Here is a 115343-nt window from a genome sequence, read left to right on the forward strand (position 1 = left end):
GATGAACTCGATAAGGAGCAGGTTACGCTCTAGGGCGGAACAGAACACCACTTGTGTAGCAAGTTGATCGTCACCATCACGAATTGCTCGCCAGAAGGAAGCGTCTAGCCGTTCCAGACGCTTGCGCACGGCTTGGGCTACGCGCTTGGCCGACGCAGGGGTGCGCTTCTGCAGTAAGTTCTGCCGTTGTATCACCTCTTGCCACTGGTCTGTGCTGGCGTCCTGCAGCAGCAGGTTTGCCACGATGCGTGATTCACGTACCTGCAGCGAGCCGCCGATCAGGTCAGAGTCATAACTGAAGCGCTGCATCAGTCTCCACCTCCGCCGAAAAGGTGAGGCTCAAGCTTGCTGCGATCGGCTGGCTGCAGCTGCAGCGGATGCTCACTCACACGAGTAGCCTCAGCCTCGGTGATCGCCGCCTGATAACGCTGTAGGGTGTAGTGTGCCAATGCCTTGCGTACGGTGAGCTGTAGGCGGCCCTCTGACATGGCAAAATCCCTCTCGACGAGCCCTTTCTGTGCATCGTTGATCAGTAGATTAGGAATGAGCGTCAGGGTAATCTGTTCGTGCCAAAGGCTATCGTTATCTGCAGAGGGCGCATTGTCGTCGCAGGGTTTTGGGGGACGGGCGATGCGCGATAGTAAAAAGTCACGGTAGGACTGCCGTTTGTGGCACCAAGCTCGTACATACCAGCGGAAACCGGTGTAAACCAAGTTGTGCGGAGAGATGACACGCTCGTGGAGCGCCGGAGTGCTCATTGAGGAATACAGAATCTTGAGGCTGCTACCTGCACGGCATGCCTTAACTACCTCGCGCACCACCTCCGGTTGGACGGCCCGGTCTGGCAGCTGAACCGTTGCGACCACTGGATGGAACTCCAATACTTGGGCCATCGGCTGACTGCCTTGGCTGGCGAGCATCTCCAGATACTCATTGACATGCCCGACTGTGAACACAGGACGGAAGCCTGGCGCAGGGACATAGCCTTTTAGCGCTGAGCTATGGGTGAGCGCCCCTTCGTTGAACTCTGTCTTATAGCGATTGATGTCAGAAGAGGCCTGCTGGCGGGTGATGCCGAACCACTCCATCAATTGGGTGGTTACGAGACGCCCCTCCCAGAAAGCAATCAACTCGATGGCTCGGAGGCGTAGAAGGACTTCGTGTTTGAGGTTGAGCATCCGCAATACGTGACAAAGATTCGACCCCGATTCTATCCGAGTGATGCTTGACTGTAAATGTCTATACAGTAAAGTTTTTTTACCAATCGGTCTGGTGGAATTGCAGGGGTTGATCAGCATTCGCAGTCGGCCACGTCAAAGTCAACGGATCGCAGGCCACCGTAGCATCTGGCCCTACCCGGGTTGTAGTCACAATTGCTCGCAAGTAGTTAATCAGCGGGAAAAACCTAGCTGAAGGTATATACGCAAATTATCCAAGTGCGGCGATACGCACTCGCGACGCCCTTCGGGTTGATTTAGATGTACCTTTAAGATGGTGCTATTAGCGTGCTCTCATTGATTAGCGCGCACTTTCGCCATCACAGCCCTCAAATTGGGACCGATAGATGACATTCGCGCGCAAAGATCTCGCGTAGCCACCGAAGAACCCTTGTCCAATCATCTCGACCAGTCCGCCGGATTCAAGCACAAGCGCGTTCTGGCGACGCAGCGCTGCATGGTACTCGCCAACGCGTCCGGGATGGAACCCGCCAAGAGAAACTTTCTCGCCGAATGCGGGTTCTACGTCCGCACGGTGTGTCGTACCGATCAGGTCGACGCTTGCGTCATCATGGGCCTTGTACACAATGCAATCCTGATCGTACTTCGCGCCATGCTCAATTAAGAAGCCTGTCAGATTGCCGCCATCGTCGCCCTTTATGCCGATCACTAGGTACGCGCGTTCGATGACCTTCTTGACGCCTGGTGTGCCGCTGTTCTCAATGAAGTACCCATCGATATAGCGGAAACCGAAGCCGCGCGATCGAATGTCGGATTGAAGTTGCCGGCTTCTATGCAGATTTTCCTCGGCGCTATAGTCGGACCGGTGGGCCGTGATGAACCCGACGTTGCAACTCCGCGTCTCTTCATAGATTCGCTCGAGAGATGCTTCGTTAAGTTGCGGCTGGGGCATTTGCTCCAGTTCCCGCCTGATCTGCTCCAGTGACTTGATCATATCTAATCTCCAGCACGCTTTACTCGCGGTTACCATTTACTTCCATTGTTCGTGCCACCAGCGACGAAATCAACGGCGCTACGAGCGCAAACCCGCGCAACGGCGTCAACCAGCGCTGCGGAATTCCCTCGAAACCAAACCGGATGCCAGCGAGGCCGCCTGCCACAGCGGCGGTGGTGTCCGTGTCGTGACCAAACAGGATGGCGGTCCGGACAACGTCCTCGAATGAGCCTTCTTCCAATGCCTGCTTTGCAGACCAGAGGGTGTCGATGACGTACCCTGTCCCACGCGGCCGATCGGTCTTCGGAAAGCTTCGCAGCACGTTCAACTCGGACAGAAACAACGTTTTCTCCTCTTGGCGCGGCCACGCTTCATAGATTGCTTCCAGACGCTGATCGGCCCGCGACCACGGGTCGCCAAGCTTTCGCAGATAGCCCCTCGCCAGAAGACAGTAAAACGCACACGCGACCAGCGAACGGGGATGGGCATGGGTCGGTAGCGATTGAAGATGAGCATCCTTGACCAGCGCCTCATCGGTTCCGGTATGCCAGACAGCCAAAGGCAAAACCCGCATCAGCGAGCCATTGCCATTGTCCATTTCGGACGCACCGCCCGATTCGCGCGGCGACACTCCGTCGCCTATGTTGCGCAACGCTTCGCCCGTCTGAATGCCGACGTCGAACACGTCACCGTCAACGGCCATGTAGCCATGATTCAACCACCGCACAAGCCGGCCGGCAAAATCAGTCAGCGAAAGTTTCCCGCATTCAAGCAGGCTGGCGAGCAGACAGAGTGCCTGAGCGCCGTCGTCGGACCACGTGCCAGCAGGCACGCCTGCATGTGAGCGCCTGAATTCGGCGGGCGTGACCATTTCTATCTGATCGCGCGAGGGAAGCCGCTCCGGCGGACGAAACTCATAACTGACGCCGACGGCATCGCCGACCAGCAACCCAACTAGACCTCCAAGTTCGGCGTTGAATTCGCCGTGCTGTTTCAGTGCAGTAAAGTCATTCCCGATTGACAAGTTCGCTCTCCCCGACTGTAAGACGATGGATCACGTGCGGCTGTACCGACGTATCCATTGCGTTATTGATGTTTAAGTGAGTGTGGCAATCTGCGTCATTGCACGACTTCCCAAGGCAGGTTGAGATCATCGCGGCCAAAATGCCCATAAGCGGCGGTCGGGTAGTAGATCGGGCGCAACAGATCGAGTGTGTCGATAATCCCTTGCGGGCGCAGATCGAACTCGCGCGCGAGATCGGCGGCGACATTTCGCGGGCGCCCAGTTTCAGTTCCGAACATCTCGACGACGAAGCTCACGGGTTCAGCGACACCGATCGCATAAGCCAGTTGCACCAGAGCCCGTCTGGCCCAGCCGCGTGCCACGACCTGTTTGGCAAGAAAGCGAGCCATGTAAGCGGCCGACCGATCCACCTTGGATGGATCCTTGCCCGAGAAAGCACCTCCGCCATGTGGGGCAGCGCCGCCGTAAGTGTCGACGATGATCTTACGACCCGTCAGCCCGGCATCACCCTTAGGCCCGCCTGTAACAAAACGTCCGGTAGGGTTAATCAGCGTGCGGAAGGACGTAGAGCGGAGATCCTCAGGAATGACTGCGTCGATGAGATGTCTTTGGATGGCTTCACGCAATGCGTCGAGTTCAATGCCGTCATCGTGCTGGGTCGAAAGCACGACGGCTTCGACGGCCGTCGGTCGACCATCGACATAACTAAACGTGACCTGCGATTTCGCATCCGGTTGCAGCCACGGCAGCGCGCCACTCTTTCTGAGTTCAGCCTGCCGGCGTACCAGTCGATGCGCATAGACGATGGGTGCAGGCATGAGTTCCGGTGTCTCATCGGTGGCGTAACCGAACATCAATCCCTGATCACCGGCGCCCAGAACGCCATCGGCACGATCGACGCCCTGGTTAATATCCTGCGATTGGCCATTGAAGCGGATCTGGACCTCGCATTGATCGGGCGCGATGCCAGTATTGGCATTGGTGTAGCCGGTTTCGCGAAGTACCTGGCGCACGAGGGACGCCGCGCATTCACGCACAGCATGGAAATCTTCGATGCGTCTCGTCTTAAATTCTCCCGCGACGATCACGCACTGATCCGCGAGAAGTGTTTCGCAGGCAACGCGTGCGTGACGATCTCTTGCGAGGAACGCATCGAGGATGCGATCGGAAATCGCGTCGGCAAGCTTGTCGGGATGGCCCTCGGAAACGGATTCCGAGGAAAAAAGCCCATTTCGAATTGACATCGTAATCTCCTGTTTAGCCGCGTTCGACAAATCGTCGGGGGCGGCAATCCGGATCAAATCCCCCCGGTTCTTTCCCGTATAGGGCGGCGAACCAGCCGAATCAAATCAACAACGATTCATCGCAACAGGACAAGCTGAGGCGTAGCGTCGGTGCCGGACCAGACGATGGCGTTCTGACCGCATCGCGTACCGAGCGTCTTTGCAGCCTCAAGTGGGAGTCCCAATACAAGGAAGCTCGCTTCGCCAGGCCAATTGTTCGATGGGTGCTGACCGATGCCTTCGACAAAGCTCAGGCCGAGCTGCTTCAGCTCGCCCGCTAGCGCCTGTTGTCTGGCAGCATTGAACTCGTCACTAGAATTCTGGCTGAAGGGATTGCAGGCGGTGATGAATGCACTGCATTCGGTGTCGCGAGCTTCGTGCAGCGTTGCCAGGGTCGGGTTGGTTTCGCCAACCTTTAATATCGTGGGCGTGTCGCCGTGAACGCAATAGTACGTTTCCAGATAGGCCTGGATCGTTTCGCGAGGAATGTCTGAGTCAGAAAACAAAAAACCCTCCGTTCAAGGAGGGTCGACGCGTTACCCGTTTGCTTGCTCGTTCAGGAGCCACATCCGCTTTCGCGATCCACCTTGCCCGGGAAGGCAGGTTGGCTTGGGCGTCGACCCAATTCAAAATGTGTGCGCATTGGAGCACGCGCAGGGCGCATCTGTCAAGCCGGACTGGAGCTGACACCTTGGCCGTAGCCAACAAGCTAGAGCAGCACCTCTCATGTCGCCGCTCCCCACCGATGGAGGTTTTGCGCGACGTCCGAGCTTCGCGCCGTATCAAGGTGTCGACCCAACGCAAAAAGGTTAGCCTCGACTAGAGGTCGATGGGTTCGCAGCTTGCGTCTGCCAGTTCGGACAGAGTTTGCAGCTTCCCGAAAACGCGTCACCAGAACTTCGAACAGCCGTTTCTCCACTCGTTCCTCTGTCGCGCTCAGCGCTTCTCTCTGCGCGCTGCGCAGGCTCGCGACGTCGATCGGCCGAGTAAAGCCGCTGGCGAGCCGAGCCGCCAGGTGTTCGATGGTGCAAGCCACGCTGTTGACGGCGCGCCGCTACGAGGCTGCCCGCGCGCGGCGAGATGGTCATGCACCACCAGTGTGTTGCGGGCCATGACGGCTTTCCTCACTGTTCGGATATTCACGCGCTGACCTCGCGTACAGCTCAGCGCGCTGCAGATGGCCTGTCAGGCCGCGGTACGTTCGTTCCCTTCTCTGAAGCGCTCGAGGTATTCCTCGATCTGCTTCGACGTTCTGGAGACAAACTCATTCAGCTTGTCGACGAAGTACATCGCGTCGGGAGCTTCGATGTTGCATGCGATGCTCGTGCTCACGAGCGCTTGCACCTTCTGGTTCAACTGCTGCTTGGGCTTGCCCCGCGCGAAGAGGCGAGGGAAGTCGCTGACGCGGTCATCCGCCTGAATTTCCCGCACTATCGAAACGCGGTCCTCGAGATACACCTCTTCCGTGTACACGGTGTCGTCGAGCAACCAGATCTGCAGGGCGACGAAGATCTTGTGCGGCTGCTTCGAGTCGTTGCGAATTTCGTATAGCACACGCGGCAACTGCCGGTCCGACGCGTCGTAAATGCGAGGAAAGCGCTGCACCCAGTCCGTGACGATGAAGCGCACGTACGAGTTGTCGCCCTTGACCCTAGTGAGGCCGAGTGTCCTGAGCGCGTCAATGATCATCTTTGCCCGCGCCTCGAAGCCCAGGTCAACATACTCCAGCAGCGGGTCCAGCAAGCGCTTGTTGCGCTCATAGAGCACAATCCAGTTTGCCGGATGCGGTGCATTGTGGTCCGACGCCTTGATGGCTTCCTTCAGGCAGCGCAGCGCCGTGGTGTGGTGGCTGGCGAGCTCGGAGAGCTCGCAGTTGACGAAGCCATCGGCGTCGTCGGCGACGTCGCTCAGAATGTCGAGGTAGCTTGCCAGGAATGCGTGCTGCTGGTCGCCCAGTTGCCCCGATTCCCCCGAGGCAGCGAGCACCGTGCGCAGAGGCTGCGCAACCGACTTGCTCCATTGCGCATTGATCCAGTCATCGCCTCTGCTGTCTTGCTCGTCGATCGTCAGGTAGATGAGCAGCAGCTCTCGGTCGGTTTGTTGCGCCCACAGTCGTAGCGGCGTGCGATAGGCGTCGAGCTGTCCCTCACCTTCGCTGGCCCCGATCTTCGCTTCAATCGCGACGGCCCAGCCTTGTCCCTCCACGAGCAGGTCGATGCGGCGCTTGCCGCGCTCGAGGGCTGCATTCACGGGCACGTCTGAATATCGATCCTCGTCGAAGTCGGGAATGATGCGGTCGCGTTGCACCTGCTGCATCTGCAGCTCGGCGTGCACGCGGACGATGGCGTTGCTGTCCGTTTCATAGCGCAGTAGCGTGGTGTGATCGCTCGCCGCTTCGCACACACTTTTCAGAAACCCACGCAGAAAATGGTCACCCAGACCGTGATTCTCTCGGGGATCGAGCAGCCAGGCCAATGTCGTTGTATGACGCAGCTCGCGCTTCTCTACCTTGAGGACGCGAAACGGGTTGAACGACTTCCAGCGTGCTCGCAGCCTGACTGCGAGCGGGTCATGCAGCACATCGAGGAGACTTTTGACATCAGCGAAATTGGGCATGGCGTTGTTGCGGTTGTTGCGAATCGTGGATCGTTGCGCGGACTACCACAGCCTGTGGGGGCGAACGACATGACCACGTCTCAAGGGTATCGGCACGAAGATGACTTTCTTTAGCAGCACGTCAGCGCAGAAAGCCGATCGGTGGCGATCCGCGCTGGCGGGAACTGCATTCGCTTTCGAGTGCCTCGGCAAACTCGAGCGTGCTTTTCAGAGGGTGGAACCGGTGGCGCCGGATCACGGCCGCGAAATCGCCCGGTGTCAGCGCGGCGAGGCACGAAAGTATGCGGTCGATCGTGGCATCCGGCGCTGCGAGCCCGAGCGCCTCGCAACGTTGCGCAAAAAACGTCGCGGCCTGCGTGGGCTTCAGATAGCCAAAACGCAGCTTGGCGTCGAAGCGGCGCAACGCGGCTTCGTCGAGCAAGTCGTACAGATTGGTCGACATGACCAGGACCCCATCGAAGTACTCGATCTGCGTGAGCATTTCATTGACGGCGGTGACTTCCCAGCTGTGGTGGCTCGCCGCGCGCTCCCGCAGGAAACTGTCGGCCTCATCGATCAGCAGGAGCGCGCGTTCGCGCGCGGCTTCACGAAACACGCGGGCAATGTTCTGCTCGGTTTCTCCGACATAGGGCGAGATCATGTCAGAGGCCCGGCGCAGCAACAGCGGGCACTGGATTTCTTGCGCGAGCCACGTCCCAAACGCGGTCTTACCGGTGCCAGGCGGACCGTACAGGCAAAGGCGCGCCGAGCGCGTGTTTGCGATGTTCTGCGCGAGCACGGTGAGATCGACGTCGACGCTCACAAGTCGCGGGTCGAAACCTCCCGTGACCTGGGGCGCGCCATGAAGCGCGAGCGGCGCGTGGCCCTGCGCTTCCAGCGTGTCATTGACGATCCGCTCGAGCGCGTCGCCAAAGCTTTGCGAGGTCCAGTCGTCGGCGACGTGATGCAGCACCTGGGCGGCGCGTGCGACCACGCCGGGCGTGAGTGCCGGATGCGCGGATAGGCGATGCAGGCTGGCTTCAGGCGCACGGCTCTCGCAGGCTCGGGAAATGATGCGGGTGCGTACGTGTAACGGCGGCACCGGCAGGTTAAGCACTAGGTCGAAGCGGCGTACGAACGCGGGATCGATGCCTCCGACCGAATTCGAGAGCCAGAGCGTCGGCACGGGGTTTTCTTCAAGCGCACGATTGAGCCAGGTTTTGTGCGCCTGCGCAACGCTACGCTCACCCGGCTCGCCACTGGCGAAGACGTCCTCGGCTTCATCGAGCACCATCAACGCGCGACGTTCGGCAAAAAAAGCCTGCGAAGCACGAAATGCCCGCAGGCGCTGCGCGCCGGGCACAGCATCGCCGTCAGCGTTTTCACCCGTGACTTCGTAAAGGCTCAATTGCATCGCGCGAGCTAGCACGCGCGCCAATTCCGTCTTGCCGGTGCCAGGCGCGCCATGCACGAGAATGTTCACGCCGCGCCGCTGCGTCAACGAGGCGCGGTCGAGCCAGGCGCGAATCAAGCGGACCTGTTGTTCCACGTGAGAGAAATCGTCGAGCGTCAGCGTGGGCGGCGAGGCGAGCGTGACCAGCCCGCGCAGGAGATCGAGCGTATCGACGGCGTCCGACACGATGCGATCGGCGAATTCGCCTGACAGCAAGTCGAGTTTCGTGGCGAGCGTCCAGCGCTGTTTGCGATCGACGCTCAGCAAACCCGAGCGTGCAAGCGTGCCTTGAGGCGAAAGCGCGCGCCGCACCGCCTGTTCGTCAATGCCGAGCACGGTACCCAATGCGTAATAAAGGCCTGCCGACGTTAGTTCGCCGGTCCAGTCGCTCAGCTTGTCGAGAACCCGATCGCTATGCAGGAGCACTGCGAACATCAGGATTTGCGACTCGACATCAGTCAGACCGACCAACGCCTGGAGCTTGCCGATGTTCTGTGCAACGATGGTCGGAGCGTGCGCGGCCAACGGATCGGCTTCAACCGCGGCGAGGCGCTCCTGCAGGAGCTTGCGTGCGGACTGTGTGTCGAACAGGAGATCCGTGGCCTTGATCGCATCGTCTTCTTCGAGATCGAATTCCGCCGAAAGTGCACGCGATGTACCAGGCAGACTCAGGTCCGGTAGCGCGAGCGCCTGGGAGATCAGATCGCTGGCCCAGCCGCTCGGCTTGATCAGGTATTGATGCAGTTCCAGGTGCACGAGTAAGCGCAGCGACCAGAGCTCGATGACGGGTTCCACGTTGCTGGTACGATCAGATGAAGACTTCGGGAGGAAAAGGCGACGCGTCATGGGCGGGTTGGGACCTCCAGCAATTCAGACGTGTCGAGTATGAGCGTGCAACAGGACATTTCGTGTCCCGGTGACGTCCGCGATGCTTTGTACGCGAACAAACAATGTCAGTGCGATGCGCGCTCGAACCGTGTGCTTGCCTCATCGTGATTGCGTGTACCCCACGAACTGATCTGATTGAGCGCATTGCCATACTGACGAGCGAAGAACCAGCTCGTGCGGATGAGTTTCCACGAGTAGCCGAAGCAGTTGTGACTGTCGGCGACAAAATACGGTTGCTGTGCCTGTACGAGAAACCCGATGTCGAGCTTCCGCGCGAGTTTCGCGAGCCAATGCTCGAGATCGTTGAGCGTGGCGGTTTGGTCGACATGGCAGAAATCTAAACTGCCTGCCAACAACCCCTCGCGCACTTCATCGAAATCATTCTGCGGCAGGTCGCGAGCTGGCTCAGACAAAATGTCGTCGTAGAGCGAAGCGTCGACGTGAACGAAATGTTCCACTCGCAAGGCGTGCATGAAGAAGCATCGATGAATCGATGGCTCAGTGGGTCGTGGCATGAAGATATCCCTTCTGTTGAGGATACCGTGCTGCTTGACGCGGCTCGTTTGCAGCGCGCGTGGCGTGATCGAGCCGCGTCAGCAGCGTTTTCAGCCGGCGAAGTTGCGCAGGCATGACACCAGGCGTTGCCTCGACCTGCCGAATACGCGAACGCCGGGAGGTCGAGGCAAAAATCGCGAGGGCGCTATCGTTGACCTTGACCCGCTCGAGATGCGTTATCGCGGCATCGAGGTCGCGAATTGTGTACGGGCTGATGCTACGCGCTGACGTTGCCTTTCTCTTTCCGGGATTGATCGTCATTGGTGACATGACGCTCCGCGATGAGCCATCAGTCGATGGCCGTACGATACTTCGACGTAGATCTCGCCGATTCGAACCAGAACGTCCCAGTTGCGTTGAGCGCCCTGTTGGTAAAGAGCTCGGAAGAGGTGGCAGACCCGCATGCCCGTGATCGAGCGGGATGTTTGATCGTGCCGGTCGTCCCCGGTGTTGAAATGGTTGACTGCGTCCGCCTCCATGACGGTGCGGCCGTCGAGCGTCGCAACAATGTTGTGGTTATCGCGGTCGAAGTGCGGATCGCACTCGCGCAGGGCGCACCAGACTTCGACACGAAGGTCAACGCCGTGCGACGCATGCGTGTCGACGCTCGCGGCTTGCTCGACAACCGCTTCGTCGCGCAGCCGCGCGACGGCCCCGTGAATCCAGTATTCGGCCTTTGAAAGACGATTGTCGAGCATTCGAATATCCACGACTTGGCTGACAGACAAGTCGGCGAGACGTCGGTGGCCAGACGTCGAAGCGGTCATGCGCTCCCCTTTGTAGTGGCGATGACGCAATGATGAGAGCTGGTTGGGACAGGCTGTGTCCTGAAGTGCTCGGACGCGAAGCGTCGATCTTCGAGCGCATGGGACACGCTTTGTCCCGATACGTACCCATACTTGCTCTGTATCAGGAGCCGGTCGCTGGATTTGAGAAGCGCTGGCGCAATCACCACACTTTTGCGTGACAGAACAGATGGCACTCCAATATTTGCGCGACGATCGCTTTCGCGTTATCGGGAGCATCGAAACGGATTCGACGGGCAAGCAGGTGGCGCGAGACGCACGGTTTCATCGCGTCGGCGACTATGATCCGCGCACGAACCACACGCGCGACGAGCACTACCGTCTCGCCGGAACGGGGAGTCTTCTGACGGCGATGATCTGGCGCACGGCCAGATAGCGGCGACACGCCCGCTGCGAGTGGCAAGCAGAACTTTGTGAGCGGGTCCACCGGGGCGGGCCGATTCTCACCGTACCCGCTTCAGACCTCGAATGTCCGAATGCTCTAGGAAAATCCCTTTCCATTGTCGCGAAATCCTGCGCGGCGTTGTTGCCGGAGCGGGTCTGATCTTCGGGACACGGTTTGTCTGGATCTTTCGCTAATGTGCTGCGAGGCGGTTCTGAATAACGCGCTTCACTCGACCTTTTCCTGACAGGAGAAAACATGTTCACGAATAGCAATGCTTCCCCGCTTGATCACCTGGCCGCGTTTGCGATTGTCCTTGTGGCGGCGGTCGTCGGAACAGTGGCCGTTGGTGCGTATATCGACGTGATTCGAAGCGATGCGCAGCAGTAGGCATTGGATCATCGATTGCCTGGTTGAGGGGGGCGTTCGGCGCGAGTTTATTCCTGATCGGTATAAAGTGGCCGTCGCGCACGCGCGCTGTTCAGTTGATAAGTAGACGATTGCGAAATTGATTGAGAGAACATGCCTATTCGCCCATCTGCGTTCACGTTGGAGTGCGGTCGATGCAAGTGGTCGCACACTTTTTTCCTCGCAGTGATGTCCTGATACCGGGTCTGGACATTCGCACACATTGTCCGCGCTGCGGGGCTAAGGAACTGGTCAGACGGAAACCGACTTTTTGGGAAAGTTTTTCCAGCAGATTCAAAGAAATTGTCGGCAGTTAGGCAGGTTTGGCGGGTAGCGATAGGTATTGACGTCGAGGTTTAAGGGGATTGATCTTCTGACGGAACTGAACGTTCTGAGACGCTTGCGAGAACGGACCGACCGCCAGGAACCGGATACGTGCTCGATACGACCTGGTCGGCCCGCAAGGCATTGGAAGAAGGTTTATTCGAAGATGCTGTGCGGACTGCGATTCTTTTAGGACACGACACCGACACGACTTCGGCCGTGGCCTATGGTCTGACCGGTATCAAATACGGCATCGATGGCATTCCGGCTCGATGGTTGAAACAGTTGCGGCGTGTCGAGATCGTTGAACCGTTGGCTGTCCGATTCCTGGCAAGCGTTAGGGCGCGGTAGATAGGCGGTGATTCGCAATAGCGACTTGCCATATGGTGGGACCAGGCATGGCAAACGTTTGCGCGTTGGGTCGCTGGCCTCCTCAGTCTTGACGATTCAGTTTCGAAAGCCGATGATCGCTCTCGCTCTGACGTAAAAGCAGATTCGTACAACAAGAAATATCGGGGAGGTCATGAGCGAAATTGCGGAAAAGGTGCTCGACAGGGCTACCGGAGATGCCTTCTGGTTTTCCGGAGACTTCGTTGACTGGTTTCTGACGCGCACGAAATTCACGGGGACGGGGCCATCTATTATTCGTCACAATCCGACCATCCGTGGCGCAGCATGTCTGTTGCCTTCCGTGACCCAGCTACAGGTTCCACCGAAACACGGCGGCTCGAAAGCGAGACCGATATCCTTCTCATGTTTAGCAAACCCGGCTCCACAAGGTTTGCGCTTCATATCGAGAACACGCTGGCGACGGGAACGTTCACCCCCGACCAGTCCGACTTCTATTTGGCGCGAGCAAGACATATGGCGGACAATCCCACGTACGGTGACTATGCCGACTTCGATACGGTGCTGACTGCTCCTAGAAAATTTTATGACCGATGGCCCGACGGCTGCGCGAAGTTCGAGCGATACATATCGCATGAATACATCTCGGTGCATCTTCCGATCTTTTGCGTAAAGAATCCTTGACCTTCGGTGCGCTGTTCGGGGTGTCTACTGCATATACAACGGGAGGCTGCGATGCTTGTATGGACTGAGGACCAGATAACGCTTGAACTGCTGTCGGATCACTTGACTGATAGTGGACTTTCAATCGTAAGTGTTGACGAAAATCGCATCGGCCTGAAGAGCGAATCGGGTATTTGGTACAGCGTCTCGATGATAGTCGACCCGAAGTTTATCCGCTTGTGGAGCTTTCTCCCGTTGCGTAACGAAGAATCAAAAGTCAGTAAGGTGGACCTTGAACATCTACTGAACGGAAAGATTTTTCTTCCGGTGTTCAGTCTCGACGCCGATGAGGATTTGACGGTGTCATATGTCATGCCGTATGCGCAGGGTCTGATTGCTGGACAATTTGCTGCGATTGTTCAACGATTTGGGTCAATGCTTCAGTACGTGGTGCAGTCGCATTACGAAAGCGGACTGATCGACTTCAACAAGAGTTCGACGCAAGAAGTGTCTATAACGCTGAACTGAGGTTGGCATACCTCACCAGACACATCTGTAGTCAGAGACCGTATGTGACCACCATGCTGAAAGATTAGGGCGTGTCGCTCCGGCCAACCGCCTTCTCTGGGTGGGATGGAAATGGCCCGGATTCTGTCAGGGTTGACGCCGAATCTGTTCTTTGATGACCAGCGGGGTCATCGGCATTCGTCGGTAGGGACTGCTCAGATGTTGCATGCGACGTTTGCCGTTCTCTCGCAGTCCAACGCACCGGCTGAGTACACCGTTAAGTTTTTTCTACTGGGAGCCGTTAGTAGTAGCTGAGAGCGGCGGACATCTGCATCCGTCTAACTGAAAAATCCAAACAACATGTGACCGAGAATGAGTGACCTGATAACAAAAGAGAAAATCATCGAAGTGCTGCACTGGGCCTATGACAAGGCTGTCGACGGCGCTATGGGTACCGATTCTGCCAAGGAAATGGCCGACGAGTACTTGAAGGAGGAAGGACCCCTCGTCGACAAAGTGAATTCCCTGATTCGCTGGCAGAACACGAAAGCGGGTGCCGCGGGGTTTGTGACCGGATTAGGTGGATTCGCCACCTTGCCGGTGGCCATCCCGGCCAATCTCGCTTCCGTGCTGTATCTGCAGATCCGGATGATCGCGGCCATCGCAAAGATGGGCGGACATGATCTCAGGAGCGACAAGGTTCGTACGTTGGTTCTCGCGTGTCTCGCAGGCGATGCGACGATGGAAATTCTGCGAGACGTGGGGGTTCAGGTAGGTCAGAAGGCCGTACAGCTCGCGATCAACAAGATCAGCGGTGCCGTTATCACGAAGATCAATCAGGCGGTCGGGTTTCGGCTTGTGACGAAGGCGGGGAGCCAAGGTGTCGTCAATCTGACAAAGATGGTGCCGTTCCTCGGAGGCGTGATCGGCGGAGCGTTTGACGCGACGGTTACTAACATGATCGGTAATACCGCACGTGACATCTTTATCACAGGAAAGATCGTCGATGAGGTCGTGGAAACCTGAGCGATTGTCACACCTTAAATAACCAGTTTGCTACCTATAACGTGGACTCCAGTCGGTCGGAACCAGCCTAAACAGGGGCAGCAGGCTATGCGCACGGCCGTCGGTATGTAAAGGAAGTACGTACCGACGAAAGCCAGTTCCTGATTCCCGTTTTGACAGCGATCTTTGCCCATCCGCGTTCATTACACGTCAGTCTTCCAACGGCAACTCCACCCACGTTGAAGTCAAAAACTTTACCGATTGATCGTCTGAAAAGGCTCCACGACCTGGTCGACGCTCCAGGTGGTGTTGCTCGCCAGGCTCTCGACACGCCTCTCCAGCGCATCCAGTGCATATTGGGCAGCGTCCTTATTCAGCAACTGATCGTCCCTGTGGTTGGGTCGTTCAGCCCGGGCAAGTCCTCGCTCATCAACACGGTGACTGGCGATAATCTGCTGCCGGTTGCGATCGCGCCCGAAACGGCCCTGCCCGCCGAGCTTCGCTTTGCCGATATCCGCGAGTGACCGTTGGTATGGCCCAGAAGCGTTCATGCCGGCGAATCCAGAAACGAAGGCCGGACTTGCTATGGGTTTGCGTATTCACCACTCGCTGAACAGCCGAACCTGCCACTGCGTCTCAATTCCGAAGCGCGTTATTGATAGCGACAGTACGAGCGAAAATCTTCGCCGCGAGTCCCGTAATCTCTTCGTAATAAGTCCCACCTGACGGTGTCCTTTCTGAAATATCGTTCGGCGGGACTCCAGGAGATAAGGCCGGGTTTGCGTACAAATTGAAACTGCTCAAGCCGGAAAACGAAACGCAGTGGACAGCAGACGAGAATGTGGAAGATCTTTTCCAGGCAGTGGAATTCCTTACTCGCCGGACGACTGAACACACCTGAAACATGGTTTCGCGGGTAGTGGAATTCTCATCTTCGCGCTCAGGAGGCCATTCAAGTTGCTGATTCGCACAAAAAGCAGTCCGTATAGCCATGGCGGCTCGAACCACGGTAGTGAGTCGACTGCTAATGTTGATCTTTTGAGATATGGCGTAGAGGGCGAGGTTGGGTTGTCCCACACAATCCGTGACCGACTCTGCCCCAACCGATGGTGAAAAACATTGTCCCTTTAAAACGGCAGCCTACGAGAGGCAGCTATGACCAACTTCATTGTCTCGAATCAGCGTCTATATCCTGCGACGACCTGCGCAAACGCTTTCAGGCGAAGCCACGGCGCCCTTGTGCTTTGTCGAAGCCTTCGGGACGCGAATTGTCCCAATGCGCTCCTATAGTCCGGTCATCGCAAAGCCTGCATATATCCAGACGCTACGGGGAGCACCGATGGCCACCGAATACCTGAGAGACGACCACTATCACATCATCGGCTCTATCGTGACCGATTCGAGCGGCAAACAGATTGCCCGTGACGCGCGTTACAACCGGGTCGGCGAATACGACCCGAGGTCCGATCTGACACGCGACAGCCATTACCGGATCATCGGCACGGGCAATCAGCTTTCGGCGTTGATCTGGCGTACGGTCAGATAGCGGCGACACGCTCGCTGCGATTCGTAAGCAAAACTTTGTGAGCGAATGCTTAAAGAAATTCAGTTACGTGCCGTAAATGCACAGGTGTAACGAGGTTTCGGCTTGTGCAATCAGGACGTCGTTTGTCCAAAGCGCCATGCAAACTATCTGCATGAACTCAGTTGAACATGCCGCGCGCCGCGCAGCTCGTCAGAGCGGGGTGGCATTGGCGGCATCAACACGCCGTACTAACCTGGAAGAGACCGATATGCTGAACAACAATTCTCCGCTGGAAAGCCTCGCAGCATTTGCAATTGTCTTCGCCACCGGCATTCTGTCGACGGTTGCGCTTGGCAAGTACATTGAAAAGGTGCGCCGCGACGCACAGAACGCCACGTCCGGCGCGATTTGACCTGCCACCCCGGCGTCGAATCGCTTTTCCAGCGCGCGTCCTCCTGATGCCAATCCCCGCTTCTCCGATGAAACTGACGTGTCGTTCATGCGGCTGGCGTCACGTGTATCCGCAGCGCAGCGACGCAGTGGTCCTGCCCGGCGCATGCGCGGCATGTGGCGGCGAAGACCTGGAGCGAACCGTGGCGGGCCCGCTGGACGGCGCTGCAGCGCTTGCCGAACTGATCTTGCGCCGCCTCAAGGGCTGCTCACGTTTGAAGCCTTAGTACGGAATCGCGGCACTTCGACAACATATACGCAGCAGCGGGCACTACGCAAACGGGGATACGAGGGCCGAACGAGATGGGAGAACAACAACGGGCAATGGCGCAGGCCGCTGCCTGGCTGCACGATGCGGACGGCCTGCTGGTGACAGCAGGCGCGGGCATGGGCGTGGACTCGGGGCTGCCCGACTTTCGCGGCAATGAGGGGCTGTGGCGCGCCTATCCCGCGCTGGGCACGGCACAGATCAGCTTCGAGTCGATTGCCAATCCGGCATCGTTCCACGAAGACCCCGCGCTGGCATGGGGGTTTTACGGCCATCGCCTAAAGCTGTATCGCGAGATTGAGCCGCACGCTGGCTTCTCCATCCTCAGACGCTGGGCAGAGCGCATGCCGCACGGTGCATTCGTTTACACCAGCAACGTCGATGGCCAGTTTCAGAGCGCGGGCTTTGCCGACGAACTTGTCGCGGAGTGCCACGGTTCGATTCATTACATGCAATGCGTGGCGCCGTGCTGCTCGCGCACCTGGCCCGCAGCCGGGTTCGAGCCAGAACTCGACGAGCAGTCCTGCCGCCTTCTCTGCGCGTTGCCGCGTTGCCCAATATGCGGCGGAATCGCCCGTCCCAACATCCTGATGTTCGGTGATTCCGCCTGGCTGCCGAGGCGCACGGATGAACAGGAAGCGCGTCTTCAGCGCTGGATCGCATCTGTCGGACGGCCAGTGATAGTCGAGATCGGCGCAGGCACTGCGCTGCCGACCATCCGCCGTTTCAGCGAGCGATGCGGGCCGCGTGTCATCCGCATCAACGCGCGCGAGCCACAGATCGATCCGGCGATGGGCGTTGGCATTCGGGGCAGCGCGCTCGAAACTCTCATCGCGCTCGACCACGCCCTTGGCACACAGACCCGATGACATCGAGACAAGGGCGGCCTGTCGCGGACCCGTCGACTACCGGCGCACTTTTGGGACATGACGACAATGTCGCGCTGTGATGCGGCCTGCAGACGTGCATAGCACCAGTCAACTCACGACCACGCGCATTGCGCAAACGGAATCCGGACACGCATCGCCCGAGTGTGCCGATTTTGTTTGCTCGCGCTCATGGAGCTTTTCTTGACCTCGAATTCCATTTCTCCAGGGCTGATGCTCATCCACGGCAACCGATCCGAGCGTCTTCGCGATCTGCTTGTCGAATGGATGAAGCGTTACCCGCTCGCGCCGCTCGAGAACGAGACGATACTCGTGCAGAGCAACGGCATTGCACAATGGCTGAAGCTCGCGCTCGCCGCCGATCGCGATCCCGCGACAGGCTCCGGTGGCTGCGGCATCGCGGCCGCGCTGGAAATGTCGCTGCCTTCGCGCTTCATCTGGCAGGCGTATCGCGCAGTGCTGGGCGCGTCGGCGGTGGCCGAGGTTTCGCCATTCGACGAATCGCGTCTCGTCTGGCGGCTGATGCGGGTCTTGCCCGCGCTCATCGACCGTCCCGCGTTCGAGTCTCTGCGGCGCTTCATCAGCCACGACGACGACCGTCGCAAGCGGTTCCAGCTCGCCGAGCGTATCGCCGATCTGTTCGACCAGTACCAGATGTACCGCTCCGACTGGCTGGCGTGCTGGGCCCGCGGCGACAACATTGTGCTGGACGCGCGCGGCGAGCCGCATCCGCTGCCTGGGGAACAGTGCTGGCAGGCGGACCTGTGGCGCGAGCTCGTTGCCGATGTGGCGCATACGACGGATGGCGGCGCGGCGCAGGACGCGATGTCGAACGGCGGACGAGCCGCTGTCCACGAGGCATTCCTGAGACGCGTCGCGACATGGGATAGCGACGCGCGCCCGGCGGGCCTGCCGCGGCGGGTCATCGTGTTCGGCATTTCGAGCCTGCCGCGCCAGTCACTGGAGGCGCTGGCTGCACTCGCGCGCTGGACCCAGGTGCTGATGTGCGTGCCGAATCCGTGCGCGCACTACTGGGCCGACATCGTGCCAGACAAGGAACTTCTGCGCGCTCAACACTCACGGCAACAGCGCCGCAAAGGCGCGCCCACAGAACTGCCCTCCGACCAGCTGCATCTGCACGCGCATCCTTTGCTTGCGTCGTGGGGCAAGCAGGGGCGCGACTTCATCGGCCTGCTCGACGAGTTCGACAGTGCCGAAGCGCGCGATCGCTATCGTCCGCAATTTGCGGGCATCGGTCAGCGTATCGACCTGTTCGAGGAGCGTGATGCGGCGAGCCTGCTTCAGCAATTGCAGGACGACATCCGTGATCTGCGTCCGTTGCGCGAGACACAAACCGAATGGCCACCCGTTGATCCCGCCACGGACAACTCGATCCGTTTCCATGTCGCGCACAGCGCGCAACGCGAAGTTGAGATTCTGCACGACCAGTTGCTGGCGGCGTTCAACGCAGATCGAAGCCTGAGGCCGCGCGACATTATTGTGATGGTGCCCGATATCGAGGCCTACGCGCCCCATATCCAATCGGTGTTCGGACTGCTTGATCGCGAAGACCCACGCTACATTCCATTCAGCGTCGCCGATCGCGGACAGCGCAAGGCGGACCCGCTGGTGGGCGCGCTTGAGATGCTAATCGGCTTGCCGCACTCGCGCGTGACCGTGAGCGATCTGCTTGACCTGCTCGACGTTCCCGCCCTGCGCAGGCGCTTTGGCATCGACGAAAGCGATCTGCCGACGCTGCGCGCATGGATGCGCGGCGCGAACGTGCGCTGGGGTCTGCACGCCGAACATCGCGCGAGCCTCGATCTGCCGCGCGACGATCACGCAGCGCCGCCGCATACCTGGATGTTCGGCCTGCGCCGGATGCTGCTGGGCTATGCCGTCGGCGACGACGCGCACGCGTGGCGAGATATCGAGCCGTTCGGCGAAGTGGGCGGGCTGGATGCCGCGCTGCTCGGGCCGCTCGTCAGGCTGATCGACGAGCTCGACAATGCGTGGCACGCATTTCGCGAACCGGCGACGCCCGCCGTGTGGTGCGAACGTCTGCGTGCGCTAAAACAAGCGTTCTTCAGCGCAGAGGACGGCAACGATGCGTACACGCTCGCGCGCCTCGACAACATTCTGCAGACGTGGCTCGACGCTTGCGCGGAAGCGGGTCTCGTCGACGCGCTGCCGCTTTCGGTCGTCGGCGACTACTGGTTGACTCAGCTTGACGAAGGCGGTCTGTCGCAACGTTTCTTCGCGGGCGCAGTGACGTTCGCGACTCTGATGCCGATGCGCGCGATCCCATTTCGCCGCGTGTGCCTGCTCGGCATGAACGACGGCGACTATCCGCGTACGCGCGTGCCGATGGATTTCGACTTGATGCACGGCCACTACAGGCCAGGCGACCGTTCGCGCCGCGAGGACGATCGCTATCTGCTGCTGGAAGCGGTGCTGTCGGCGCGCGACTATCTTCACGTGTCTTGGGTTGGACGCAGCATTAACGACAACAGTGAGCGCCCGCCATCGGTGCTGATCGGCCAGCTTCGCGACCATCTCGCCCAAGGCTGGCAGCTCTTGCAGGCAAGCCGTGACGACCGCCATGCGCTCATCCAATCGTTGACAGTCGAGCATCGCCTGCAGCCCTTCAGCGTCGAGTATTTCCCCGTGGATTCTGCTGCCGCGACGAGCTCGCCCCTCTTCACGTATGCCGCCGAGTGGCGCTCCGCGTCGCGTGAAAGCGGAATGCGCGCGTCTGCGCCGGACACGCCACTTGACGCCGTCGCGCGCGACGAGCCTTTGTCGCTGCGCGAACTCGCGGACTTCCTGAAGAACCCCGTCAAGGCTTTCTTCAGCCAGCGTTTGCGCGTTGCGCTGGATGCGCAGGAAGCGGCAAGCGACGACCAGGAGCCGTTCGAACTCAACGCGCTCGATACATGGAAGCTGCAGGATGAATTGATCCGCGCGCAGGCCACCGAAGTTCACAGAGGCGACCAGGATGAAGCCGCCGTCGTCGCCGCGCTCGAGGCGCACCTCGGTGTTATCCGCCGCCGCGGCGACGTCATGGAGGGCGGCTTCGGCGACCTCGCGAGCGCCAGCCTCATCGAGCCTATGGGCAAGCTCTTCGCGGAGTATCGCGCGCAGCTCGAACGCTGGCCGGCTGCTATCGCGCGCGAGCACGAGATTGGCTTCCAGATGGCGGGCGAATACGGACCACTGGCCATCGCCGACTGGCTCGGCCAGTGGCGCGCCGACGCCGGCGGCAAGCTCGCGCGCCTATTGCTCGAAACGAGTGAACTCGTCGACGCAAGGGCAAGGCGGTATCGCTATCCGAAGCTCATTGGGCCGTGGGTGCAACATCTGGCGGCGAATCTCGAAGGCCGCTGCGTGACGACTGTGATCGTCAGCAAGAAGGGGACCGTCGAGCTCCCGCCGCTGAAGGAGGGCGTGGCCGCGGCGCATCTTGGTGCGTTGCTGCGCGCGTGGGAAGAGGGGATGCGCAGGCCGCTGCCACTTGCCGTTGAGTCGGCCTTCGAATGGTTGTTTGCGAGCGGCGGTGCGCCTCGCGATGACGCGCGGTCGGAGCAGGATCTGGCGGCTGCCGGCAAGGCCGCGCGCGACAAGTACAACGGCGGCTACTCGCCAGGAGAGGTGGACAGGAGCGCAAGCCTGCGCCGCGCGTATCCTGACTTCGATGCATTGTCCGCGAGTGGTGAGTTTGCGTCGCTCGCCACGACGCTGCTCGGGCCGCTCATCGTCGCAGTGAAGAACAACGCAGGAGCTAACGAATGAACGCGCCGATCCATCCGACGAACGCGATGCAGACCCCGCAGACGCTCGACCCGCTGCGCTTCCCGTTGTCCGGCCGCAGTCTGATCGAAGCCAGTGCGGGCACCGGCAAGACCTTTACGATTGCGATGCTGTATGTGCGACTCGTGCTGGGACACGGTGTGTCTAATGCGCATGCTCGTCCATTGACGCCCCCCGAGATTCTCGTGGTGACCTTCACCGACGCCGCCACCAAGGAACTGCGCGACCGTATCCGCGCACGGCTGACGGAAGCGGCGGCGTATTTCCAGGCTGACCCGGACGACGTGACGTCCCTCCGGCCGCGTGAGACCGATTTGCTGCACGCGTTGCGGGAGGCATACCCGCAGCAGCAGTGGGCGAGCTGCGCGCGCCGCCTGCAGCTTGCGGCGGAGTGGATGGACGAAGCGGCAGTATCGACCATTCATGGCTGGTGCAACCGCATGCTGCGCGAGCACGCATTCGACAGCGACAGCCTGTTTACCCAGACGCTCGAAACCGACCAGAGCAACCTGCTCGCCGAAGTCGTGCGCGACTACTGGCGCACGTTCATGACGCCGCTCGATGCCGCGGACGCGGCAACTGTCGCCGAATGGGTACGCGGTCCGCTGGACTTGCAGAAGAAGCTGCGCAGTCTGATCGACGTCGCACCGCAGCTGACTGACGCGTCCGCGCCCGCTGATTCGTTGCAGGCGGCACGCGAAGAGTTCGCGCGCCGCCTTGCCGCGATCAAGGCGCCGTGGAAGACGCTGCCGTTGCAGATGAAGGCCGTGCTGGATGCCGCGCGCGCAGATGGGCAATTGGGCAGAGAGTTTGCGCAAGCCACCTGCGACCGCTGGCTAAAGGAATTGGCTGGATGGGCCGACGATCCGCTGAAGACGAAGCCCAACCTGACCGATACCGCGTGGGACAGACTCACACACGAAGCGCTCGCAAGACACTGTCAGCATGGCACACCCCCTTCGCATCCCGGCTTCGATGCGCTCGCGAAGTTGAGCGGCGAAATCGCCGCGTTGCCGGACGCACGCGACGATCTCCTGTCGCATGCGGCCCGTTGGGTGGCCGAGCGTTTCTCGCTGGAACAGGGGCGGCGCGCGCAGATGGGCTTCGACGATCTTCTGACGCGCCTCGAGGCCGCGTTGCATGGCCCGAACGGTGAGCGTCTTGCCGACATCGTCCGCAAGCAGTTTCCCGTCGCGTTGATTGACGAGTTCCAGGATACCGACCCGATTCAGTACCGCATTTTTGATGCCGTCTATCGACCGGCCGACGATGGCGTGAACGACGAGGCGAAAGGCGCGGCCCAAAGCGAGGCCAAAAACGCGCTCGTCCTGATCGGCGATCCGAAGCAGGCAATCTACGCGTTCCGTGGCGCGGACATCTACACGTACCTCGCGGCGCGGCGCTCGTGCGGTGCGCAGCTCTATACCCTCGCGACGAACTTTCGCTCGACGCATGCAATGGTCAATGCGACGAATCACTGCTTCAACGTCGCGGAGCAGCGCGACAAGGGCGAGGGCGCGTTTCTCTTTCGCACGAGCGACGGCAACCCTGTGCCGTTTATCCAGGTCGGCGCGAAAGGGCGCGACGATGCGTTTGTTGTGGACGGTGAAACACCGCGCGCATTGACGGCATGGTGGCTGCCGGCATCGAGCGACGGCAAGCCGCTCGCCAAGTCCACGTATATAGATCGCATGGCGGAAAGTTGTGCGACGGAGATGGTGCGTCTGCTCGATCTCGGGCAGCGCGACAGCGCCGGGTTTGCGGGAGCGGGTGACGCTGGCCGTCTGCGATCACTGCGCCCCGCCGACATGGCCGTGCTCGTCAACAACCGTATAGAGGCCGACGCGATCCGCAAAGCGCTCGCGAAACGCGACGTGCGCACGGTCTATCTGTCCGACAAAGATTCCGTGTTCGAGAGTCCGCAGGCGGCCGAACTGCAGCATTGGCTCGCAGCCTGCGCGGACCCGGATGACGGACGGCTCGTGCGTACCGCGCTGGCCACCGCTACGCTCGGGCTCGGCTGGGTCCAGCTCGATGCGCTCTACGGTAACGAGATGGCGTGGGAGGCGTGTGTGCTGCAGTTCCGCGGCTATCGGGAGTGCTGGCGCCGTCAGGGCGTGCTGCCGATGCTGCGCCGCCTGCTGAACGATTTCAGCGTGCCCGCGCGCCTGCTCGGCCTGCATGCCCACGATAGCGAGGGCGTGCAGGGCGGCGAGCGGATCATGACCGACCTGCTGCATCTGGCCGAACTGCTGCAGCAAGCCAGCACTATGATCGAGGGCGAGCATGGCCTGATCCGCTATCTCGTCGAACAGCGCGAGGCGGCGGCAGATGGCAATGGTGGCGGCGACGCGCGGCAGGTCCGTCTGGAAAGCGACGGTGACCTCGTGAAGGTGGTGACCATTCACAAGTCAAAGGGCCTCGAATATCCGCTCGTGTTCCTGCCGTTCGTTTGCGCACACCGTCCAGCGGACCCGAAGGATGTGCCCTTCAAATGGCACGACGCACAGGGTACGCTGCAGGTCTCGCTCGCCGACACGGGCGGCGTGCTGCAAAAGGTCGACCGCGAGCGGCTAGGCGAAGACATCCGCAAGCTCTACGTGGCGCTGACGCGCGCCCGTTACGGGACGTGGATTGGCATGGCGGAACTCAAGGAATTCGATCGCAGCGCGATTGGCTATCTGCTCAACGGTGGAAAGATGCTGGCGGCAGGCGACCTTGTGCGTTGCCTCGAAGAGGCATTCGGCGCGTCGACGGACATCGCGGTCACGCCGGCGCCCGAGCCTGGCGATGAAAAGCTCGCGCGTCAGCACCAGGTGTCGCAACAAGGCCAGGCTCGCGAGTCGGTACGCGTGATGCGCGAGCCATGGTCGGTCGAGAGTTATTCGAGCCTCAAGAAGCTGAGCCACGGTGCGCGTGTGGCGCCCGACACGTCGCGCGAAGAAGAATTCATCGAGGCGCGCGACGCCGAGGTGGAGATCGAGGACGACGACACGGTCTTGTCCGCGCAACCGCTGCGCCGCGTCGCAACGCAGCTGGCCGCTCGCGCCCTGCACGACTTCCCGCGCGGCTCAGACGAAGGCAGCTTCCTGCACGATCTGCTCGAATGGGCCGCACAACACGGGTTCAGGCAGGTCGCGGCGGACATCGGGCCGTTACGCGAAGTAATCGCGCGCCGTTGCAGCGTACGCGGCTGGGAGCGCTGGATTGATCCGTTGACGCAATGGATTGCGCAGATCGTCACGACGCCACTGACGTTGAAAGCCGGTCACGGTGTCGAGGCGACCTCGATCACGCTGTCGGAACTGCGTGCGTCGATCGGCGAAATGGAATTCTGGCTCGCCGCGCATCGCGTCGATACGGCAGCCGTCGACCGGCTCGTGAGCGAATACACGGTCGGCCAGGCCGGACGCACCGCGATCGAACCGGCGCAACTGAACGGCATGCTCAAGGGCTTCATGGATCTCGTGTTCGAACATGAAGGCCGCTACTACGTCGCCGACTACAAATCGAACTGGCTCGGCTCCGGCGACGCCGCTTACACGGCGGAGCGGATTCGCGCGCAGATCCTGCGCTCGCGCTACGACCTGCAATACGTGCTGTACCTGTTGGCACTGCACAGGCTGCTCAAGGCGCGGCAACCCGGCTACGACTATGACACGCATATTGGCGGCGCTGTCTATCTGTTCCTGCGCGGCCTGAATGCGTCGACGCAGGGTATATACGCCGAGCGGCCGCCGCGCGAGCTGATCGAACGGCTCGACGTCTTATTCACGGGCGACGCCGGGTTCGCCGACAGGGAGGCTGCATGACCACGACTCTTTCTGAAGCCTCCTTCGTGACGGTTCGGGACGCGGAGAGCCGCGAGCAGGTCGAGCGGATGCTGGCGGGCTGGGTTGAGCGCGGCTGGCTGCGTGACGTCGATGCCGCCTTTGCGCGATTTCTCGCACGCGAGGTACAGGATGCGCACGCGCTGCTTATCCTCGCGGCAGCGCTTGCGAGCCATCAGTTGGGCCGAGGCCACGCGTGCCTGGATCTTGCCGCGACGCTTGCGGATCCCGCCTCCGTGCTGTCGCTTCCGCCCGACGGGCTCGCCGCCCGTGACGTCGATGAAGCCGACCAGGACATCGTGCTGCCTTCGAGCGTGCTGGCGGACATCACGCTGGAGCGCTGGCGGGCGGCGCTCGTTCATTCCGAACTGGTTGGCGACGGCGCGGGTAGCTCGCCGCTGGTGTTGATCGGCACGCGGCTCTATATGCGCCGCTACTGGCAATACGAACAGAACGTGTGCCACGCGATTGGCCAGCGCCTCGAAGCGGCCGGCCAGCTTGAAAGCGAATTGGACGCCAATGGTCTGCGCGATGCGCTTGCGACGCTCTTTCCGGCACCGGAGCCGGCAAAGCAGGGCGATGCGCACGCCGACTGGCAGAAACTCGCTTGCGCGCTCGCCGCGCGTAGTGCGTTCAGCATTGTTACGGGCGGACCGGGCACGGGCAAGACGACGACCGTCGTGAAGCTGCTCGCGTTGCTGCAATCGCAGACGCTCGCGCGCGGCGCAGGCAAGCCGTTGCGCATTCGCCTCGCGGCGCCGACGGGCAAGGCGGCCGCGCGCCTGAATGAATCGATTGCCAACGCGGTCGCGGGTCTGCCACTCGGCGGCTTTCCGCAAGGCGAGGCGATACGCGCAGCGATTCCCGTGGCCGTCACGACGCTGCACCGGTTACTCGGCACGCGGCCTGACACGCGACGCTTCCGGCATCACGCGGGCAATCCGCTTTCGCTAGATGTGCTGGTGATCGACGAGGCGTCGATGGTCGATCTGGAAATGATGAACGCCGTGCTCGATGCGCTGCCCGAACACGCACGCCTGATTCTGCTCGGCGACAGGGACCAGCTCGCTTCAGTGGAGGCGGGTGCCGTGCTCGGCGAGTTGTGCCAGCGCGCGAGCAAGGGCCACTACACCCGCGCGACCCAGGCGTGGCTGCAGGAAACGACGGGCGAGCGTATCGATGCCGACCTCGTCGATGAGTTGGGCAGCGCACTCGATCAGTCGATTGCGATGTTGCGTTTCAGCCACCGGTTTTCAGCGAAAAGCGGCATCGGTCAACTGGCGGAAGCGGTCAACAGCGGCAAGCCGGAAGAAGTCGCGCGCGTCTGGGCGCGCGGCCACGCCGATCTCGCCGTGATCGAGTCCATCGAGAAGGGCGACGCAGCACTCAAGGCGCTCGTCGTGGACGGCATAGCCGGCGGCGCCGAGGTGAACTGCGAAGCGGATGTTCACAAACCTGACGCCAGTGCGCGGCATGGCTATCGCCACTATTTGCAGACCCTGCGTGACAGGCAGCCGTCGCATGACGCGGATCAGGCGGCATTCGATGTGTGGGCGAACGTCGTGCTCGAAGCACATGGCAAATTCCAGCTGTTGTGCGCGCTGCGGCGCGGAGCGTGGGGCGTCGAAGGACTGAACCGGCGCGTCGCGCATCTGCTGCAGGAGGAGCGGCTGATCGCGGCGACGGGCGAGTGGTATCTGGGCCGACCAGTTCTCGTGACGCGCAACGACTACGAACTGGGACTGATGAACGGCGACATCGGCATCACGCTCGCGCTACCTGCGCCCGATGGCGGCTGGAGCCTGCGGGTCGTGTTCGCTGCGGGCGACGGCTCGCGGCGCATCAAGTGGGTGCTGCCGAGCCGCTTGCAGGCCGTCGAAACGGTGTTCGCGCTGACCGTCCATAAATCGCAAGGCTCGGAGTTTACGCACGCCGCGCTCGTGCTGCCCGACACTTTTAGCCCCGTGTTGACTCGCGAACTCGTCTACACGGGCATCACGCGTGCGCGCAGCTATCTGACGATCGCCAGCGCGGGGGGCACGGCGATTGTCGAACGCGCTGTTAATGCGCAGGTGCGGCGGGCGAGCGGGCTTTCCGCTGGATTCGATTTTCAGTGACGTTTTGAAAACTTCTTTTGAGGGGCATGGACTGATGAACCGTAATGCGTTTCTTGCACAATCCGGCGTGAAAGCCTTCGTGGCATGGCTGGCCGAGCGGCTGCCGAAGCTGCCCGTCCGGCTGCGCTTTGCAGACAGCTGGTTTGTCCCAGGCGGAATCGATACACGGGTGGACGGTATCGAAGCGGTTCATGCGCACTACCATTGGGGAGCCATTTGGTTCGATCCGCGCACTGGCAAGCCGGTTGAGTCTGGCGACTGGGCATCGACGCGCACGTCGCTCGAACGTCTGAGTGCCTGGCTGCGCGAGAGCGTCGCGAGTGGCGACGAACTTGCCGCAGGCGCTGCGGCGCGCGAAGTGCTGCGCTGGGGCGGTGTGCGGAGCGCGATTCCCTTCATCGAATCGAAGGTCCGGCAAAACGCGTGGTGCGCGTATCTGAGAGAACTGGCGCCGCTCTTTGCGCTTGACGGCGACCAGACGCTCGACGGATTGCACGCACGCAATGTGCTTCGCTTCGACTCGGGATTGACCAAAATTCATGCACTGCTCGATACGACGGGCTCGCCGATCTACGATAGCCGCGTCGGTGCGGCGTTGGCGATGCTGCATGAAATGTTCAGGTGCGATGCCCGGAGCAATGGTATTCAGCATGACGCGTTGGGTTTTCCATCGGGGCCGGCGCGTGGACGGCAGATTCGCAATCCCGGTGACCTAGGTTTTACCGCATCGCCGCAGTTCTACACACCTCAGGTTCATCGTGAGGACTGGGCGCGCTGGCAACTGCGGGCGGGCTGGATCATTCGTGTGGTTCTCGAACGGACCACGCTGTTCGCGAGCGAACCCGCCAGCGACTCCGCGAGCCATATCGCCGCGCGTTGCCATGCGTTCGAGGCCGCGCTGTTCATGATTGGGTATGACCTTCGGAGTCTGGCTGATGATTGTGGGGTTCCCGTTCAACCGGAAGCAAACGGTCCTCCGCTTGCTCCTGATAAGAGGGGGAACTGGGTGCCAGCCGGGCATCCGTTTGGCAGCGTATTGAGCATGTATCGTGAGTATCGCGAGACGAAACCGACCGATCCCGCAATAGATGCGTTTGGGCGTTGGCTGGAAACACACTCGCTATCGGATGTTCGCGTTAACTTCGCTAATAACTTCACAAATTACCGGTATCCCCTCGGTGAGCGCGAGTTCAATCTTCCCGACCGTCCGCTGGAGCAGATTCGATTGATCGAGGAAGGGCACGAGCGCGGCCTTTATGTGGCGAATAACGGTGAGCGGGAATTTATCGCGGGAGACGAACGGGAACAGGTGTGCCTCGTTTGTGCAGGGCTGACCGGATACAGCTATGCAGTTGAACCGACGGCTGACGCACGTGCGGATCGTCTAATCAGCAATGACCTTGCAGGCACCAGAAATTCCGCAAATACGTTGCTGTCGGTCGGGCGAGGAGTCGGCAGACACTTTGGCTTGCTTGACCGCGACAACAAGCCGACAGACCTCTTCCACCAATTCTTCGGCGAAGGCTTCGAGTACTTCCGCAAGCGGCTCGGCGTCGATCGGAATGGCCGCGACACGAACCCGCGCTAGCCAGTTGTAGTGGTCGGGACATAAAATGTCCCGACCATCTGCCACGATGCGAGTCCTTCTTCCGACACGGACCCACGTCATGCCGCAGATGATCGACCATATCGACGCGATCGCGCGTCGCAAGCAACGCGATGCGCTCTTCGTGACTTTCTTCGACGATCCTTCCGGCGAGCGGTCGCCGCATCATTGGAAATCGCATCCGATGCGGGCGGCCATTGTCGAGTGGCTCGACGCTCAGGGGTACGCATGGCAACCCTGCGGAGAATTCGCGGACGATCGAATGATGGTCAGCTATCGCGGTTCGATCTATATCGATGTTCCGTACGATTCCAGCGATCCGTCGTACCGTGCGCTCGAGGCGTTCCTCGAGTACCCGGACGGCTCATTGCGCATGCCACATATGCGCTTCCTCGTAATCGGCCTCGACGATGCGCAAAAGAACGCACATCATGACGAGCCGGGCTTCTGGGAACGCTGGGCCGAACGCTTCTAACACAACGAGAAAAATGACGATGATCGATAGCGCCGATATTCAACGCGCGGCAGACTGGATACGCAACGCAGACGGCATTGTGATTGCGGCTGGCGCGGGCATGAGCGTGGACTCGGGTCTGCCCGACTTTCGCGGCACGGACGGGCTGTGGACGTCGCTGCTGCCCGCAGGCATGACTGAGCGCGACGTCGGCTCGCTGACGCAGGGCGACTGTTTCGTCGAAAAGCCCGTCGACGCCTGGCGATTCTACGGGCGTGCTCTTCAGGTGTGCAGGCAACTGAAACCCCACGCGGGCTACGCGATGTTGAAGCATTGGGCCGAGGGTGCGCGTCATGGCGCCTTCGTTTTCACAAGCAACGTCGATGGCCACTTTCAGGCGGCGGGCTACGACGAGGCCCGCGTTCTGGAGTGTCACGGCACCATCAACTTCATGCAGTGCGGCAAACCATGCGACGACGCGATCTGGCCATCAGGTAGCATGATGGATGGCGTCGATATCGACTCGCTTGCTGCTTCCTCGTTGCCGCGCTGCCCGCATTGCGGCCATCTCGCGCGGCCGAACTTCCTGTTGTTCGACGACGGCCTCTGGGTCGAAACACGCTCTTCCTCGCAATGGGAACGGTTGCGTATCTGGCTGCGCACCGTGCAAAGACCGGTGGTGATCGAACTCGGCGCGGGAGCGGCTGTGCCGAGCGTGCGTATGTTTGCGGAATCCGTACTCGGCCCGCTGATCCGCATCAATCTCGACGAAAGCGAGGTGGCGGGCGAGGGCGTCGGCATTCGCGGCACGGCGCTCGACGTGCTTTCCGCAATCGACGCGGCGCTCGCCACGCCCTGATCTCGCGCCAGCGTTCATGTTGGCCTATGCAAGGGATGCGTCCTTCGCATAGGCCGATAGGTGAGCCTGAATTACGTCGGTGTTGAGGGCTGGCAATATATTTACGCGCACTCAAGAAAACACCAAAAGGTGCCGATATACCCGAGACCATCCATCCAAACGACCGAATCGTTCAATGTCTGACATCGACCGCGAAATCATGCGCGTCCTTCCCGACGCAGCCACGCAAAGCAACTACCTCAGTACCCCCGAAATCCATCGGCGTCTGACGAATACCGTGCCGGACATGCCTTCGTCGAAGACGATATACCGGCATCTGGCGAAGCTCGAAGAAGAAGGCCTCGTCGAGATGGACCAGCGCGGAACCGCATCCGTATGGCGCAAGAAGGCGGGAGCGAGCGGCATGGCGGCCAAAGGCGGCGGGCTGATGAACTTCGACGAAGCACTGGCGCTGCAGACCCTCAGACGCTTCTCTTCCCGGCAGATCCCGGAACTGGTGGCCGAGTCGCTTTCGGCGATGTTTGAAATTGCAGACACGCGGCTGCGGAGGACCAACAGCGAAACCGAGCGGAAATACTCGCGCTGGACGAGCAAGGTTGCCGTGGAGAGCGGTGGCTTCGCGCTGCACTATCCCGTGATCGATCGCGAACTGTTCGCTACGGTTTCGAGTGCGCTGTTCGAAGAACGCAAGCTGGAGATCGTCTACCGTCCGCGTCACAACACCGATAACGATCGCGCGAAGGTCGTATTGCCGTTTGGTCTCGTCGAGGTGGGTGGACTCGTCTACCTGGTGGCGGGCACAGAAGGCAAGGCCAACCCCACGATGTATCGCCTAGACCGTCTCGCGCGCGCCGCGGCACTGCTCGAATCGTTTGCGTATCCTTCGTCGTTTTCGCTCGATGCGTATGTCAAGCAGCAACGCAGTTTCGACTTCATGGTCGAAAAGGAAGTGCAGCTCAAGCTGAGGTTTGTCGGCGGAGCGGGCGATCATCTGCTTGAAGCGCCCATGTCGAAGGATCAGAAGAGCGCGCGCAAGGACGACGCGCTGCATGTGCAGGGAAGCGTCATGCTGAGTCAGAGGTTGCGTTGGTGGTTGCGCTCGTTCGGGCCGTACGTCGAGGTGATCGGCCCCGCGAGCCTGCGCGCCGAGCTTGCCGAGGAAGCCGGCGAGCTGGCGAGAATCTACGGCAAATAGCCACTGCTCGAGAGGCATTGAAGCATGGCCCAGATATTCCCTGCCGGCTGGAACGACCAGTTGGTGAGCGGCGCCGCGCAGCGTGAAATCGAAACGCTCAGCGTTCTGCAACGCGGTCTGCCCGATACGTATGCCGTCTATCACGGTGTTCACTGGACGCAGTTGAACAAAGGATTTTCAATATTTGGCGAGGCCGACTTCGTGGTCGTGAGTCCCGCTGGCCGCGTGCTCGTGATTGAACAGAAGTCGGGCGGGTTGGAGGAGACGCCTGAGGGCCTCACCAAACTGTATGCGGGCAAGAGCAAGAGCGTGTCTTCGCAGATCGCACGAACCATCGGCGGAATGCATGGCCGCTTCAAGGCCGCATTTGGTGGCCCAAACTACAGGCTTGAAGAAATGTTGTACTGTCCGGACTACCGGGTGAAGTATCCGGCGATATCCGGCGTCAATCCCACGCGGATTGTTGATGCCACGCGTAGGGACGACCTCGTGTCGTTGGTCGAGGCCATTCTGCCCGCTGACGAACCGCCGTTGCCTTGTCTTGGCCGCATCCATGCGTTTCTTGCCGACGAGCTGTCGCTGACGCCGGACGTGCGCGCGATGATCGGCGAGGTCACGAAGTTCGTGACGCGCGTCTCGGGCGGACTTGCGACGTGGGCGCGGTCGATCGAGTTTCAGCCGTTCAGGTTGCGTGTGATCGGTACGGCCGGGTCAGGCAAGACACAGCTTGCGCTCCGCGTTCTCGACGATGCCGTCAACGCCGGACAGCGCGCGCTCTATCTGTGCTTCAACCGACCCCTTGCCGATCACCTTCGGCGCATCGCGCCTGTCGGTTCGACCGTGCTCACGTATCATCAGCTTTGCCAGCAAGCGGCGAAGCGTATGGGGCAGGCGATCGACTTTGCTGACGAGCGCGTCTTCGATTCGCTCGAACGTTCGCTGTTGGCTTCGCAGCCAGACGACGCCGAATGCTTCGATACGGTTATCGTCGATGAAGGCCAGGATTTCCGTCAGGAATGGGTGCTGCCGATCGAGCGGCTGTTGCGCAAGAGCGGGCGCTTCTGGTGGCTGGAAGATCCGATGCAGAACCTGTACCTGCGCAAGAGCGTCGAATTGCCCGGCTGGGTCGAAGTGCGCGCAATGGCCAATCATCGCAGTCCACACGACGTGGTGCGCTTTATCGGCATGCTGGCGGGTGCGCCAATGACGATCGAAGCGGCGGGGCCATTCACCAAGTCGGATGTTGCCCTGATCACGTATTCCGGCAGCAGTGCGACACAGGCGACCCGTGAAGCACTTGAGCAAGCGATATCCGCGGGCTTTGCTCCCGCGGATATCGCGCTGCTGACCTTCAATGGCCGGGACAAGTCACTGTTCCCCGTGCTCGACCGGCTCGGACGTTACGCGCTGCGCAGCTTCACGGGTACGTACGACGAGTACGGCGCGCCCGTCTATCGCGACGGCGACGTCATGGTCGAAACTATCTATCGCTTCAAGGGGCAAAGCGCGCCCTGCGTGATCCTGACGGAGGTCGATTTCGAGCAGTTCGACGACGCGACGTTCCGGCGTCTTTTCGTTGGCGCGACGCGTGCGACGATGAAGCTGATTGTTGTGATGTCAGAGCCGGCTGCGGCGCTCTTGCTCGAGAGAATGAGCTAAAACGCGTATCAGGCTGCGTCGAGTTGCGGGGTGATCATGCAGAGCAGATCACGCCGCACGACGGCAGGCATGTGCGGCTGGCGCGTAGAAGAAGCAGCGATCAGACAGCCCAGGCGGCAGAGCGCGGCCTGCGGCGACAACGTGCCGGCCACTGCCCAATGACCTGCGCGTTTGCGCGGCAACTGATCCGCATTACCCTCAAACAGGATGATTTCAATCCCGCACTCCGCCAGCAATTGCGATACGGCGTAGTTAGCCCCTGCGCAATTCCAGCAGAACGCTGCGCTTGCGCGACGCGAAGGCTTGACGATGTGCACGACCACGTCAGCGCCGCGCGCAATCCTGTCATGAGAAATCTTCCACGTTATCGCGCCGTTCATTCGGGGCAGTTCTCTCATCCACGACTGAACCTCCGATTCTTCGTATCCCCAAAGCCGCAACGCAATGCACAGCGTCTGTCCGATGCCGTGTGCATTGCGATCGGTCTGCGTTGCGTCTGCGCGAATCGTGTTGGTCTGTTTAGTCATGTGTGTGGGGAACTCCCGGTCGTTGTCCGAGTGCGCAGTGTGCGGGACCCTTGAGTCAAATCATGTCCCAAACGAGTTGACGATGTGCGCGATCAATCTGGACACAGTTTGTCCTGTTCGATTTCTATAGTCCACGTCCGGCCATTTGACAAACAGACTGTTCATCGAGCTCCATCGATGATGTCCAATGTTGCGTGGTCGTAGTGTCCAACCGCACATCGCAGAGGCGCAACGATGCGATGCCCAGTTCAGGTTCGCTTGCCGGGTCTGGCCGTGCTGCACAACTCCAAAAAGAATGAGAATTGGATACGCGAGAGTTTCTACCGATGATCAAAATCTCGACCTGCAACTTGCAGCGTTGAAAACGGCGGGCTGCGATGACATCTTCACCGATCAGGGGATCTCGGGTGCAAGATTCTCTCGCCCCGGCCTCGGCCAGGCGATGACTGCGCTGACCCAAGGCGATACGCTGGTCGTGTGGCGTCTGGACCGCTTGGGGCGCTCGCTGACGAAGCTCGTCGAACTGGTCGACGAGCTCGGCGTAAGAGGCGTTCAGTTTGCTTCTCTCACCGAGTGCATCGACACGACTTCGCCGGGTGGGACGCTGCTGTTTCATATCATGGCCGCGCTCGCGCAATTCGAGCGCTCGCTGATTGGCGAACGAACGCGGGCCGGCATGCTCGCCGCTAAAGCGCGCGGGCAGCACGTCGGCAGACGCCGCGCGATGACTCAGACCGAGTGCGTCGAAGCCCAGCAATTGCTGACGCTGCATTCGTCCGATATCGTTGCCCAACGGTTCGAGGTCCACCCACGCACGCTGCTTCGCAGCTTGCGCCGTTATGGGCTCGAAGCGCGTCGGCTGGCGTAACGCTATTCCTGGTCGCGACATGATTCCGATGGCGGAGCCGGCAAGGTCGAATTGCGCAGCGCGCGTTGCACCGTGCGCGGATGCACACTGAACCGCACGGCAAGTTCAGCAACAGACACTGTGCGCGAAAGCGCAAGCGCCTCAGCGCATTGCGCTGAAGTCATCGCGGCACGCCGTCCCACTTGACGGCCACGCTCGCGTGCCGCTTGCATACCACAGCGCGTCCGTTCGCTGATCAGCGTCCGTTCGAATTGAGCCATGGCAGCCATCATGTGAAAGATGAACATGCCGCTACACGTTGTGGTGTCGATCGCTTCCGTGAGCGATTGAAAGCGGATGCCCCGCATATTGAGCGTCTCGATCAGCTCAACCAGCTTCATCAATGATCGGCCCAGGCGGTCGAGGCGCCATACGACTAGCGTGTCGCCGCGATCGAGTTGCGCGAGCGTGTCATCCAGTCCTGGACGACGGAACGTCGAGCCCGAGACGCCATGATCGCGAAAGAGCAGTTCGCAGCCTGCTGCTGTCAGCGCCGAGACCTGCAAATCGAGGTTCTGTTCTTCCGTCGAAACGCGAGCGTAGCCGATCTTCATCATAGTGCCTCGCTGAAACTTATCTCCCTGGCGTCGGCGTGCATGCATACCTTGCAAGAAAGTGGTCTTCATGCATTGACACAAAGGTTCCCTTTTGTCGCCGCACAAAGCCGCGTCAGCGGGCACAGCAGATTCATGTTTTCTCTCTGGTTTTTCTGAAGCCTTGAACTATGATGGATCGTGACACAAAGGAACCCTTTTGTACCCCGCTGCGGGGCTGGTCTGCGCCGCGGCGGGATGGGTTCGGCGCAATGAGTCACGAAAGACTACCTGGGCTTCGGCCGGAGCTCGCGTCGCTGCTGAAACGCTTCGGCATCGGACCGGCTGCGAGAAGCGACTGGCCCGCGGCACTGTGCATTGTCGCGACATTTGTCAATCTTCCGCAGATCGAGCACGCTTACGGTCCGATGTTCGCGACAACGGTGCGCCATGTGGTGCGGGAGCGGGCGCGCGAATTGTGCAGGCAATACCCAGGTACCGTGGCGATGAGCGCACAACACATATTGTTCGTGTTCGATGCGTCGCCGGATATGCAAGACACTCATCGCGGTTTTGGCGCGCATCCCTCGCTTCTGCTCGATCGCATTCTGACGTGTCTTGCAGATCGTCCCGTGCGATCAGGCTCCGCTGTCGCGTTCCCCGTGATCGAGGTGAACGTTGCCCACTTCGCCGACGAACCCTTCGATATCGATTCCGTCAATGCCGCGCGCGTGTCGGAAATGCAGTCTGGCGAAGAATGGCGCGAGCAGTTCCTTGCGGATACGCAAGTGGCCGAACGCGTGTTCCGTGCCATGGACGAACGCCAACTCGACTTCGACTTCGAGCGCATATGCGACGCGAAGGAGCCTTGGACGACGCATTATCACGAAGCGCTGCTAAGCAAGACAGGCGAGAGTCCTGATAAGCGCTGCCGGATCGGCTCAGAAGTGCGTGCGCTCGAGCGTCTGGGCGTGGTGCGGCGTCTCGACAGGTGGGTCGTCGAGTCGATCATCGGCAGGTTGAGAGCGAACCCCGACGCGCGAATGGGCTGCAACGTATCGGCTGCAAGCGCAACAATCGATGCATGGTGGGCGGTGCTCATCGTCACGTTGTTCGAAGAACCTGAAGTTGCATCGCGCCTGACTATAGAGATCACAGAAACCTTTCCCCTCGCCAATCTCGACGCTGCACGCGAATTTGTCTCGGTCATCAAATGGCTGGGTTGCCGCGTTGCGCTCGACGATGTCGGGCACGACTTCGGCAGCTTGCGTAACCTCGTCAGCCTTGGTGTCGACATCGTCAAGCTCGATCGTTCGCTGGTAGTTGCGTGCCGCCACGACGAGACTGCCGCGGCACGTCTGATCCAACTCATCGGGTTCGCTAAGGTCTGCGACGCATCGGTTGTCGTGGAGGGAATTGAAACGACGGACGATGCGCGGATTGCCTGTGCAAACGGCGCAACAGGTCTGCAAGGCTATTTGTACTTCCCCTATGTGAATAAAGTGGAAAGCCGGTAACGCATGTCAGTGGCTTTGATCCGCAACATACGAGGTAGCGACGCAAAGAAGAAATAGCTTCCTCCAATAGCGCTTGGGATATCACGCGTTCATCTAATCGTTAAGCCAACCTTTCGGCTTCAGTCTTCCGCAGCGTCCCGCGGTGTTAGAGACATCATTTGTCTGGACTGCCACGCACAATGGGAACCCACAGCAATCGAACGAACGCGTGTCAGGTACCGGACATGAATTGTCCCGATCGGTGGCTAAAGTGTGTCGAGTGGTGTTTTATTGACCCGATGAGCGGCGCAAATCAACCAGATTTATTCATCCATTGCGTGCGGAGAAAGTGGCCGTTCGCATGGACCGAAAATAAAAAGGCAGCAGGCCAAAAAAGAGTACATTGATCAATGAACTTCAAGCGCTTTCAAAACACAATTGTTTCCACTTACCGAATTACGATGGCCGGAATTCTTCTGGTGATCGTGATAGGCGTCCTGTCGTACCTGTTTTTGATGGGCTTCTACGCGGTCAATCGCAACTGGTCCGCGCCGATCGTCCTGTCGCCGACGCAGGAAAAGGTGTTGGCGTATCAGCCTCAGGTATCGGCGCTCGAGGCCGAGTTGCTGAAGAACCGTGTCGACCTCGCCACCGCGACTGAAAAATATCGCGTGATCAATGGACAAATTGCCGACACGCGGAAGCTCATCGAGCGGTTCGATGCCGCGGCGCATAGCGAGTCGCACGCACTCGCGCTAAGCGAGTCCGATATACGGTCTGCGCTGAGCAGAAAGCGCATCGACGCCGCGCAAACCGAAAAGGCCGCGTCCGATGTGAAGCCGATGCTAGCCTCCGTCGAATCCGATCTGATGGCCGGTCTGATTACCAAAGACGAGGCCATGTCGCGGCGCCTCAATATTCAGTCTGCGATCAATGCGATAACGGACACGCACATAAGTGAGATCACGCTCCGAGAGCAGGCGCGCACGGCAGCCACTGCAAGTAGGACGCTTGGTGGAGGGGAGGCATCGTCGCTGAGTGCGCTGCAATCGTTGAGCAATGAGGCGCAATTGCGAATGACGCTCGCGCAAGCCAGCGTCGACGCCGAAACGGCGCGCCAATCCGTCGACCAGTTGCGCGCAACAGTGGCGAATGCGGAACGCGTACTAAACGTCGCAAAGCGCTCGCCGTACTACCTGGCGTTGACTCGCAGTGTTCCCGTTGTCTTCGTCGCGTATGACAACCTCGTCAATGCGACGCCGGGGGCGCCCGTGTTCGATTGTTATCTCCAGGTTGTCGTGTGCCGGAGAGTGGGCGCCATCGAGCACGTATACGAGGCCGAGGAATATGCGCGACAGCCCCTGTTCAAGACGGATATCAAGGGCAAGTTTGCGCGAGTGAATTTTTCGGTGAAGTTTGCCGAACAGTCGCCCGTCGTCTTTATCGGACACAAGCCGCTTCTGTTTTAGGAGGTCGGTCAATCTACTACCGCATGCCGATTGAGAAATCTCTCTCGTAATAACATAGCCGAATTGATGTCATCCAAAATCAAAAAAGTGTTTGTATTCGCGCTGATCGGTACGCTGAGCGCTAGTGCGTTTGCGCAGACTTCGTCGGAAGGCGAGAAGCGGGCCTATTGCCAGTATATGCAGGACCAGGCGGACGCCGAACGCACGCTGGATTCCGGCGTCGAGGGTTTTGGCCGTCTGGGGCAATCGGACTCGAATCCGTCGCTCAAACAGGTCGTGATCGGTCTGTCGAAAAGCCTGTCGAAAGATCTGCAGGGCAGGTCGGCGACGCGGGCCGCGGAGTTGGAGTGCGAGTTGTACAGCCGCACGCTCAGTGTTGATCGCGTCGTCAAATATGGCATGTCTTCTATTGAAAAGCAGATTGCCGTTCAGCAGGCAGCGGATCTGAAGGACGTGCTCGATATCCTGGACGAAGAGATCGCGTCGACAAAAAAGCGTCTGCGCACCGGCAACGGGACGTTGTCGGACCTGCTGACGCTCGAGCAGCAGCGCGACCAGGTGAACACGCAGTACATTGCCGCGAAAACCGACGTGGCATCGCAGCAGATTCCCGACGTTCCGCAAATTAGTCTGAAGGAGGCGATGGCGAAGATCGACGAGTCGACGCTGGCCCTGCAGGACGAGCTGAATCACAAGCAGAAGTTACAGGCATGGGATGTGTCGTTGATCGGTGGTGTGCAAAAGCCGATTTCGGGCGCACCGTTCAACACGTCGACGGGATATCAACCGTTCGTTTCCGTCACCTTCACCTATAACTTCAACGCGATGTCGTACGGCAGAAAGCTGGATAACGCGACGAATTCGCTGATGACGATGCGGCGACAGCTGAACGACGAGCTTGCACAGAAAGTCGACGGACTGCAAAGAAGCACGGCAGATCTTTTGAGCGTGCAGAACGAAGTCCTGCCACAACTGATCGATGAACAGGACCACCTAAGCGAAGAGTACGAGCGGTTGCGCAAGCTGGATTCGCCAGAAGCGCTAAGGATGAAATCGCAGGTCCGCGTAAGCCTCGCCATGGCTGCCATGAAAGTCCATCTGGCACGTCTGCAAATCACGCTACTTTCTCAGAACTATGCGCAAGATCAATAAGATTCTGGTTGTCGGGCTGGGCTACGTGGGATGCCCGCTCGCATTCGAACTCTCCAGGCATTTCGATGTGACCGGCTACGATATCGACGGTAGCAGAATCGCCGAGCTGCTTGCTGGCCGCGATAGGACGGGCGAACTCGCAGAGACCGATCTTCGGTCCGCGAACTGGCGCCTCGTAAGCAATGCAGGTGAGGCCATGCGTGACACCGACCTCATCGTAGTCACCGTTCCCACGCCGGTCACGGACGCGAACGTGCCAGACCTCAGTCCCGTTATCGGCGCGACGAAGACAATTGCGGGGCACCTGAAGGCTGGCACGACCGTTGTCTACGAGAGCACGGTGTATCCCGGTGTGACGGAGGACATCTGCGTACCGCTGCTGGAGCATCGAGACGAACTTACGGGTGAGCGCCGGTTACAGCATGGCGTGGACTTCTGGGTGGCTTACTCGCCGGAACGCATCAATCCCGGCGACAAGGTTCATACGCTCACTTCCACCACGAAGATCGTGTCGGGCGATACACGGGAAACACTTGAGCTGATCGACGGTATGTATTCGAAGATCACGACGACATACCGCGCAGAGAACATCAAGGTCGCGGAAGCGGCCAAGGTGATCGAGAACACGCAACGGGACGTCAATATCGCGTTGATGAACGAATTGTCGCAAATCTTTTCGCGGCTCGACATCGACACGCATGACGCAATCAACGCCGCTGCGTCGAAATGGAATTTTCACCGGTATGTACCGGGGTTTGTCGGTGGCCATTGCATTTCCGTCGACCCGTATTATCTGACGCACCGGTCCGCGCAGGTTGGCTACATACCGTCGCTGATCCTTGCGGCTCGAGAAGTGAACGACAAGATGCCGGGCCTGCTCGCGGAAAAAACCTTGAAGGCGATGCGTCATCGCGGCTTGCCGCTCGATTCAAGAATCACCGTGCTAGGCATTACGTTCAAGGAGAACGTGTCCGACATTCGCAATTCGAAAGCGGTGGGACTCGTTCGGGAATTCATGAGCTGGGGCATCGACGTGCAGGTGATCGACCCTCTCGCGGACCCGAAAGAGGTGGAGCGGGAATACGGCATCAGGCTCACGAGTTTCGAGCGGCGCGAACCAGCTCGCGCCGTGGTGCTGGCCGTCGCTCATACCGAATTCGTGCATGGCGGTTGGAACATGATTCTCCAACACATTCATCCGCGACATGGGGCTGTGGTCACAGACGTGAAGGGCGTGCTGGCCCGTGGTAGCGAACCGCACAACGTCACGTTGGTACGAGCCTAAACTTGCGCGAGAGGTGAATCTGATGAAAAGGCTGCTTTGCGCGATCCTTGCGCTGGTGTGCGTGTCGGCAGCGTCGGCGAGGAGCATCGAGTGGGCGGGCACCGAATGGCGCGTCCGGACGGGCGCGGGCAAACCGTGCGCTTCGGACCGATGGAACGCAGATGGCGGATGGGTCGATGCGGACGGATGGTTGCATCTGAAGATCGCGCGCTTGCCGGACGGCCAGTTTGCCTGCGTCGAACTCGAGTCGACAAGACGATTCGGTTTTGGCCGGTACGCATTTGATGTTCGCGGCCCGATCGGCAGCGTCGATCCCGACGTCGTGTTCGGCGTGTTCATGTATCCGCCCGCGGACGTCGGTCCGGATGGTACCAACGAGATTGACATCGAAATCGCGCGTTGGGGCGAAGCGAATGCGCCGCAGGTCAACTACACGGTGTGGAACCGCGGCCATATCGGCAAGCGTCATGCGGCGCTGAGCGTGCCGGACGATATCACCCATTCGATGTTCGCCTTTAACTGGCGACGTGATTCAGTGAGCTGGGAGTCGCCTTTGCAGCAAGGTCGTGAAGTGAGCTTTCGAGGCGATATTGCCGTTCGGCCCCAGACCCTGGTCATCAATCTGTGGCTATTCAAACGGCCGTATCCGCGAAGTCAGCAAGAGATCGAGTTCATGATCAAGTCTTTGAGGCCAATGTGACCGATACATTTGTTCAGTTGATTTTTGCGTTGCCATTAATGGTGATGGTGATGAACTTCGGCGTGACTCTGATGTTGCGGTTCGGCGCGAAATCGACGTTTCTGGAAAAGAACTACGCGTTGCAGCCGCGAGTGAGCGTGCTTCTTCCTTGCTTCAATGAAGGAGAGCATGTGTTCCGGACAATAGAAAGCATTCTCGCGAGCGATTATCCGATGGAGAAGGTCGACGTCATCGCCGTCGACGACTGTTCCGCCGATGACACGTTCGACTGGATCGAACGCGCTGCGCGGCGTTGGAAGAACGTAAGAGCGTTCCGTAACCCGGTCAATTCCGGCAAGCACCAGACGCTCTCGCATGCCCTGTCGCATTCGTCGGGCGAGATCTTGATCTGCATCGACTCCGACTGCATTTTCGACAGGCGCGCCATCGCAGAACTTACCGCATGCTTCGTGGATGAGACGATTGGTGCAGTGGGAGGCCGCGTGGGTATAAGTAACGCGCGCGAAAACGTGTTGACTCAATGTCAGACGGTCGTTTACTACTACAGCTTCCAGATCATGAAGATGTTGCAGAACTGGACGCGAAATGTGATCTGTATCTCGGGGTGCCTGTTCGCTGTACGGCGCGAGCATTTCGAGGCCATCGAGGAGCAGGTGAAGCACCGGAACTGGTTTGGTGTCGGCGTGCGAGACGGCGAAGATCGCTACATGACGCACCTGCTGTTGCTGAAAGGCCTGAAGACCTATATCAACATCAGCGCGCAATGCTGGACAGCGGCACCGAACAACTTCAGGCAACTATTCATGCAGCAGCTGCGCTGGCGGCGCAGCGGTCTGCGCGATCTGTTCTGGACGGCGCGAAAGTTTTGGACAAACCTCGAAGTGCTGCATCCATTGACAGTCGTGAATCTCCTGATCCCGGGCGCACTGCAAGTGCTTTGGCCTGCAATGTGCATTTACGGTCTGGCGTCGGGTTGGCTTGCGGAAAACCTTTTGCGCGACATGCAGCTTTATTTCGGATTGTGGGTTGTAATCGGGTTGCTCTACGACCTGTACGTCCGGTGGCATAACCCTGAACAAAAAGTGAATCCATTGATCATCGGTGCGCTTGGGATGTGGTTTATCGCGGACTCGTTTCTGATTACCCTCGTTGCGCTCTGTACGTTCGACGTCGGGGAGTGGGGTACGCGGGGTACATCGTCCAAAAAGACTTGAGCAGCACAAGGAATATTGTGCGGCTCGTTACCAGACGGCCGACGTCGCACATGCGGGGGGCTGGTCGCGGGTGCTGTTCACTCGACCAGCAGGAGCTTTTCCGTCGGTCAGAGTACACAGCAGGGTGAGAAGTTTGCGATACAGCAGAGCGAATCCTTCTCCGTGGAACGTTTCCGCCACCGTGCGAGCCTGGCTGCCATCAAGGCGCTCGCGATGCTATCACTGGGTCACCATCCGTCGATGGCCAGATGGAGCGTACCGTCGCGTCGGATTCCAATGGGACACGAAATGTCCAGGTTGCGTCGTACGATGCGCTGCGTTCGTGTCGTCTTTCTCTTGAAGTGGCTCGGGCGCCGCCCGATCACCACGGCGAGGCATATTCAATGCGAATCGCATAATTTGCCGCCTCTGGATTGCAGCCGGCGTTTGGGTAAGGCCACGCATTTGGACGCGAACGCACAGATTACTAAAGATCCGCTTAAGTCTGTCGATAACACCTATGTAATGGCGTCAGGCAAATACGGGAATTGCTGCCTTCCGCGTTGACGCTGATCAATCCGCGTATTCAACTATCTATGACCACTCACACCGCACTTGAGCCGGTGCCATCGTTCTCTTGCCGGGAAGCACGCTTCAAGCTGGATGACGATCTCATTCTGCCAGCTAACACACGTCTCGAATTCGAGGAGAGCCTCGCAAAAATACGCTTTCACCGAACGATCTATTTGGACTGGGGATTCGGCGAGGTCGATCCGATGGGGCGCTCAACGATTTTGAATTTCTACGGCCCGCCCGGCACCGGCAAAACCATGGCGGCCGATGCGCTCGCTGGTGTGCTCAACCTGCCGATCATCGAGATCAGCATCGCTGAGCTGGAAAGCAAGTTCATGGGTGAAACGGCACGCAACATCCAGGCGGCCTTCGCAAGCGCATATGAGGCGGGCGCGCTGCTCTTCTTCGACGAAGCCGACACGCTACTCGGCAAGCGTCTGTCGTCGGTCACGCAAGGCATCGACAACGAAGTGAACTCGATGCGCTCCACGCTTCTCATCGAACTCGAACGCTTCGAAGGTGTCGTCGTCTTCGCGACCAATTTTGCGCGCAACTACGACGAGGCGTTTCTCGGCCGGATCACTCACCACGTTTCGTTCCAGCTCCCGGATATCGATGGGCGCCGGCAGCTGTGGGCGCGCATGCTCGTATCCGGCATCCCGCTCGGCGAAGCGCGCGATGCAATCATCGAAGAAGCCGCCACGCTGTCCGATGGTTTCTCCGGTCGCGATATTCGCAACGCGATGCGGCTTGCTTTACCAAAGGCGATTCTCGCCGCGCAGCACACGCGTCACGCTGCGCAACTCACGTCGACTCACATCGCTTCGGCCATCGCGCAGATCCTCAATGCTCGCGCGAATGTCGCGTCAGGCGGCCATACGCTCGCGGCATCCACGCAGGCGGCGACCCGGCTGCTCGGCCTGAATTCATAGATCAAATACATCATTCATCGGGGTAGCCATGGGCTTGTTTTCCATCGTAGGTTCCGCGTTTCGGGCAGCAAAGGATTTCGTCGTCAACGAGGTGATCAACCCGGTCATTCGCAAGGCCAAGGAAGTGACCGGCAAGGTTGTTATATTCCTCGCCGACGAGGCCGAGCACGCCGTCGCCGAGATCAAGAAAGTCTGGACCGTGGTCAAGCCATGGCTCGTGAAGGCGCGTGATGCGGCCGCGGCGATCGCTGCCACGATACCGCACCCCGAGGTCCGGGCTGCCGCAGCCGCGGTTGCCAAGGTGCTCAATTTCGTGAGCACGATCGACGAGCATCCGCTTGCCAAGCGCATTGCAGCCGCCATTGAATGGGCCATCAAGATGGCGAAGGAAGCACGGCGACACTACCAGACGCAAGAAGAAATCGACGCCGCAGAAGCATATAAGGAAGTGCTGGCGAAGGCTAAGGAGATGGCGCCCGAGGAGTTGCAGCGCGGCGTCAAGATTGCTGAGTTTATAAACAACTCCATTCTGCTCAGAACTCGCATCGACGAACTGCTCAATCACAGTGTGATCGAAGACATAGACCACTATCTGCGCCTGAGAGCGGCGCAGCGCCTGCTCGCGAACGCCGAGAAGAAGATTCGCAAGCTCAGCGACATCGAGAAGATCAGCGACAACGATATGTTCCTTATTCAGGTCAGTACAAACCTGCTGGACGAGAATCCGCAGTTGAGCGATGTCGACGCCGCGCGACTAGAGAAGATCGTGCAGAAACGCTACGGTAAGCCGTTGATCGCGTTCGTGTTCGAGGAAATGGTCGTCGCGTGGGGCAACGACCTCAAAGCCGAGCGTGACCAGCAGACGGGCAAGGAGGGCGCACTGGCAAAGAACAAGGTTCAGATGAAGAAGCTCGAACTCTCCGACAAGATGAATCTTCTGGGCGAAGCCGAGCAGGCCACACTTAAGTCGTTACGTGCCCAGGTCAAGCAGCTTGACGAAGAAATCATCGAGGATAGAAGCCGGAACAGCGAGTTCCAGATTCTCATCCAGGCCGCGGAAGGCTTCCTGCAAATCATCGAAAAGGACGAGGCGACGCTTGAAGCAGAGGATCTCTCCTGGCTCGCCGAGAGCGCGGTGAGTGTCGGCAAGATCGTGATCGACTGTGTGAAGAGCAAGAAGCGCTTCAGCGATCTGCCTGAAGCGGAACTCTCCTTGATCAACGACTTTTCCAATATCTTCGCGGCGGCGAGCAAAGCACGCGCGGAGCAACTTGTGATGGTGGCCGGCTGATGATTCAAGACATTTTCACATTTCTGCTTCCTCGGGGAGAATTCCTGCAGGTCGTCTTTTCCTCGGTGATGGGGCTCCTGCTCGCCTTCACTATCGTCGGCGTCACGCTTAGTGCCAATGAGCGTCGATGGGAGACGAACTGGCACCGCCGGACGGACAGTGCGCAGACCGACGTGCTGGCCGCCGAATACGGATCGAGCCACGAATTGAGCGACATCGTCGCGACGCGTTGGGAGAAGCTCGCCGACATCATGCCGGGCATCCTGCTGATCCTCGGCCTGCTCGGCACGTTCCTTGGCCTCGGTATTGCCCTGAACAAGGCGTCGTACATCCTGCAGCACTCGAACGCGGCCAGCGTCTCGATGGACGACACGATGGAAAACCTCAAGGGCATGATGGAGGGCCTCGGAACCAAGTTTAAGACGTCTACGTGGGGGATCATGGCGTTTCTCGCCTTGAAGGCGTGGACTGTCGTCAACGGCTATGAAGACCGGCGTCTGCGCTGGTGCGTCGCGACGCTGAAGACCCACGCTGCCGAGGTCGCCCGTCTGCAAACGGAAGAAAAGGCGCGTGCGGAGAATCGCCTCGTGACTGCGCTGGAAACCGTGGGCGAGCGCATCGTCGGCGGCCTGATGCAGATGGATGAGCAACGACGCGCGGAGTCTGCCGAACACGCCGCCCTTCTTGAGCGCTTGAACGAAGCGGCGAGTGCGAGCGTCGCCGGGACCGCCACCACGCATGAAAAACTCGACGCGCAAACTCAGCAGTTCAGCGCAATCGTCGGCGCCGCGACGCAGCGCGTGGCCGCTCACATGCAGCAACACGACGAGCGACGCCAGGCGGAGTTCGCCGAGCACTCGCGGATGCTGATAGGTCTCACCGACGTCTCGCGCGCAGGGGTCGCGGCGACCAAGGCAATCCACGGGAGGCTCGACGCCCAAACGGAGCAAATCAGCGTCGCGACCACGCACGCGGAGCATACGCGCACAGCCATTGAAGACTTCGTCAAGGCGAATATCGAGAATATCGATCGCCTCGGCGAAGCGGGCGAGACGATGTCGACGGCAGCACAGGCAATGTCCGGCAGCGCTGACCAATTGCAGGTCGCTATCGGCGAGCTGCAACAACAAATCGTCTCGGTCCTCGGCGATGTGAAGGAAGGCCTCGCAAACAGCATCGCGTCGATGAACGGCAGCTTCCACAGCAATCTCAACGACATGAGCACGAAGCTTGCGGCAGCGACGGACGGCATCCGCGATTCCGTCACCTCCCTGTCGAGCAGCGTGGACACGACACTCGACAAAATGGGCGCGCAACTCGAAGCGGCAACAGGCGGCATCCGCGACTCTGTCACCTTGATGTCGACCAACGTGGATAAGACGCTCGACAAGATGGGGGTGCAACTGGAAACGGCAACTGAGGGCATCAGGACGTCGGTCAGCCAATTGTCGAGTTCGGTGAGCCAGACACTCGACAAGGTCAGTGGAACTGTCGAGAGCGCCATCAATGATTCGGCCAAATTGCAGGCCGAAACATCCTTTTCACTGAGCGCGTTGACTGACGCGTTGTCCGAATCCGTGACCGAGTCCACTGAGATGATCAAAAACCTTGCCGAACCGATTCAACTCGGTTTGACCTCGGTGTCCGAAGGCAATGTCAGGATGAGCAAGATATTCGAGGAAATCTCCAGGCGCAGCGCCCCAGCGCAGCGGACCAAGGCGGCTCCCGAGCGTGCCCGGCGCACTACCAAAACCACGACTGAACGCACGCGACGCGCCAGCCTCTCATGAAAGAAAAGCCGAATGAATGGGTGTCGATTGCCGACCTGATGGCAGGCACGATGGCGGTCGTCATGCTGCTACTCGTCGTCGCCGTGCTGCAGAATCAGTATGCAGCGATCAAGCATAAGCAGGAGCTTGCGCAAAGCGCCGTCACGAAGCAGCAGCGTCTTGGGATGATTCTCGCCGACATCAAACGCTCGTTCGATGAGCACGGTGCGTCGAACCTGGTCTCGTTCGACATGCAGGCGAACAAGATGACGCTCAAGGACAACGTCTTCGCCCGGGGCAGCGCCTGCGTCACTGAGCAGGCCCAGGTTGCGTTCGAGAGCGTCGAGCCGGAAATTGTCCGCTATCTGCAGCAGGTGCAAAGCGGGCAGATTGTCGTCGAAGGCTATACCGACAATCTGCCCGTCGAAAAGCCTGTAGTCGATTTCGCCCGCTTCTGCACCGTGTACGACGACAATTACACGCTGTCAGCGGCCCGCGCCCGCGAGGCGCGCAAGTTGTTGACGAACACGCTCGATGCCAATGCGGCAAGACGCGTCGTTGTGGCGGGGTTCGGAGACTCTCGTCCGCTGCCGGGAGTCGATCCGGGCGACTCCAGGAATCGCCGGGTGGAAGTCAGCTTCAGCATGTAACCAGTGTCGGCTCGCCACGCTGCCTGGACCAGAAGTTGATCGACCTGCGTGGCGAATACAAAATCACGGCAACCGTTGCCGATACGGCACAGCTTGAGTGGTGACTAAAGGATTTGGTGAGGACGTTAGTCAAATCCCAAGACTATGCATTCGAAAACGCAACCCAGCGACACCAATGGCCGTGTCAATCGCCCCCTTCACGCCACGAATCTGATTCCCTTTCGATGACTGAACTCGACCGCAGCAGCGCTGCCGACGGCATCGCCATCGGCTTGCCTTACTTCACGGATCCCGATCCTGCGTTAAGCCGCTCGTCCGGCGGACGTGATCCACTCGGGCTCTTGCCGGTGTGGAGCGCATTCGGACGAAAGCTCGTCCCTCACCTGGCGTCGCCCGTCGGGCAAGTCAACGGTATCAAGGCCGTCGTCCTGATTCAGTGGCTCGCCAATGAGCAAGAGAAATTTCGCCAACTGCTGGCGGGTGACGATGCGCCCCGCAAGTTCTTCCGGCTAATGGAAGGTCTTGCCGAATACTGGCTCTATCACAACAAGCGCCCTTATTGCTTCGGCAACAACACGCTCGCCGCCGAAGGGAAGGATCTTTATGTCACGACCAAGACCGGCAAGACCGTCGCGAACGGCTTGTACCAGTATTACCGTGGCACCAGTCGACGCGCAGGTCTGATCGACGACAACTGGAGAGTCGAACCCGAAGTCTGCAAAGAACTGAATCGTCACTGGACTCCGAAAGCCACAGATGAACTGCTTGGCGCGCTGACAGGCCCTCTTGCGAATGCGAAGACCGCTCTCGAGCCGGATCGCCACCTTAATGGCACAGCGCTCTCGAAGGCGTTCGAGCGGATATTCGACCATGACTCCCTGCTGCCAATACTGCAGGAGTGTCTATTCGGGCAAGACTTCCAGCGAACCCTCGCGCGCGATTTCCTGGCGCTGAGACGAGCAACGAAGATGGAGGGCCTGCGCATCGAGCAGCGCATTCGCCTTCTTCAGTCAGAGGAATTGGCACACGACATCGACAGCGTGCTCCGCTGCGAGCCGTTCCTCTTGGTAATGCAGGACGTTTTCGACTTTCTGCGCGGATCGCCAGGCAAGAAACTTGAGCAACTCGCACGCGAACTCGAAGAGGTGTTCTCTCAGATGCGCGAGCGTGCTGCGGCCTTCCAGCGACTCGGAAGTGAGCTCGAAACACCCCGGATGAAGCAGATGCAGATGCTCGCCGACATCCTCGCAGCCAGCGTTCCCGCCGCGAATTCCGCGGCGCGCCGCGCGTGTCTGATCGCATTCACGCGCGAGCTAGTGGACTATCACAAGCGATGTATGACCGAACGCGGGCGCGATCCGCTAGTGCTGATCGAAGGCGACGTTATCGTGCTGCCGGTCGCAGGCGACCGCGATCGGCAGGACGCGAAAAAGCGGCTTGTCGACGGCTTTCCATGGATGAACGACTACTACCTCAACACCGCATCGAATATTTATGCGCAAGTTTTTGGAGAGCCGGTATGAGCGCGGCGCCAGCCAAGATCGATCACGTGATGCGCGGCACGCTCGAACATATCCGCGACCGCTTCTCGACGGACCATCCACGCTACGTTCTCTTCACGACATTTAACTTCGTGTCGCAGTTCTTCGAGGCAAATGTGTTGCCGCTGCTGGTAGGAGATACCGTCGATGAACTGAAAGGGACATCGGAAACGCGTTACGTAATCAACGAAGATCTGAGTGTCATCAAGTGTCTGGTTGCCTGCGATCATTCGACGTGCCCTGAGCCGAAAGGCGATATGCGCTACGGTCTGCTGCCGGTCGGGCTCCCCGAAGGCCGCTTCCATCCCAAGCTGATGCTGATGGCCGGCACGCTGAAGCAAACGCAAGAAAAGGGTTTGTGGCTGTCCGTTGGCAGCGGCAATCTCACACTGTCCGGCTGGGCGGTGAATCGCGAGGTCGTCGGCATGACCGCCGTGGCACGCCAGCACGCCGATGAGTTGCGCCCTTTGCTCGCATGGCTCGCCAGCCAGGCGGAGCGCCACTTCGCATCTACGGGCGGCCAGCCGCACGAGGAAGAAGGCGATGTGCGCGCGATCCTCGCGGCGCTGCTCGAAGCGCTCTCCGACGCTAGCCAACTCGCGCCGGACTCCTCAGACATGCCGACGTTGCATCTGTCCCTGCCGTTTGAGCGCGATACGCGACATTCATTGCTTAACACGCTAAAAGGATCGCGGCCGTGGCGCTCCGCGACAGTTGTATCTCCATACTGGAGTGGCGTCGAAACGCTCGCTCAAAGGCTCGGAGTCGAGGAATGCCTCTTCGTGCCGTCGCTCAATACCGACGGCAAGTACAGGTTCCCAGTCGAAACGCTCAGCGCATCGCCTGGTTATCGGCGTGGATTTCGCAAATTCAGCAAGGACGGCGAGCGCTACACGCACGCTAAAGCGCTGATGCTCGAAGACGCTAACGAAGCGCGCGTGCTGTGCATTGGCTCTGCGAACTTCACGCAGGCAGCGATGCTTGCGCCTCAAGGCCAGTCGCTCGCGAACGTCGAGGCGATGCTTCGTTACGAACTGAAGAATGCTCCCGATCTCTGGAACCGTCAGTTTCAGCCGCTGGACGAAGGCGAACTCGCACCATCCGAGCCGGGACAAGATGAAGACAACGCACCGCCTCTTCCGCCTTTCGAGGCCATCGTGCTGTGTGACTGGAGGGCGCGCGTATTTTGCGCTCAGTTGACCATTACCAGCGACCAATCGATTCGCGATATCGTCCTGCGCGCCGATGGTTTCGAGCATCCGTTTGCCGTGACGCCGGCAGGCGAAACGCAGGTGATGCCGCCCCTGCCGTTCAAGGGCGCCCAGCCGGTGCGTTCGTTTTCCGTCGCATACACGTCTGGTAAAGATGACACGGCGACATTCCGAGGTCTCGTCACGCAGGTGAACGCGTTGCCCGACGAACTCGGCTACCAGCCGCGTCCGCGCTTGAAGAAAGTTCTCGAACTCTTACGCAGTCTCAATCCGGATGCCTCAGACGGCAAGATGCGTGAACGTGCTGCGCTTGGCCTTGGCGGTGGCGACGGCGAAGAGGAGCCGGCCGAGCCGACGTTCGATTTCTTCGGGCTGTTCCAAGGCACGTGGAAGTTGCTTGAGTACTACCAGAAGCCGGGCAGCGCGGGTAAAAAGCGCGATCCTTATGACAAGCAGGCGCCATATGGTGCGACGAATCTGTACCGCGCAATAGCGCTACAACCTGCCACGACCCCCGAGGAAAAGATCGGCCGGTATATCCAGCTGACGGAAATGCGTGACGTCGTGGGTCGACTGGATGCGACCGGACAGTACGTGTCAAGTCCGTCGTTACGGAAGGATATCGACGAGAAGATCGACGAACTTCACGAAGACATGGTGTCACTGCTCGGCAACTCACCATCGTTCATCTCGATGTTCGGGACGGCGACGCCTGAGCGGATCAAAGACTTCCTCGGTTGGTTCCACCGCGAGATCAGCAAGGAGATCAGTCAGGAAATCGGAGTAGCGCATGCCGAATAACAAAAACCTCATCCCCGCACGATTAACTGCGGGAATGGTGCGGTCGTACATCGACTTCGACGGACACGATGCGGCACGCCCGGAGACGGCCAGTCTGCAGGCCAAGCTGCAAAGCCAAGGTGTCGCTGGACTCTGGCATCTTCTCGAGCACAAGGGCTTCGCCTATCTATCCGACGAAGTCGGCATGGGAAAGACGCGCCAGGCGATGGGCGTAATCGCGACGCAATTCCTGCGCAAGCCGGATTCGCGGGTGGTAATCGTCTGTTCGAGCGCTACGCTGCAGCGCCAGTGGCAAAGCGAATGGTCGGAGTTCCTGCGCACCTGTTACAAGCTGTTGGATGATCGGCTCCTTAGTTCCGCCGACGCCAGCCAGCTCGAGGAATTGCACTTCCACCACAACTTGCGCGATTTCATCAAAGCGATGCGGCTCGGTGATGCGCGGATTCACTTGCTGCGGTACTCATCTTTCAGCCGGCCGCTTACGCTCAAAGGCGCGGATCCCGAATCGATGTTGGCGGACTATGCGGCGCTCGTCGGGGTGGCGGACCCAGGGGAGCTGGATGAGGACGAAAAGGCAATCGCTGAGTGTTTCTCCGAGCGGTCGGATACGTGGAAGGAGGACGCGACACACGCGCTCGCCGCGGCTTACTGTCGACGCATTGGAGCGTTGCTGACCAACGGCACGACAATCGACGAAAACTGCGAACCGAGGCCAAACCAGCCGCTTGACCTCGTGATCTTCGACGAAGCACAGTACCTGCGTCACACAGGTAACTATCAGAATCAGCACATCGCCCAGATCTTTCGGCGCCATGTCGACCGCTGGCTCTTCATGAGCGCCACGCCATTGCACTCCAGCACGCGCGATATCAGGAGCCTCGACACCTATTTATGCCGCAAGGTGCCTGTCGGTGAAGCCGGCGGTAGCGAGGGCGCCGTGCAAATCCCCCGCGACTGCGGAGATTGCGAACATCAGGCCAGATGCAGTCGCGTCACCTGGCAACTCGATTCGCAGCCTGGCACCAAGCCCGACGTGGTGGAACTGCTCCGCCAGATGATGGTGCGCCGCACGCGCACCTATGCTGATAGACAGGACAATCGTTACGGCAAAATCCAGTACCGGAAATACGAGCGCGTGCGGTATTCAGGCGCCGACGATCCGTTCCTTTCGCTGACCATGGCACTCGTCCAAAAGCATCTGGTCGGCGCGCTTGCGGGCAAGCAGAACAGGTTCCGGCAGGGCGAGTGTGCGTCGTTCGAGTCGCTCTCGACGTCCGTTGGGCGGATCATCGGACGCAGGAAGGCTGCCGTGGCCGCCCCTGAGGTTCCACGTGAGTATGAGGCGGCTCGCGACGGCAAGCAGGGCAAACAGAACGACGAGCCGAATGCGGCGCTGGACCGGACCGTCATCGACGATCTGAACCACAGTTTTGTGAAAGCGATGACGCCCCAGAACCGCGCGCAACTGCTCGCATCTCAGTCTGTCGCGTTGCCTCACGCCAAGCTGAACCGAACTGCCGACGAACTCTTTGAGCACAGTCTGAAAGACGGTGGCAACGACAAGACGCTGGTGTTCGTCCGTCGTATCGACACAGTCGAGGAGATTCGCGATCTGCTGAACGTGCGGTTCCAGCAGCAGGTCGATCAGCGGATTGCCGTGTGGCGAGCTTTGCTCATCAAACCGGATTTCGAGCAGCGGAGCAAGTCATTGTGGGATTCGAGTGCGTCCTGGTGGAACCGGGTGGATGACTCAGGCGAGGTGCTTGACGAGGACAGCATCGACATCCCCACTCAGTCGCTCGACGGTGACGAGGAAGACGATTTCGGCGTGTCAGGCGCAACCGTGCGCGGCAGCCAGTTTCGCGATGCGGTCAGCCTGCCTTACTTCGAAGCGTTGAAACGGGCCTCGGGTATCAAGGAGCACCACGGGAAGCTGGTGTCATTCGGGTCGCGGCTTCTGAGCGCGAAGGATCCATCGCGGAAGCCCCTGCGCGGATTTCTGTTGAAACGCCCCGAAAACAGCAATGACGAATCAGGTCAAGCGCACGAAGCAATCTGGGTAAAGAACGGTGAACGCTGGCTGCGTTTCCTGGCGGCGATTCTGGGCGTAGAACGCGTGACCCAACTTCGCGACGACAACACGCACGCGTGGCTTTTCGCAAACACTACGCATTCGTCGCCCGATGCGTGGAAGCTCGCCGCCTTGCAACTGTGCGTACTGCAGTCGATGCGGCAGACCGACTTCATTGTCGATCTCTACATCCTCAACACGCACGTCTCGAACACACCTGATGGTGCAACCGAACTGCCCGACAAGCTGCTGTGGATGTTCGAGAGCGCCCAGACGTCGGTATTGCATGGGCTGGCGACGTATATCGCCAACTGGAAGGAGAAGTTCCGGCGCTGGATCGAACATTTCGACCTGATTGTCGATAAATGTTTGCGCAGCGGAACGGCGGTCGGCTGGGAGCAAATTTGCCGCGAACGCGTTCACATGGCGTTTCGCCTGATGTCGCCGGTGATTGGACGATCGAGCCGGCTGGAAAACCAGAACGCCGTTACGCAGTTCAAGTTTCCCACCCACCCAAATGTACTTGTCTGCACGGACGTGCTCAAGGAAGGCGTCGATATGCACCTCTTCTGCGACAACATCGTGCATTACGGTGTCGCGTGGACGTCGGGCGACCTTGAGCAGCGTATCGGACGGATCGACCGCCTCGGGAGCCTGATCGGGCGACGGATCGAAAACTACGCGAGCGCGCAACCGGGCACAACTGAAGGGCTGCCTCGCCTCGGTGTGGCATTCCCGTATCTCGACGGTACGCTTGACCGCTATCAGGTAGACCGCGTGATTAGAGGGAAGATCGCCAGCGACCTGCGGATGGATCTTGGCAAACGTAAGGAAGAAATCGGCGAACTCGATGTCAACTCGCTCGACGCCGATGATTCGATACTCGTCACAGCCGCAACGGGTGCGAAGAGTGACGAAGCAGTGTTCTATCCTGACAGCGCGAAGTTTGTGCAGGACGACGACGTAGCGGTACCGATCGCCTTGCCGCGCGGGATCCGGCACAAGCACGTGGGCGAGAGCGTGCGGCCCACGCAACTCGCCGACGAAACTTTGCTGGAATCGACCGTGTACCTGCCTGCGTTCGATTGCACGCGTGTGCGACGCGTGGTCACGAGCGGATCGAATGTCCTGCGGCTCTCGAGAGCGTCCGCGAAGGATCCGCAGGTCCGGTGCACGGAAGAGGTTCTGGTTCCGTTCACTGCCGATCTGGCCGGGTCTCCGGCCACGGCGCTTCGCGACGGCGGTCCATGGGGCGTGCGTCACGTACCCGACAGCCGGTTCGTATTCGATCGTTCGCGCAACACGGTTGCGTGCGAGGTAGATGTGTCGTTCGCCTTCACCGCTGCCGGGAGCGTGTCCGGCAAGGTTCTGCTGGAGTCGATCGGCGGCGAGTTCTGGTTGCTGCGTGCGGCCGTATGCGCAACCGACGCGGTGCGTGAGATCCCGGATGGGAAAAACGTGCCGCGATGGCTTGCAGGGCAAAACCGCGAGCGGCGATGGGGTTATCTGATGGAGGACGCGGGCATCGTCTGGTTCGCGGCCATGGTGCGCGCGGCCGGCGGCGCCGAGTGGCGCCTGCTCGCGCAACTCGCTGGACACGCAGGACGGGTGGCACTTTTTTACCGAAGTCTGGTTACAAACGCGGCCGAGCATGTGGAGGCTACGTATCGGTCGCGGTGCGCTTTTCCCTCTGTCAATACGTTGAGCGCGGCCTATGCTGGCGGCGGCGACCTGCGCGTTTCGCGGTTACTCAACAACGCTAAAGGCGCTGACATCTCGAATATGAAACACGAAGATCTGATGGTTTGTGGACAGGTGCTTGCCGGGGTTCGGGCATGGTTTTCGGAAGCTTTCGACGCAGTTCTGGACGCGTTGTATGAGGGGGGCGGGGACTCTGCGGAGCGCCGATTGACCGTGACACCCCTTGAGTTTCTGGAAGGCGGTGTCCTGCGTTTGAGCACCGATGGAGCCGAGCATTTTCGCTTGCAGGCTTATTTGGACCTTAACGATGCAATGTCGGGTGGCAGCGTGTTTGCAGGACCCAAAATGCTGTGGGAACTAGCTGCAAGTCCAATTTCGAAAGGCCAAAGACCGGTTTTACCGTTATCGCAACTTCATGAATTTCCTCACGTCTCGATGGACGCATGGGAAGGAGAGCCCTCCGACGGGTGCCGTGCTTTCACCTGGAAAGGCGATAAGTACCGCTTCCTGGCGGTGTATCACGCACCGGGCTCGTGGGACAGCGCTCGGGCTGAACTGCTGGAGGCGTGGCAAACCGTTCGGATGAAGATGCAGGCGCTAGCCAACTTCCAGAAGAAGGCCTGTCGTGATGCGTTTGTCGAGGCAGTCGGTGCGGTGAAAGTGGATTTGTGAGGGGACGCGTTTTCAACATCGGGTCGTCGTCAGAAGCAGGGCATAGCGTGCGGCCACGCTGGCGGTACCCGGATTCCTGCGTGCCCCCGCTTTCTTTTCTCGGAATAGGACTGGCTCTCTTACTCGAATGTGAGGTCTGTCTATCGATCAATACCGAGGCCGTCCGGAATGGGCCGGCGGTGCTGGCTATTGAGTTAGACCTGGCGGCCCCGTCATGCAGGCCGTGACGCTTACCGCTTCGGTCATCGCTGCCGGAACGGGTGGCTGACGGCTTGAGCATACTCACTGTTTGACTCAGCGTGAGTTGGAATTTTCTAACGATTCAGGGGCGAGATTTCGCTGCTTCCAACTTAACAGCGCGGCTCTGACTAAACCGTTGCGATATCCTTTGTCACGGAGTACTGTGGACTGGTGCCAGCGACGTGCGGTGCAAAACCTCGCTGTCTGTCAAGCCAAAACGGTCGGGAGTTCGATCGCACTTTCAAGTGAACCCTCACGAAGCCCTTCTCTGGGGGCATCTCTGGAATTTCTGGCGAGCGTGATGCCCGTCCCGTTTGCCTCAGCGAGATTGTTCGATCCTCCTCCTCCCACCAACAAGAATTCGAAGGGTTACAGGTGATTCGCCTGTAACCCTTTTCATTTGGAGCTGTCCGTTGCTCAGCCAGGCTCTCCAGCAGAGCAAGGTATCCGCGGATCAACATGGCGCTGTGAGGACATCGATCCTTTACGATGCGTTTGCCGCAGAAGGCATGAGGAGCGGAGCCGCGCTCAAATGCCGTTCAATTTCTCAGGGAAGGGCCAAATTGAGCGGGTCACCCTCTGTAGCGCGGCTCGACTCGTGGGACACCGATGCACGGATACACTTCCCACCTCTCCCGTCAATTAATACTCTCCACGACCTAATCTCACCTCAAAAATATATTGGACGTCTCACCGCTCCTCTCGCACTATTCATACATTCCCGCTTTAAATCCGCGCAGGCCATCGCGAGCCACCGCCCGCACCTCCGCCTCGCTTGCATCACCCCAACCCAAATTCCAATAACCCCAGTCCCCAAAAACAAACACAACATGCCTGACTATCGATCAAAAACCTCGACCCACGGCCGCAACATGGCCGGCGCCCGCGCCTTGTGGCGTGCCACGGGCATGAAGGACGGCGACTTCGGCAAGCCGATCATCGCGGTGGTCAACTCCTTCACGCAGTTCGTCCCAGGCCACGTGCACCTGCGCGACCTCGGCGCACTGGTCGCGAAAGAAATCGAAGCAGCCGGCGGTGTCGCCAAGGAATTCAACACCATCGCCGTCGACGACGGCATCGCCATGGGCCACGGCGGCATGCTGTACTCGCTGCCGTCGCGCGAACTGATCGCTGACTCGGTCGAATACATGGTCAACGCGCATTGCGCCGACGCCATGGTCTGCATCTCCAATTGCGACAAGATCACTCCCGGCATGCTGATGGCCGCGATGCGCCTGAATATCCCCGTCGTGTTCGTCTCCGGCGGTCCGATGGAAGCGGGCAAGGTGAAGTCGCCAACGGACGGCCAGGTGATCGCCAAGATCGACCTGATCGACGCGATGATCAAGGCGGGCGACTCGAGGGTCAGCGACGCAGAAGTGGCGGAAATCGAACGCAGCGCCTGTCCGACGTGCGGCTCCTGCTCGGGCATGTTCACCGCGAATTCGATGAATTGCCTGACCGAAGCCATCGGTCTGGCGTTGCCCGGCAACGGTACGATCGTGGCCACGCATGCATGGCGTAAGGGTCTGTTCGAGCAGGCTGGCCGCCTGGTGGTGGAGCTTTGCCGTCGCTACTATCAGGAAGACGACGCGTCGGTTCTGCCGCGCAGCATCGCCAGCAAGCAGGCATTCGAGAATGCCATGGCACTCGACGTCGCTATGGGCGGTTCGACCAATACCGTGCTGCATCTGCTGGCAGCCGCGCAGGAAGGTGGTGTCGATTTCACGATGTCCGATATCGATCGCATCTCGCGCAAAGTGCCGTGTCTGTGCAAGGTAGCGCCCGCCACCGACAAATTCCATATCGAAGACGTGCATCGTGCCGGCGGCATTCCCGGTATTCTTGGCGAACTCGCGCGTGCGGAACTGCTGGACCTGTCGTGCGGCAACGTGCATAGCGGCACGCTGGGCAATGCGATCGCCAAATGGGACGTCGCCGGTGGCGCGGGCGAAGAAGCACAGAAGCTTTTCCGCGCGGCCCCGGGCGGCATTCCTACCACCGTCGCGTTCAGCCAGGAAGCCACCTTTACTTCGCTGGATACCGATCGCAAGACCGGCTGTATCCGCAGCAAGCAGAACGCATATTCGAAAGACGGCGGTCTCGCAGTGCTATACGGCAACCTCGCGGAGAAGGGCTGCATCGTCAAGACCGCGGGCGTCGACGAATCGCAATGGGTGTTCTCCGGCCGCGCGCGCGTCTTCGAGAGCCAGGACGATGCCGTCGAAGCCATTCTCGGCGACAAGGTTGTCGCGGGCGATGTGGTCGTGATCCGCTATGAAGGTCCCAAGGGCGGTCCCGGCATGCAGGAAATGCTTTACCCCACGTCGTATCTGAAATCCAAGGGGCTGGGCAAGAGCTGCGCGCTGTTTACCGACGGCCGTTTCTCGGGCGGTTCGTCCGGGCTGGTGATCGGTCACGCGTCGCCGGAAGCAGCTGAAGGCGGCACGATCGGTCTGGTGGAAGAGGGCGATGTAATCGAGATCGACATCCCCAATCGCAAGATGCACCTGGCTGTGTCGAACGAGGAACTCGCACGCCGCCGCGCAGCCATGGAGGCGCGTGGCCCTCAGGCCTGGCTGCCGGCGAATCGTGAACGGGTGGTATCGCAAGCGTTGCAGGCCTACGCCGCGCTGGCGACCTCGGCCGATCGCGGCGCAGTGCGGGACATCTCGCAACTCAAGCGCAAGTAATACGCAAAGGCCCTGTCGTCAGTCACAACACGATCAGGTAAAGCGATCAGGGCAAAGCGATGGATAGGCCGAGTACGGCCTATCCATCGTCTATCTTCAGGCCGCCCTCGGCGCTACGCGAACAGTCCGTTCGCTCCGCTCGCCTTCATTGCCGAATCTCAGCTTCCACCAGCATGATCAGCAACGTAAGCGACTCTTGCCATCCGAGATAGCAGGCTTCAGCAGGAATCACTTCGGGTATCCCTTCCTGGATCACGTTCAGTTCGGTTCCGACAATCACGGGCCGTAGGGACACCGTTGTCCGCATCACGCCCGGCAAGTTTGGATCATCGAGTCTGCCGGTGTATCGAATGCGTTCGTGCGGCACCAGTTCGAGATACTCCCCACCGAAAGAATGGCTGTCACCCGTCGTGAAATTCGTGAACGACGCATGGTAGCTGCCGCCCTCCCTGGCATCCAGTTGATGAACCTTGCAGGTAAATCCATTCGGTGGAAGCCACTTGGCCAGGGCATCTGCGTCCAGGAACGCACGGTAGATACGCTCGGACGTGGCACGGATCACGCGGTGAAGACGGACGGTCTGGTTAGGCATCATTGGCTCCGGAAATGGAGGGAGGACCCCTCCGATCCTATACGACGCGTGAAGCGTCGTGGAATCGACATGCGCGATCCATTTAAGGTACACGGAACATTGATCGGGACGCTGAAAACCAGCAACAATAGGGATTTGAGGTATTTTTTCTAGGTTACGAAAGAGCAGCCCGGTTCAACGTCCCCAGGCACCAAACGGCACATCGACGCGATTCACTGCGCCGCAACCGCGCATCCAGCCTCCGTGAGCGCCGTGCGGGCATGGCTGCGCAGATCGTCGCTGGCAAGCGGTGCATCCGGACTACGCACCCACGCCGCGATCCTGAGCTTTGCGCCGCCCGACTTCGGATAGCTCGCCACCGTAACAACCGGGGCAAGCGTCGTCCCGTTCAACACGCGCGGTTCGTCCGCCACCAGTTTTTTCAGTTCGCCAATCGCCGCATCGACGTCCTTGCGCTGCGCCAGGTCCACATCCACTTCAATGCGCTGCGTGCCGCCGCTGCTGTAGTTGATGACAGGGTTACTCCAGATCGTGCTGTTCGGCACGAACACGGCATTGCCGTCGCTACGTTCGATGCGTGTGGTGAAGAGTCCAACCTCCCGCACGATGCCGGCGGCGGCTCCACTGCCTTCGATTACGTCACCGGCACGGAATGGCCGCAGCATCAGCAGCATGATGCCCGCGGCAATGTTCTGCAGCATGCCCTGCAGCGCCAGCCCGATTGCGAGGCCGGCGGCGCCGAGTACCGCCAGCACGCTCGCGGTCGCAATGCCTACCTCGCTCAACGCCGCGATGAATACCACCACCCGCACCGCCCACGTTCCCATTGCCTTGAGCATGGGGCCAAGGGTGGGATCTGCCCGAGTGTGCGCAAAGGCCTTGGCGAACATCGTGCCGATCCGGTTCGAAAGCCACCAGCCGACGGCGATGATCAGGGCGGCAACGACCAGGTGCAGCATGTCGTGTGCGACCGTCACGATCAGTGACGGCTGGAAGTGCAGGAGTCTTGTCAGGAAATCGTCCATCGCTCGATCTCGCTCTTTTCGCAGGGGGATATATACCGTGACGCGCTTCAGGCGAATATGTTCCCGCCTAAGGAGCGCGAACCTGTATATACGCCACGCATCGCGCGCGTTGTGCCATCTTGCGCGGGAAAATGCGGAATCTTATGGCCAGCTCTACCGCGCGGTAAGCATTGCGCGTCAGGTTGACCGGTCCGCTTGAGAAGGGCAGTCTTTCTGAGTGACGCACTCAATGCACAGCGCTGCTTCGATAGCCTGCATCGCGATCAATGTGTCCAATGCATAGTGCCGGACAATTTCCTATGCTTAAGACGTCACTTCGGTGCGTGCGGAGATCCCTATGAAAGGCAGTCAATTGACTGTGTTTGCGGACAACCAGAGTCGTCGCAAAGGTCATATGACGGTCGCAAGGTGGATACTCGATCAAACGACGCGGGCCGGCATCATCGGTGCGACGGTGATCGATGTGAGCGAGAGCGTCGATGTGCGCGGCAAGTATCATGCGGCGGGGTTCTTCGAGCTGATCGACCAGCCGGTGGTCGTCACGGTGGCCTCGGATGATGGACGTATCGATGCGCTGCTCGATCGTCTGCGGGAAGGCGGTGTGCGACTCTTCTACACGCGCTGTCCGGTCGAATACGAAGTGCTTGGGGCGAGTGAGGCAGAAGGGCGCGAATAACGGATCTGGTTGTGCCTGCTAGCGGCTGCCGTGCATAAGCCGCGATTGTGCAACGCGCTTAACGAACTTGATGACGTGGCAGCATCATGAACGGCTATCAACTGACGTTCTACACAGAGAAGAACCGCAAACACGGCCATCAGACCGTGTGCGAATGGCTGCTGCATCAGGTCCGCGAACTGGGCATCTGCGGTGCAACCGTCATCAGTTGTTCGGAGGGCATCGGCCATGCCGGAGCACGTCACGCTGCGCACGTGCTTCGGCTTACCGATCAGCCGCTCCAGATCATTCTCGCCGTAACTGAAGAGGAAGCCGGGAAACTGCTCGATCTCGTGCGGGCCGAGCGGGTGCACGTGTTCTACGTGCGCTTCCCGGTCGAATTCGACATCATCGCGGGCGACCCGCTCAGTTCGCAACATACCCCGTAGGCGTCGTGACATTCGCCTTGGCGACCGTCGCATTGTTCGACACCACATACACCGGCGCTTCGGTCAGATTCAGCGTCAACGTGCCGTTGGTGTAGCTCATCGTCAGCGGATTGCCCATCATGTCGATGACCTTCACATTGCCGCTGGTCCCTGGCGCATCCACGGTGAGGCTGTAAGGCACGCTATACGTCGAGCTGAATCCGCTGCTCGCGCTCCACACGTTGTTGTTGTGAGTCCAGAGCGCCGTGATCACTGCACCGTTGCCGAGTTGCTGGAAGGAGTACGCGTAGACACCGGATGGTGTGCCGTTCACTGGCCCCAGTGTGTTGGTGCCGTCCAGAACGTGCGTCAGCGCGCTCACTGCCATTGCGGCCGGCTTCGGGCTGATGTTGGTGGCGCCGAACGCGCCTTGCGCGTCGGCGAGATCGAAGAACGTGCCGTAGCCCACCTCATTCGGGTAGTCCGCGCCATAGAACACGTAGGTCTGATCGACGCCTTCACCCAGCAAGATGATGTGTGTGCGCGCAACCACCGCCGCTTGCGCGAACAGGACGTTGGCGGTCGGGTAGTTCGGGCCGTACGACGTGCCCAGGTCATAGCTGATGCCGACTTCGGTCTGGAACAGCTTCATGCCGGGCTTATAGTCCGTTGCCATCTCCGTGCGCAGCGCGCGAATCTCGTTCATCAGCGCGTTGGCGGCGTTCGCAGGCGTCGGGTCCGTTGCAAGGCGCTCCGGCGGATGCGAGGGCGAGGTGCCCGCATCGTAGTAGCCGTGGGTCGAGATGCCGTCGATATAGTTGCCGAAGCCAAGCGACGCGATGCGCTGCAGGCGCGTGGTCGTAAGCGACGGGAACGCATCGGTCGGCCCCATCACCACCGCATGCGGATCGGTGGAGTGGATGCCCTGATACACCGATTGATACAGCGCGACGAAATTGGCGTCGGTGTCGTTCCATAACGAGTTCGGTTCCCACGTCACCTGGTAGTAGTTGTTCGACTGGGTGGGGAAATACGTAGTGCGAATCGTATTGGACTCCGTACCCACGCGGCTCATGTAGTTTTGATAGTACGAGAGGCTGGTCGGCGGGTTGGTGTCGTCCTCGAACGCACCGGTCGGGCTTGCCCAGGCCGGAATGCCGTCCAGACGGATCAGGCGCATTACCTTGCCCGACGTATAGAACGGGTCGAGGTTATTCGCGGCCGGGTTGAACGTGTTTGCCGCGTTTGGCTCCATCGTCGAGAGCTGGCGGCTGTCGATCGTCGACGAAATGCCCAGGTCGGCCAGCAACGGCCCGTTGTCGTTCTCACCCTGCATGCCGAAGCGATGCTCGTCCTGTGACGCATAGGTCACCGCGGGGACGGTGCCGGACAGATTGGGCAGGACACCGAACGAGGCGATGCCGGTGGGACGTGTGCCCTCTGAAGGCAGCTGGCCGCCGTTGGCGGCTAGCGTCGCGGAAGCCGCGAAATAACCGGCGAGCGTCGATGTGCAGTTGAGCGTGGTGGTGACCGGTCCGCTCGCGACGGCAAAGCTGCCGCTCGCTGCGACGTTGCCCAACTGGTCGCTGACAGCCCAGTTCACTTTGTCCGCGGACGGTGCGTTGGTGGTAAAGGCAAGCTGGAACGTGCTACCCGACGCAAACATACGGGTGGCGTCGGCGCTCGGCGTATCGGCGGAAATCAGGGCGCTACTTGCTGCTGTGCTCGAACTGGTCGGCGATTGGCAGGACATTGTTTCGCCCGCGCTGGTGTTGGCGGTCAGCGAGGTGCTGGCGGTGCCGCTGGAGCTGGTGCCGTTGCTTGTGCTGGTGCCGTTATTGTTGACGGTGGCACTCGTGCCGCTGGATCCGCTGCCGGATCCGCCACCGCCGCCGCAGCCTGCGAGTACCAGTAGCAATGAGGAGAGCAATAACGAATGAGATTTCATCTGTGAGGCGAAAATTTAGGAATACTGATCCATCGGGCGTTTCGCGTCGTGCGAGGCGCTTCGTGGATCCAATTCGGGTTTGACGTCAGGCACGCGATGTCGAGGCTGAACCTCGTCCGACCGCTGCCCGCAGATATCGGGGTTCGAGACGTGGGGGACCGACAGTTAGCGCGTCATACGTGCGCCGGCGTGGCATTCGTATGAACGATCGAAGTAGCACCGGATGTCGTCGCGGACGCATCTGGCGTGTAGCCAAACGTTTGCGCTGCTAGGCCGAAACCGCCGTGCAAAGTAAGGTAACTATCAACTCAATTGCGCGGTAGACCACATACTCGAACTTACCGATGTGTTAACGGCTCGTCTTTCGCGAAGTGAATCCTACCGAATTGATTTTTTTAGGTCTGCAAAAAATACGTAACGAGCTGTAACGTATGAACAATGCTTGATTTATGAGCCTAAAAATGTACTCGGGCCGTGAATAAAGGGTCAAGCGCTATTCATATCCTCCGCAATTAGAGATGTTTTGAGAGGAAACTGGTGTGCCACTTTTTATGTTGGATACCTAAATATAATGCCGGTTTCATGAATGGTCTTTTCATCATATTTCAACTCTCTTTCAGTCGATTTGAAACTGTCAGGTTATGGCTGCTTTTGGCTAGTGAAAAAGAGACTCGTGCCAGCTTCACATTTTTCTTGAAAAAGTCGCCCCTCGTGTTTATGATTGAGTGTTCACTCATTTATGAAGCCCGATCATTTCCGCATGGCCCGTCCGAAAAGCGAAGACAAACGCAACGCCATTCTTGCTGCTGCTACTCAGGTGATCGCCGAACAGGGGCTCGGCGCCCCGACCGCGCGGATTGCCAAAGTCGCGGGGGTGGCAGAAGGCACGCTCTTCACTTATTTCGAAAGCAAGGACGTTCTACTGAACGAGCTGTACCTCGACATCAAGGCCGGCATGGGAGAAGCAATGATGGGCGCCTACCCGAGGACGGGAAGCATCGAGAAGCGCGCCCGCTATGCGTGGCTGCAATACGTGAACTGGGGTGTCGCCTTCCCCGACAAGCGGCGGACTATCGCGCAACTGTCCGTGTCTGACCGTTTGAGCGAGCAGACACGGGCCGCGGGCATGCGCCCGTTCGCCGACATCAACGAGATGCTGGAGGCGAGCATCGCCAGCGGGGTTTTGCGGGATCAGCCGCCGGCCTTCGTGGCGGCGATCATGGGTTCGCTGGCGGAGACCACGATGGAATTCATCGAACGCGATCCTGCTCACGCGGAGCGGTACCGCGAAGCAGGCCTGGAGGCGTTCTGGAACGCCATCGCCAGGAAGTGACATTTTTTTACGTAGTTAATGAGTGATTACATGCTCATCTAATCGAAAGGAGTACATCATGGCAAAAGTCTGGCTGGTTACCGGTAGCGCACGCGGACTCGGGCGCGATATTGTCGAAGCGGCATTGGCGGCGGGAGAGACCGTCGTTGCGACGGCGCGCGATCCGCGTCAGCTCGACGATCTGGTCGCGCAGTATGGCGACCAGGTGCGCGCGGTCGCACTCGATGTCACGGATGCGGCCGCCGCGCGTGCAGCCGTGCAAGCGACGCTCGACGCGTTCGGACGGCTCGACGTGGTTGTTAACAATGCGGGCTTCGGACATCTGTCGCCGTTCGAACAGGCGAGCGAGGAGGATTTTCGTGCGCAGATCGATACCAACTTCTACGGCGTGGTCAACGTGACGCGCGCGGCCATCCCCACCCTGCGCAAGCAACGCAGTGGCCACATCATCCAGATTTCCTCGGTGGGCGGTCGTCTCGGCATGCCGGGGCTCGCGGCTTATCAGTCGGCGAAATGGGCCGTCGGCGGTTTCACCGAAGTGGTGAGCCAGGAGCTGGCGCCTATCGGCATCAAGGTCACAGCGCTCGAACCGGGTGGGATGAAGACCGGGTGGGGCAACGAAGCAAGCAGCGCGCTACCCGAACTCCTGGAGGACTATGCTCCTTCTGTTGGCGCGATCGTCGGGCTGCTGAAACAGCACGTCGGCAACGAGACAAGCGATCCGAAGAAAGTGGCGCAGGTCGTGCTCAAGCTGGCCTATCACGATCAGCCGCCGGTGCATCTGCTGCTCGGCAGTGACGCGCTTCACTACGCGGGCGAAGCGGAAAAAGCGCGCGCAGCCAGTGGCGAAGCGTGGCGCGAGGTGAGCGTCGCGACTGACTATGCTGCGCCTGCGACGCTGCCCAACTTCCCGAAATCCTGAAGACAGGGAACATGGCTATGAGAGTCTTGCTGTTTGGTGCAACCGGGATGGTGGGGCAGGGCGTGCTGCGCGAATGCCTGCGTGCCCAGGACGTCGAGTCGGTTCAGACGGTGGGCCGTTCGCCCACCGGCCAACTGGACCCGCGTCTCACCGAGATCGTCCACCCGGACATGATGGACTACCGCACGATTGAGGCCTCGCTGCAGGGCTTCGATGCGTGTTTCTTTTGTCTTGGCGTGTCGTCGTTCGGCATGAAGGAAGCCGACTACACACGTCTCACCTACGACTTGACTCTCGCAGCCGCTCGCACGCTGGCGCGTCTGAATCCGCAGATGACTTTTATCTACGTCTCCGGTAGCGGTACCGATAGCAGTGAGCAGGGCCGCAGCATGTGGGCACGTGTGAAGGGTAAGACGGAGAACGCGCTGAAGTCGCTGCCGTTCCGGGCGGTGTATCTGTTTCGGCCGGGTGTGATCGAGCCGCTGCACGGGATCCAGTCGAAGACGCGCATGTACCGGCTGATTTATCCGGCCTTGAAGCCGGTGATGGCGCTGATGCGGGTCCTCGCGCCGAAGCAGATCGTCACCACCGAAGAGATGGGGCTTGCGATGTTGGCACTGGCGCGACGTGGCGTGCCGGACCGGGCGGTGCTGGGACCGGCTGAGATAGGCGCGCTGTGCCGCACACCCGGCGGTCCGGGCGACGCACCGCCGCTCAAGCCGCACGCGGGATAATTTCCCGCAGCCCGCAGCCCGCAGCCCGCAGCCCGCAGCCCGCAGCCCGCAGCCCGCAGCCCGCAGTTCACGGGGCGCGGCTTGCGGCCCGCACTCGCACCGAACGTCGCGCCTAAGCGCCAATCACCCGGTTGCGGCCCAAGTGCTTCGCACGATAAAGCCGCTCGTCCGCAGCCCGCAGGATCTCGTCGATCGTGTCGCCGTCGCGTCCGAATTGCGACACACCGATGCTCACTGTAAGGGCGACCGCGTTGCCGGACTGGCCGCCAAACACACCATTGGCGATCGCTTCACGGATCCGTTCACCAATCGACTGCCCGACGCTCAACACCACCTGGGGCAGCAGCACCATAAACTCCTCGCCGCCAACCCGAGCGACGCCGTCGTACGGCCGGATCGCCTCGAGACACCTTTGGACGAAGCCGCGCAGGATTTCGTCGCCGACCTGATGCCCGTACGAGTCGTTGATAGCCTTGAAGTGATCGAGGTCCAGCGCGAGAAGCGAGAAGGGTGCGCCGCCACGTTTCGCGCGACCGATCTCAGCCTCGACCATTCCAATGAACTGTCGCCGGTTCGCTGCACCGGTCAGCGGATCGGTAGCCGCCAGATGCTCGAGCTTCAGATTGGTACGCTTCAGCTCCTGCAGAGCATTCTCCGTGCGTTCCATTTCTTCCGCGATGCGCGCCATCAACTCTTCCTGGCTGTAAATGGTTGCGAACGAGCGCGTTGTCCGGAACGCCTGCACGACCCCGTAACTGAGAAGGAAGAAGCCCGCGGCGAAAATGGCGTGAGCGAGCCACCACAGATGATTCCAGGGGCGCGCCAGAATGAATGCGAGCGAGGACAGTGCAAACGACGTCACCGAAATGCCGAAGATTTTCATCAGCGGTGAGCGGATGCGTCGCGCCAGCATGACCGCCAGGTTCACAGCAGAGAACACCAGCGCGCCGCCTTCCAGCGACAATCGCACCGCCAGCTCGCCCGCGATCGGCGAATAAGCGAGCACACCCACCGCGACGTCGATCAGCACGAACAGGACGACCCACTTCAGCCAGCGGCCCGGCTCGCGGCGCAAGTGCACCGGCTCCGGCGGTTGATGCCACGTCAGCAACGCGACGAGCAGCAGCACCGACATCGCGAGCCGCGATGCCGGGCCGTACAGGAGGAACAGCCAGATATTGTGATGTGCCATTCCGGTGAAGGCGCCGTGCAGGGCATAGATCAGCACGAAGGCGAGAAAGCCGAGCGTCAGCCAGCGCAGCAGCGGTTCGCCGGACGACTGATAGCACCGCCAGGCGACATACGAGACGAACAGTCCTTCGAGCGTCGCGGCCGCAATGGCGAATTCGTGGAAAACGTGGTTTTCGAAGAACAGCGCGGGATTCTGGAAGACGTAGACGTACGCGATCAGGTAGGCGGGGATCAGCGCAAAGCCTGCGATCAGCAGCCCCAGATAGATCCGGGTCGCCCACTGTACGGTTGCGGACGGCTCATCTGCCACAACGCTTGCTGTCATACGTAATCCTCCGGAGGCCTGAACAACTTGCCATGACGGACCTGCTGCCAGTTTGCGTACGCTGGACGGCCGCCGCTCAGCTATTCTTCAGCTTAATGAGCAGTATAAGCACCCTGCAGAAAACGACGCGAACCCGGAAACAACCGAACATACCTGATATCGGCCAAAAACGACGATGGTTTACTCCGTATAAACGCTGGACTGCCCTGACGACTTACCAGCAGTATGGCTGGGCCATGTGGCGCTGGCCTCTGTTACGCTAGCGTTTCAAGAAATTGCATGCGCCGCCGTAAGCCGTATTGTGCGAGCCGCGTTTTTCGTCACTTCGGCGGCGGTCACACCCAGACAACGCGCGTAGCCAACGCGCATGCTAGAAGCAACGAGAGACATGGTGACGCGCCGCCCGAATATCGTGATTGCGATCAGTCTCGCGCTAGCCGGCGCGATCCTGGCGATCGCCATCTGGGTGCTGGCGCAGATGCGCGAGGATGCGTTGCGGCGCGCCCAGGACTCGGCTCAGAACGTCTCGCTGCTAATCGAGCGCGACGTGGCGCGTAACCTCGAACTGTATGACCTGTCGTTGCGCGCGGTCATCGCCGGGCTGCAACAGCCCGGTTTGATGGCCTTGCCGCCTGCGCTGCGCCAGATGGTCCTGTTCGACGGCGCCGCGAGTGCAAAGGACATGGGCTCGATGCTGGTCCTCGATGAGTCGGGTAACGCAATCCTTGATTCGCAGTCCGTTCCACCGCGGCATATCAACTCTACGGATCGCAGCTACTTCTTCGTCCACCGTAATTCGCCCAACGTTGGTCTCTACGTCAGCCCGCCGTTCGAATCCAGACTTGCCCACGACGGCCTGCGTATCGCACTGAGCCGACGGATCTCGCGTCCGGACGGCAGCTTTGCCGGCGTGGTGGTGGGCACCTTGCGGATCGAGTACTTTAAGCGGCTCTTCGCCGGGATGAACCTTGGCAACAGCGGTTCAATGGCGCTGATGCTCAGCGACGGCACGATGCTGATGCGTCGACCGTACGACCCGAAGATCATCGGCATCAACCTGACCGGCACGCCGAACTACACGCGTTTTACCAAACAGGACAGCGGCGAATTCTTCGGCACTGCGGCGATCGACGGCGTCGAACGCTGGTACGCATTCCGCCATATCGACGGTTTTCCGCTGCTGCTCGACGTCGCGATTTCCACGCGCGATATCTACGCCGGTTGGCGGCGCAGGGCATGGATTATCGGCAGTCTGATCGGCGCGCTCGATGTGACGATCATCGCGCTCGCGATCCTGTTCTCGCAGCAATTGAGGCGCCGTCTCGAAGCGGAGGAAACGTTGCGGGCGCTAGCTCGCACCGACGGGCTGACCGGGCTGAATAACCGACGCACGTTCGAGGAGCAAGCGGAGCGTGCCTGGCTGCAGATGCAACGCACGGGACGGCCGCTGTCGATACTCCTGATCGACGTCGACAACTTCAAGGGCTTCAACGATCTGTACGGTCATTCGGCCGGCGACGATGCGCTGGTGGCAGTGGCGCGCTGCATCGACAGCAATGCGCGGCGCCCCGGCGATGTCGCGGCGCGCTACGGCGGCGAGGAATTCAGCGTGCTGCTGCCGGATACCGACAACCTCGGCGCCGCGCAGATAGCCGAGCAGATTCGCGCGGCCGTACAGGCTCTCGAGTTGCGCCACGTCGCCAGTGCGCACCATGTGCTGACTATCAGTGTTGGCATTGCCAGTACGGCGAGTCATCACTTCGCCACTTATCGGGCGCTCGTCAACGCCTCGGACACCGCGCTTTACGAGGCCAAGGACGCGGGGCGCAATCGCAGCCTCTCGTACCCGGTCGCGGAGCGGGCCCCCAGTCCCGGGACTGTCACGCAACCGGGGCGCTAGCCGGGCGGCGCGGCATCACGGGATCGCGGGATCGCGGGATCGCATGAGCCTCGCCTCCACCCACGGCAAAAATTTTACCCGGGTGATATTGCATTTGTATTTTACCCGGATATAATTCACGAAAATCGACTGATGAGGATTTTCGTGATGACCCAGCAAACCACAACGTGCACGGCCTTCGAGGGCGTTCGGCGCATCACGTCGGGCGCTTTGGTGGATGTCGCGCTCGCCGTGAAGCAGGTGACCGAGCGCGGCGAGCAGGCGCCCGTGCTGATTTTCGACGACGTGACGAGCCAGCCGGTCGAGTTCGACTTGCGTGGTACTGCAGGTCAGGTGCGCGAGCGATTGACGCGCGAGGAGATGGGCGCCCCCGTGAGCGACGAGTCGGCTGACCCGTCCGATGCCAGTGCACCGCGTGGCCGTGGCCGTCCGAAGCTAGGCGTGGTGGCGCGCGAGGTGACACTGCTGCCGCGTCACTGGGACTGGCTCAATAGCCGGCCCGGCGGAGCCTCGGTGGCCTTGCGCAAACTTGTGGACGCCGCGCGTCTATCAGGCGAAGACACGGACCGCGTGCGTCGTGCCCAGGAAGCGGCCTATCGTTTCATGACCGCGCTAGCCGGCAATCTGCCCGGTTATGAGGAAGCGACGCGTGCGCTTTATGCCGCCGACGCGGCCCGCTTCGCAGCCTCCATCGCGCAGTGGCCAGGCGACGTACAGGAGCACGCTGCGAAACTCGCATCAAGAGCATTCGGCGCCGTCTAGTCGCATAGTGGTTTGCATGTCGCATGCCGCACCTGAATCGCCGCAAGCCGTCGCGGCTGACAACAACGTTCTGGTCGAATCGATGGACGAAAAAAAACCGCTCACACTGGGGGGCGTGAGCGGCAAGTCGGAGAGTTACAACATCGCATGCGCAAGTCATGGGATCACGCAGCAAGAACAAGTCTAGCGAGCAGCCGCTCCCCGATACATCAGACAAATCCCAATCCCCATAAGGCTCTGCGGCATGAGCCTTTCAACATCCTGTCCTGCTTATTCCCATGATTAGCAGGTCAAGTCTCCGCTTGCTCCGCCGTAAAAGAAGCTGACGCGTTATAGCGCGCACCGTCGACGCCGCAGCGGCGCGAAGCCCGGTCAGGAGTAGATGAGCGCCTCAGACCCGATGCTTCGCGCCGGGTCCTTCAAGAGGACAGGAGTTGTTGTAGCGGCCCGGCACTTTCTACAGAGGAGACAGGGATGAAGTGGTTCGAGCGTATGACGGTGTTGCAAAGCCTGCTGGTGTCGTTTGCCGCCGTGATCGGGTTCTGCGTGGTGGTGGGAGGCGCTGGTTTGATGACCTTGTCGTCCATGCACGACCTGACTGTGGAGATCGGCAGCCGTCATATGGACGGTCTCTACTGGATGGAAGAAGCGAACCGCAACAAGATCGACGCGGACCTCGCCGCAGCGAATCTGGGTTATGCGGCAAACGAAGCGGGACGTCAGCGTCTGGACGCCAATATCGTCGAATCGCTCAAGAACATGCACGATGCCTACGACCGCTATCGGGCGACGTTGTCGACCAGCAAAGGTCAGACGCTGCTCGACGAAGTGCTGCGCAAGTCGGCGGTGTGGGAAGAGATCGTGCATCAGCAGATCGGCCAGGAGCCGATTCCAGCGGGTGTCGACAACAACGAACTGGTGCGCCGCGCGATTGCCTCAAGCGAAGCCTTGCGCGACAGCATCGTCCTGGTGATCGACTATCGCCGTCAGCAAGCGAGCGATGCGCAGGCCGAGGCCGCCGCCAGCTACCGGCACATGCGCATTGTGCTGTCGTCGCTGGTGCTCGCAGCGCTGGTGGTCGGCATGCTGCTCGCGTGGCTGATCGCGCGGCGCCTTGGCCGGCAACTCGGCGGCGAACCTGGTTATGCCGCGCAGATCGCCAACCGGATCGCTGCCGGCGATCTGAGCGTGCGCGTCGAGACGCACGCAGACGATACCCGTAGCCTGCTGTTCGCACTGCGTAATATGCGCGAGCGGCTCGCTGGAATCGTCGCGGGCATCAGCGAATCGAGCGAATCGATTCTGCTGGCCTCGGGCGAAATCGCCCAGGGCAACACCGATCTCTCGCAGCGCACCGAAGAGCAGGCGGCATCGCTTGAAGAGACCGCCTCCAGCATGGAGCAGTTGACTGCCACCGTACGGCAGAACGCCGACAACGCGCAGCAGGCGAGCGGTGTCGCGCACGGCGCGTCGGAGGTGGCGGCGCGCGGCAGCGGTCTGGTAGGCGACGTGGTCGAGACGATGCGTGAACTGGCGGCAGGCTCGAAGCGCATGACCGACATCATCGCGGTGATCGAAGGCATCGCTTTCCAGACCAATATCCTGGCGCTCAATGCCGCCGTCGAAGCGGCCCGAGCCGGCGAGCAGGGCCGCGGCTTCGCGGTGGTCGCGGGCGAGGTGCGTTCGCTTGCTCAGCGCAGCGCGCTCTCGGCAAAAGAGATCAAGGAACTGATCGAGACCTCGACGACGCGGGTTGGCAGCGGCGCGGCACTCGCCGAACGGGCCGGTCAGACGATGGCCGAAGTTACGCAAGCCGTGCAACGCGTGACGGACATCATGGGCGAAATCTCTGCTGCATCGCACGAACAGAGCACTGGCATCGAACAGGTGAACCGCGCCGTCGCGCAGATGGACGAGGTTACCCAGCAGAATGCCGCGCTGGTCGAGCAGGCGGCGGCTGCCGCAGCTTCGATGGCAGACCAGGCACGCGAACTGAAGACCGCAGTGGCCGTGTTCGAACTCTAGCCGCTGCGACGTTGAATTCGCCGCAGCGCCTCCACGACTCCGCTTGCCAGGGCCATGCGCTCTCCGTACACTCGCGCCTGATTCGAAAAATGCGTCGGATAACGCGTTGAACAAAGCATCCGCTAAGTGCCTGCTAAAAACGCGGCTGCTCTGCCAGGGGCATCACAGCCGCATCCGCATTCAACCCGCCCGACGCCAACCACGCCGATAGAGGAGACCTCCCGCCATGGCCGATTCCTACTTCCCCCGCTGGCGCACACAGCCGAGCGCCACTGAGGGCCGCGTCGTCAACACCGATGAACGGCTCGCCTGGCCGCAGATGTTGGCGATGGGCATCCAGCACGTGGTCGCCATGTTTGGTTCGACCGTGCTCGCGCCGCTGCTGATGGGCTTCGACCCGAACCTGTGCATCTTCATGTCGGGGATCGGCACGCTGCTGTTTTTCGTCGTGGTGGGTGGCCGTGTGCCGAGCTATCTCGGCTCGAGTTTTGCCTTCATCGGCCTCGTGATCGCCGTGACCGGCTACGGTGGACACGGTCTGAACAGCAACATCCCGGTGGCGCTCGGCGGGATCGTCGCGTGCGGCGTGGTGTACGCGATCATCGGGCTGATCGTTTCGGCGGTCGGCACGAAGTGGATCGAGACGCTGATGCCACCGCTCGTCACGGGCGCGATTGTCTGCGTGATCGGGTTGAACCTGGCGCCGATCGCCGTCAAGGGCGTGAGCGGCAGCAACTTCGATTCGTGGATGGCGCTCGTCACCGTGCTGTGCGTCGCGGCGGTCGCCGTGTTTGCACGCGGCATGCTGCAGCGCTTGCTGATCCTGGTCGGCCTGCTGGCGGCCTACGTGATCTACGCGATCGTCACGAACGGTCTCGGCATGGGCAAGCCGATCGACTTCTCGATTGTCGCCAACGCCGCCTGGTTCGGCATGCCGCATTTCACGGCACCGGTTTTCAACGCGCAGGCAATGACCTTGCTGGCGCCGATCGCGGTGATTCTCGTCGCAGAGAATCTCGGCCACATCAAGGCCGTAAGCGCGATGACCGGTCAGAATCTCGATCGTTACGTAGGCCGCGCATTCATTGGCGACGGTCTCGCCACCATCGTCTCGGGTTTCGCCGGCGGCACGGGTGTCACGACCTACGCGGAAAACATCGGTGTGATGGCCGTGACGAAAATCTACTCGACGCTGGTGTTCGTGATCGCCGCGCTGATTGCGCTGGTGCTCGGCTTTTCGCCGAAGTTCGGTGCGGTGATCCAGACGATTCCGGGACCGGTGCTGGGCGGCGTGTCGATTGTGGTGTTCGGGCTGATTGCGGTGACGGGCGCGCGCATCTGGGTGGTCAACAAGGTGGACTTCTCCGACAACCGCAATCTGATCGTCGCGGCCGTCACGCTCGTACTGGGTGCAGGGGACTTCTCGCTGAAGCTGGGCGGTTTTGCGCTTGGTGGCATTGGGACTGCTACCTTTGGCGCGATCATTCTTTACGCTTTGCTGCGCCGCAAGCCCGCACAGCAACCGGCTGTGTGAGCGCACGCTAGCCGCGTCAGAGCCAGGTGCGTCGCCCGGGAGGCGAGTGGATCAATCAGCGAGCCGACGACTGAGCGAGTCATGCGCGCGCGCCCTTCGTTCACGCGCGCGCCACGCCGCGCGTGATCAGCGCTGTCTCCGACAGATCCACTTCGCGCATCAGCTTGTTAAGTGTTTCGTCGTTGATCTTCTGCGTGTTGCGCAGCGACAGCAGCACCGCGCGTTCCGCGCGAATCGCAGCCAGCTTCATCTGAAACTCCAGCGCCTCGGCGCGGCGGGCCTGCTCGCTCGGAGGCGTAGTCGCATCGCCGAGGGTTGCGAGACGGCGACGATAGATATCCATCACGCGTGCCGTCACATCGGTCGCATAGGCCGCAGCCGATTCGTCGAGATCGGCGCTCGCGGTCTCGTGCAGATCGTCGACGGCGCGAATCGCCGCTTGCGCCGCGAGTTTGCGCGCGTGCCGTTCCTCGGCTGCATGTGGATCGCGCCCGCGCCGCCAGCCCTGCAGCAGCAGCGGTAACCCCACCACCGCCACGAGCAGCGACACGAGGATCACGCCCGCCGCGATGAAGATCGCCAGATCGCGTCCCGGCAGCGCCATCCCGTTGGGCAACGTCTCCGGCAGTGACAGCACACCGGCCATCGTCACTGCACCGCGCACGCCGGCCACCGTCGTGATCGTGACGGTCCGCAGGCCGGGCACCGCGTTCGCCATGCCCTGCTTCGCGGCGCCGCGGCTCGCATACCAGCGCAGCAGCCATACCCACACAAAGCGCAGCGCATACAGCGCAACCGACACTGCGGCGATATAGCCGATCAGCAACAGCATCTGCTCATTGCTGGTCTCGTGTGCGTCGATCAACGCCCGGCCGAGGATATGCGGAAACTGTAGCCCGAGCAGAATGAACACCATGCCATTGAAGACGAATTCGATCATCGCCCATGTGCTGTTGGCCCGCACCCGCTCCGCGACCGGCCCCGCATGCGCGATGCTGGTGTAGTTCATCATCATTCCGGCGGCGACCGCTGCGAGTATTCCGGACCAGCCGAAATGCTCGGCAAACAGATAGGCCGCGAACGGGATCAGCAGTGTCATCACGACGCCCGGTGCCGGGTCGCCGTTCTCCATCACGCTCAGAAAACGCGCGGACACGAAGCTGAACAGCCAGCTCACCACGGCACCGGTCGTGAGCCCGCCGAGCGCGATGATCACGAAACTGATCGAGGCGTCGCGCAGCGAGAACACACCGGTCAACGCGGCTGCGATGGCGAACTTTAGCGCGACGAGGCCCGACGCATCGTTCATCAGCGCCTCACCTTCCAGGATGTGCATCAGTTGCCCCGGAATCCGGTTCTTGCCCGCGATGCCGGTCAGCGCGACCGCGTCGGTCGGCGAGAGCACGGCAGCGAGCGCGAAGGCGACGGGCAGCGAGATAGCCGGCACCAGCGCGTGCACGAAATAGCCGACCGCCAGCACCGTCATGAAGACGAGTCCAAGCGCGAGCAGCAGGATCGCGCGGCGCGCCATGAAGAACTCGCGCTTGGGGATGCGCCATCCGTCCGCGAACAAAAGCGGCGGAATGAAGAGCATCATGAAGATTTCCGAATCGAAGGTGACGTGCAGCCCTAGCCTGGGCCACGCGAGCAGGGCGCCGAGGACGATCTGTACGAGCGGGAGCGGCAACTTGACCGGCATCACGCGAACGGCACCGGAGGCGGCCACCGCAAGCAGGAGGATCAGGACAGTGAAGACAATTTCCATCTGGCTCGTTTAAGGAGAAGACAGCTGGTTTTGTGCGCAGGCCGCGGGCGTTCTGACCGAGGACATAAGGCCGAAGTTTAGCCCGAGGTCTCGACCCGGCGGCACGCCGCACCGATTGAAGCGCGCTGCCCAGGGCAATTCATGCTCCGCAAATAGCGCTTTTTGGGTAACGGCGATGCACCGAATCGGTGCGTCATGCGCCCGGACGCAACGCCGGCAGCTTTAGTCGGTGCAGCGCCGCATGCAAACTTCGCTTGAACGTGCGCCAGCGTGCGCACGGACCTTGCTTATGGAGTATCGATGACGCACATTTTGAGAACCGGCGCTGTGGGTGTTCGCCTCCGCGGTTGGACCGGCCCGGCTCTCGCGTGAGAGGAATGCATGACGATTGCGCAACAGGAAAGAACGGCCGCCGCACCGCACGGCTTCGAGGTGAGTGTGACTTCGGGGCTCGAGCGGTATTCGGTGCGACACGGGGATCTGGAGCTGACGAGCGTGTTTCAGCCGATCTTCAGTTTGTCGCATATGCGCGCGGTCGGCTACGAAGGTTTGCTGCGCGCCCACGACGCGCTCGACCGGCCGGTGTCGCCGCTCGACGTGTTCGGCCAGGCGGCGCGGATTGGCGACGTGCTGCAGGTGGACCGGCTGGCGCAGGCGCTGCATCTGGAGAACTTCAAGGTGCTCGGCGCCGAGAAGGAGTGGCTGTTTCTCAATGTCCATCCGGGGGCGTTGACCGATCCGTACCATGCCGCCGCGCTGCTCGCGAATCTGCGGCGGCTTGATCTGTCGCCGCGGCGCATTGTGCTGGAGGTGCTGGAGCAACGCGCGGAAGACCTGGAACGGCTCGCGGATGCGGTGCGCAAGTTCCGTGAACTCGGCTTCCTGATTGCATTGGACGATTTCGGCGCGGGGCATTCGAACGTCGAACGGATCTGGCAACTGAACCCCGACATCGTCAAGCTCGATCGCATCATGCTCTCGCATGCCGCACATCGCGCCGACATGGCGACAATTCTGCCGGGCCTCGTCGCGCTGTTGCATGAAGCGGGCAAGCTCGTGCTGATCGAAGGCGTGGAGACTGAGCACGAGGCGCAGATGGCGCTCGGCTGCAACGCCGATTTCGTGCAGGGTTTTTTCTTTGGCCGCCCGAACCCGGGTGCCGCGGACAGCGCGCAGGCCGTGATCTGCATCAGCGAAGTCACCGAGCGCTATCGCGACCAGACTGAAGCACGCGAGCGGCGCAATGCGAGCCGGCTGGCGCCGTATATCCGCGCGTTCGAACGCGCGGCGGAGCGGCTCGCGGCCGGCGAGCTGCTCGATGAGGTGTGCTGGAACTTCCTCGCGCTCGATCACGCGGCACGTTGCTTTTTGCTCGACGACAAAGGCCGTCAGGCGGGACGCAACGTGGTGCTGCGCGCCGACCGGGCCTCGCATGAGACGCGCTTTTTGCCGCTTGCCGATGCCCAGGGGGCGAACTGGTTGCGGCGGCCGTATTTTCGCGCGGCGATCAATGCGCCGGACAGGGTGCATGTGACCCGGCCGTACCTGTCGATTAACGAGGCATTGCCGTGCGTGACGCTGTCGGTGGTGACGCATGTCGGTGAGCAGACATGTGTGCTGTGTGGGGATATCGATTGGGTGGAGGAATAGCGGCCCTGAGATAATGTCGGTTTTAGCGACGCCGATTTGCCGCCATGTCCGGATCCCACGTTTTGCTGGAAGTCATCGCCACCACAGTCGCCGATGCGCGGCTTGCCGCGCAGGCGGGAGCCGACCGGCTCGAGTTGATTACGGGCATGGGCGAAGGCGGCTTGACGCCCAGTCTCGGATTGATCGAGGCGGTGACGGCGGCCGTCGATATTCCTGTGAATGTGATCGTGCGGCCGCACAGCCGTTCGTTCGTGTTCGACGGCGATGATTTTGCGGTGATGTTGCGCGACGTGCGGGCGGTCGCCGCAGCGGGCGCGAACGGCGTGGTGATCGGGATGCTGACTCCTGACGGCGAGATTGACCGCGAGGGTTTAGCGCGGGCGATCGACGCGGCGGATGGTCTTGCGATCACGTTCCACCGTGCGTTCGATGAAACCCGCGATCTGCATGAGGCGCTCGATGTACTGCTCGGGATCGACGCGGTCACGAATGTGCTGACCTCGGGCGGCAAGCCGTCGGTGCTGCAAGCCGAAGAGATGATTCGAACGCTGGTGCAGCAGGCGGCGGGTTCGCACTGCACTGTGCTGGCTGGCGCAGGTTTGACGGTGGATGCCTTGGCCGGATTCGTTCAGGCCACCCGCGTCAAAGCGGTGCATTTCGGCTCGGGCGTGCGGATTGGTGGGAATGGTCTGGCGCCGCTGGATCCGCAGAAGATTGCGCGTGTGCGGGCTGCACTGGAGGCGACGTAGGATCGTTCCCTGTCCTGATGTTCGCGACGAATCACCCCCGCGGCGCCCCACACCTTTTCAGATTCACTTCGCCACAACCACCGGAATCCCTCGCAAGGTTCCAGCACCCTTTGCCTCTTCCAGCGCCTGCTTGACCGCAGCGCCCGTCGCCGCTTCGATCTGCAGCCTCGCAGCCAGTTCACGTTCGGAACGCTTCACACCGGCCAGATTCGCCAGCTTCACATGCCCGTATCCACGCACACGAGCATGCAGATCCGCTAGCTTGACGACCTCCTCGACATTACCTGCCTCGAGCTTCGCAAACGCTCGTTGCAGGGTGGTTTCGTAATCGTCCGCCAGTTCGCGTTCCATCCGGCGTTCCAGTGTGCGGCCAAACGGATCGAGCATCGTGCCGCGCAGCCCACGGAATTTCGCCATTGTGCCAAGCACCGGCCACAGCCATTGACCGAATGTCTTCTTCACCGGATTCGCGCCATGCCTGGGGCTCGACAACGTGGGCGGAGCGAGGTTGAATTTCACACCGAAGTCCTTGCCCGCGACGCCTTCGAATTGCGCTTCCAGCGACGCCCGGAACGCGCTATCCGTATGCAGGCGCGCCACTTCGTATTCGTCCTTTACAGCCAGCAGTCGATAGAAAGTCGTCGCAACTGCACGCGTCACGCGCTCATCTGACGAAGCTCCACCGACACTCGCCTCGGCACGCCGTGCCGCATCCACCAGCGCGCGATAGCGCTTCACATAAGCCTCGCCGCCATACACAGCAAGACGCGCTTCGCGATGCGCGACCAGCTCATCCACCGTATCGATGCGCACCGGTTGTAGCGCACCGTGCCGAGCTTGCCACAATGCTTCGAGTGCCGCCGGATCAGCCGCCGCGAGGCGGCCGATCGAAAACGCCAGCTGATTCATCTGCACTGCGACATTGTTCAATTCAATCGCGCGCATCATCGCGGCGAACGACACCGGCACCAGACCGAGCTGCCACGCAAAACCGAGCATCAGGATGTTCGCGCCGATCGTATCGCCAAGGAAATGGGTGGCGAGAGCCTGCGCATCGCATGCCGACATACGCTCTTCACCCGCCGCGTGACGCATCTTGCCGATCAGCGCGCCGGCGTGCAGGTTCGCGTCCGGGTTCTGCACGAAGGTTGCATTCGGAATCGCATGGGTATTCACGACAATCCGTGTGCGACCGTGACGGACAGTCTGCAGTGCATCGGAACTCGCCCCTACCACCATGTCACACGCCAGCAGCACGTCGGCCTGCTGTGTATCGATACGCACCTGATTGAGCCATTCATCTCGTGCTGCAAAGCGCACGAACGAGAGCACCGAGCCGCCTTTCTGCGCAAAGCCCATGAAGTCGAGTACCGAAGCGCTCTTGCCCTCCAGATGCGCAGCCATGCTGATCAGCGCGCCCACCGTCACGACGCCCGTGCCGCCGACGCCCGTCACGAGAATGTCGTACGGTGCGGCGTCGAGCTGGGTGGCCGGCACCGGCAGGGCATCGACGCGCGCAGCCAGCGCCGCTGCATCGAATGCCACGCCCGCGGCCTTCTTGAGCTTGCCGCCTTCGATCGTCACAAAGCTCGGACAGAAGCCGTTCACGCAGGAAAAGTCCTTGTTGCACGACGACTGGTCGATGCGGCGCTTACGGCCGAGCGCAGTTTCAACCGGTTCGACCGACAGGCAGTTCGATTGCACGCCGCAATCGCCACATCCTTCGCAAACCTCTTCGTTGATAAAGAGGCGTTTGTCCGGATCGGGAAACTCGCCCTTCTTCCTGCGACGACGCTTCTCGGCCGCACAGGTCTGGTCGTAGATCAGCACGGTGACGCCGTCGATATCGCGTAGCACGCGCTGCACCGCGTCGAGTTCGCTGCGATGATGAAACGTGGTGCCCTTCGGGAACAGGTCGTGATGACCGTCGTATTTCTCCGGCTCGTCGCTGACCACGACAAAGCGCGACACGCCTTCCGCTTCCACCTGACGCGCGATCTGCGGCACCGAGATGCTGCCGTCGACCGGTTGACCGCCCGTCATCGCGACCGCATCGTTATAGAGAATCTTGTAGGTGATGGTGGCTTTCGCCGCGACTGCCTGGCGGATCGCCAGAATGCCCGAGTGGAAATACGTGCCATCGCCGAGGTTCTGGAAGACGTGACGCGTTTTCGTGAACATCGAATGCGAGGCCCAGTCGACGCCTTCGCCGCCCATCTGGATCAGGCCGGTGGTGTCGCGTTCCATCCACGAGGCCATAAAGTGGCAGCCGATACCCGCTTGCGCGATCGAACCTTCCGGCACCTTCGTCGACGTGTTGTGCGGGCAGCCGGAGCAGAAGTACGGCGTGCGCTTCACGGCGTCGGCGGCGTTCGAGAGAATCTGTGGCGCGACCAGATCGACCACGCGCTCGCGGCGATCGAGCGCGGGCTTGTGCCGCGCGAGCCAGTCCGCGAACACCGGCAGGATGCGCGAGGGCCGCAACTCACCAAGCGACGACAGCAGTGACGACCCGTCCTGCGCATGCTTGCCGATCACCACCGGACGTGCGCCGTCCTGCCGGTTGTACAGATGGTCTTTGATCTGCTGTTCGATGACCGGACCCTTTTCCTCGATCACGAGCACTTCGGAGAGACCTTCGATGAACGTGTCGATGCGCGTCATCTCCAGCGGGAACGACAGTCCAACCTTGTAGATCCGCACGCCTGCCGCTTCGAGATCGGCGACCGTGAGATCGAGCCGGCGCAGCGCTTCCATCAGGTCCAGATGCGCCTTGCCGCAGGTGACGATGCCCACGTTCGCGTGCGGACTCGGTGCGATCCATTTGTCGATGCTGTTGCTGCGTGCAAAATGGCGCACTGCATCGAGCTTGGCCGCGAGCCGGGCTTCGATGGTGAGACTCGGCAGATCGGGCCAGCGGTTATGCAGGCCGCCGGCGGGTTCGACGAAATCTTGCGGAGCGGTCCATTGCGTTTGCAGCGCATCGAGATCGACCGTCGAGCCCGATTCGACGGTTTCCGAAATTGCCTTGTAGCCCACCCATGCGCCCGAAAAGCGCGACAGCGCCCAGCCATACAGCCCGAACTCCAGCATGTCGGCGACGTTGGACGGATTCACCACCGGCATATGCCAGGCCATCATTGCAAAGTCGCTTTGATGCGGCATCGACGACGACACGCAGCCGTGATCGTCGCCCGCGACCACCAGCACGCCACCATGCGGCGACGAGCCGTAGGCGTTGCCATGCTTGAGCGCGTCGCCGGCGCGGTCGACGCCAGGACCCTTGCCGTACCACATCGCAAACACACCTTCGACGGTGCGCTCCGGATCCGATTCGACCCGCTGCGTGCCGAGCACGGCGGTGCCACCGAGTTCTTCGTTGATCGCCGGCAGGAAGCGGATATCGCTCGCTGCGAGCAGTTTGTTCGCCTTCCACAATTGCTGATCGACCATACCGAGCGGCGAGCCGCGATAGCCGCTGATGAAGCCCGCCGTATTCATGCCACGCGCCTTGTCGAGCGCGCGTTGCATCAACACGAGACGCACCAGCGCCTGCGTGCCGGTCAGAAAAATGCGGCCGCGGGTGGCGGTGAGGTTATCGGTCAGCTTGTAATCGGCGAGGGCGGGCGTGCCTTCGATGGGCAAGCGGGCGGTCATGGTGAGTCTCCGTTTTTATGCGTTCGCGCGAAGTGGATGGGGACCACAAAGGCTTCGCGTCGAAAGAGACTCTATTTTTTAGCGCCGATTGGAGAAAATTATTGCTAGTTTCTAGGTTTGCTCACGCAAAGCAGTGAAGTACTTCGCGAATTCGGCCGGTTTTGAGATAGATCTGCCATCGAACCCAACGGGGCCTTATTTACCCTACGCGCCCGGCACCGCCCGTGGGTCGATCGCGGCGGCCGGGACCGGCGGCGCCATGGGTTCAAGTGGTTCGACTTCGTCGAAGTGGACGTAATCGATATGGCTAACCCCTTCTTCTTCACGCAGCAGGTCCACGTACTTGTACTGCCAGCGAATCGCGTCGGCTTCCCAGGTATGACGTGCCTGCATGGTTTGCGCGGTCTGGTCGTCCGCGCCTTCGATGGAAATCAGCAAGGACGCTTCGCGCGCCTTCATCGACTCGGCCGTCTCACCGAACAACGGGCTCGTCTCGTCGATGATATGCATCAAGGTCCAGCTAAACAGAAACGCGGGATGCTGATCGCGTACGAGCGTCAGGTCATAGAGCTTGCGTAACGTGTAGCCCTCGGGAGAGGTTTCGACGCGCATCAGGCGCATTCTGCCGTGCGCCTCGGCGATCAGGTTCTGCCGGCCGTTCGCCGCGCGCGCCATCAGTGTCATGTGACCGTCGATAGGCCGCACTACGGCGTAGCGCGAAAACATGATCCTGGCGCGCGGCCGCGAGAAGCGCGCGAAGATCAGGCCGGTCGCCAAGGCGATGCCTGACATGCCGACGAAAATTTCGAGCGTGGCGATCCAGTGGGCGTAGACCGTCTGCGGATGCATGTCGCCGTAGCCGACTGTCGCGAGCGTTTCGACGCTGAAGAAGAACGCGCCGCCGAAGCCGGCGGGAAACTGATTGGCAATCGGCTTCGTGCCGAGCATGTAGAGGGAAGCGAACGTGGCGTTGAGCAGCAGGAACATCAACGCCAGCGACACGAAGAACACCGGCCATTTGACCACTAGCGCGCTGTGGTAAATGTCCTGCCAGAAGCGGACCGGCATGCCGTGCGCAATGATCGTGCGCGAACCGAATGGAATCTCGCGGCTGCCACGAGGCAGCCGCTTGCGCGACGTGGCCTCGGCGTCCGCAGCGGCCGAGTGGGTGCCTGCGCCGGTGCCGGGCATGGAGCCGGGGCCAGGGGTCGGGCCTGAGCTTGGGCCGCTCGTGCGGTCTGACGTATTGGTGGCCATTGCGTGTTTGTCGGCATGAAAACGCGCAAAGCGTAGCACGCCGCACGGCGTGCCCTTGCAGATTTTGGGCACTTCACCGCGCGTCGCAATGCGGCCTCAGTCCGCCTCGTGCGAACTCACGCCATCACGGGAAAGTGCGCGGTTTCGGAATTCCAGCGCCGTGTTCGATATCCGCGACGGCCTGTTGATGGGCCGCTTCAATCGCTTCGGTTTCACCGGCGTAGCCGGCGTCGCCGCCGACCGTTTTCCACGCCTGCACCGCGCGTTCGAGATGACGGATTTCAAATTCCGCATCCCATCGCGCACCTTGTAACTCGAGGGGGCGCACGTGGATCGAGTACACGCCGTAGAGGAAGAGCTGTTCAGCCATTATCGCCTCCAGCCGGTTGTTTCCAGGAAAGCGCCACGCAGCGCGAACGTGCTGCCGGCACCAAGACACCAGCATGTGGGGTGCCTGCCTAGAATTCGATTTCGCCGAGGATGCGGTGAGCCAGCGCTTTGGCTTCTTCGAGGGCTTCTTCCTCGGTGGTCGAGGTGGCCTCGACTTCGTAGACTGTGTTCTCCAGCTCGCCGCCCTCGTCGCGCGAGAGCGTGACGAAACCGCGGTACGCTCCACCGTCTGCCGGTTGCACAGTGGCAACGGCCGTGTAGAGTCCTTTGGTGTAGGTGACGTCCTCCATGATGCTTCTCCAGCAAGGGGGAGATTCCATCCTAGCACGCCGATTCGGGACTCACCGGCCATCTGTGTGACACCCTGGTTTGCGCGCCAAATGTCGGCGCGCCGCGCAGCTCACCCCTGCAGCAACGCCACCACTTCATCGAGCGACGGCGAGTGCGCTCCGGCATGACGGCAGGCGGCCGCGCCGGCTGCCAGCGCGAAGGCGAGATGCTCCGGCCAGCCGCGTTGTGGCGCCGTCATCAGGCTGAACAGCAGGCCGCCAATCGACGCGTCGCCCGCGCCGACCGTATCCGCCACTTCGACACGCGGCGGTTGCGCTTCGATGATCGTGTCGCCGTCGATCAGCGTGGCCCTCTCCGAGCCACGCGTGACGAGCACGGTCGCCTTCGGATTCATCGCTCGCAGCTGGGCGAGCGCGTCGGCTTCGCTGGTTTTGAACAGCAGGCCCAGGTCTTCGTCCGAGACCTTGATGAGGTCGGCGAGCGCGGCCATCTTGCGCAGCGTCGGCTCATAGCCGTGCGCCATCAGATTGCGGTAATTCGGGTCGAAGCTGATCTTCACGCCGCGTTCGCGCAACTGCGCGGCAAGCGTGGCGAGCGTGTTGCCGAGCGGCTGGCGCACGAGACTGATGCAGCCGAAGTGCGCCCACTTCACCTGGCCCATCCAGCCTTCCGGCAGCTTCGAGGGATCGAAGGCCAGGTCGGCGCCGTTCTCACCCATGAAGAAGTACGCCGGCGGATGCGTCTGATGAACGATCGCCAGCAGCGGCGGTCGTTCTACGCGCTGCATGAAGCGCATGTCGAGACCGGCAGCGACGCTGGCGTCCCAGAGTTCGTCGGAGAAATTGTCCGTGCCGAGCGAGCCGACGCAGGCGGTCCGCAGGCCGAGCCGGGCGACCGCGCGGGCGACGTTCCAGCCCGCGCCGCCTGGGCGCGATAGCCATTGCGAGTCGCCGGTACGCACGAGGTCGGTCAGGATGTCGCCGGGCGAAACGAAGAGGGGAAGTTCAGTGCTCGCGCTCATGGTGCTCACCGTGCGGATTCAGTTGTGTTGGATGGGGCGTGCGGCAGTGCATGCATCAGCACTTCGTAGCATGCACCCATCGTGTGATAGTCGGTCTTGCCGGCCGGGCTTTTTTCGTCGCTGTACTTGCGATTGTCGCAGGTCAGGATCCGATACCACGCGCCGTATTTGTGGTCGACGAAGTGCGTCCAGCTATAGCACCAGATCTCGTCGTACCAGTCCCAGAAGCGTTCGTTGCCGGTGCGCTTGCCGAGCAGCGCGGCCGTCGCGAAGGTCTCAGCCTGGACCCAGAAATACTTGTCGTGATCGCAGACCGTGCCGTCCGGGCCGAAGCCGTAGTAGAGGCCGCCGTGATCGTCGTCCCAGGCGTGCGTCATGGCGGCGTCGAAGAGTTCGATGGCGCGCGGCAACAGCCACGGCAGCGGGCGATGGCGCTCGAGGATCAGCAGAAGCTTCGCCCACTCTGTCTGGTGACCGGGCTGGAAACCCCACGGACGGAAAATGTTCGAGCTGTCTTCCTCGTTGTAGTGCCAGTCAACCGACCAGTCTGCGTGGAAATGTTCCCACACGAGACCCTGGGAGAGCTTGGCCTGACGCAGCGTGATGTTCGACGCCACACGTTCCGCACGATCCAGATACACCAGATGGCCGGTTGCCTCATAGGCGGCGAGCAACGCCTCGGTGGTGTGCATGTTGGCGTTCTGGCCGCGGTACGAGCTCACGCGCCAGTCGGGCGTCGCTTCGTCGGCGTAGAGGCCGGCGGCGGCATCCCAGAAGCGGTGCTCCATCAGCTCGAAGGTGGCGCCGATCATCGGCTTCGCTTCTTCGATGCCGGCCATCGCGGCATGCGAATAGGCCAGCAGCACGAAGGCGAGTCCATAGCAATGACGGGTGGCGTCGAGTACGTGCTTGGTGCCGTCGCGCCAGTCGAACTCCCAGTCGTAGCCCTTGAGTTCGGCGTCCCAGTGCACGTCGCGCAGGAAATTCAGACCGTGGCGCGCGTATTCGAGGTGCTGCGGATCGCCGAACTCGCGATACGCCATCGCGTAGTTGAACACGTAGCGGCAACTGCTGACGAGATGCCGCGTCGTGCGGTTGTAGATCGAGCCGTCGTCGCTGAAGAAGTGATAAAAGCCGCCGCTCGGGTCGAACACGTTGGGCGCGTAGAAGCGCAAGGTGTCCTGGATGTGCGAGAGCAGAAATTCGCGCTCGCGGAAGCTGGCGACAGCGGGCGCCTTGGGCGTCGCGGCGCCTGCGTGATCGGAATGGTCGGGTTGAAGCTGATCGGATTGTGTCATGGTGTTTTCACCGAGGTACTGGCACGTGCGATGAGATGAACGGGCAGGTGGACTTCGAGTTGCGTGGGCGACTCTTCAAGCAGCAGTTCGACGCCGCGCCGGCCGAGCGCTTCCTTGTCGACGGCGATCGTCGACAGTGGCGGGGTGGCGTGAGCGGCGGCAGGGATGTCGTCAAAACCGATGATCGCGATGTCCTGCGGAACGCGCAGGCCACGTGCGAGGCAGACGCGCAGCGCGGCAAGCGCGGCGGCGTCGTTGTAGGCAAATACGGCGTCGGGACGCTCGCCGGGTGCATCGAGTACGCGTTGCATGGCGAGCGCGGCGCCGGTGTCGGGGTCGAGCCCGGCGTCGATGGTCACTTCAAGCGACGGGTCGAACAGCAGACCCGCTTCGAAGAACGCGCGCCGGTAGCCGAGCGCACGCTGCGCGATGCTGAAATGGGCGAGCGAGCCGCCGATGAAGGCGATGCGCTTGTAGCGGTGCTGGAACAGATGGCGCATCGCCAGCGCCGCGCCGGCCGCGTTGTCGAGGTTGACTGACCGCAGCCCCGGCGCCCACAGGTCGATCAGGACGAGCGGTCGCTGCATGGCGACGAGCGTGGTGAGCGTTTCAGGCTCAACGAAGCCGGCGACGGCGACCGCGTCGGGCGCGTGCAGGCGCATCTGCTGGATCACATCTTCCGTGGGTCCTGCAGTCAGCACGGACGGCACGATGCCGCGCTCGCGGCAGGCATCTTCGACGCCGTGCAGCACGTGCGAGAAGAACGGGCTGGCGGCGAAATTATTGTGCTGGCGGTGCAACAGAAAGGTCAGCCGGCGGATGCGCGGGCGCAACTGGGCCGGGTCGTAACCGAGCTGACGCGCGGCCTCGACGACCCGCAGGCGGGTGGCGTCGGAGAGGCCTGGCTGATTCTTCAGCGCGCGGGAGACGGTGCCGATCGACACGCTGGCGGCGCGGGCGACATCGCGGATGGTTGTGGCCATCTGGGTGAGCGGCGAGCGCAGTGCTGGCCGCTGGCTAAGTTGATTTCGGGGGATTGTATAGTAAAACTGGCGGAAATATCCCTGCACTCACGCGAATCGGTACGCGTAAATACCCGTATATAAGGAATAAAGGCGGTTTCATTATGTTTAGTAAAATCAACTAAACATGAGGCTGAATTTCCGGGAAAGGTGAGTTTTTAGGGGTGAATAGTAGGAATCCGAAGCATTGTCCGGCGGGTTGAAGCGCCGCAGTCGACAGCGCGAGGCTACCGAACCGCTGCTCTTGCGAAAGCCGATGTCCGGGGCGCCCCTCGGTCGAGCAGGCGTGGCGGCCGTCGTCTCAGTCGAACGCCGCGTGGCGCGCGTCGGTATGCCCCTGCAACAGCGCGTCGCTCTCATCCGCCCCGATCAGCACGAATCCGCCCGGGTCCTGCTTCGCGCGCCGCTTTGCGAGCGCCGCCACCGAGGCGACTTCCTCGCTGCTATACAGCGTCGGACCGACATGGGACTCAATGTGCACGCAGCCGATCGCCATGGTCACAAAGCTGAAGAAGGTCGCATTGCCACGCCGGTCTTCGCCGTGGATGCCGCCCGCGAGCCGGTCCTCGGGCGCGTAGAAGCGTTGCGCGCCTTCGTTGAACAGCTGGATCGCGCGCAATACGCGCTCGCGCCAGTCGTCGCTCTGGAACAGGATCAGGAAGTCGTCGCCGCCCACGTGGCCGAGAAAGTCACGGGTGGGATCGCACACGTCGGCCAGCACGGCGGCCGCGAACTTCAGCACTTCGTCGCCCTGCCAGTAGCCGTACTGGTCGTTAAAGGGCTTGAAATGGTTCAGGTCGACATAGCAGGCGTAGAACCCGGCGTCGTGGCCGAGCAGCCGCGCGATGTGCGAGCTGATCGGAATGTTGCCGGGCAGGAAGGTCAGCGGATTCGCGTAGCGCGCCGCTTCGATGCGCACTTCGGTGACCGCACGCACCAGGTTCTCGCCGGTGCCGAGGCCCGCGTATTTACCGTTGTCGGTGATGACGAAGCCATCGGCGAGATACCGCTGGTCGTCGCTCGCTAGCAGCTTGGCCATCTGTTCGACCGTCATCGATTTTTCGATGATCACCGGCGATGCGTTCGCAAACAGCAGGCAGGGGCGCTTGCCGAATAGCTCGCGGTGGTACGGCAAGGCGTAGCGCTCCATGAAGGCGCGCCGGTTGATCAACGCCACTGGCTCGTCGTTTTCGACCACGGCGACCGCGTGCAGATCAGGCAAGCGGTTGAACAGTTCGAGCACCTCGTTGTTGGTGGCCTCGCGCGGCAACGCAGGCGCATGCACCATCATCTTGGCCGACGCCATGCCGCCCGAAGGTGATGCGCTGACCGCGCGTGTTGCTTCCGGAAATACAGCAATGTGCCCGGCGCGAATCGCCTTGCGGGCGTCGTCCGTCACCATGCGAGCCGGCTTTGCATTAGGGCGGCCGAAGAAATAACCCTGCCCGCAGTTGATGCCCATGTCGCGCAGCACGATCAGATCCGCTTCGTTTTCGATGCCCTCGGCTACCAGCTTTGCGCCGCTCGCGCTGGCGAACTGCTGCATGGCGCGCACGGCCTCGAACTTCAGCGGGTCACTCGCGATGTCGTGAATAAAGAACCGGTCGATCTTCACGACGTCCGGCCGCAGGCGCACCCACAGATTCATGCTGGCATTCGCGGTGCCATAGTCGTCGAGCGCGAATTGCGCGCCGGCTGTGCGCAAGCTCGTCAGTGCCGACAGGAACTGGCCGATGTCGGGAATCGCGCTTTGTTCCGTCAGCTCGATCACGATGCGCTCTGGGTCCACGCCCGCTTGCCGCAGCAGCCCGAGGGTATCCTCGCGTGCCTCGGCGAGCTGGCGCAGCGCACCCGCGCTGAAATTCAGAAACAGCTTGCCCTCGCAGGCCGACTGCGCGAATGCCCGCACGCAGATGAGCGCGGCGGCGCGCTCCAGTTCGAGCACGCGGCCCTCGGTGTTGGCCAAGGCGAACAACGCGAATGGTGTCTCCAGCGGCGAGCCGGCAGGTCCGCGAATCAGTCCTTCGTAGCCCAGGATCGCCCCGTCGTCGAAATCCACGATCGGTTGAAATACTGCGGACAAATCACGTCGGGCGATCAAATCCTCGATGCTGGGCGCGGCAGAACGAGGGGGCGAGCGAAGTGGCATGGCATTCGGCCAAAGCGGTGAACCCTCGGCTTATCGGCAACGCCGCAGGGAAATTAAGTGAATTTTTAATGACAAGGCGCACTGACGTGGTGCGCCCGCGCCGTATCCTGGCGCGGACGGGATGGAGTCCGGTTCACCCGGCCGTTTTTATTTGCATTGCGCCTATGCCATCAGGCCAGGGCGACGGCGCGAGCATTTCGGCGTGAAATAGCGGAAAAGCCGCGCGAAGGCGGCTTTGTTCAGACAGGCTCAGGGAGGGCGCTTTATGAATCTTTTGTTCGACAGGTTTGGCGCGTTAGCGTCGCGCAACGGCCGCCGCGGGGTGGTCCTCTGCGGCAGCGCGAGTTTCAGCGCTCGTATCGCGCGCGCCCCAGCGCTGCGCGAGAGCGGCGCATACCATCAGCTGGATCTGGTGAAACAGCATCAGCGGCAGCACGGCAGCCCCCACCGCGTGCGAAGCAAAGATGACCTTTGCCATCGGCACGCCGGAGGCGAGACTCTTTTTCGAACCGCAGAAGATGATGGTGATCTGGTCCGCGCGATTAAAGCCGAGCCGCTTGCTCGTGAACATCGTGACGGCCAGCGCAAGCGCCAGCAGTACAGCGTTGATGAGCACGAGGCCACCCAGTGCGCCCAGCGAAGTATGGCGCCACAGGCCTTCCGTGACGGCCTCGCTGAAGGCGCCATACACCACCAGCAGGATCGAACCCTGATCGACGAACTTCGTCACGCTGCGATGGCGCTCGATCCACTTGCCGAGCATCGGGCGCAGCAACTGCCCCGCCACGAACGGCACCAGCAGTTGCAGCACGATATTCCAGACCGTGTGCCATGCGGACGTGCCGCCGGCCGCCTGGTTCGTGACGACCAGGCTGACGAGCGCCGGCGTAATGAAGATACCGAGCAGGCTCGAAGCCGAGGCGCTGCACACGGCAGCCGGCACATTGCCTTTGGCAATCGAAGTGAACGCGATGGACGACTGGACCGTCGATGGCAGCGTACAGAGGAAGAGGACGCCGGCGTAGAGCGCAGGCGTAACAAGGGGCGAAAGGAGCGGTTTGAGCGCGAGCCCGAGCAATGGAAACAGCGCAAACGTGCTTAGCAGGACGACGATATGCAGACGCCAATGGGTCGCGCCCGCCACGATCGCTTCGCGTGAGAGCTTGGCGCCGTGCAGAAAAAACAGCAGCCCGACGGCGAAATTCGTCAGCCAGTTGAACCAGACGGCTGCCTGCCCGTGCACGGGCAGCAGGCTGGCGAAGATCACCGTGCCGACGAGGCACAGCGTGAAGTTATCGGGAAGCAGTTTCGGGCGAGCCATTTCGCAATCTCAACTCAATTCGGGTGATGCGGGTAACGCGGAAATACAGACACGCGTGCGTGGCGGCACGTGGCGTTTGCTGTAGGGGGAAGGGACCATTAATAGCGGATCGTGATTAAAAAATCAAATTCATTTGCGGAATCGATTGATGAGGATTGCGCTTCCGAGGTGTGTCGAAACCCGCCTGGCGGAGCGGCTGCGCGAGGGCATTTCGGGGCGTTCCAGGTGGTAATCAGGAGGCCCTGATTTGCCCCTTGCGCAAGACGTTTGTCGCGCAAAAACGTCGCAGTAACATGGTGTTACAACGCAGTATCAGGCCTAACACTTTTTGGCTCGACACCCCTCCGACCGACCCATAAATTACTGCTCAAAGGCCAATGGGATGCATAAGTTGCGGATCGACCGCAGCGGGTACGCAAATCCTGGAACAAGCCTCGCCGCAGCTCGAACGGCGGGCTTCAGGCGGGTCTTCGGGCAGGTGAATCATGGTGGACGCAGGGTTGTGGAGAACCAGGCATTGGGTGTTGGGCGCAGTCTTGACTGTGCTGTGTTCGCTCGCCTGTGCCAGAGGGCCGCAAGTACCGCATGGCGGTGGCTTCGGCGGCGGGTTCGCTCATGCCGGCGCTCAGCATAATGCGCGTGCTTACGACGCTCGCGCTGAGCGTGGCGCATCAGTTGAGCGCAACGCCCGGGTCGCGCGCAACGCGGGTACACCGCATGGCGGCTACACCAACGCGCAATCGCCACGCGTTGCCGGCAACGGCGCCGGTGGCTACGGCGGCTACAGGGGCGACGCCCGCGCGGATCCGCGCGGCGGATTCCAGTACGCCGGCGCGATTACTACCGTGAGCACCGAGGTTCGCTCGGTGCCACGTCCGCCCGAGGACGAAACGATGGTGCGCGCCGGTTCGATCCGCGCCGACGTCGCGCGCTATAACGAAGAGCGCGGCGCCACTCGTCCCGTCCCGCGCCCGCCGGAGTATATGAACCGGCCGCCGGGGCAGTCGCCCTACCGCAACTAGCCTTTTCCTGAACGCTCCTCGTTGACTCCTGCGCGCTCCGCTCGCTCGAGACCGGTCGTCCTGCGCGCCGTCACGCGGACGGCATCGCCAGCCACTTTCTCCTGCTTTCAATCTGTCAGCTAACCTGCGCCCGGTCATACCGTGCGTTGTCTGCCCGTCCAAGTGACGTATGCACGCCACACTTTCATGACAGCACGACGCACGGCACCTTACTGAACCTTCAAATTTTGTCCTTCACCAGGCCGGCCGTCATCGGCGCGGTCCCTGATCCGTTATCTGTCTTTGCGTTGCAGTCCTGGCGGGCCTTGCAGCCCGTTGCGGGGCGAGATATCCCCAGGTGCGAGCGAAAGCCAATCGCGCTTTATCAGTCCGATAAACGACAAAACTAATCGGACCGATATACCGGCAATAACAACCCATATTTTTGTCCACAAAAATGGTCCGCAAAGATGGTCCCGCCCAGATTAACTCGTTGATCTAACGGACGACCGAGAAACCGTTAGCGCGAGCTTCCCCGCCGCACAGCAGCCACACCCTTTTGACAAAGACAGGAGAACCCATGAATACAAATTTCCGCCGTGCGCTCAATACGACTCTCAAGACCAGCGTCATCGCTTGCCTGCTGGCCGGGGGCGCATCGTCGGCGTTCGCGCAATCGAGCGTGCAACTTTATGGTCAGGTCGACGAATGGGTCGGCGACCAGAAATTCCCGGACGGCAAGGGCGCAGCAGAAGTGTCGGGCGGCGGTATGTCGACCTCCTACTGGGGCTTGAAGGGGGCGGAGGATCTGGGCAACGGCTACAAGGCGATCTTCACTCTGGAAGGCTTCTTCCTCGCGCAGAACGGCGCTTACGGCCGCTTCACGGGCGATACGTTCTTTTCGCGTAACGCCTATGTCGGTATCGAGTCGCCGTACGGCACGGTCACGGCCGGACGTCTGACCACGCCGCTGTTCGTCTCGACGATCCTGTTCAACCCGTTCGTCGACTCGTACGAATTCTCGCCGATGGTGTGGCATACGTACCTCGGCCTCGGCACCTTCCCGACGTACAACACTGACCAGGGTGTGGCCGGCGATTCGGGCTGGAACAATGCGGTGGAATATTCGTCACCGAACTTCAACGGCTTTAGCGCCAACGTCATGTATGCCCTGGGCAATACGGCGGGTGAGAACGGCGCGAAGAAGTGGAGCGCCCAGTTCCTGTACTTCCACGGCGCGTTCGCGGCAACCGGCGTTTATCAGTACGTGAACTTCAACGACGCCCCGGGCGATCTCACCAGCCTCGCACAAAGCGTGGGGCTCGCGAGCATGAAGAGCCAGAGCGTCGCTCAGTTGGGCCTGTCCTACGACCTGAAGTACGTCAAGTTCTTCGGCCAGTACATGTACACGTACAACGCGCAGGATATCGGCAGCTGGCACGTGAACACCGCACAAGGCGGCGTGACGGTTCCAGCGGGCCCCGGCTCGATCATGGCGTCGTTCGCGTACTCGCGCGACGGCAGCGGTCTGGACCAGACGCGTCAAACGGCTGCAATTGGCTATGACTATCCGCTGTCCAAGCGCACCGATGTCTACGCGGCTTATATGTACGATCACTTCACCAGCCAGACCTCGGGCCAGACCTACGGCGTGGGTATCCGCACGAAGTTCTGACCGGTTCGGGTCGTCACGCGTTTCGTTGTGCTTTGCAAACCCCGCCTTCGGAAGAAGGCGGGGTTTGTCTTTTTAGCTTTATCAATCGGCACCGCGGGCAGAGGTTTGCTGACGCTGCTTTGATAAAGACGGCAAAATGGCGTCGATTGATTCCTCTCGTGAGCGATTGCCATGGATACCCTCGTCAGCATGAAAGTGTTTCGCCATGTCGTCGAAGTGGGCAGCTTCGTCGGCGCGGCCGAGCGCATGGAGATGTCCGCGGCGATGGCGAGCAAACACGTGATGCATCTGGAACAGCAGCTCGGCGCGCGCCTGCTCAATCGCACCACGCGGCGCGTCGCCCCGACCGAGGCGGGGCGCGAGTACTACGAGCGTTTGAGTCAGGTGCTGACCGAACTCGACGAAGCCGGGCAGGCGGTCGGCGCCGCGAGCATCGTGCCGCAGGGGCGTCTGCGGGTGTCGTCGCTATCGGCGTTCGGTCTGAGTCACGTGATGAGCGCAGTGGCCGACTATGCGGCGCAGTATCCGCAGGTCACCGTGGATATGACCTTGTCGGACCGCGTAGTCGAATTGATCGACGAGGGTTTCGATGTCGCGATCCGGGCCTCGCCGCACGGCCTGAAGTCGTCCTCGCTGATCGCGCGGCAGATTGCTACCGCGCACCTCGTGCTGTGCGCTTCGCCGGAGTATCTGCGCCGGCATGGCACGCCGAAGAAACGGGCCGATCTGTCGCGGCACAACTATCTGCAGTACGCCGGTGTATCGGCGCCGGATTTCGTTACGTCCAACGGCGATGGCGGGGCGCGCGTCAGTCTGTCCGGCAACCTGATCGTCAATCAGCTGGAAGCGCAGCGCGTGCTTGTGCTGCAAGGCGCGGGAATCGCCATGCTCGGGACCGAGGTGATCGGCGACGATCTCGCTACCGGCCGCCTGCTGCCGCTGCTGGTTGCCGAGTCGCTGCCGCGCGAACTGCCCATTCACCTCGTGTATGCGAGCCGGCGCCATCTGTCGGCGAAGGTGCGCTCGTTCGTCGATTTTTTTGCGGCGCGTTTTGCCAACGAGGCGCTGTGGCCATCGCTCGAGCAGATCAAGGCGCTGGCCGTAAGCTAAGCGCCGCGCTCACCGGTCAACGCGCAATCCCGAGCCGCGCCTTCGCGTCGTCATATTCCTTCTTCAGACGCTCGACCAGTTCGCCGACGCTCGGCACGTCGTCCATCAGACCGACGCCCTGGCCTGCGCCCCAGATGTCCTTCCACGCCTTGGCCTTGTCGCTGCCGAAATTCATCGCGGTCTTGTCCGAAGCCGGCAGCGCATCTGGATCGAGTCCGGCATTGACGATGCTTTCGCGGATGTAGTTGCCGTGCACGCCGGTGAACAGGTTGGTGTAGATGATGTCCGAGGCGCTCGAGTTGACGATCGCATGCTTGTAGCTTTCCACCGCATGCGCTTCCTGGGTCGCGATAAAGCGCGTGCCCATATATGCGAGGTCTGCGCCCATCGCTTGCGCAGCGAGGATCGAACCGCCGTTGGCAATCGCGCCGGACAGCACGATCGGGCCGTCGAAAATACGCCGCACTTCGCCCACCAGCGCAAACGGGGAGGTCGTGCCTGCGTGGCCGCCCGCCCCCGCTGCGACCAGGATCAGGCCGTCGACACCCGCTTCCAGCGCCTTCTGAGCGTGACGGATGTTGATCACGTCGTGCAGCACGATGCCGCCGTAGCTATGCACCGCGTCGACGATTTCCTTGGCCGGTGCACGCAGGCTGGTGATGAAAATCGGCACCTTGTGTTCGACGCATACGCGCACGTCGTGCTCGAGCCGCACGTTCGACTGATGGACGATCTGGTTGACGGCGATCGGCCCGATCACGGCGTCCGGATGGGCTGCCTTGTGTTCAGCGAGCGACGCCTGGATCTGCGTGAGCCATTCGTCGAGCAACTCGGCCGGCCGTGCATTCAAGGCCGGGAACGAGCCGACGATCCCGGCCTTGCATTGCGCGAGAACCAGATCGGGGTAGCTGACGATGAACATCGGCGAGGCAACAACGGGCAGCGCAAGGTGCTGCAGGACGGCGGGCAATGCCATGGCGCAAGTCTCCTATCAGGCGAGCCGGCGTGCGTCGAACGCCTGGCATATGTGAAGTGTAGTGGCACAGGACGCAGCTTGAGCCGGTGATGGCTGCTGCGCGTGTTGTGCGACTTGCGTTCGGAATCCAGCGGGCTCCATGAAGCCCGCGCAGTTTGCGAACGATCGTTCGATTATAGGCGAATGCCTGCCCGATTGCAGCGATGGTGCAGTTGGAGGAAGTGTTCAGGTTCTACGCTTACGTGCCCTATACCACTCCGTATGGACACACAGCGCTCCTACAATGCTTTCACGAACAACGACAAGAGACTCTCGCTATGCCCTTCGAGGATTTCACGCCCTTCCGGGTCGCCGCGGGCGACGTCGACATTTACGGGGTCAAGGGCGGGGCAGGGCCGCCTCTCTTGCTGCTGCATGGCCATCCGCAGACGCACCTGATCTGGCATCGGTGCGCCGCGCAACTCGCACAGCATTTCACCGTGATCGCCACCGACTTGCGTGGCTACGGCGCCTCGGCGAAACCGGCCAGCGACGCCACTCACGCGGCATATTCCAAACGGGCGATGGCGGCGGATCAGGTCGCGGTGATGCGTCACTTCGGCCACGAACGCTTTCTGGTCTGCGCCCATGATCGCGGCGCACGGGTTGCACACCGGATGGCGCTCGATCATCCGGAAGCGGTCGAACGTCTGATGCTGCTCGATATCGCGCCGACGCTCGCCATGTACGAAGCCACCGACCGCACCTTTGCCACGCTGTATTTCCACTGGTTCTTCCTGATCCAGCCGGAGCCGCTGCCGGAGACGCTGATCGGTGCCAATCCGGACGTCTACGTCGAACGTGTGATGGGCAGCCGCCACGCCGGGTTGACGCCGTTCGCCCCCGAGGCGCTCGACGCCTATCGCAGCGCGTTGCGGCAGCCGGGTGCGGTGCATGCGATGTGCGAGGACTACCGCGCGTCGGCGAGCATCGACCTCGACCATGATCGCGCTGACATCGAACGCGGCCACAAGATTGGCTGCCCGCTGCGCGTGCTGTGGGGCGAGGAGGGCGTGATCGAGAAGTGTTTCGAGCCGCTCGCGGAATGGCGCCGGGTGGCGCGCGATGTCAGCGGGCGGGCGTTGCCGTGCGGGCACTACATCCCTGAGGAAGCGCCAGCGGAACTGGTCCCGGAGATGCTCTCCTTTTTCGAGGCCGTCGAGCAGTAGCCGGGTCGCGCTCAGCCTAGCGGCGGCAGCCTGCGCGCGACCGGCGTCGACTTGATGATGGCGGTGCTGGTTTCCGCACGCTCCGTCACCTTCGACAGGATTTCGTCGAGCTGCTCGATCGAATGCAGGTACAGACGGCAGACAAAACAGTCGTCGCCGGTCACCTTGTCGCACTCCACGAACTCCGGAATTCGGCGGATCACGTCTTCGACCAGATGTAACTGTCCGGGCAACGGCTTCACCCGCACGATTGCCTGCAGCGTGTAGCCGAGCGCGCGCGGATCGATTTGCACGGTGAAGCGCTCGATTACACCTTGAGTCTCGAGCCGCCGCAGACGTTCGGCGGTACTGGGTGCGGACAAGCCGACCCGCCGCGCCAGTTCGCTGACCGGCTGGCGAGCATCTTCCGCGAGCGCCGCCAGCAGCGCCCGATCGGTATCGTCGAGCGTAGCGGGGGGATTGGTTGTAAGGCGATTTGCCATGATTGCCTTCGATTCTTAGGTCCGTGCAATTGAATGCCTAAGTTTAGCCATATATTCAATCATCCGGATTAAATACACTGACTCTCAGGTAATCAATCCTGGGAGAGCGAAGATGGCTGCCGATGAAATGCGCGGGAGCGCCACACGCCGCGGGGCGGCGGAGATGACCGTGGCGATGCTGATGTCAGGGACAATCGGCTGGCTGGTCGTGTCGTCGCAACAGAGCGCGTTCAACGTGGTGTTTTTTCGTTGCGTGTTCGGTGGCGCCACTTTGGCCCTCGTCTGCGCCGCGTTAGGGCTGTTCCGCCGCAATCTTTTCTCCTGGCGCATGCTGGGTCTCGCAATGTTCGGCGGTGTGGCGATCGTCATCAACTGGGTGCTGCTGTTTGCCGCGTATTCGCGCGCGTCGATTTCGATGGCCACCGCTGTCTACAACACGCAGCCATTCATGCTGGTCGCGCTCGGTGCGGTCGTGTTCCGCGAACGCATCACTGCCTCGACGATTGCATGGCTGCTGGTGGCGTTCGGTGGCCTCGTGCTGGTCGTGCGGGTTGAGCCCGCCGTGCTCGCGATGCCGGGCCGGTACCTTGAAGGAATTGCCTATGCGGTTGGTGCGGCGGCCATGTACGCGGTGTCGTCGATCATCACCAAACATCTGAAAGGCACGCCACCGCATCTGATCGCGCTGATTCAGGTGGGGCTTGGCGTGCTGATGCTGGCGCCGTTTGTGCGCTTCGATGCGCTGCCTACCACGGGCGCACACTGGCTTGAACTCGTGACGCTCGGCATCGTGAACACCGGCATCATGTATGTGCTGCTCTACGGGGCGATCCAGAAGTTGCCGACTGCGATGACCGGCGCACTCTCGTTCATCTATCCGGTTGTCGCGATCATTGTCGATCGCGTTGCATTCGGCCAGAAGCTCGCATGGGTGCAGGTGTTCGGCGCCGTGCTGATTTTGCTGGCCGCTGCGGGCGTCAACCTCGGCTGGCGCCTCGTACCGCAGCGCCGTTATTCACCGACCTGAGTCGCCGTGCCTCCGTGCCGTGGGATGATAGTGTCAACCTTTTGTAGGGAAATCACCGATGCGGCCAAAAAACCCGCGCAGGTATCATTTGCACAGACGATGATCACGTCGACCGAATTCTGCCGCTCGCCATTTATGGCGAGCGGCTTTCTTTTTTGCGCGGCGGCTTTTGACGTTTGTTGAGCGGCGATGCCTACGTTCCCCTTAACGCTTTCTTCGGAGCTGATCACGCGCTACGTGTGACGGTGCCGCGTGCGACAACGCGCTCACCGTCCACCGTCAGCGGACCGCCTTGCACTGCCAGTTCTTCGATCAGTCCGCGCAAAAGAGCCGGCCATTCGCCGCGCGGTCTGAGCATGGCGGCAGCGGCGCGCATCGTGCTGGCGTTGTCGAGCATGCGTACGAGCGCATCGAAGGTCATGGTCCGCACTTCGAGCAGCTTGAACACGATCAGCACTTTCAATGCATTCTTCGCGTTGCGCGCCGGATCGGCACGCAACCATGCGACCCGCGAAAACGCCCGCTCCAGCGCCTGCGCGACGTTCGTGAACGGCGCGCCGTGACCCGGGATCACCATGCGGACGTCTAACGTGGCGATGGTTTCCAGCACGGCCTGTTCTTCCGCAAAGCCGCTTTCGCCATCGAGTTCCGGAAAGATCACGCCGAAACCGTTTTCCCATAGCGCGTCTGCACTGATCAGCAGGCGTTCTTCCGCACAATAGAGCATCAGCGAGTGTGGATCGTGTCCCGGTGCGCCGAGCACCTCCCAGTCGAGCGCGCCGAGCCTGAGGTGCATGCCGGGCGCGATTGTTTCGGTGAAGGTGAAGCGCTCGCAGGTCTGGCCCGTGCCGCGAAACGTCAGGTGAGCTTCATCCCAGTTGCGCACCGCTTCCGTCTCAGCAGCGGGGATGGCTGTGCGGCATGACCACGCTGCCTGCAGTAACGCATTGCCGCCGCAGTGGTCGGAGTGCAGATGGGTGTTGACGATCAGATCGAGCGGCCGTTCGCCGAGCGCCGCCTGCACCAGGGCCAGCGTTTGAGTCGCATGAGTCGCGTAACCCGTATCGACGAAGGCGGCGCAGGCATCGTCAACCAGCAGCACGTTGTTCGACGATAACCAGCCGCGCTCGAACACCTGGATCGACGCCGGCAGATTCATGATGGGTTGGACTCCTGAGCGGACTTTGCGGAATCACCCTGCGCGGGTTTCGCCATCACGAGAATCGTCGAGGTGCCGAGCAGCACCGTCTCGCCGCGCTGGTTCACAACGGAGCCGTCGAGTTGCGTCAGGTCGCCGTTCAGGCTCGGCTTCCACCAGGCGTCACGGACGCGCCACGTCATCGTCAACGTGTCCTGCGCATGGACCGCTTTCTTCAGCTTGATATCGAACTCGAGGCCTAGCGGCTGCGCGTACTGCGAAAAGTGCGTCGCCAGCATCGCCATGAAATGCGCGGAAGGCTGTGTGCCGGAAGCAATCAGGCCTCCGAAGCGGCTTTGCTCAGCGTAAGCGTCGTCGTGATGCAGCGGGTTCAGATCGTTGACGAGCGTCGCGAACGATTTGACGGACTCTGGTGACAACGTCAGCGTGCAGCTACAACTCTCCCCGATCGTCACAATGCGCGGCGCCGCATTCATTTCGCAGCCTGCCGGTTTTGCGCCATCCACTGCGCGTGGCGATGGTCGAGCGCGTCCCATACCGCGCTTTTGGTGACGTCGTCGTAGGTGGACCAGCACGCGATTTCATCGATGGTGCGCAGACATCCTTCGCACCAGCCACTCGCTTCGTCCATCCGGCACACGTTGATGCACGGCGACGGCACGGGTGCAACCGCGTCCTGTTGGTCCACGGTGCCTACCGTCGTCATTCGGCTTCTCGTAGCGCCACGTCGGCGACCGGCGCGCCGGTCAGCGCGACCAGCTCTTGCGGCGAGAGATTGAAGACCGCATGCGGGTGGCCAGCTGCGGCCCAAAGAGTGTCGAGCGTAAGCAGGTCTGCATCGATCAGCGTAACCGGCGGCGTGGCGTGGCCGATCGGGCAGACGCCGCCAATCGCATAGCCGGTCTTTTCGCGCACGAACTTCGCATCGGCGCGTCCAATCTCGCCGACCTGTGCCGCGACCTTTTTCTCATCGACGCGGTTCGCGCCGCTTGCCACCACCAGCACCGGTGCGTCGTCTTCGCGGCGGCGAAACAGGATCGATTTGGCGATCTGCGCGACCTCGCAACCAAGGCCTGCAGCGGCTTCGGCTGAAGTCTTGCCGGTTTCCGGCAGCATCACGATCTGTCCGGTGTGGCCGCGCTCACGCAGCAGCAATGCGACACGGCGTGCCGAATCCGGCAGCGTGTTGAGATCGTCGGCGTGGGGAGGAACGTTGTCCGTCATAAAGGGCTTTCCAGTGGATGAGAGGTTAAACGCAGGAACCTTGTTCGCTGCGTGCTTTGGCGAGCAAGGCTTTGCCAGCGCGCGAGTTATTCGGCTTGCCGATCGAGGTCGAGATGAAATCGCCGATCGCGACGACCTGAGCGAGATCAATACCGGTCTCGATACCCAGGCCCTGCAGTAAATACAGCACGTCTTCGGTGGCAACGTTACCGGTGGCGCCCTTCGCATACGGGCAACCGCCAAGCCCCGCTACCGATGCGTGAAAAATCTCGATCCCTTCGAGCAGCGCGGCGTAGATGTTGGCGAGTGCCTGGCCGTAGGTGTCGTGGAAGTGCCCCGACAGTTGCTCGCGCGGAAACACTTCGGTGACCGCAGCAAAGACTTCGCGCGTGCGTCTTGGCGTGCCCACGCCGATCGTGTCGGCGATATCGATCTCGTCGCAACCGAGCGCCGCAAACCGCTCCACCACGTCGATCACCGACGACACCGGTACCTCGCCCTGATACGGACAGCCAAGCGCGCACGATACGCTGCCGCGAATCCGCACGCCATGCTCCCTGGCGGCCTGTGCAACGGGTTCGAAGCGCGCGATGCTCTCGGCGATGCTGCAGTTGATGTTCCGCTGCGAAAACGCCTCGCTGGCTGCACCGAAGATCACGATTTCGTCGGCGCGTGCCGCGAGAGCGCCTTCGAAGCCGCGCAGATTCGGCGTCAGCACCGAATAGATCGTGCCGGGACGGCGTTCGATGCCGGCCATGACGTCAGCGCCATCGGCCATCTGCGGCACCCACTTGGGCGACACGAAGGAGGCCGACTCGACGTTGCGAAAACCCGCCGCAGACAGGCGGTTGACCAGTTCGATCTTGACCGCGGTGGGAACGAAGTCCTTTTCGTTCTGCAATCCGTCGCGTGGGCCGACTTCGACGACTTTGACGGCTTGTGGCATGGCCATGATGGGTCTCCTGCCGCACGAGGCGGCGTTGTATCGGGAATTCAGTAGCCGCGATCGATGTCGACGACCCCGCTCACCGGCTCGCCGCGCATCAGCGCGAGCATCTTTTGCGCGACCTGGGCGACGCTCTCTGCGCGCAAGGTCTGCGCCGAGCTATGCGGGGTGATCGTGATGCGAGGTTCCTGCCAGAACAGATGATCGACGGGCAGCGGTTCCTCTCGGAACACGTCCAGCGTAGCGCCAGCAATCTGACCGTCGGCTAGCGCGTCGAGCAGATCCTGTTCAACCAGATGCGCACCGCGCGCGACGTTGATCAGATAGGCGCCATGCGCGAGCTTCGAAAAGGTGCGCCGGTTCAGCATGTCATGCGTCTCGGGAGTGTGCGGCAGCAGATTCACCAGCACCTTGACGTCGCTGAGGAACGCCTCGAACTGCGCCTCGCCAGCAAAAGTCTGCACGCCTTCGATTTGCCGCGCGCTGCGACTATAGCCACGCATAGGCATGCCAAACGGGACCAGCGCGCGGGCCACGTGGGTACCGAGCACACCCAGGCCGAGCACGCCGACGGTGAAGGTGTCGCGCGGATGGGGATCGAGCACTTTCCAGCGGCGTTCCGCTTGCAGCGTTTCATATTCGTCGAAGCGGCGCAGGTAGCGCAGCACGGCATGCGTCACGTATTCGGCCATTTGCGGGGCCATGCCGCCGTCTTCGAGACGAACGAGTTGTGCGGACCGCGGCAGGGTGCCGGGATGCGCGCGCTCGAGTGCGAGAATCGCATCGACGCCCGCGCCGAGATTGAAGATGGCACGCAGCCCCTTGCGGTCTGCCAGCATCTCGCGCGGCGGCCGCCAGACGACGGCGAAATCAGCCGGCGCGGTGTCGCCCGGTTGCCATTCACGCAGTTCGGCCTCGGGCAGCGCACGGGTGAAATCGTGTAGCCAGGACGCGGCTTCAGGCTGAGGCGTGTAGAAAAGTATCTTCATGCGATCGGTGCGTGCATCACTTGGCGAACAGGCGGCTGATGTCCTTGAAGGCCTTGAATTCGAGCGCGTTGCCGCAAGGGTCGAGGAAGAACATGGTGGCCTGTTCACCGACTTCGCCTTTGAAACGGATATGCGGCTCGATGATGAACGCGGTGCCGGCTGCCTTGAGCCTGTCTGCGAGTGCGTGCCAGTCGTCCGTGCTTAGCACGACGCCGAAATGGCGCACGGGAACGTCGTCGCCATCTACAGCATTGACGCCGGCACGGCCGGTTTCATTGGGCGCGAGATGCGCGACAAGTTGGTGGCCAAAAAAATCGAAATCGACCCATTCCGGCGAACTGCGTCCTTCCGGACAGCCGAGCAGGTCGCCGTAGAAGGCGCGTGCGTTTTCCAGGCTGGTGACCGGAAACGCCAGATGGAACGGCTGCAGCGCTCGTGGCTGGACAGATGACGTTTGCGACATGGGGCCTCCTCCGTTTTTGGACAGGCTTCATTCTACTTTTTCGAGGCCAATCGCGTGCGGATTGGGCCTGGGCGTCCGGATGAGCGCCCCCATGCGTCCCCGGCGCGTGTCCCGGATTGGACGCCCAATAAGCAAATGAGAAAAAGTTGGTTCGTGTCCGCAGGGCCCCGCTCCACAATAGGTTTCCGGATTCCGGCAGCGAGGAGAATCATGCTTTCATGCAGCAAATCGACGTGGCCACCACGGCTCGTGACTGTACCGGGCCTGCACGGCAGCGAGGGCGCGCATTGGCAGACCTGGCTCGAACGGCAGTTCGCCCGCTCGCTGCGCGTTGAACAGGCGGATTGGGACGCACCGGATCTGGCGGGCTGGGCGCGCTCGGTGCGCGAACTGCTCGCGCGCGAACGCGGGCCGTTCGTGCTGGCGGCGCACAGTTTCGGTTGCCTTGCGGCGGCGCATGCGTTGCAGCAGGCGTCGTATGTGGGCGACGTGGCGGGCGTGCTGTTTGTCGCGCCGGCCAGCCCAGAAAAATTCACCTTCGCTGGCCATTTCGAGGCGCGCCGGCTCGGGGTGCCGTCGATCCTGATCGGCAGCGAGACCGATCCATGGATGCCGCTGGCCGGTTCACGCGAGCTGGCGCAGCGGTTTGGCAGCGCGTTTGTGAATCTTGGGGATGCCGGGCATATCAACACGGCGGCAGGGTTTGGGCCGTGGCCGCGGGCGAAGTATTTCGTCGATACGCTCGTGCATTGCGCCGCGCCGCTGAGGTTTCGCGAGGAGCCAGTGGAGGCGGTGAGGCACGCGCTGGTTTGACGCTCAATTCGCAGCGGAAGAATGCCCGTCGCAACCATGTTCGCAGCCGCTCTTGTCCAACGGCATCTGTTGCGCAGCCTCCGCCCGAATCCCAAGACGCTCAAGCAGCTTGCGATCCGCCTCAGCCTGCGGATTGCTGGTAGTCAACAATTGATCGCCGTAGAAAATCGAATTCGCACCTGCCAGGAAGCACATCGCCTGCAATGCCTCATTCATCTGCTCGCGTCCGGCCGACAAACGCACCATCGCGCGCGGCATCGTGATACGCGCAACGGCGATCGTGCGTACGAATTCGAACGGGTCAAGCGCTTCAGTGCCGGTGAGCGGTGTGCCCTCGACCTGCACCAGATTGTTGATCGGCACCGATTCCGGATACGGGTCCATGTTGGCCAGTTGCGTGATCAGGCCCGCACGTTCGCGGCGCGATTCGCCTAGACCCACAATGCCGCCGCAACACACGTTGATGCCTGCATCGCGGACGCGTTCCAGCGTGTCGAGACGGTCCTGATAGGTACGCGTCGAGATGATCTGGCCGTAAAACTCCGGCGACGTATCGAGGTTATGGTTATAGTAATCGAGACCCGCGTCGCGCAGCCCTTGCGCCTGGTGCGTCTCGAGCATGCCGAGCGTCACGCAGGTTTCGAGGCCCATCGCTTTCACGCCGCGGATCATGTCCTTGATCGGCTCGAGGTGACGGTCCTTCGGATTACGCCAGGCCGCGCCCATGCAGAAGCGCGTCGCGCCGTTGTCTTTGGCAACGCGTGCAGCGGCGAGCACCTCGTCGACCGGCATCAGCTTGTCTGCCTTAAGTCCCGTGTCGTGATGCACCGACTGCGGGCAGTACGCGCAGTCTTCCTCGCAGCCGCCGGTCTTGATGGACAGTAGCGTCGACAGTTGTACGGTGTTCGCATCGAAATGCTCACGGTGCACCTGCTGCGCACGGAACATCAGATCGTTGAACGGCAGTTCGTACAACGCAATGATGTCGGCGACGCGATAGCGTGCGGCCGGCGCCGCTGCGGTGGCGGCGTTGGCAACGGTCGAGTCTGTTTGCGGGCGGTCGAGGTGAAGCTGGGTCATATCGTCAATCCTCATGGATGGAGATGAAGTGGGTTCAGAGCTGCGCTGCACGCAGCGTCTGCAATAGCATGGAGGTGTTGATGGCATCAGCTGCCGCATCGGCCGAAATCGACTTCAGATGCGGGACGATGCCAAGCAACGGTGTGTCGTACTGGCGATCGAGCCGGCTACGGATCGCGGCAATGTTTTCGTCCGCGAAGCCCATCTCCGGATCGACGCGGTTCGCGACCCAGCCCGCCAGATGCAAGCCGCGCGCGGCGATCGCTTCAGCGGTGAGCAACGCATGGCTGATACAGCCGAGCCGCATGCCGACCACGAGCACGACCGGCAGGTTCAGCGCACAGGCGAGATCCGCTGTGTCCTGCGTATCGGTAAGCGGCACGCGGAACCCGCCGACGCCTTCCACGACCACCACGTCTGCAAGCTGCAGTGCCTGCGCGTGACAATCGACGATGCGGCCGATATCGAGCGTGACGTTTTCCTGAGCGGCGACGATATGCGGTGCAGCCGGCGCTTTCAGAAGATACGGTGTACGAAGGTCTGGGGGAAGAAGCACGCTGGACGCAGCGTCGAGCTGATCAGCGTCTTCGTTGTGCCACACGCCATCCATCTCGAAGGCACCTGCGGCGATCGGCTTCATCGCAGCGGCGCGCAATCCTTCGCGCGCGAAGCCGCGCAGCAGTGCCGCCGAGACCAAGGTCTTGCCGATTTCCGTATCGGTGCCGGTGACGAACACGGAGCGCGCCGTACTCATGCCGCACCTCTACCGAGCCGCTGCAAGCCTGCTTCAAGGCGATCGAGATCCGCCTGCGAGTGAGCGGCCGACAACGAGACGCGCAGCCGCGACGTGCCGGCCGGCACGGTGGGCGGACGGATCGCTGGCACCCAAAGACCGTCACGCTCGAGCGTGGCGGCGATTTCAAGCGTTGCATCGTTCGCACCGATGATGAGCGGTTGAACGGCAGTGTGCGAATCGACCGGCAACCACGGCGTGGCTTTAAGCATCGCACGGGTGCGTTCGATCAGTTTCTGCAGATGCGCGCGCCGCGCATCGCCTTCATCGCCACTGATGATGCGCAGGCTCGCCGACACAGCATGCGCAGCAGCCGGCACCGAAGCGGTGGTAAAAATATACGGACGTGCCCGCTGCACCAGCCATTCGATGACGGTCTCATGGGCCACGACGAAAGCGCCCGACACTCCGGCTGCTTTGCCGAGCGTGCCGATGGAAATCAGGTTGGGCGAGCGCAGCGCTTCATGAGCGATGGCGCCGCGCCCTTGCGGTCCGAGCACGCCGAAGCCATGTGCATCGTCGAGGACGAGCCACGCGCCGTGCTGCTCCGCGAGTTCGAGCAGACGCGCCAGAGGGGCGACGTCGCCGTCCATGCTGAACACCGTATCGGACACGATCAGCTTTACGGTCGCGTCCGATGCTTCCAGCATGGCACTCAAGGCTTCGGCGTCGGCGTGCGGATAGACCTGCACGTCAGCGCGCGAAAGCCGCGCGCCATCGATCAACGAGGCGTGATTGAGAGCATCGGAGAAAAGCGTGGTGCCACGCCCCGCGAGCGCGGTAAGCGTGGCGAGATTCGCCATATAGCCAGTGCTGAAGTACAGCGCGCGCGGCGCATCGACAAAGCCTCCGACGAAACCCGCCAGATCGTCCTCGAGTTTGGCGTGTGCACGCGAATGGCCGCCGAGCAGATGCGAGCCACCGCTGCCCGAACCATAGCGCCGCGCGCCTTCAGCAATCGCAGCCACCAGCAGAGGATGCGCGGCGAGGCCGAGATAGTCGTTGCTGGCAAAGCCGATCATCTCGCGGCCGTCGACCGTCATGTGTGCGCCACACGGCGTATCGGCGATGCGACGCCTGCGCCGCAGTCCCTGCGCGTCGAGGTCCTGCAGGCCTTGCTGGAGCATGTCGAGCAACGGCATCATACGGCCTCCGCGAGCGTGGCGTCGAAGGTCTCAAGGGTTCTGGCGGCGAGCAACGCGAGTTCGTCGTCGCTAAGGATGTACGGAGGCATCAGATACACGGTGGTCGAAATGGGCCGCAACAGCAGTTCGCGCTGCAAGGCGTTCTGGAAGAAGCGGCGTGAGAATGCTTTAGCCTGTTGCGCATCGGAGATCACTGCATCGAACGCGAAGATCGTGCAGCACTGACGCAGATTGCGTACGTGCGGATGTTCAGCAAGCGGTGCGAGCGCCGTACGCAGCGTGGCGGATTTCTTTGCGTTGACCGCGAGCACGTCATCGCTGGCGAACAGATCCAGGGTGGCGAGCGCGGCGCGACACGCGAGAGGATTACCCGTGTACGAATGCGAATGCAGGAAGCCGCGGGCCGTATCGTCGTCGTAGAAAGCCTGGAAAATTTCGTCGCGCGACAGCACGATGGACAGCGGCAGATAGCCCCCGCTGATGCCTTTCGACAGACAAAGGAAATCCGGCCAGATGCCGGCCTGTTCGCAGGCGAAGAAGGTGCCGGTACGACCGCAGCCGACGGCGATTTCATCGGCGATCAGATGCACGCCGTATTGATCGCAGAGCGCCCGCAGACCGGCGATATACGACGGATCGTGCATGGCCATGCCGGCGGCGCACTGCACGAGCGGCTCGATGATCAGCGCGGCGATCTTCGTGCTGCGTGACTCGAACAGGGCGCGCACGCTCTCAAGCGCACGACGCGCGACGTCGGCTGCGCTTTCGCCGGGTTGCGCTTGCCGCGCGTCAGGCGATGCGACGACATGAGCATGACGGATCAGCGGATCGTAGGCATCCTTGAACAGGGCGACATCGGTGACGGCGAGAGCACCGATGGTCTCGCCGTGATAACTGTTGGCAATGCAGACGAATTCCTGCTTGTCGGCGAAGCCGCGATTGCGCCAGGAGTGGAAGCTCATCTTCAGGGCAATTTCGACGGCCGAGGCGCCATCGGATGCGAAGAATGCGTGCCCGAGGGTATTTTGCGTGAGGGTAGCGAGGCGCTCGGCGAGTTCAATGGCGGGCTCGTGGGTGCAGCCGGCGAGCATGGCGTGTTCGAGCGTATCGAGCTGGTCTTTGAGCGCAGCGTTGATACGGGGGTTAGCGTGACCAAACAGGTTGACCCACCAGGAGCTGATGGCATCGAGATAGCGATGACCGTCGCGGTCATAGAGCCAGGGGCCGGCGCCGCGGGCGATGGGGATGAGCGGCAGGCGCTCGTGATGTTTCATCTGGGTGCAGGGATGCCAGACGGCGCGCAGGCTGCGGGTGACCCAGTCAGTGGCGTCGTCGGCGCCTTCGGTGCCTTGGATGCCTTCGGTTGCTCGTGTGTTCAAAACTGCTCCGGTACTGTGCGGCGAGGGTGCTCGTTCTCGCTACGCGGTGTGGCTTTTTGCGCTGCGCGCGGCCGGTTTTGGGGGCCGGACGCTTGCTGTTTGGTGCGGGTTGTTTGTTGCCTTGCGGCGGTCGGGGGTGAGATTAGCGCGTTCTTTATGTTCATGCACTACCCTCTGCGCGGGGCTTTTTTGACGCTGCGCGTGCAGTTCGGGGACGTTGTTGGCAGGTTTTATCTGATCTTCACAGATGAGGGTTTTTGCACGTAGATGACGGCGGCAAAGTCATGGGGAGGGGTGGAGAAAAATGTAGTCCGGCGAAGTGGTTTTCGCCTGCGGCGGCCTTTTTCGGAGGGTATGGGGGCGGGCCTGCGGCCCCTTGCTTCGGTGGCAATCCTATGGCGTTGGCCTTTCCGGGCTTTCTCGCCGGTTTGCACCAGGGCCCTCGTCATGTGCGGCCTTTCGCTTACGCGGCCGAAAGCGGCTCTTGAGTCACCGTCACGGTGAGATATTCGATCAGCATTTCTGCGCCAACCGAACTGGAAAACGAGGCGATCTTCTTTCGCGGCCAATCACTGCCCCAAGGGTGCGCCTCCTCTAGCGCCCTGACCGCCGACTTGTGTTCGGGGGAATTGAAGTCATCAAGAATCTTCAATTGATAGACTATGTTCTGTGCGGCGAAGCCATTCGCCAGACAACGCGACGCGCCTCGGAATACCAGTTGCGCCCGATCGGCTTTGTCGTCACTGTGCAAGACAACAACGATGGTTTTCATCTCGGCTTCGACTGCGATTCCGACGATAAACCAATCGTGAAATGAGGGGTATTGTTGCATCGCGACTTCTCGTTAGGGGTTCCAGGGGCTGAAGGGAACGACGTCATCGCCCGAATCACGTCCGCCAGGTCCCCAATTATGGGCGTGAGGCTGAAGGCCATTGTGAATATGATCAAAATCCAGATCGACTATCGGCCTCCGGTCAACGCCAAATAGACGCATTTGCCCCGAGCCGGGGTTCGTGTACCACCCGGGGTCACCTATATTCGGCGTTTTTGCTATCTCAAAAGAATCGCCCGCCGTTGTATCTGCTCCGTACTCGAACGGCTGCGAATCGCGTAGCGGTGTAGCTGTTTCCGCGGGATCGCTTGCGGTGTCGGCCAGTGACGGAGTGGCCGCATTCGAATAGCGGGCGGCAACCGCATTCACCCGGTCCACCATGTCGTTATAGCGCTCAATGTAAGCCGTCGCCGCATCGTAAGCCATTCCATGGCTGGTCATTAACGAGTTGCGAAAACCAGGGAGCTGCTGAGGCTTGGGTGCCGGATTCCCGCCCGCGCCGCCTGTCCGCGATTGTTCGGCAATGAGAACAACACTCTCGCCGCGAATCATGCACTGCAAGGTTTGTATGACCTCAAGGTCAGCGCCATTCTTCGCGAGTCGCTGGTGCCAATGGAAATACGTCCCGAGAAACGAGCGGACTCGTTGGACGAGCGCGGCATCCTTCGCCCATACATCGGCGTATGCGTGTTGCGAAAACTTCTTGCCTTCTTCAACGGCTCGTTTCTGCTCGGCGCTGAGGAAAGTTCGTCCGCTTCCGTAGGCTTCCTTGCTGTACATCACCCAGCGTTGAAACGAGTCCGTTTTCAGTTCTGTTGCGCCCATCGCCTGCCTCTATGCCTGTGACGGCGTAAAGCTATCAGATCAATGGACGCTTATGTTTTTGGGATGTTGGCCGGTCCGGCCCGATGACCAAGCTTGTGTCGTGTCGAACTATTTTGTGGGCTTTGGTGAGTCACCGCGGGTCGGACTCATCATTTAACGTGCTGCCAGTCGGCAGGCGTGAGTCTCACCATGCCGTCATGCTTATCCGGCCCGCAGCGGAGCTGTATTACGCGCGCAGGCGGTGCGCGAATCTGGCGTTGCTTGGTGTCGGCGAACGACGTTTTTGGTCACTTGGTCTCACGTGGCTGCGTGCTGTCCGGCTTCTGGAACGCAGTGTGAGTGTGTACGAGACAGAGCTTGTCGGCGTCACGACGCCGGGCTCGCATGAACCGGCGCGGACTCGTATGTACTGAGTCCAAGCGCAAATCATTTACAGATAAAGGCGAGGTGGACTGATACGGACTACTGTGTATTCCCGTTAGCGAGCGTTCGGGAGAACAAATGCCATGCACAGGGGCGTTACTGATAGACCACTACGAAAGCAATGAAAGGCCCTCACCCCTAAAAGCAATAATTAAACCTCAGAGGCAAAAGAGCCCTCATTCCCGACTAGCCAAGGCCCTCTTATCCTCCCCCTTAACCCCACCGGAGGATGACCCTTGGGCACTAGCCGTCTGCGAAGACCCCCCGTCACTCCAGACAACAGAATCATTGACAGCATAAAGCCGACAAGGCGCCGAGCTCTGCTTCTGGCAATTAGCCACAGCGACCGACATCGGATCATCCCCACCCTCAGCCCAGGACCACGCTCCCGAGTCAGAAACAGCAAAAGCCCGGGAAGGATACTGATGCAAGAAATTCCGATACCCATTGCGCCCAGCTTCGTCGACAAACGGCACAGCGGTCACCGCATCCAGAGCCGCATACCCGCTAGCCTTAGGCGGCTCCGGATCCGCTACCCGATACTGCACGCCAGTGGGCATCCCCACCCGCGCCAGGAAGGCCTCGACTGCAGGCCACCAGACCCGCACACCATCGCGGTCGCCAACCAGCCGGTGCGCGTCGTTCTTGTACGCGCCAAAGTCCACCATCTTCGCTTCCGCGCCATGCGCCGAATACGCGGCGTACATGCTCGCAACCAGCGGCGACGACCAGATCGAATCGTTATCGCCATACAGCCACAGCGAAGGCACGTGCGTCTTCTCACCGTACGCGCTAAACGCGTGAGTCAGATTGTCCTGCCAGCCGGTACACGCGTCCTGCCGCAAACCGCCCGAGAAATTGATCAACGCCCGCACGCCCGGCGCGGCCTCGGTGCCGTAGGCGATTGTCGCGAGGCCGCCGTGCGACGTGCCCGCTACCACGATGTGCTGTGCGTCGACATACGGCTGCTTTGACATGTATCCGATCGTTGCGGCTACGTCGCCTGCCTGGCCTAAACCGTTACGCTCGACGTCGCAGCCGTCCTGTTCGTACGTGCCGCCCGATTGCGCAAAGCCCTGCCGGTTAGGTGCTACCACTACGTAGCCGCGGCGCACGAATTCGCGGGCGAACGGCAGCGGGTCGCTACGCGATTGCTGGCGCGGGTCGCCCGGCATCTTGCCGTGGTTGAAGACGATCATCGGGAAGGGGCCCGCACCGTCCGGCTTGTAGATCGTCGTTTCGAGCGTGATCGTGCCGGCGGCGTCCACGGGCACGCGGATGATCTGCTGATTCAGGCTGACGGGGGGCAGGTAGGTATCGTCGTCGAGTGCGATGCGTGGGACTTCGGCGCGTGTGAGCGGCCCGGCAGCCTGCGAATCGGCCAGTGGATCGGCGTGTGCAAACGACACGGCACATCCCGCCCATGTACACAGCATTGCACCGACCGTCAGAAACTCTCTGCAACCCATTCGCAGTACCTGCCTTGAAGTACGTCCTTAAAACCAACATCGCCTGCGACTCTTTTCGTTTCGCTGTCGTTTGCCTTTCGGCAAGATTTGCGGCAACAAAAAGACACTCGCGTGTGTAGCGCGCCTGACGCACGCACGCGGTTCGAGATCGCACGGGATAACCCACCAGCCTGGCCGACGCGACCCCACGCGCCGATGATGAGCAACACACGATGTCACGTGAAACAACGCTCGACGCACGGAGGATCAAGGCGCCAGCGCAGTTTCCGGACATCTGTGCGGGGACGGTTTGGACCGCACCCTCGCACCATGTCGCTGCAAAACCTTCAGAGCGATCCTGGCACGACAAATTGTGTTTGTGCAATTCAGGAGAACCCGCGAGAAAAAATTCGTAGTGCTCGATACGTCGCGGGTGTGTCGAATCCCAACGCGCACAGCGCCGTTCGGGACGACCGGGCGAAATGACCGATGTGGTGGGCTTCCAACAAATTCGCGCTGCCGTTTTAAGGGGCGTATGTGAGGGCGAAATTAATGCGCGCGGGCTACGCACGAGCGGGCCGCTTTAACGCGCTGAAATATTACGGACCCTTACTGCGCGGTGTCTGACGTGGTGGTGCTAGGTATCGCTGAGGTCGCCGTCGACATAGCGCCAGCGGCCATCGTCGCCGCGCAAGAAGCGGCTCAGTTCGTGCAACCGGTGAGCCCGCCCGCCAACCTTGTAACGTGCGATGAATTCGACTTCGGCGTGGTTGTCGTCTTGTGAGGCGAAGCGTTTGATCTGCAGACCTAGCCAGCGCGGCGCGTCGGAGGCGTCGGGATTTGCGTCGAGTTCAGCAGGGCAGGTATGCGGCGCCCACGTGGCGCGCAGATAGCCGTTCGCACCGAGCACGTATGCACTGTAGCGCGAGCGCATCAGTTCGAGCGCGTTGGGGGCGGCCTCGCCGCCGTCGATGAACCGTCCACAGCAAAGCGCGAAGCGCGGCGGTCTGGCGCCGCTGCGCTGATCGGGCGCTGCGCCGCCGCAGGGGCAATCGGTGGGTCGTTGCGTCGTCAAGGATCTCACCAGTCGAGCGAGGTACCGTCGTATTGGAAGAATCGGCCGTTAAACGACTCGTGTGACGCCGCGGCCTGAGTGAGGACCTGGCGCATGCCGCTCACGCTGCGCTCGGGATCGATCGCCGCCTGTGCACCGCCCATATCGGTGCGTACCCAGCCCGGATGCAACGCGACGCATGCCGCGCGCCGCGTCTGCAATGAGGCGATCTTCAGCGCGTCGTTGAGCGCCGCCTTGCTCACGCGATACAGCCAGCCCGTGGTGCCACTCGCCTCGGTGATGCTGCCCATCTTGCTCGACAGCACCGCGAGGACGCCGTTGGCGTCCTCGACGAGCGGCAGCAGGATCGGAATCAGTTGCATGGGGCCGCGCACATTGGTCACCATCACTTCGTCGAAGTCCTCGGCGGTGACGGTCTCCACGCCGTCCGTACGCGGACCGTAGACGCCCGACACCAGCAATGCCGCATCGAGCCGCTCGCCATCGAGCTTCCAGCCAAGCGCAGCGATCTCGGTGGGCACGGTGATGTCGAGCGAAAACGTCTCCGCGCCGAGCGCTTCAAGTGCCTCGAGCGATGCCTCGTCGCGTGCGGTGGCAAGCACGCGCCAACCGGCCTTTTTGTACTGGTGCGCGAATTCGCGGCCGATGCCGCGCGACGCACCGACTATCAATACTGTTTTCATACGATTACCTCGAGGTACAAAGCGGATCTAAAGCGGGTTCAGGGCGGACCCTATGCTGGACTGGGTGCATGCGCCGTGCCCGCTTTGGGGACGAGAAGGACACAGCGCACCCGCAACGCCTTACACCAGTTCAATCCCCATCGCGGTTGCCTCACCGCCGCCGATGCACAGCGTCGCGACACCGCGCTTCAGGCCGCGGTGCTTCAACGCACCGATCAGGGTGACCAGGATCCGCGCACCCGACGCGCCGATCGGATGGCCCAGCGCGCAGGCGCCGCCGTTCACGTTGACCTTCTCGTGCGGCAGACGGTGTTCTTTCATCGCGGCCATCGTCACAACGGCGAACGCTTCGTTCACCTCGTACAGGTCCACTTCGTTCGCACTCCAACCGTTCTTCTCGAACAGTTTGCGGATCGCGCCCACCGGCGCGGTGGTGAACTTCGCCGGTTCCTGAGCGAAGGTCGAATGACCGACCACACGCGCGAGCGGCGTGACACCCAGCCGCTTCGCTGTCGATTCACGCATCATCACCAACGCTGCAGCGCCATCCGAGATAGAAGACGAGTTCGCGGCCGTCACCGTTCCGGTCTTGCTGAACGCAGGCTTGAGCGTCGCGATTTTCTCGAGGTTCGCCTTGAACGGCTGCTCGTCGCGTTCGATCGTCACGTCGCCCTTGCGGCTCTCTACCTTCACGGGCGCGATTTCCCATGCAAACGAACCGTCTTCGTTGGCTCGCTTCGCGCGCTTGAGTGACTCCACGGCGAAGGCATCTTGCGCCTCACGCGTGAAGTCGAATGACGTCGCGCATTCCTCGGCGAAGGTGCCCATCAGGCGGCCCTTTTCGTAGGCGTCTTCGAGACCGTCGTAGAACATATGGTCGATCACCTGGCCGTGGCCCATGCGCATGCCGCCACGCGCCTTCGGCAGCAGGTAAGGCGAGTTGGTCATGCTTTCCATGCCGCCCGCGACGATCACATCCACCGAGCCCGCGGCCAGCATGTCGTGCGCGAACATGGCCGCGCGCATGCCGGAGCCGCACATCTTGTTCACCGTCGTGCTGCCGGTGGAGAGCGGTAAACCCGCGCCGAGCGCTGCCTGACGAGCGGGCGCCTGGCCGAGACCGGCAGGCAGCACGCAGCCCATCACCACTTCGTCGACCTGTCCCGGCTCCAGACCTGCGCGCTTGACGGCCGCTTCGATCGCGATCGCGCCAAGTTGCGGCGCGGTCAGCGTCGTGAAGTCGCCCTGGAACGCCGCCATCGGCGTACGGGCGACGGAAACGATCACAATCGGATCGGCCTGGTTGTCACGCTTTGTCTCACTCATGTTTTAGCTCCTTGATCACACCTTCGACGACGGCTGGCACCTCGCCGAGCCTGGCCGCGTCGGACGCGACCACGTCGTTGTCTGCCCGATGCGCGCCGCTCGCCGATACAGCCGCGACGCACTTCGAATACGTTTCATCGAGCTCATCCGGCGCGCCGATCATCATGCCGAGATTGCGCACCTTGCCGTCGTGCACGCCATAGGCCCAGCCGTGCACGGTAAGTTCCTGGCCGCGCGCCCAGGCGTCGTTGACGATGGTCGTGCGGCATACATTGACGACCTGTTCGATCGTGTTCAGCTCCACGAGACGCCGGTGACGCGCTTCGCCCATTGGCCATTCTTCGAGCAGCGTCGCGTGTTTGGTGCGCACATCCTGCACGTGATGCAGCCAGTTGTCAGCCAGACCGACACGCCGGCCGTGCAGTGCGGCGCCCACGCCCGAGCAGCCGTAGTGGCCCACCACCATGATGTGCTTGACCTTCAGCAGATCGACGGCGAACTGGATCACGGAGAGGCAGTTCAGATCGGTGTGCACGACGACGTTCGCAATGTTTCTATGGACGAACACTTCGCCCGGCGGCAGGCCGATGATCTGGTTGGCCGGCACGCGCGAATCCGAGCAGCCGATCCACAGGTATTCAGGCGTCTGCTGATGGGCAAGGCGCGAGAAATACTCGGGGTCCTCGGCGAGTTGGCGGGCTACCCACTTGTCGTTGTTGTCGAACAGGTGAGAGAGCGGGTTGGGCAGAGAAGAAGCGTTTGCGTTCATGGTGAGTCGAGTCGGTTGTTGGACCGATGGACCGGTCGGTGTCGTTGCAGGAGGGGCGGGCGTAGAAC

Annotated in this window: 99 protein-coding genes and 1 riboswitch (1 of these 100 running past the window's edge); of the genes, 52 read left to right on the forward strand and 47 right to left on the reverse strand. The window is 61.2% G+C overall.

Annotation, left to right across the window (positions count from 1 at the left end):
- The 10 genes from P3T17_RS11885 to P3T17_RS11930 all read right to left on the reverse strand — a co-directional run.
- Positions 1-309: the 5' portion of a DUF1819 family protein gene (locus tag P3T17_RS11885; RefSeq protein WP_429406821.1), read on the reverse strand. The gene continues 303 nt to the left of window position 1, outside the view; 309 of the gene's 612 nt are visible here — the first part of the coding sequence; its start codon is at positions 307-309; the stop codon falls past the left edge of the window.
- On the reverse strand, positions 309-1178 hold the full coding sequence (locus P3T17_RS11890; protein ID WP_429406822.1) for a helix-turn-helix transcriptional regulator: 870 nt from the start codon (positions 1176-1178) through the stop codon (positions 309-311). The genes P3T17_RS11885 and P3T17_RS11890 overlap by 1 nt, the downstream gene beginning before the upstream one ends.
- 340 nt (positions 1179-1518) lie before the next feature.
- The gene (locus P3T17_RS11895; protein ID WP_429406824.1) at positions 1519-2172 is read right to left on the reverse strand and encodes a hypothetical protein; all 654 of its coding nucleotides are present in this window, start codon (positions 2170-2172) and stop codon (positions 1519-1521) included.
- A gap of 19 nt (positions 2173-2191) precedes the next feature.
- Entirely contained in the window at positions 2192-3196 is a 1005-nt protein-coding gene (locus P3T17_RS11900) for an ADP-ribosylglycohydrolase family protein (RefSeq protein WP_429406826.1), read from the reverse strand.
- Positions 3197-3291: 95 nt separating this feature from the next.
- Complete coding sequence (gene metK / locus P3T17_RS11905) at positions 3292-4440, reverse strand: methionine adenosyltransferase (RefSeq protein ID WP_429406827.1); 1149 nt, start codon at positions 4438-4440, stop codon at positions 3292-3294.
- 116 nt (positions 4441-4556) lie between these two features.
- Positions 4557-4985 carry a DUF3293 domain-containing protein gene (locus P3T17_RS11910; protein WP_429406829.1) on the reverse strand — a complete coding sequence of 143 codons (429 nt, stop codon included), beginning with the start codon at positions 4983-4985 and terminating at the stop codon, positions 4557-4559.
- Between the two features lie 28 nt (positions 4986-5013).
- Positions 5014-5119: riboswitch (SAM-I-IV-variant riboswitch) on the reverse strand.
- 545 nt (positions 5120-5664) lie between these two features.
- The gene (locus tag P3T17_RS11915) at positions 5665-7095 is read right to left on the reverse strand and encodes a PD-(D/E)XK nuclease family protein (protein ID WP_429406831.1); all 1431 of its coding nucleotides are present in this window, start codon (positions 7093-7095) and stop codon (positions 5665-5667) included.
- A gap of 121 nt (positions 7096-7216) precedes the next feature.
- The gene (locus tag P3T17_RS11920; RefSeq protein WP_429406833.1) at positions 7217-9373 is read right to left on the reverse strand and encodes an AAA family ATPase; all 2157 of its coding nucleotides are present in this window, start codon (positions 9371-9373) and stop codon (positions 7217-7219) included.
- A 107-nt stretch (positions 9374-9480) separates the two neighbouring features.
- A complete protein-coding gene (locus P3T17_RS11925; protein ID WP_429406835.1) occupies positions 9481-9930 on the reverse strand; it encodes a hypothetical protein in 450 nt (149 codons plus the stop codon).
- A gap of 297 nt (positions 9931-10227) precedes the next feature.
- Positions 10228-10737 carry a hypothetical protein gene (locus P3T17_RS11930; RefSeq protein ID WP_429406837.1) on the reverse strand — a complete coding sequence of 170 codons (510 nt, stop codon included), beginning with the start codon at positions 10735-10737 and terminating at the stop codon, positions 10228-10230.
- Between the two features lie 208 nt (positions 10738-10945).
- On the opposite strand from P3T17_RS11930, the gene P3T17_RS11935 reads away from it, so the two are divergent.
- The 19 genes from P3T17_RS11935 (at position 10946) to P3T17_RS12025 (ending at position 33073) form a co-directional block, all read left to right on the forward strand.
- Positions 10946-11152 carry a hypothetical protein gene (locus tag P3T17_RS11935; protein ID WP_429406838.1) on the forward strand — a complete coding sequence of 69 codons (207 nt, stop codon included), beginning with the start codon at positions 10946-10948 and terminating at the stop codon, positions 11150-11152.
- Between the two features lie 264 nt (positions 11153-11416).
- Positions 11417-11548 carry a hypothetical protein gene (locus P3T17_RS11940; protein ID WP_429406839.1) on the forward strand — a complete coding sequence of 44 codons (132 nt, stop codon included), beginning with the start codon at positions 11417-11419 and terminating at the stop codon, positions 11546-11548.
- Between the two features lie 453 nt (positions 11549-12001).
- The gene (locus P3T17_RS11945; RefSeq protein ID WP_429406841.1) at positions 12002-12241 is read left to right on the forward strand and encodes an ADP-ribosylglycohydrolase family protein; all 240 of its coding nucleotides are present in this window, start codon (positions 12002-12004) and stop codon (positions 12239-12241) included.
- 324 nt (positions 12242-12565) lie between these two features.
- On the forward strand, positions 12566-12922 hold the full coding sequence (locus P3T17_RS11950; RefSeq protein ID WP_429406843.1) for a hypothetical protein: 357 nt from the start codon (positions 12566-12568) through the stop codon (positions 12920-12922).
- Positions 12923-12973: 51 nt separating this feature from the next.
- Positions 12974-13429, forward strand: a complete 456-nt coding sequence (locus P3T17_RS11955) for a hypothetical protein (protein WP_429406845.1) — start codon at positions 12974-12976, stop codon at positions 13427-13429.
- Between the two features lie 351 nt (positions 13430-13780).
- On the forward strand, positions 13781-14434 hold the full coding sequence (locus P3T17_RS11960) for an EcsC family protein (protein ID WP_256455678.1): 654 nt from the start codon (positions 13781-13783) through the stop codon (positions 14432-14434).
- A 218-nt stretch (positions 14435-14652) separates the two neighbouring features.
- Positions 14653-14937, forward strand: a complete 285-nt coding sequence (locus P3T17_RS11965; RefSeq protein WP_256455677.1) for a dynamin family protein — start codon at positions 14653-14655, stop codon at positions 14935-14937.
- A gap of 815 nt (positions 14938-15752) precedes the next feature.
- Positions 15753-15959, forward strand: coding sequence for a hypothetical protein (locus P3T17_RS11970; protein ID WP_256455676.1), 207 nt, complete (start codon positions 15753-15755; stop codon positions 15957-15959).
- 151 nt (positions 15960-16110) lie between these two features.
- Positions 16111-16350, forward strand: coding sequence for a hypothetical protein (locus tag P3T17_RS11975; RefSeq protein ID WP_256455675.1), 240 nt, complete (start codon positions 16111-16113; stop codon positions 16348-16350).
- A gap of 67 nt (positions 16351-16417) precedes the next feature.
- Complete coding sequence (locus P3T17_RS11980; RefSeq protein WP_256455674.1) at positions 16418-16615, forward strand: hypothetical protein; 198 nt, start codon at positions 16418-16420, stop codon at positions 16613-16615.
- Positions 16616-16691: 76 nt separating this feature from the next.
- On the forward strand, positions 16692-17525 hold the full coding sequence (locus P3T17_RS11985; RefSeq protein WP_429406848.1) for an SIR2 family NAD-dependent protein deacylase: 834 nt from the start codon (positions 16692-16694) through the stop codon (positions 17523-17525).
- Between the two features lie 201 nt (positions 17526-17726).
- Entirely contained in the window at positions 17727-21335 is a 3609-nt protein-coding gene (gene recC / locus P3T17_RS11990; RefSeq protein WP_429406850.1) for an exodeoxyribonuclease V subunit gamma, read from the forward strand.
- On the forward strand, positions 21332-25165 hold the full coding sequence (gene recB, locus P3T17_RS11995; protein WP_429406852.1) for an exodeoxyribonuclease V subunit beta: 3834 nt from the start codon (positions 21332-21334) through the stop codon (positions 25163-25165). The genes recC and recB overlap by 4 nt, the downstream gene beginning before the upstream one ends.
- Positions 25162-27300 (forward strand): exodeoxyribonuclease V subunit alpha, encoded by a 2139-nt coding sequence (gene recD / locus P3T17_RS12000; protein WP_429406854.1) that lies wholly within the window; start codon positions 25162-25164, stop codon positions 27298-27300. Before recB ends, recD begins: the two co-directional genes overlap by 4 nt.
- A 34-nt stretch (positions 27301-27334) precedes the next feature.
- A complete protein-coding gene (locus P3T17_RS12005; protein WP_256455669.1) occupies positions 27335-28888 on the forward strand; it encodes a hypothetical protein in 1554 nt (517 codons plus the stop codon).
- 79 nt (positions 28889-28967) lie between these two features.
- A complete protein-coding gene (locus P3T17_RS12010) occupies positions 28968-29381 on the forward strand; it encodes a hypothetical protein (protein WP_429406856.1) in 414 nt (137 codons plus the stop codon).
- 13 nt (positions 29382-29394) lie between these two features.
- A complete protein-coding gene (locus tag P3T17_RS12015; RefSeq protein ID WP_256455667.1) occupies positions 29395-30219 on the forward strand; it encodes an SIR2 family NAD-dependent protein deacylase in 825 nt (274 codons plus the stop codon).
- Between the two features lie 175 nt (positions 30220-30394).
- Positions 30395-31414, forward strand: a complete 1020-nt coding sequence (locus P3T17_RS12020; RefSeq protein ID WP_429406858.1) for a WYL domain-containing protein — start codon at positions 30395-30397, stop codon at positions 31412-31414.
- A 24-nt stretch (positions 31415-31438) separates the two neighbouring features.
- Positions 31439-33073, forward strand: coding sequence for an ATP-binding domain-containing protein (locus P3T17_RS12025; protein WP_256455665.1), 1635 nt, complete (start codon positions 31439-31441; stop codon positions 33071-33073).
- Between the two features lie 8 nt (positions 33074-33081).
- Here the strand turns inward: P3T17_RS12025 and P3T17_RS12030 are convergent, their stop codons facing one another.
- Positions 33082-33600: a hypothetical protein gene (locus tag P3T17_RS12030; RefSeq protein ID WP_429406860.1), complete on the reverse strand. Its 519-nt coding sequence runs from the start codon at positions 33598-33600 to the stop codon at positions 33082-33084.
- Positions 33601-33895: 295 nt separating this feature from the next.
- Here P3T17_RS12030 and P3T17_RS12035 point away from each other — a divergent pair, with 295 nt between their 5' ends.
- On the forward strand, positions 33896-34468 hold the full coding sequence (locus P3T17_RS12035; protein WP_256455663.1) for a recombinase family protein: 573 nt from the start codon (positions 33896-33898) through the stop codon (positions 34466-34468).
- Between the two features lie 2 nt (positions 34469-34470).
- Here the strand turns inward: P3T17_RS12035 and P3T17_RS12040 are convergent, their stop codons facing one another.
- A complete protein-coding gene (locus P3T17_RS12040; protein ID WP_256456487.1) occupies positions 34471-35061 on the reverse strand; it encodes a recombinase family protein in 591 nt (196 codons plus the stop codon).
- Positions 35062-35312: 251 nt separating this feature from the next.
- On the opposite strand from P3T17_RS12040, the gene P3T17_RS12045 reads away from it, so the two are divergent.
- The 14 genes from P3T17_RS12045 to ilvD all read left to right on the forward strand — a co-directional run bounded on the left by P3T17_RS12045 (position 35313) and on the right by ilvD (position 58480).
- Positions 35313-36557, forward strand: coding sequence for an EAL domain-containing protein (locus tag P3T17_RS12045; protein ID WP_256455662.1), 1245 nt, complete (start codon positions 35313-35315; stop codon positions 36555-36557).
- A gap of 440 nt (positions 36558-36997) precedes the next feature.
- A complete protein-coding gene (locus tag P3T17_RS12050) occupies positions 36998-38005 on the forward strand; it encodes a hypothetical protein (protein ID WP_256455661.1) in 1008 nt (335 codons plus the stop codon).
- 66 nt (positions 38006-38071) lie between these two features.
- Positions 38072-39157: a hypothetical protein gene (locus P3T17_RS12055; protein ID WP_256455660.1), complete on the forward strand. Its 1086-nt coding sequence runs from the start codon at positions 38072-38074 to the stop codon at positions 39155-39157.
- Positions 39141-40442: a nucleotide sugar dehydrogenase gene (locus P3T17_RS12060; RefSeq protein WP_256455659.1), complete on the forward strand. Its 1302-nt coding sequence runs from the start codon at positions 39141-39143 to the stop codon at positions 40440-40442. The genes P3T17_RS12055 and P3T17_RS12060 overlap by 17 nt, the downstream gene beginning before the upstream one ends.
- A 22-nt stretch (positions 40443-40464) precedes the next feature.
- Positions 40465-41142 (forward strand): glycoside hydrolase family 16 protein, encoded by a 678-nt coding sequence (locus P3T17_RS12065; RefSeq protein WP_256455658.1) that lies wholly within the window; start codon positions 40465-40467, stop codon positions 41140-41142.
- Positions 41139-42356 (forward strand): glycosyltransferase, encoded by a 1218-nt coding sequence (locus tag P3T17_RS12070; protein ID WP_429406864.1) that lies wholly within the window; start codon positions 41139-41141, stop codon positions 42354-42356. Before P3T17_RS12065 ends, P3T17_RS12070 begins: the two co-directional genes overlap by 4 nt.
- Positions 42357-42931: 575 nt before the next feature.
- Complete coding sequence (locus P3T17_RS12075) at positions 42932-43840, forward strand: ATP-binding protein (RefSeq protein WP_256455656.1); 909 nt, start codon at positions 42932-42934, stop codon at positions 43838-43840.
- 28 nt (positions 43841-43868) lie between these two features.
- Positions 43869-45131, forward strand: a complete 1263-nt coding sequence (locus tag P3T17_RS12080; RefSeq protein ID WP_429406866.1) for a hypothetical protein — start codon at positions 43869-43871, stop codon at positions 45129-45131.
- A complete protein-coding gene (locus tag P3T17_RS12085) occupies positions 45131-46921 on the forward strand; it encodes a hypothetical protein (protein ID WP_429406868.1) in 1791 nt (596 codons plus the stop codon). Before P3T17_RS12080 ends, P3T17_RS12085 begins: the two co-directional genes overlap by 1 nt.
- Positions 46918-47550 (forward strand): OmpA/MotB family protein, encoded by a 633-nt coding sequence (locus P3T17_RS12090; RefSeq protein ID WP_060817447.1) that lies wholly within the window; start codon positions 46918-46920, stop codon positions 47548-47550. Before P3T17_RS12085 ends, P3T17_RS12090 begins: the two co-directional genes overlap by 4 nt.
- A gap of 224 nt (positions 47551-47774) precedes the next feature.
- Complete coding sequence (locus P3T17_RS12095) at positions 47775-49073, forward strand: hypothetical protein (RefSeq protein WP_429406870.1); 1299 nt, start codon at positions 47775-47777, stop codon at positions 49071-49073.
- On the forward strand, positions 49070-51103 hold the full coding sequence (locus P3T17_RS12100; protein WP_429406872.1) for a hypothetical protein: 2034 nt from the start codon (positions 49070-49072) through the stop codon (positions 51101-51103). Before P3T17_RS12095 ends, P3T17_RS12100 begins: the two co-directional genes overlap by 4 nt.
- Positions 51093-55547 carry a helicase-related protein gene (locus tag P3T17_RS12105; protein WP_429406874.1) on the forward strand — a complete coding sequence of 1485 codons (4455 nt, stop codon included), beginning with the start codon at positions 51093-51095 and terminating at the stop codon, positions 55545-55547. Before P3T17_RS12100 ends, P3T17_RS12105 begins: the two co-directional genes overlap by 11 nt.
- 1070 nt (positions 55548-56617) lie before the next feature.
- The gene (gene ilvD, locus P3T17_RS12110) at positions 56618-58480 is read left to right on the forward strand and encodes a dihydroxy-acid dehydratase (RefSeq protein ID WP_429406876.1); all 1863 of its coding nucleotides are present in this window, start codon (positions 56618-56620) and stop codon (positions 58478-58480) included.
- 145 nt (positions 58481-58625) lie between these two features.
- Here ilvD and P3T17_RS12115 read toward each other — a convergent pair whose 3' ends face one another.
- Both P3T17_RS12115 and P3T17_RS12120 read right to left on the reverse strand, forming a co-directional pair.
- Positions 58626-59072 carry an SRPBCC family protein gene (locus tag P3T17_RS12115; protein ID WP_429407203.1) on the reverse strand — a complete coding sequence of 149 codons (447 nt, stop codon included), beginning with the start codon at positions 59070-59072 and terminating at the stop codon, positions 58626-58628.
- A 212-nt stretch (positions 59073-59284) separates the two neighbouring features.
- On the reverse strand, positions 59285-60097 hold the full coding sequence (locus P3T17_RS12120; RefSeq protein WP_429406878.1) for a mechanosensitive ion channel family protein: 813 nt from the start codon (positions 60095-60097) through the stop codon (positions 59285-59287).
- Positions 60098-60434: 337 nt separating this feature from the next.
- Here P3T17_RS12120 and P3T17_RS12125 point away from each other — a divergent pair, with 337 nt between their 5' ends.
- Together P3T17_RS12125 and P3T17_RS12130 are read left to right on the forward strand one after the other, a co-directional pair.
- Complete coding sequence (locus P3T17_RS12125; RefSeq protein ID WP_429406880.1) at positions 60435-60773, forward strand: DUF190 domain-containing protein; 339 nt, start codon at positions 60435-60437, stop codon at positions 60771-60773.
- Positions 60774-60859: 86 nt separating this feature from the next.
- Positions 60860-61201, forward strand: a complete 342-nt coding sequence (locus tag P3T17_RS12130; protein WP_074263149.1) for a DUF190 domain-containing protein — start codon at positions 60860-60862, stop codon at positions 61199-61201.
- On the opposite strand, the gene P3T17_RS12135 is transcribed toward P3T17_RS12130, so the two are convergent.
- A complete protein-coding gene (locus tag P3T17_RS12135; protein ID WP_429406882.1) occupies positions 61179-62846 on the reverse strand; it encodes a hypothetical protein in 1668 nt (555 codons plus the stop codon). The two genes, P3T17_RS12130 and P3T17_RS12135, sit on opposite strands and share 23 nt — an antisense overlap.
- Here P3T17_RS12135 and P3T17_RS12140 point away from each other — a divergent pair.
- The 4 genes from P3T17_RS12140 (at position 62827) to P3T17_RS12155 (ending at position 66117) form a co-directional block, all read left to right on the forward strand.
- A complete protein-coding gene (locus P3T17_RS12140; protein WP_167379369.1) occupies positions 62827-63120 on the forward strand; it encodes a hypothetical protein in 294 nt (97 codons plus the stop codon). The genes P3T17_RS12135 and P3T17_RS12140 overlap by 20 nt on opposite strands.
- A 768-nt stretch (positions 63121-63888) precedes the next feature.
- Positions 63889-64461, forward strand: coding sequence for a TetR/AcrR family transcriptional regulator (locus P3T17_RS12145; protein ID WP_429406884.1), 573 nt, complete (start codon positions 63889-63891; stop codon positions 64459-64461).
- A gap of 58 nt (positions 64462-64519) precedes the next feature.
- Complete coding sequence (locus P3T17_RS12150; RefSeq protein WP_429406886.1) at positions 64520-65383, forward strand: SDR family NAD(P)-dependent oxidoreductase; 864 nt, start codon at positions 64520-64522, stop codon at positions 65381-65383.
- Positions 65384-65400: 17 nt separating this feature from the next.
- Positions 65401-66117 carry an epimerase gene (locus P3T17_RS12155; RefSeq protein ID WP_429407205.1) on the forward strand — a complete coding sequence of 239 codons (717 nt, stop codon included), beginning with the start codon at positions 65401-65403 and terminating at the stop codon, positions 66115-66117.
- A 112-nt stretch (positions 66118-66229) separates the two neighbouring features.
- On the opposite strand, the gene P3T17_RS12160 is transcribed toward P3T17_RS12155, so the two are convergent.
- Complete coding sequence (locus P3T17_RS12160) at positions 66230-67633, reverse strand: GGDEF domain-containing protein (protein ID WP_429406888.1); 1404 nt, start codon at positions 67631-67633, stop codon at positions 66230-66232.
- A 388-nt stretch (positions 67634-68021) separates the two neighbouring features.
- On the opposite strand from P3T17_RS12160, the gene P3T17_RS12165 reads away from it, so the two are divergent.
- The 4 genes from P3T17_RS12165 (at position 68022) to P3T17_RS12180 (ending at position 73854) form a co-directional block, all read left to right on the forward strand.
- A complete protein-coding gene (locus P3T17_RS12165; protein ID WP_429406890.1) occupies positions 68022-69533 on the forward strand; it encodes a sensor domain-containing diguanylate cyclase in 1512 nt (503 codons plus the stop codon).
- 147 nt (positions 69534-69680) lie between these two features.
- Positions 69681-70295, forward strand: a complete 615-nt coding sequence (locus tag P3T17_RS12170) for a DUF2239 family protein (RefSeq protein WP_429406892.1) — start codon at positions 69681-69683, stop codon at positions 70293-70295.
- 474 nt (positions 70296-70769) lie between these two features.
- Complete coding sequence (locus tag P3T17_RS12175) at positions 70770-72320, forward strand: methyl-accepting chemotaxis protein (protein ID WP_429406894.1); 1551 nt, start codon at positions 70770-70772, stop codon at positions 72318-72320.
- Between the two features lie 226 nt (positions 72321-72546).
- Complete coding sequence (locus tag P3T17_RS12180) at positions 72547-73854, forward strand: solute carrier family 23 protein (RefSeq protein WP_429406895.1); 1308 nt, start codon at positions 72547-72549, stop codon at positions 73852-73854.
- 100 nt (positions 73855-73954) lie between these two features.
- Here the strand turns inward: P3T17_RS12180 and P3T17_RS12185 are convergent, their stop codons facing one another.
- Complete coding sequence (locus P3T17_RS12185; protein WP_429406897.1) at positions 73955-75619, reverse strand: Na+/H+ antiporter; 1665 nt, start codon at positions 75617-75619, stop codon at positions 73955-73957.
- A gap of 381 nt (positions 75620-76000) precedes the next feature.
- Between P3T17_RS12185 and P3T17_RS12190 the strand changes: the two genes are divergently transcribed.
- On the forward strand, positions 76001-77269 hold the full coding sequence (locus P3T17_RS12190; protein ID WP_429406898.1) for an EAL domain-containing protein: 1269 nt from the start codon (positions 76001-76003) through the stop codon (positions 77267-77269).
- 44 nt (positions 77270-77313) lie between these two features.
- Entirely contained in the window at positions 77314-78018 is a 705-nt protein-coding gene (locus tag P3T17_RS12195) for a copper homeostasis protein CutC (RefSeq protein WP_429406900.1), read from the forward strand.
- A 63-nt stretch (positions 78019-78081) separates the two neighbouring features.
- On the opposite strand, the gene P3T17_RS12200 is transcribed toward P3T17_RS12195, so the two are convergent.
- From P3T17_RS12200 to P3T17_RS12240, 9 genes are all read right to left on the reverse strand, one after another.
- The gene (locus P3T17_RS12200; protein WP_429406902.1) at positions 78082-81675 is read right to left on the reverse strand and encodes an indolepyruvate ferredoxin oxidoreductase family protein; all 3594 of its coding nucleotides are present in this window, start codon (positions 81673-81675) and stop codon (positions 78082-78084) included.
- 204 nt (positions 81676-81879) lie between these two features.
- Complete coding sequence (locus P3T17_RS12205) at positions 81880-82932, reverse strand: ion channel (RefSeq protein ID WP_429407207.1); 1053 nt, start codon at positions 82930-82932, stop codon at positions 81880-81882.
- Between the two features lie 124 nt (positions 82933-83056).
- Positions 83057-83302, reverse strand: coding sequence for a hypothetical protein (locus P3T17_RS12210; protein WP_429406903.1), 246 nt, complete (start codon positions 83300-83302; stop codon positions 83057-83059).
- Between the two features lie 88 nt (positions 83303-83390).
- Positions 83391-83612 carry a hypothetical protein gene (locus P3T17_RS12215; protein ID WP_074263163.1) on the reverse strand — a complete coding sequence of 74 codons (222 nt, stop codon included), beginning with the start codon at positions 83610-83612 and terminating at the stop codon, positions 83391-83393.
- A gap of 110 nt (positions 83613-83722) precedes the next feature.
- Positions 83723-84634, reverse strand: a complete 912-nt coding sequence (locus tag P3T17_RS12220; RefSeq protein WP_429406905.1) for a carbohydrate kinase family protein — start codon at positions 84632-84634, stop codon at positions 83723-83725.
- 5 nt (positions 84635-84639) lie between these two features.
- The gene (locus tag P3T17_RS12225) at positions 84640-85932 is read right to left on the reverse strand and encodes an AGE family epimerase/isomerase (protein WP_429406907.1); all 1293 of its coding nucleotides are present in this window, start codon (positions 85930-85932) and stop codon (positions 84640-84642) included.
- Entirely contained in the window at positions 85929-86915 is a 987-nt protein-coding gene (locus P3T17_RS12230) for a LacI family DNA-binding transcriptional regulator (protein ID WP_429406909.1), read from the reverse strand. Before P3T17_RS12230 ends, P3T17_RS12225 begins: the two co-directional genes overlap by 4 nt.
- Positions 86916-87255: 340 nt before the next feature.
- A complete protein-coding gene (locus P3T17_RS12235) occupies positions 87256-89103 on the reverse strand; it encodes an EAL domain-containing protein (RefSeq protein WP_429406911.1) in 1848 nt (615 codons plus the stop codon).
- Positions 89104-89398: 295 nt separating this feature from the next.
- Positions 89399-90424 (reverse strand): bile acid:sodium symporter family protein, encoded by a 1026-nt coding sequence (locus P3T17_RS12240; RefSeq protein WP_429406913.1) that lies wholly within the window; start codon positions 90422-90424, stop codon positions 89399-89401.
- 485 nt (positions 90425-90909) lie between these two features.
- On the opposite strand from P3T17_RS12240, the gene P3T17_RS12245 reads away from it, so the two are divergent.
- The 3 genes from P3T17_RS12245 to P3T17_RS12255 all read left to right on the forward strand — a co-directional run bounded on the left by P3T17_RS12245 (position 90910) and on the right by P3T17_RS12255 (position 94210).
- Complete coding sequence (locus P3T17_RS12245) at positions 90910-91446, forward strand: hypothetical protein (RefSeq protein ID WP_429406915.1); 537 nt, start codon at positions 90910-90912, stop codon at positions 91444-91446.
- 559 nt (positions 91447-92005) lie between these two features.
- Positions 92006-93100: a porin gene (locus tag P3T17_RS12250; protein WP_074263168.1), complete on the forward strand. Its 1095-nt coding sequence runs from the start codon at positions 92006-92008 to the stop codon at positions 93098-93100.
- A 171-nt stretch (positions 93101-93271) separates the two neighbouring features.
- Entirely contained in the window at positions 93272-94210 is a 939-nt protein-coding gene (locus P3T17_RS12255) for a LysR family transcriptional regulator (protein WP_074263169.1), read from the forward strand.
- 16 nt (positions 94211-94226) lie between these two features.
- On the opposite strand, the gene P3T17_RS12260 is transcribed toward P3T17_RS12255, so the two are convergent.
- Entirely contained in the window at positions 94227-95186 is a 960-nt protein-coding gene (locus P3T17_RS12260; RefSeq protein WP_074263170.1) for an NAD(P)H-dependent flavin oxidoreductase, read from the reverse strand.
- 317 nt (positions 95187-95503) lie between these two features.
- Between P3T17_RS12260 and P3T17_RS12265 the strand changes: the two genes are divergently transcribed.
- On the forward strand, positions 95504-96394 hold the full coding sequence (locus P3T17_RS12265; RefSeq protein WP_429406916.1) for an alpha/beta fold hydrolase: 891 nt from the start codon (positions 95504-95506) through the stop codon (positions 96392-96394).
- 11 nt (positions 96395-96405) lie between these two features.
- On the opposite strand, the gene P3T17_RS12270 is transcribed toward P3T17_RS12265, so the two are convergent.
- A complete protein-coding gene (locus P3T17_RS12270) occupies positions 96406-96876 on the reverse strand; it encodes an Lrp/AsnC family transcriptional regulator (RefSeq protein WP_074263172.1) in 471 nt (156 codons plus the stop codon).
- A gap of 112 nt (positions 96877-96988) precedes the next feature.
- Between P3T17_RS12270 and P3T17_RS12275 the strand changes: the two genes are divergently transcribed.
- Positions 96989-97903: a DMT family transporter gene (locus P3T17_RS12275; RefSeq protein WP_429406918.1), complete on the forward strand. Its 915-nt coding sequence runs from the start codon at positions 96989-96991 to the stop codon at positions 97901-97903.
- On the opposite strand, the gene P3T17_RS12280 is transcribed toward P3T17_RS12275, so the two are convergent.
- From P3T17_RS12280 to P3T17_RS12315, 8 genes are read right to left on the reverse strand one after another with little or no spacing between them, the layout of a single operon-like run.
- Positions 97888-98133 carry a hypothetical protein gene (locus P3T17_RS12280; RefSeq protein WP_429406920.1) on the reverse strand — a complete coding sequence of 82 codons (246 nt, stop codon included), beginning with the start codon at positions 98131-98133 and terminating at the stop codon, positions 97888-97890. The genes P3T17_RS12275 and P3T17_RS12280 overlap by 16 nt on opposite strands.
- The gene (locus P3T17_RS12285; protein WP_429407209.1) at positions 98130-99065 is read right to left on the reverse strand and encodes an MBL fold metallo-hydrolase; all 936 of its coding nucleotides are present in this window, start codon (positions 99063-99065) and stop codon (positions 98130-98132) included. Before P3T17_RS12285 ends, P3T17_RS12280 begins: the two co-directional genes overlap by 4 nt.
- Positions 99059-99538 (reverse strand): MaoC family dehydratase, encoded by a 480-nt coding sequence (locus tag P3T17_RS12290; RefSeq protein WP_429406922.1) that lies wholly within the window; start codon positions 99536-99538, stop codon positions 99059-99061. The genes P3T17_RS12285 and P3T17_RS12290 overlap by 7 nt, the downstream gene beginning before the upstream one ends.
- Complete coding sequence (locus P3T17_RS12295) at positions 99535-99768, reverse strand: DUF1289 domain-containing protein (RefSeq protein WP_429406924.1); 234 nt, start codon at positions 99766-99768, stop codon at positions 99535-99537. The genes P3T17_RS12290 and P3T17_RS12295 overlap by 4 nt, the downstream gene beginning before the upstream one ends.
- Complete coding sequence (locus tag P3T17_RS12300; RefSeq protein WP_429406926.1) at positions 99765-100286, reverse strand: YbaK/EbsC family protein; 522 nt, start codon at positions 100284-100286, stop codon at positions 99765-99767. The genes P3T17_RS12295 and P3T17_RS12300 overlap by 4 nt, the downstream gene beginning before the upstream one ends.
- Positions 100287-100311: 25 nt before the next feature.
- Positions 100312-101238, reverse strand: a complete 927-nt coding sequence (locus tag P3T17_RS12305) for a hydroxymethylglutaryl-CoA lyase (protein WP_429406928.1) — start codon at positions 101236-101238, stop codon at positions 100312-100314.
- A 41-nt stretch (positions 101239-101279) separates the two neighbouring features.
- The gene (locus tag P3T17_RS12310; protein ID WP_429406930.1) at positions 101280-102221 is read right to left on the reverse strand and encodes a 2-hydroxyacid dehydrogenase; all 942 of its coding nucleotides are present in this window, start codon (positions 102219-102221) and stop codon (positions 101280-101282) included.
- 16 nt (positions 102222-102237) lie between these two features.
- Positions 102238-102684, reverse strand: a complete 447-nt coding sequence (locus P3T17_RS12315; protein WP_429406932.1) for a VOC family protein — start codon at positions 102682-102684, stop codon at positions 102238-102240.
- A gap of 210 nt (positions 102685-102894) precedes the next feature.
- Here P3T17_RS12315 and P3T17_RS12320 point away from each other — a divergent pair, with 210 nt between their 5' ends.
- Complete coding sequence (locus tag P3T17_RS12320; RefSeq protein WP_074263181.1) at positions 102895-103497, forward strand: RBBP9/YdeN family alpha/beta hydrolase; 603 nt, start codon at positions 102895-102897, stop codon at positions 103495-103497.
- 3 nt (positions 103498-103500) lie between these two features.
- Here P3T17_RS12320 and bioB read toward each other — a convergent pair whose 3' ends face one another.
- The 11 genes from bioB to can form a co-directional block, all read right to left on the reverse strand.
- A complete protein-coding gene (bioB, locus tag P3T17_RS12325) occupies positions 103501-104577 on the reverse strand; it encodes a biotin synthase BioB (protein ID WP_074263182.1) in 1077 nt (358 codons plus the stop codon).
- 34 nt (positions 104578-104611) lie between these two features.
- Positions 104612-105331, reverse strand: coding sequence for a dethiobiotin synthase (gene bioD / locus P3T17_RS12330; protein ID WP_429406933.1), 720 nt, complete (start codon positions 105329-105331; stop codon positions 104612-104614).
- On the reverse strand, positions 105328-106512 hold the full coding sequence (gene bioF, locus P3T17_RS12335) for an 8-amino-7-oxononanoate synthase (RefSeq protein WP_429407211.1): 1185 nt from the start codon (positions 106510-106512) through the stop codon (positions 105328-105330). Before bioF ends, bioD begins: the two co-directional genes overlap by 4 nt.
- Positions 106512-107894 carry an adenosylmethionine--8-amino-7-oxononanoate transaminase gene (gene bioA / locus P3T17_RS12340; RefSeq protein ID WP_429406935.1) on the reverse strand — a complete coding sequence of 461 codons (1383 nt, stop codon included), beginning with the start codon at positions 107892-107894 and terminating at the stop codon, positions 106512-106514. Before bioA ends, bioF begins: the two co-directional genes overlap by 1 nt.
- A 463-nt stretch (positions 107895-108357) precedes the next feature.
- A complete protein-coding gene (locus tag P3T17_RS12345; RefSeq protein WP_429406937.1) occupies positions 108358-108726 on the reverse strand; it encodes a hypothetical protein in 369 nt (122 codons plus the stop codon).
- Between the two features lie 12 nt (positions 108727-108738).
- Positions 108739-109551, reverse strand: coding sequence for a hypothetical protein (locus P3T17_RS12350; RefSeq protein WP_429406939.1), 813 nt, complete (start codon positions 109549-109551; stop codon positions 108739-108741).
- A gap of 599 nt (positions 109552-110150) precedes the next feature.
- Positions 110151-111443 (reverse strand): dienelactone hydrolase family protein, encoded by a 1293-nt coding sequence (locus P3T17_RS12355; protein ID WP_074263184.1) that lies wholly within the window; start codon positions 111441-111443, stop codon positions 110151-110153.
- 616 nt (positions 111444-112059) lie between these two features.
- Positions 112060-112497: a YchJ family protein gene (locus P3T17_RS12360; RefSeq protein ID WP_429406941.1), complete on the reverse strand. Its 438-nt coding sequence runs from the start codon at positions 112495-112497 to the stop codon at positions 112060-112062.
- Between the two features lie 5 nt (positions 112498-112502).
- Positions 112503-113180, reverse strand: coding sequence for an SDR family oxidoreductase (locus P3T17_RS12365; RefSeq protein WP_429406943.1), 678 nt, complete (start codon positions 113178-113180; stop codon positions 112503-112505).
- 120 nt (positions 113181-113300) lie between these two features.
- Complete coding sequence (locus tag P3T17_RS12370; RefSeq protein WP_429406945.1) at positions 113301-114506, reverse strand: acetyl-CoA C-acetyltransferase; 1206 nt, start codon at positions 114504-114506, stop codon at positions 113301-113303.
- Positions 114499-115275 carry a carbonate dehydratase gene (gene can, locus P3T17_RS12375; RefSeq protein WP_074263188.1) on the reverse strand — a complete coding sequence of 259 codons (777 nt, stop codon included), beginning with the start codon at positions 115273-115275 and terminating at the stop codon, positions 114499-114501. Before can ends, P3T17_RS12370 begins: the two co-directional genes overlap by 8 nt.
- Positions 115276-115343 lie beyond the last annotated feature (68 nt).

The sequence above is a fragment of the Paraburkholderia sp. GAS82 genome, assembly GCF_050436285.1.
Lineage (GTDB): Bacteria > Pseudomonadota > Gammaproteobacteria > Burkholderiales > Burkholderiaceae > Paraburkholderia > Paraburkholderia phenazinium_B.

Bases quoted from the DNA above. Each gene is read 5' to 3' on its own strand.
- P3T17_RS12370 (WP_429406945.1), bottom strand. From the start codon at position 114,506: ATGAGTGAGACAAAGCGTGACAACCAGGCCGATCCGATTGTGATCGTT.
- P3T17_RS12175 (WP_429406894.1), top strand. From the start codon at position 70,770: ATGAAGTGGTTCGAGCGTATGACGGTGTTGCAAAGCCTGCTGGTGTCG.
- bioB (WP_074263182.1), bottom strand. From the start codon at position 104,577: ATGACCCAGCTTCACCTCGACCGCCCGCAAACAGACTCGACCGTTGCC.
- P3T17_RS12290 (WP_429406922.1), bottom strand. From the start codon at position 99,538: ATGAATGCGGCGCCGCGCATTGTGACGATCGGGGAGAGTTGTAGCTGC.
- P3T17_RS12365 (WP_429406943.1), bottom strand. From the start codon at position 113,180: ATGAAAACAGTATTGATAGTCGGTGCGTCGCGCGGCATCGGCCGCGAA.
- P3T17_RS12220 (WP_429406905.1), bottom strand. From the start codon at position 84,634: ATGAGCGCGAGCACTGAACTTCCCCTCTTCGTTTCGCCCGGCGACATC.
- metK (WP_429406827.1), bottom strand. From the start codon at position 4,440: ATGTCAATTCGAAATGGGCTTTTTTCCTCGGAATCCGTTTCCGAGGGC.
- P3T17_RS11975 (WP_256455675.1), top strand. From the start codon at position 16,111: ATGAACTCAGTTGAACATGCCGCGCGCCGCGCAGCTCGTCAGAGCGGG.
- P3T17_RS12180 (WP_429406895.1), top strand. From the start codon at position 72,547: ATGGCCGATTCCTACTTCCCCCGCTGGCGCACACAGCCGAGCGCCACT.
- P3T17_RS12310 (WP_429406930.1), bottom strand. From the start codon at position 102,221: ATGAAGATACTTTTCTACACGCCTCAGCCTGAAGCCGCGTCCTGGCTA.
- P3T17_RS12240 (WP_429406913.1), bottom strand. From the start codon at position 90,424: ATGGCTCGCCCGAAACTGCTTCCCGATAACTTCACGCTGTGCCTCGTC.
- P3T17_RS12320 (WP_074263181.1), top strand. From the start codon at position 102,895: ATGCTTTCATGCAGCAAATCGACGTGGCCACCACGGCTCGTGACTGTA.
- P3T17_RS12295 (WP_429406924.1), bottom strand. From the start codon at position 99,768: ATGACGACGGTAGGCACCGTGGACCAACAGGACGCGGTTGCACCCGTG.
- P3T17_RS12055 (WP_256455660.1), top strand. From the start codon at position 38,072: ATGTCATCCAAAATCAAAAAAGTGTTTGTATTCGCGCTGATCGGTACG.
- P3T17_RS12305 (WP_429406928.1), bottom strand. From the start codon at position 101,238: ATGGCCATGCCACAAGCCGTCAAAGTCGTCGAAGTCGGCCCACGCGAC.
- P3T17_RS12015 (WP_256455667.1), top strand. From the start codon at position 29,395: ATGACGATGATCGATAGCGCCGATATTCAACGCGCGGCAGACTGGATA.
- P3T17_RS12150 (WP_429406886.1), top strand. From the start codon at position 64,520: ATGGCAAAAGTCTGGCTGGTTACCGGTAGCGCACGCGGACTCGGGCGC.
- P3T17_RS12005 (WP_256455669.1), top strand. From the start codon at position 27,335: ATGAACCGTAATGCGTTTCTTGCACAATCCGGCGTGAAAGCCTTCGTG.
- P3T17_RS12080 (WP_429406866.1), top strand. From the start codon at position 43,869: ATGGGCTTGTTTTCCATCGTAGGTTCCGCGTTTCGGGCAGCAAAGGAT.
- P3T17_RS12045 (WP_256455662.1), top strand. From the start codon at position 35,313: ATGAGTCACGAAAGACTACCTGGGCTTCGGCCGGAGCTCGCGTCGCTG.
- P3T17_RS12215 (WP_074263163.1), bottom strand. From the start codon at position 83,612: ATGGAGGACGTCACCTACACCAAAGGACTCTACACGGCCGTTGCCACT.
- ilvD (WP_429406876.1), top strand. From the start codon at position 56,618: ATGCCTGACTATCGATCAAAAACCTCGACCCACGGCCGCAACATGGCC.
- P3T17_RS11920 (WP_429406833.1), bottom strand. From the start codon at position 9,373: ATGACGCGTCGCCTTTTCCTCCCGAAGTCTTCATCTGATCGTACCAGC.
- P3T17_RS12345 (WP_429406937.1), bottom strand. From the start codon at position 108,726: ATGCAACAATACCCCTCATTTCACGATTGGTTTATCGTCGGAATCGCA.
- P3T17_RS12040 (WP_256456487.1), bottom strand. From the start codon at position 35,061: ATGAAGATCGGCTACGCTCGCGTTTCGACGGAAGAACAGAACCTCGAT.
- P3T17_RS12115 (WP_429407203.1), bottom strand. From the start codon at position 59,072: ATGCCTAACCAGACCGTCCGTCTTCACCGCGTGATCCGTGCCACGTCC.
- P3T17_RS12060 (WP_256455659.1), top strand. From the start codon at position 39,141: ATGCGCAAGATCAATAAGATTCTGGTTGTCGGGCTGGGCTACGTGGGA.
- P3T17_RS12130 (WP_074263149.1), top strand. From the start codon at position 60,860: ATGAACGGCTATCAACTGACGTTCTACACAGAGAAGAACCGCAAACAC.
- P3T17_RS12105 (WP_429406874.1), top strand. From the start codon at position 51,093: ATGCCGAATAACAAAAACCTCATCCCCGCACGATTAACTGCGGGAATG.
- P3T17_RS11955 (WP_429406845.1), top strand. From the start codon at position 12,974: ATGCTTGTATGGACTGAGGACCAGATAACGCTTGAACTGCTGTCGGAT.
- bioF (WP_429407211.1), bottom strand. From the start codon at position 106,512: ATGCCGTTGCTCGACATGCTCCAGCAAGGCCTGCAGGACCTCGACGCG.
- P3T17_RS11970 (WP_256455676.1), top strand. From the start codon at position 15,753: ATGGCCACCGAATACCTGAGAGACGACCACTATCACATCATCGGCTCT.
- P3T17_RS12230 (WP_429406909.1), bottom strand. From the start codon at position 86,915: ATGGCCACAACCATCCGCGATGTCGCCCGCGCCGCCAGCGTGTCGATC.
- P3T17_RS11940 (WP_429406839.1), top strand. From the start codon at position 11,417: ATGTTCACGAATAGCAATGCTTCCCCGCTTGATCACCTGGCCGCGTTT.
- P3T17_RS11980 (WP_256455674.1), top strand. From the start codon at position 16,418: ATGAAACTGACGTGTCGTTCATGCGGCTGGCGTCACGTGTATCCGCAG.
- P3T17_RS12200 (WP_429406902.1), bottom strand. From the start codon at position 81,675: ATGACCGCCCGCTTGCCCATCGAAGGCACGCCCGCCCTCGCCGATTAC.
- P3T17_RS12035 (WP_256455663.1), top strand. From the start codon at position 33,896: ATGAGAATTGGATACGCGAGAGTTTCTACCGATGATCAAAATCTCGAC.
- P3T17_RS12065 (WP_256455658.1), top strand. From the start codon at position 40,465: ATGAAAAGGCTGCTTTGCGCGATCCTTGCGCTGGTGTGCGTGTCGGCA.
- P3T17_RS12160 (WP_429406888.1), bottom strand. From the start codon at position 67,633: ATGACAGCAAGCGTTGTGGCAGATGAGCCGTCCGCAACCGTACAGTGG.
- P3T17_RS12300 (WP_429406926.1), bottom strand. From the start codon at position 100,286: ATGACGGACAACGTTCCTCCCCACGCCGACGATCTCAACACGCTGCCG.
- P3T17_RS12090 (WP_060817447.1), top strand. From the start codon at position 46,918: ATGAAAGAAAAGCCGAATGAATGGGTGTCGATTGCCGACCTGATGGCA.
- P3T17_RS12270 (WP_074263172.1), bottom strand. From the start codon at position 96,876: ATGGCAAATCGCCTTACAACCAATCCCCCCGCTACGCTCGACGATACC.
- P3T17_RS12165 (WP_429406890.1), top strand. From the start codon at position 68,022: ATGGTGACGCGCCGCCCGAATATCGTGATTGCGATCAGTCTCGCGCTA.
- P3T17_RS12085 (WP_429406868.1), top strand. From the start codon at position 45,131: ATGATTCAAGACATTTTCACATTTCTGCTTCCTCGGGGAGAATTCCTG.
- P3T17_RS12170 (WP_429406892.1), top strand. From the start codon at position 69,681: ATGACCCAGCAAACCACAACGTGCACGGCCTTCGAGGGCGTTCGGCGC.
- P3T17_RS12100 (WP_429406872.1), top strand. From the start codon at position 49,070: ATGAGCGCGGCGCCAGCCAAGATCGATCACGTGATGCGCGGCACGCTC.
- P3T17_RS12255 (WP_074263169.1), top strand. From the start codon at position 93,272: ATGGATACCCTCGTCAGCATGAAAGTGTTTCGCCATGTCGTCGAAGTG.
- P3T17_RS12095 (WP_429406870.1), top strand. From the start codon at position 47,775: ATGACTGAACTCGACCGCAGCAGCGCTGCCGACGGCATCGCCATCGGC.
- can (WP_074263188.1), bottom strand. From the start codon at position 115,275: ATGAACGCAAACGCTTCTTCTCTGCCCAACCCGCTCTCTCACCTGTTC.
- P3T17_RS11960 (WP_256455678.1), top strand. From the start codon at position 13,781: ATGAGTGACCTGATAACAAAAGAGAAAATCATCGAAGTGCTGCACTGG.
- P3T17_RS11935 (WP_429406838.1), top strand. From the start codon at position 10,946: ATGGCACTCCAATATTTGCGCGACGATCGCTTTCGCGTTATCGGGAGC.
- P3T17_RS12355 (WP_074263184.1), bottom strand. From the start codon at position 111,443: ATGGGTTGCAGAGAGTTTCTGACGGTCGGTGCAATGCTGTGTACATGG.
- P3T17_RS11985 (WP_429406848.1), top strand. From the start codon at position 16,692: ATGGGAGAACAACAACGGGCAATGGCGCAGGCCGCTGCCTGGCTGCAC.
- P3T17_RS12265 (WP_429406916.1), top strand. From the start codon at position 95,504: ATGCCCTTCGAGGATTTCACGCCCTTCCGGGTCGCCGCGGGCGACGTC.
- P3T17_RS12075 (WP_256455656.1), top strand. From the start codon at position 42,932: ATGACCACTCACACCGCACTTGAGCCGGTGCCATCGTTCTCTTGCCGG.
- P3T17_RS12350 (WP_429406939.1), bottom strand. From the start codon at position 109,551: ATGGGCGCAACAGAACTGAAAACGGACTCGTTTCAACGCTGGGTGATG.
- P3T17_RS12195 (WP_429406900.1), top strand. From the start codon at position 77,314: ATGTCCGGATCCCACGTTTTGCTGGAAGTCATCGCCACCACAGTCGCC.
- P3T17_RS12245 (WP_429406915.1), top strand. From the start codon at position 90,910: ATGGTGGACGCAGGGTTGTGGAGAACCAGGCATTGGGTGTTGGGCGCA.
- P3T17_RS11950 (WP_429406843.1), top strand. From the start codon at position 12,566: ATGTCTGTTGCCTTCCGTGACCCAGCTACAGGTTCCACCGAAACACGG.
- P3T17_RS12025 (WP_256455665.1), top strand. From the start codon at position 31,439: ATGGCCCAGATATTCCCTGCCGGCTGGAACGACCAGTTGGTGAGCGGC.
- P3T17_RS12205 (WP_429407207.1), bottom strand. From the start codon at position 82,932: ATGGCCACCAATACGTCAGACCGCACGAGCGGCCCAAGCTCAGGCCCG.
- P3T17_RS11895 (WP_429406824.1), bottom strand. From the start codon at position 2,172: ATGATCAAGTCACTGGAGCAGATCAGGCGGGAACTGGAGCAAATGCCC.
- P3T17_RS11915 (WP_429406831.1), bottom strand. From the start codon at position 7,095: ATGCCCAATTTCGCTGATGTCAAAAGTCTCCTCGATGTGCTGCATGAC.
- P3T17_RS12210 (WP_429406903.1), bottom strand. From the start codon at position 83,302: ATGGCTGAACAGCTCTTCCTCTACGGCGTGTACTCGATCCACGTGCGC.
- P3T17_RS12050 (WP_256455661.1), top strand. From the start codon at position 36,998: ATGGCCGGAATTCTTCTGGTGATCGTGATAGGCGTCCTGTCGTACCTG.
- P3T17_RS12010 (WP_429406856.1), top strand. From the start codon at position 28,968: ATGCCGCAGATGATCGACCATATCGACGCGATCGCGCGTCGCAAGCAA.
- P3T17_RS12315 (WP_429406932.1), bottom strand. From the start codon at position 102,684: ATGTCGCAAACGTCATCTGTCCAGCCACGAGCGCTGCAGCCGTTCCAT.
- P3T17_RS11925 (WP_429406835.1), bottom strand. From the start codon at position 9,930: ATGCCACGACCCACTGAGCCATCGATTCATCGATGCTTCTTCATGCAC.
- P3T17_RS12225 (WP_429406907.1), bottom strand. From the start codon at position 85,932: ATGACACAATCCGATCAGCTTCAACCCGACCATTCCGATCACGCAGGC.
- P3T17_RS12120 (WP_429406878.1), bottom strand. From the start codon at position 60,097: ATGGACGATTTCCTGACAAGACTCCTGCACTTCCAGCCGTCACTGATC.
- recD (WP_429406854.1), top strand. From the start codon at position 25,162: ATGACCACGACTCTTTCTGAAGCCTCCTTCGTGACGGTTCGGGACGCG.
- P3T17_RS12125 (WP_429406880.1), top strand. From the start codon at position 60,435: ATGAAAGGCAGTCAATTGACTGTGTTTGCGGACAACCAGAGTCGTCGC.
- P3T17_RS12250 (WP_074263168.1), top strand. From the start codon at position 92,006: ATGAATACAAATTTCCGCCGTGCGCTCAATACGACTCTCAAGACCAGC.
- P3T17_RS11930 (WP_429406837.1), bottom strand. From the start codon at position 10,737: ATGACCGCTTCGACGTCTGGCCACCGACGTCTCGCCGACTTGTCTGTC.
- P3T17_RS12020 (WP_429406858.1), top strand. From the start codon at position 30,395: ATGTCTGACATCGACCGCGAAATCATGCGCGTCCTTCCCGACGCAGCC.
- recB (WP_429406852.1), top strand. From the start codon at position 21,332: ATGAACGCGCCGATCCATCCGACGAACGCGATGCAGACCCCGCAGACG.
- P3T17_RS12135 (WP_429406882.1), bottom strand. From the start codon at position 62,846: ATGTTTGCGTCGGGTAGCACGTTCCAGCTTGCCTTTACCACCAACGCA.
- P3T17_RS11890 (WP_429406822.1), bottom strand. From the start codon at position 1,178: ATGCTCAACCTCAAACACGAAGTCCTTCTACGCCTCCGAGCCATCGAG.
- P3T17_RS12185 (WP_429406897.1), bottom strand. From the start codon at position 75,619: ATGGAAATTGTCTTCACTGTCCTGATCCTCCTGCTTGCGGTGGCCGCC.
- P3T17_RS12155 (WP_429407205.1), top strand. From the start codon at position 65,401: ATGAGAGTCTTGCTGTTTGGTGCAACCGGGATGGTGGGGCAGGGCGTG.
- P3T17_RS12030 (WP_429406860.1), bottom strand. From the start codon at position 33,600: ATGACTAAACAGACCAACACGATTCGCGCAGACGCAACGCAGACCGAT.
- P3T17_RS12235 (WP_429406911.1), bottom strand. From the start codon at position 89,103: ATGCCACTTCGCTCGCCCCCTCGTTCTGCCGCGCCCAGCATCGAGGAT.
- P3T17_RS12190 (WP_429406898.1), top strand. From the start codon at position 76,001: ATGACGATTGCGCAACAGGAAAGAACGGCCGCCGCACCGCACGGCTTC.
- bioD (WP_429406933.1), bottom strand. From the start codon at position 105,331: ATGAGTACGGCGCGCTCCGTGTTCGTCACCGGCACCGATACGGAAATC.
- P3T17_RS12275 (WP_429406918.1), top strand. From the start codon at position 96,989: ATGGCTGCCGATGAAATGCGCGGGAGCGCCACACGCCGCGGGGCGGCG.
- P3T17_RS12260 (WP_074263170.1), bottom strand. From the start codon at position 95,186: ATGGCATTGCCCGCCGTCCTGCAGCACCTTGCGCTGCCCGTTGTTGCC.
- P3T17_RS12145 (WP_429406884.1), top strand. From the start codon at position 63,889: ATGGCCCGTCCGAAAAGCGAAGACAAACGCAACGCCATTCTTGCTGCT.